Consider the following 114,932-nt stretch of genomic DNA (forward strand, 5'->3'; position numbering starts at 1 on the left):
TGCACGTCGGCGACCTCATCGTCGTGGAGGCGGGCGAGGTCATCGCCGGCGACGGAGATGTGGTCGACGGCATCGCGACCGTCGACGAGTCGGCGATCACCGGCGAATCGGCTCCCGTCGTGCGGGAATCCGGGGGAGACCGGTCCGCGGTCACCGGCGGCACCGTCGTCCTCTCCGACCGGATCGTCGTCAAGATCACGACGGCACCGGGTGAGACCTTCGTCGACCGCATGATCGCGCTGGTCGAAGGCGCGGACCGCAAGAAGACGCCCAACGAGATCGCGCTCGACATCCTGTTGACGAGCCTGACGATCATCTTCCTGCTGGCGGTGGTGGCGATCGGGCCCATGCAGGAGTACGCCGGCCGGTCGCCGGATCCCGTCGAGTTGATCGCACTGCTGGTGTGCCTCATCCCGACCACCATCGGCGCCCTGCTCAGCTCGATCGGAATCGCGGGGATGGATCGGCTCGTCCAGCGCAACGTACTCGCGATGTCTGGCCGGGCGGTGGAGGCCGCCGGCGACATCGACACCTTGCTGATGGACAAGACCGGGACAATCACCTACGGCAACCGCCGGGCCACCGCCCTGCACCCGGCGCCGGGCGTGTCCGTCGACGAACTGGCGCGGGTGGCCTCGGAGTGCAGTCTCGCCGACGACACTCCCGAGGGACGGAGCATCGTCGAACTCTGCCGGACCTCGTACGGGGTGGAACCGGTCGCGGAGGCCCCGACCGTCGGCTCGACGCGCCGCGAGGTGGTCGCCTTCACCGCCCAGACCCGCATGAGCGGCGTCGACCTGCACGGGGCCGACCTGCACGACGCCGACGCGGTGGTCGTGTACCGCAAGGGAGCTGCCGACGCACTCGGACGGTGGGTCGCCGAGTCGGCGGGAACCGTGGAACCGGCGGTCCTCGCGGACGTGGAGCGCATTTCCACCGACGGCGGTACACCGCTCCTGGTCGGCGTGCACGAGGCGGGCCGGCCCGCCCGCGTGCTCGGAGTGATCGCGTTGTCCGACGTCGTGAAGCCGGGGATGACCGCGCGATTCGCCCAGTTGCGCTCGATGGGTATCCGCACGGTCATGGTCACCGGCGACAACCCGCTCACCGCCCGTGCCATCGCGGCCGAGGCCGGGGTCGACGACTTCGTCGCCGAGGCCACCCCCGAGGAGAAGCTCGCACTCATCCGTTCCGAGCAGCAGGCCGGGCGCCTCGTCGCGATGACCGGGGATGGAACCAACGACGCACCCGCGCTCGCGCAGGCCGACGTCGGGCTGGCGATGAACACGGGGACCTCGGCGGCCAAGGAGGCCGGCAACATGGTCGACCTCGACTCCGACCCGACCAAGCTCATCGAGGTGGTCGCGATCGGCAAGCAGCTGCTCATCACCCGCGGGGCTCTCACCACCTTCTCGCTCGCCAACGACCTCGCGAAGTACTTCGCGATCCTCCCGGCGATGTTCGCCGCGGTCCATCCGCAGCTCGAGGCCCTCAACGTCATGGGTCTGCATTCGGCGGAGTCGGCCATGGTCTCCGCGGTGATCTTCAATGCGCTGATCATCGTCGCGCTCATCCCGCTCTCGTTGCGGGGAGTGCGTTACCGCCCGTCGTCGGCATCGAAGCTGTTGGGCCGCAACCTGATCGTGTACGGGCTCGGCGGGGTGGTCGCACCCTTCGTCGGCATCTGGCTGATCGATCTCGTCGTCCGTTTCGTTCCGGGAATGGGGTGAGCACGATGACCACGATCGCGACCGGTCTCCTCCGGCAGTGCGGCGCCGCACTGGGGATGCTCCTCGGACTGACACTCATCCTCGGGTTCGCCTATCCCGCCGCGGTGTGGGCGATCTCGCGGGTGGACTCGTCGAGTGCGGAGGGCTCACGTCTGGTCGACGCCTCCGGGTGTGCGGTGGGCTCCTCGCTCATCGGAGTCGATCCGCAGGTCGAGGCCGGCGGACCGGACCCGTACCTCCACGCGCGTGTCCTCGGTGCCGAGGGCGCGCCGATGGCCACCGGCGATCCGTCCGCATCGTCGGCGAGCAATCAGGGGCCGAACAGCGTCATCCTCCTCGACAACGTCGAGGCCCGGCGTGCGCTGATCGCCGAGCGGGAAGGAGTGTCACCGCAGGCGGTTCCGGCCGATGCCGTCACCGGATCGGGGTCGGGGCTCGACCCCCACATCAGTCCGGCATATGCCGCACTTCAGGTGCCGCGACTGGCACGCGAGAACCGTCGCCCGCCGGAGGAGATACGGTCGCTGATCGCCGCCCACACCCAGGGCAGACAGTGGGGGTTCCTCGGTGAGCCGCGGGTCGACGTCCTCGAGGTGAACCTGGCGCTCGGTCACGGGCCGGCCACGTGTCACACCCGTTGACCGGCGATAGAATCGGCGGATGACCTCAGCGGCGGGACCGGCGACGACGCGGGTCACGAGGCCTCAGGCGGCGTCGCGCCGACGCTCGGAAGGTCGCGGCACGTTGCAGGTGTTCCTCGGATGCGCACCCGGCGTCGGGAAGACCTACGAGATGCTGGCGCAGGCCCGGAACCTCAGGGACGAGGGTGCAGACGTGGTGGTCGCGGTCGTCGAATCGCATGGGCGGCCCGCGACCGCGGCCCTCGTCGAGGGTCTGGAGGTGATCCCCAGGATCGCCCGCCCGTATCGGGGGGCGACATTCGACGAGATGGACCTCGACGCCGTCCTGGCGCGCCATCCTCAGGTGGTGCTGGTCGACGAACTCGCCCACACCAACACTCCGGGATCGCGAAATGCCAAGCGGTGGCAGGACATCGAGGAACTCCGTGACGCCGGTATCGACGTCTGCTCGACCGTGAACATCCAGCACCTCGCCAGCCTGAACGACGTCGTCGCCCAGATCACCGGTGTCGTGCAGAGGGAGACGGTGCCCGACGACGTCGTTCGCGGCGCCGATCAGATCGAACTCGTCGACATCGACCCGCAGGCGCTACGGCAGCGACTGTCCGCGGGCAAGGTCTACCCGAACAGTCGGGTCGACGGGGCTCTGGGCAACTACTTCCGGCAGGGCAACCTCACCGCGCTGCGCGAGTTGGCCCTGTTGTGGCTGGCCGACCAGGTCGACGACAAACTCGCCGATTATCGTGCGGCACACTCGATCACCGACACCTGGGAAGCACGCGAACGAGTCGTGGTGGCGATCACCGGCGGGCCGGAGTCGCCCACCCTGTTGCGTCGGGCCAGTCGTATCGCGTCGCGATCGAGCGCGGAACTGCTGGCCGTACACGTGGTCCGCGGGGACGGGCTCAGTGATCGCGGCGTCGATCTCACCGCACTCCGAGAGCTCGCCGCCGGTTTCGGCGCACGGATCCACACGGTGGTCGGTGACGACATCCCGGCCACGCTGCTCGAGTTCGCGCGCGGGGTCAATGCCACCCAACTGGTTCTGGGTACGTCCCGCCGACCGCGTTCGCAACGGATCTTCGACGAAGGTGTCGGGGCGACGGTCGTGAGCGGTAGCGGGCGCATCGACGTGCACATGGTCACGCACGAGGAGACGCCCCGCCGACACCGGCTCGACATCCGTGACACCAGGTTCCATCGACCGCTGAGCTGGGTCCTCGCGGTGGTCGTACCGCTGGTGGCGACCGGTGTGCTGCGGTTGCTCGATCCCTGGCTCGGGTTCACCAGTCAGTCGGCGCTGTTCTTCGTGTCGGTGCTCGCGGTGTCGATGCTCGGAGGCATCGCGCCCGCGGCGTTGTCGGCGGTGGTCTCCGGCCTTCTGCTGAACTACTTCTTCACCGATCCCCGGTTCACCTTCACCATCGATCAACCGGACAACCTGATCACCATCCTGGTGATGCTGCTCATCGCGATCGCCGTGGCCGCCCTGGTCGATTCGGCGACAGTACGGCGTGCTCAGGCGCAGGAGGCCACCCGCGAGGCGGAACTGCTGGCGATGTTCTCCAGCGTCGTACTCGGCGGCGCCGATGTCCCGGGCCTGCTCGAACGGTTACGCGAGACCTACGACCAGACGGCCGTCGCACTGGTCCGACGCACGTCGAAGACCACTCGGACGGTGGAGGCCTGGGTCGGCGACTGCCCGCTGAACGGTCCGGATGACGCGGACACGACGTGTTCGGTACCGGGTGGGCAGTTCGAATTGCTGCTCCGCGGGCCGAGACTCGGCGCGCGGGACCGGCGGGTGCTGGCCGCCGTGGCCGGGCAGGCAGCAGGTGCCGTCGAGCGGCACGCCCTGGAGGTCGAGGCGGCCTCTGCCGAGGCGCTGGCCCGAACCGATGAACTCCGGCGCGCGTTGCTGTCCGCGGTCGGCCACGATCTCCGCACACCGCTCGCGGCGGCGAAGGCCGCGGTGTCCAGTCTTCGTAGCGACGACGTCACCTTCAGCCCCGACGACACCGCGGAACTGCTGGCAACGGTCGACGAGTCGGTCGACCATCTGGCGGGTCTCGTCGGCAACCTGCTCGACTCCTCTCGGCTCGCCGCAGGGGCCGTGCGACCCCAGATGCAGCACACGTTCCTGCCCGAGGTCGTGCACCGCGCCGCCGCCGAGGTGCAGCGGCTCAACCCGGACCTCGTTCTGACCATCGAGCTCGGCCAGGCGTGGGCGTACACCGACCCCGGTCTACTGGAACGCGCGCTCGCGAATCTCGTCGACAACGCCCACCGGCACGGCGGATCCGAGGTCGAGATCACCGTCAGCGGAACCGGTGATGACCCGCCGCGCTGCGTGATTCGCGTCGTCGACCACGGGCCCGGATTGCCCACGACCGACCGTGAGCAGGTGTTCGCGGCCTTCCATCAGGGCGGTGATACCGCGGGGGCATCGTCCGGGGTGGGACTCGGGTTGTCCGTGGCGCACGGGTTCATCTCGGCGATGGGAGGAGAACTGTCCGCCGAGGACACTCCCGGTGGCGGAGCCACCCTGGTCGTGGACCTGCCCACAGTGGCTGACCATCCGCGATCGGAGGAGGGGAGCCGATGAACGCCGACAAGAGCCGCGTCCTCGTGGTCGACGACGAGCCCCAGTTGCTGCGCGCGCTGCGGATCAATCTGAACGCGCGCGGTTTCGCGGTGTCCACGGCGGCAACCGGCGCGGCAGCCCTGTCGGCTGTTGCGCGGTTCAACCCGCACGTCGTCGTCCTGGACCTCGGACTTCCCGACATCGACGGGTTGACGGTCCTCGAGGGTCTGCGCGGATGGACGTCCGTCCCGGTCATCGTGCTCTCGGCGCGGACCGACGCGGCGGACAAGGTGGTGGCGCTGGACTCCGGTGCCGACGACTACGTCACCAAACCCTTTGGGATGGAGGAGTTCCTGGCCCGGTTGCGGGCAGCCCTGCGGCGGGGCGCCGCGTCGGGGGTGACGACGGAGTCGCCGGTGGTGGACGCCGGCGCGTTCGTCGTCGACCTCGCGGCGAAACAGGTGACCCGCGAGCAGGAGCCGGTCCATCTGACTCCGACGGAGTGGGGAATCCTGGAGATGCTGGTCCGCCACGAAGGGAAGCTGGTGTCCCAGAGCGACATCCTGAACTCGGTCTGGGGTCCCGGCTATCTCGGGCAGAGCAACTATCTTCGCGTCTACCTCGCGAGTCTCCGACGGAAACTCGAGGAAGATCCGGCACACCCGCGCCACCTGATCACGGAGGCGGGGATGGGCTACCGATTCGTGCGTGCATGATCGGCCCAGCCGACATCCCTGCGGGTCTGGCGGAGCAGTCCACGCTGGGGCCCGCCTGGCAGGACTGGCTTCGCCGGCTGCCCGCAACCGCGTCGGGGCTTCTCGACGCCTGGGAGCTCCGCCGCGACGGGGAGAAACTGTGGCACGGCTTCGAGTCGCTGGTGATCCCGGTGATCGACCGGAACGGGCAGCGTGCGGTCTTGAAGGTCGCCTTCGACGGCGACGACGAGGGCGCCCAGGAAGCACTCGGACTGCAGCACTGGGCCGGACGCGGTGCGGTGCGGATGCTGCGTGCCGACCCGCGGCTGCGCGCGCTGCTCCTCGAACGACTGGAGCGGACGGACCTCACGACGGTCGAGGACGACGAGGCCTGCCGCGTGGTCGCGGAACTGTATGGCGTCCTGCACATACCGGCGCCCGGACGGATGACGCCTCTGACCACGCATCTGGAGCACTGGCTGGCGGGGCTGGCCCGTATGTCCCGCGACGCTCCGGTACCGAGGCGTTTTGTCGAACAGGCGCTTTCACTCGGACGGAACTTTCTCTCCGATGAGTCGACGGTGGGTGTCGTCGTTCACGGCGACCTGCACCACGAGAACGTTCTGTTGGCGCCGTCCGCCGGCCGACGTTGGCTCGCGATCGACCCGAGCCCGATGTCGGGCGACCCGCACTACGAGCCCGCGCCGATGCTCTGGAATCTCCTCGACCGCCGAAAGGGTGACCCGCGGTACGTGATCCGCTCCCGTCTCCACAGCATCGTCGACGCCGCCGGACTCGACCCGGACCGGGCGCGCGACTGGGTGATCGTGCGAATGATCCTCAACGCGCACTGGGCGACCGAGGATGCGGAGAACGCCTCGCGTGCCCTTACCGTGAGTGATCGCGAGTGGATCACCACCTGCATCACGGTGGCCAAGGCGGTCATCGACTGACCGTCAGCGAGTGAAGAGGACTCCCAATTCCGGTATGACCGAGGTGATCCCGGCGAGACGCAACCCCTGCCACGCGGTGACCTGATTGGCGGTCAGGACCGGCTTCGCGAACTTCTCCTCGAGTCCGGTGATCCACCTCGCGGTGTGCAGGGCGGTGTCGGGGATGAGGAGCGCCCCTGCGTCGGGGTGGTCCGCGGCCGCGATCATGTCGAAAAGGCCGTCTCCGTCGAGGATTCCGGCTTCGGAGGCGGTCTCGATGTCGTTGGCGCGCAGCGAGACCACCTCGATGCCGCCGTCGCCGAGGAAGCCGATGAACCGTGAGGCCAGGGGATCGGGGTAGGTTGCGGCGATCGCGACCCGGGACAGTCCGAGGTGGTGACACGCCTCGACGAAGGCCAACGAGGTCGACGACGCGGGTCGCTCGGCGAGGGCGGCGATGTCGGCGACCTGGCGTCGGGCGCCGTCGAGGCCGTAGACGAAACTCCCGGAGGTGCAGGCCCACATCACCGACGCCGGCTCGTCGGCCTGGGCTCGTCGCAGCCCCTCGGCGAGGCGGTGCTGTTCGCCGACCGCGGCCATGGCGTCGACGGTGTGGTCATCGGACTCGATCTCGGTGATGGTCACCGGCAGGCGGACGTCGGTGCCTGCGGCCACGAGCACGGACGCGATGAGCTCGTAGTCGTCTTCGGCAGCGTGACCGGGATAGAGCATCGCGACGGTGGTTGTCACCCGCACACCTCCAAGGTAGATTGTCAACAATCTACCAACTGCGACAGACTAGAGGGCGCATGTCGGAAACGGCACGGTGGCTCAGCGCCATCGAACTGGCCGACGCCTACCGGACCGGTGAGCTGACGCCGGAGGCGGTGGCCGTCGAACTGCTCGACGCCGTCGACCAGGTCGACCCTTCCGTCAACGCATTCTGCCTCGTGGATCGGGACGCGACCCTCGCCGCCGCCCGGGAGGCCGGCGAACGTTTCAGGGCGGGCACTCCGCTGGGGCCGCTCGACGGGGTGCCGGTCAGCATCAAGGACCTGCTGCTCACCCGCGGCTGGCCCACCCTGCGCGGGTCGCTGATGATCGAGTCGGATCAGATGGCGTGGGACACCGACGCCCCCGCGGTCGCGCGACTCCGCGAGGCCGGCGCGGTGATGCTGGGCAAGGTCACCACACCGGAATTCGGGTGGAAGGGCGTCACCGACAGCCCGCGTACCGGCATCACCCGCAACCCGTGGAATGCACTGCGGACGTCCGGAGGATCGAGTGGTGGTTCTGCCGCGGCCCTGGCGGCCGGACTCGGTCCGCTGTCGGTGGGAACCGACGGCGGGGGATCGATCCGGATACCGGCCGCCTACTGCGGGGTGGTCGGATTCAAGGCCACTCTCGGCCGGGTCCCGATGTATCCGCCGAGTCCGTTCGCGCCGGTCGCGCACGTCGGGCCGATGACCAGGACGGTCGGCGACTGCGCGCTGCTCCTCGACGTCCTCAGTGGGCACGATCCGCGGGACTGGTCGGCGCTGGCGACGCCCACCGAGAGCGCCGCCGCCATCGCCGACGTCCGGGACCTCTCCGATCTGCGTATCGGGTACAGTTCCGACCTCGGCTTCGGCTCGAATGATCCTGGCATACAGTCCAATACGGACCGCGTGGTATCGGTGCTCGAACAGCTCGGGGCGACGGTGGAGAAGGTGGACCTCGGCTGGGAAGACCCGGCGTGGGCGTATCACATCATCTGGTTCGCCGGAGCCGACGTGGTGGTGCGAGGGTTCGGCCCGGGCGCGCAGGAGAAGGTCGACCCGCTGCTCCTCGAGGCGCTCGAACGACACCGAGACTTCACCGCGGACGACGTCGTCAGCGCGAACGCGCTGCGCATGGAGATGGGAACCACGATGGGTCTCTTCCACGAGGAGTTCGACCTGCTCGTCACCCCCTCGATGCCCACCGTGGCCTTCGAGGCGGGACGCACCGTTCCCGAAGGATCGGCATCGCCGGACTGGACGTCCTGGACGCCGTACAGCTATCCGTTCAATCTCACCGGGCAGCCCGCGATCACGGTACCCAGCGGATTCGTCGACGGTCTGCCGACCGGCGCTCAGTTCGTCGCTGCGCGACACCGGGATACGACCGTGCTGCGGGTCGCGGCGGCGTACGAGGCGGCTGCCGGCTTCACGATGTTGGGAGACCGTCCGTGACCGGCCGTGCCGAACGATTCATCACCGTGACACTCGAGGAGCGAGGCGTGACGGCGGTGGCGCGGATGCTCGATGCCGAGGCGCCCCGGACGGCGGCAGCGGTCTGGGATGCGCTGCCGCTGGGTGGCCAGGTGTTCCACGGCAAGTTCGCGCGCAACGAGATCTACACGCTGCTACCGGCATTCGCGCCGGTGGAGCCGGGTCCCGAGAACACTACCATCACGCCGATTCCCGGCGACCTGTGCTACTTCACCTTCGACGGTGTTTTGGACAACCCCGCATATGGGTACGATCCCACATCCGCACCGGCCGAACACCGGCTGCTCATCGACCTCGCAGTCTTCTACGGAAGAAACAACCTGCTGGTCAACGGCGATGTCGGCTGGGTACCGGGGAACGTGTTCGCCACCATCACGGAGGGCCTGGAAGACTTTGCGGCGGCTTGCAACGACGTCTGGATGGGCGGCGCGCGGGGTGAAACGCTCACCTATGCGCGCTTGGAGCGGTAAGAAAGAAGGAATGACGGTGGCGATCACAGTGGATGAGGACGACTCGGGCGCGGACCGCCCGGGAGGTCGAGCTACCACTCCTCACCAGGCAAAACGAGGCGGTTCGACGCGCCGTCGGGTGCTCACGCCTCTGGTGCAGGAGTCGACACCGGCGATCATCGCGCGTAAGTTGCACAATGCCATCGCGAACGGCGACTTCCCGCCCGGGTCGCAGTTGACGGAGTCCGGTCTCGCCGCCGACCTGGGCGTCAGCCGCGGTCCGTTGCGTGAGGCGATGCAACGTCTCACCGCGGAGGGTCTGCTGGTCAGCCATCGCAACCGGGGCCTGTTCGTCGTCTCGATGGAGAGAGACGACATCCGCGACATGTACGTCGCGCGCACGGCGGTGGAACGTGCTGCCGTGCAACAGGTCATCGCGCACAGCGAATCGGAGGCGGTGGCCGCGCTGGACGAGGCGGTGGAGGCCATGCGCGCGTTCGGCGACGAGCCGAACGGTGCCGGGATGGCCGAGGCGGACATGGGATTTCACCAGACGCTGGTGGAACTCGCGGAAAGCCGGCGCCTTTCGCGTCTCCACGAGACGATTCTCGTGGAAACACGAATGTGCTTGCGAGCCATGCGAGGAACATATTCATCGGGAAAGGAACGGATCGACGAACACCAGGCGTTGGTGGACGCCATAGCTGCGGGGGATTCTGCCAAGGCAGATGCGCTGATGATCGAGCACATGGCCGACGGGCTGCGCCGATTGATCGGTGACGGCGACGACGCCGGTGATGTCCCCAGGTCCGGGAGCTGATCGCTCGCGGTTCGAATGTCCACGGATGGTCGAGCAGGCTGCCGTCCGTGCACAAAGGCCCACCAACGCCGGAGATGACCTAGCGAGGGACGAGTCACGGCCTCGATGACATTCAGGAAGCGCAGATGAGCGACACGACACCAGCGGATACTTATGAGCAGCTCGCACCGGACCCGGAGTCACCCGAGGGACGGAAACTCCTCCGCAAGGCCATCGGTGCCTCGGCGATCGGAAACGCCACCGAATGGTACGACTACGGCGTCTACGCCGCGGCCTCGGTCTACCTGACCCAGGCCTTCTTCCCGGGTGATTTCGGAACCATCGGCACCATGCTCGGTTTCGCGGTCTCCTTCGTGCTCCGCCCGCTCGGCGGAATGATCTGGGGACCCATCGGCGACCGCATCGGCCGCAAATCCGTCCTGGCCATGACGATTCTGCTGATCTCGGGCGCCACCGCGCTCATCGGCCTGCTGCCCACCCACGCGTCGATCGGTGTGTGGGCGCCCATCCTGCTGATCCTGCTCCGCGTCGTCCAGGGTTTCTCGACCGGCGGTGAATACGGCGGCGCGGCAACGTTCATGGCCGAGTACGCGCCGGACAACAAGCGCGGTAAGTACGGTTCATTCCTCGAGTTCGGTACCCTCGCCGGATTTTGCGGCGGTACCGCTTTCGTCCTGCTCCTGCAGCTGGGACTCTCCGATTCGCAGATGGATCAGTGGGGTTGGCGCATCCCGTTCCTGCTCGCGCTGCCCATGGGCCTGATCGGGCTGTACCTCCGCTCGCAGATGGACGACACCCCGGTCTTCCAGGAGCTGGAGCAGGAGGACGAGATCAAGGGTTCGGCGTGGACCCGGTTCAAGGATCTGCTCGTCAACTACCGGCGACCGATCCTGACGATGTTCGGCATGGTCATCGCACTCAACGTCGCCAACTACACGCTGTTGGCGTATCAGCCGACCTACCTGCAGAACACCATCAACCTGTCCGAGACCTCGGCGAGCGTCGTCAACCTGATCGGGCAGCTCGTGATGATGTTGCTCATCCCGTTCTTCGGCTGGTGGTCGGATTCGACCGGGCGTAAACCGATGTGGTGGGGATCGCTGGTCGGCCTGTTCGTCCTCGCGCTACCGCTGTACTGGCTGATGGGCCAGGGATTCGTCTGGGCGATCTTGGCATTCGTGATCCTCGGCGCGCTCTACATCCCACAGCTCGCCACCATCTCGGCGACCTTCCCGGCGATGTTCCCGACCCAGGTCCGATACGCGGGCTTCGCGATCTCCTACAACGTCGCGACCGCTGCCTTCGGCGGTACGGCGCCTCTGGTGAACGATGCCGTCGTGGAGGGCACCGACTGGAACCTCTTCCCGGCCGTGTACATGATGGGCGCCTGCGCCATCGGCATGGTCGCGCTGCTGTTCCTGAAGGAGACCGCGGGCTGCTCGCTCCGCGGCACCGAGATCCCCAGCAGGGAGAACGACTTCCAGGAGCTGCAGCAGAAGCCGGCGGAGTCGAGGGCCTAGCCCAGCAACCTCAGCCCGGCGAGCGTGTACGCCTTTGCCGCAGTGACGAGATCTGCGATGGCGACCGACTCGTCGGGCTGATGTGCGTCGGTGTTGATGTTGCCCGGGCCCAGGACGATCGACGGGATACCGAGGTCGCGGCTGACGAAACCGCCGTCGCACGCGGCGCTCCAGCCACCCACCGAGGTCGCGGTGCCGGCGTCGGTGACCGCGCCGACCGCAGCGGTGACGAGCGGGTGGTCCGCGGCGGTCGCGAAACCGGGCATCTCCATGGTGACTCGCACGTCGACGGTGATGCCGTCGGTGTCGATCTTGTTGTCGCGGATGGTCTCCCGGAGATCCTCGGCGATGGCGTGCGGATCCTCGAAAGGCATCAGGCGACGGTCGATGCCGAGGGAACACGTCGGCGCGACGACCGAGATGCCTTGTCCGCCTTGAATGGTGCCGACGTTCCAGGTGCCGCAGCCGAGCAGGTCGTCGAGCGTCTCGTGAAGGTGTTCGTGGTCGGCGCGGATGATCTCGACGATCGCCGCGGCGGCATTGATGGCACTGCGTCCGTCGGCGGGACGGCCGGAATGCGCGGCGCGACCGGTCACGTCGATCTCGATGTACGACGCACCGCGGCAACCGCGGACGATCTGCATGTCGGTGGGTTCGGCGACGATGCAGCCGAGGAAGTCGTGATCGGCGGGACGGCCGACGAAGGCGCGCACGCCGATGCCGTGCTCCTCCTCGTCGACCGTGCACACCAGGCGCACCGGGCCGGAGAGTTCGACGCCGACGTCGCGTGCACGAGACAACACGCTCATCGCCGCGACGACGGCCGCGATCCCGCCCTTCATGTCGGTGGTGCCGCGCCCGTAGAGACGGCCGTCGCGGGTCCGCACGGTGTACGGGTCGGCGGTCCAGTTCGGGCCCGCGGGCACCACGTCGGAGTGGCCCAGGAACATCAGGCCCGGGCCGTCGCCGCCGGGGAGGGTGGCGATCAGGTTCGGACGCCCGGGGGCCACCTCATGGGTGTCGACGTCGAAGCCGAGTGCGCGGCACGCCTTCTCCAGGATCTCGACGGCGGCGCCCTCGGTGCCGCCCGGATTCTCGCTCGGGGCCTCCACCAGCGCGGTCGTGAGCGCGGTGATCGCGGCCTCGTCGATCAGATCGACGAGCGACTGCTCGGCCGGACTCAGCTCAGTTACGTGTTCACCGCTCACCGTGCCATCTTCTCAAGACTGGACGTGAGGCGTCGAATACCTTCGTCGATCCGGTCCGGCGTGCTCGACGCGAAGCATAGGCGCATCGAATTGCGGAATCGGCCGCCCGGCGACAGTGCCGGGCCCGGGATGAAGGCGACGCCATCGGCCAGGGCGATCTCGAACAGCTCCCGGGTGTCGATCTCGGCGAACTCCTCCCGCAGCGTCACCCACAGGAAGAAGCCGCCCTCCGGGTTGGTGGTGACGACGCGGTCGCCGAGATGACGGGCGATGGAGGCGAGCATCGCATCCTTGCGCTCGCGGTACAGCGACCGGATGCCGGCGAGGTGGTCCTCGAGGCCACCGCGCGCGATGTACTCGGCCACGATGTGCTGGTTGGGCACGTTGGTGCAGGTGTCCATGGCCTGCTTACCGTTGATGAGAAGCTGCCGCAACGACGGATCGGCGTCGACCCAGCCGACGCGCCAGCCGGGAGCCAGGATCTTGGAGAAGGTCCGCACCGAGAAGATCAGCGGATCGCCGGGGCTCAGCGTCTGGAAGGTCGGGATGTCGGTGCCCGCGAAGCGGAGCAGTCCGTACGGATCGTCGTCGATGATGACCGAACCCCAGGTGTGGGCCAGACGCAACAGCTCGCGGCGGCGTTCCTCCGACATCGTGACGCCGGACGGGTTCTGGAACGTGGGGATCGTGTAGATCGCCTTCGGGGTCTTGTGGGTGTGCGCCACCAGATCGGCGAGCTGGTCGACCTGCATACCGTCGTCGTCGACGGGCACCTCGAGCAATTGTGCGCCGTAGGACAGCGCGGTCGCGCTCCCGTTGGTGTACGTCGGGGACTCGACGATGACCAGGTCGCCGGGGTCGACGAACAGCTTGCAGGCGAGGTCGAGGCCCTGCATGCCGCCGGTGGTGATCACCAGACGGTCGTGGGTCGACGGGTCGGGTGTGGTGGCGAGGTAGTCGACGAGCAGTTGCAGCAGCCGCGGTTCGCCTTCGGTGGCGCCGTAGGTGAACGACGTGTGGTCGAGGATCTCGCCGGCGATCTGACGGAACTCGTCGGCGGGAACGGCCTCGTCGGCCGGTGAACCCATCGCGAAGCGCACGATGTCATGGGACTGGGCGGCCAGCAGGGACGTCGACGAGTCGATCATCGATCCGACCAGGTCCTTCGACCGGCCGGCCAGAGGCAGCGTGGGGCCGGAATGCCGTACGTCGTTCACAGTCTCGGTCGTTGTGGTCATGTCGTGCACCTCGTCTCTCCAGGCCTTCGTGGCTCGTCGCTTGCGCTCCTCGCACCTCAGGCAGCGGTTGGGTTGTCGTGGGCTTTTCGCACCTCGGGCGGCGGTTGGGTTGTCGTGGGCTTTTCGCACCTCGGGCGGCGGTTGGGTTGTCGTGGGCTTTTCGCACCTCGGGCGGCGGTTGGGTTGTCGTGGGCTTTTCGCACCTCGGGCGGCGGTTGGGTTGTCGTGCGCTCCTCGCACCTCAGGCAGCGGTTGGGTTGTCGATGGTCATTTCTGGATCAATTCGCGCGGGAACGACGTGAAGCACTCGACGCCGGTCGGGCTCACCCGTACCGATTCGGAGAGCTCGAAACCGTAGTTCTCCATCCACATTCCGCAGACGATGTGGAAGGTCATGTTGGTCTCGAGGATGGACTCGTCCTCGGAGCGGATGCTTATGGTGCGCTCGCCCCAGTCCGGCGGGTACCCGATACCGATCGAATACCCCAGGCGCGAGGGTTTTTCGAGGCCGTACTTGGCCAGGGTCCAATTCCAGGTGGAGGCGAGTTCGCGCGTCGCCACCCCCGGTTTGATCGCCTCGAGGACGTTGTTCAGGCCCTCGGCGGTCGCCTTCGCGACATAGTCGAGCTCCTTGTGCGGAGTACCCAACGACACCGTCCGTGCGAGCGGGCAGTGGTAGCGGTTGTGGGCGCCGGTCAGCTCGATGACCACCGCCTCGTCGTCGACGAAAGTTCCCTGATGCCAGGTGAGATGAGGGGTGTCGGCCGCCGCGCCGGTGGGCATCATCGGCACGATCGCCGGGTAGTCGCCGCCGTAGTCGGGTGTCCCGGTGATCTGTGCCTGTGAGATCGCCGCCGCCGCATCACACTGCCGCACACCGACGTCGATCGTGTCGATCGCCGCGCGCATGGCCTCCGAACACACCATCCCGGCCTGACGCATCAGCTGGACCTCGGCCTCGGACTTGACCGACCGCACCCAGTTCACGAGCTCGAAGTTGTCGACCAGCTTCCACTCCGGGATCGCATTGTGCAATGCGCGATAGGCCTTGGGGGAGAAGAAGTGCGAGTCCATCTCCAGGCCGACCGATCCGCCACGGGAGGCCGGCGCGATCGCGTGCCGCTGACGGAGTGACCACGCAACCCAGTCGAAGGGATGCACGTGGGGTCGGTGTACGTAGCTCTCCGGGTAGCCGACGATCTGGTCGTCGGGCAACCATGTGGTGCGGTGCGCACCACGGGCGTCCATCTCCCGGGCGTAGAAGACCATCTCGCCCTCGATCGGGACGAACAGCATCTGCGGGGTGTAGAACGACCACGCGTTGTACCCGATCAGATAGAAGATGTTGGCCGGGTCGGTGACGATGATCGCCGACAACCCCTGACGGTCCATGAGTTCACGGACCTTCGTCAGGCGCTGTTCGTACTCGCTGTCGGTGAACAGCTGAGCACCGAGGTACATGGGCTTGCTACTCCTTGGTCACACGTCGGGGGATGTTCTGTTCGCGTACTCAGCGGCGGATCGGCGTCGCCGTGTACTTCATGTCGAGGAACTCCTCGATGCCCACGCGGCCACCCTCACGGCCGAGGCCGGACTCCTTGACACCGCCGAACGGCGCGGCCGGATTCGACACGATGCCCGTGTTGACCCCGACCATACCGGCTTCCAGCGCTGTCGACAGGCGAGCGCAGCGGTCGACGTCCTGGCTGAAGAAGTAGGCGACCAGACCCCACGGGGTGTCGTTGGCGAGGGAGATCACCTCGTCGTCGGCAGCCGGGTCGAGGGGATTGTCGGCGTCGCCGAACGGGATGATCGCCGCGACCGGACCGAAGATCTCGTTGCGCACCAGGTCGGCCTCGAGCCCGACACCGGTCAGCACCGTCGGCGGGTAGAAGAAGCCGGGACCCTCGGGCGCCTCCCCGCCGCAGGCCACGGAGGCGCCCTTCGACACCGCGTCGTCGACGAGCGAGGCAACCTTCGCGACGGCCTTGGGTTCGACGAGGGGTCCGACCTGTGTTCCGTCGGCGGCGCCGTCGCCGACCTTCAGTGCGGCCATCTTCGCCGTGAACTGTTCGGTGAACTCGTCGATCACGCTGCGGTGCACGAAGATCCGGTTCGCCGCGGTGCACGCCTGACCGGTGTTGCGCATCTTGGCCAGCATGAGTCCGTCCACCGCGCGGGAGATGTCGGCGTCGGCGCACACGATGAACGGGGCATTGCCGCCGAGCTCCATGGAGGTGCGCATGACGGTTCCGGCGGCCTGCCGCAGCAGGGTCTTGCCGACCTCGGTCGAGCCGGTGAAGCTGACCTTGCGGGCGAGCCCGCTGTCCATCCACTCGGTGACCACCGTCGACGGATCGGTGGTGGTCACGACGTTCAGCACGCCGGCGGGCAGACCTGCCTCGACGAGGATGTCGGCGAGGAGAAGGGTGGTCAGCGGGGTGAGTTCGGCGGGCTTGAGAACCATCGTGCAGCCGGCCGCGACGGCCGGCCCGATCTTGCGGGTTCCCATGGCCAGCGGGAAGTTCCACGGCGTGATCAGGATGCAGGGACCGACGGGCTGCCTGCTCACCACGATGCGGGTCCCGCCGTCTCCGGTGGTGGTGTGGTCGCCGCCGATGCGCACGGCCTCCTCGGCGAACCACCGGAAGAACTCGGCGCCGTAGGCAACCTCACCCTTGGCCTCGGCGAGCGGCTTGCCCATCTCAGCCGTCATCACCGAGGCGATCTCGTCGACCCGGTTCATGATGAGTTCGTAGGCGCGGTAAAGGATTTCGCTCCGGTTCCGCGGCGACGTGGCCGCCCATTCCGCCTGATGCGCGGCAGCGGTCTCGAGTGCGCGTCGGGCGTCGGTCGCGTCGGCGTCGGCCACCTCGGCGAGCACCTCGCCGGTCGCGGGATTGAGCACGTCGAACCGGTCGCCGGCGGCGGCCGGAACCCATTCACCGCCGATGAACAGATCGGTGTGGATCGACGAGATGGCTTCGGGGACCTGGGTGGTGGCGATGGCCGTCATGATCGGGCTCTCCTCGGTTGGTCGGCGGGCGGTCGGGGTCGGGTCGTGGAGGTGAGAAGCTCGGCGAGGTGGACCCCGCGGATCTCGCGTGCGTCGGTCAGTCCGTCGTCGACAGCGGCGAGGTGTTCGACCGCCATCGCGCAACTGAATCCGTCGGTGACTACGGGGCGATGCGGGTCGTCGCGCAGCGCGGGTGCGAGTCCGTTCTCGGCGACGGCCATGCTGACCTCGTAGTGGCCCTTCTCGAAGCCGAAGTTGCCCGCGACACCGCAGCATCCGTCGGCGGAGTGCACGGTGACGCCGAGCGCTTCGAGAGCGGCGGTGCCGGTGCGTGCGCCGAAGACCGCGTACTCGTGGCAGTGGGTCTGGAGGGTCACCTCGTCCGGAAGGGGCGGCGGTTGCCATCCTGCGTCGAGGAGGGTCGGGAGGTGGGCGGCGAAGCTGCGTACCCGGGCGGCGACGCGACGCGCGCTGTCGGTGGGTACCAGTTCGGGCAGATCCTTGGCCAGTGCCGCAGCGCAACTCGGCTCGGGCACCACGATGGGCCGGTCGGTGCCGTCGTCGAGATTCGCGGCGGTGCGTCGAAGAGTCTTGCGCGCCTTGCCCAACTGCCCGGTGGAGATCCAGGTGAGGGCGCAGCAGTTGCCCGCCGAACAACCTACCGGCTCGCCCGTCGCGCCCAGTACCTCCGCGGCGGCGGCGGCCACCCGCGGGCGGAAGGCGCGGGTGAACGAGTCGACGAACAGGATGACCTGCGAGGTCGGGGACACCGGGGCGAGATCGGTGAGCTGCGCCTTGCGGGCGCGCCGGGTCGCGAACGCCGGCATCGTCCGACGAGGGTCGAGGCCGCCGGCGCGTGCGGCCAGACCGCTGATCTTCGACGACAGCACGCGATTGATCAGCGGCGCAGCCGTTCCGGCCGCGGACAGCCAGGCCGGCATCCAGCCCAGGGAGTAGTGCGACAGCGGGCGCAGACGGCGGCGGTAGTGGTGGTCGAGGAACTCCGACTTGTAGGTGGCCATGTCGACCCCGGTCGGGCAGTCCGTCGAACATGCCTTGCAGGACAAGCACAATTCGAGAGCGTCGGCGACCTCGGGTGAACGCCAGCCCTCGTCGACCGATGGGGCCGTGCGCACCATGTCCTGGAGGACGCGGGCCCGACCCCGCGTCGAATCCTTCTCGTCGCGGGTCGCCCGGTAGCTCGGGCACATGACGCCGCCGGTGTCGGCGCGGCACCGGCCGACACCGATGCAGCCCTGGACCGCGTGGACGAAGGGATCAAGGAGCGGGAGCTCGCGAGAACCGCCCCTGACATCCGCCCCCGAGGGAGCCGCCGCCGACGTATTGTCATCGGCGCCGCTGCTGAGGGTGGATTTCGGGGGCGTATCTCGGGAGTCGTGGCCGTGGGCGAGGTCGAAGGTGGTCGGCCAGGTCCGCCGGGGGACGTCGGCGAGGGCGAGGTCGGCGGTGATGGACGGCGGGTCGACGATGCTGCCGGGGTTGAGGTTGCCCGTCGGGTCCCAGATCGACTTGAAGCGTGCGAAGGCGGCCATCATCGCCGGTGAGTACATGGTCGGCAGCAAGGCCGAGCGGGCCCGACCGTCGCCGTGCTCACCCGACAGCGAACCTCCGTGACGCACAACGAGTTCCGCGGCATCGGTGCAGAAGTGTTCCATCACGGCGCGTCCGTCGGGGGTGCGCAGGTCGAACGTGATGCGCACATGCATGCAGCCGGCACCGAAGTGGCCGTACATGACACCGGTGAGACGGTGCCGGTCGAGGAGTTCGGCGAAGTCGTCGAGGTAGTCGGCCAGACGCTCGGGGTCGACCGCCGCATCCTCCCAGCCGGGCCAGGATTCGTAGTCGCCACCGACGCTTTCGTCGTCGGGGTCGGCCAGGCGCGATGACAGGCCGGCGCCGTCCTCGCGGACGCGCCACAACGCCTTGCGCCGTGCCGGGTCGTCGACGACGGTGGCATCGATCATCCGGCCCTGGCCACGCAGGTGGTCGAGGAGTCGCTTGGCGGTCGCCGGAACGTCGGATTCGCCCTGCGTCTGGGCGCTTTCGGAGTCGATGTCGATGAACAGCCATGCCGAACCCTCGGGGAGGCCGGCGACCGTGTCCCGGCCGCGGCGCGCTGCCATCGTGGCGACGATCTTGCGGTCGATGCCCTCGATGGCCGACGGTGCGAACGGGAGGATCGCGGGGACATCGCGGGCGGCGTCGGCGGGGGAGTGGTAGCCGACGCAGAGCAGGAGTTGCGAGGTGGCGACCGGGACGAGGCGTACCTTGGCCGACACCACGATCGCGCAGGTCCCCTCGCTTCCGACGAGTGCACGGGCGACGTCGAATCCGTTCTCCGGTAACAAACGTGCGAGGTGATACCCCGAGACCTGGCGGGGGATGGTCTCCAGTTCGGTGCGCAGGATCGCGAGGTTGCTCGACGCGAGTTCTCGCAGCTCGGCGGTGATCTCGGCGGCCCGTGCCACGGCCTTCCGGTCGTGGGGATCGGTGGCGTACAGCCCGTCGCGTGTCGCGGTGAGCACCATCCCGTCGGCGGTGACGAGGTGGAGTTCGATCACGTGATCGCTGGTGCGTCCGTACCGGACGGAGTGGTTTCCGCAGGCGTCGTTGCCGATCGCCCCGCCCAAGGTCGCCCGTGACGCCGACGACGGGTCGGGGGCGAAGGTCAGCCGGCCGTCCGTCGCCGACCGTGCCCGCGCCGCCAGAGTGGTCAGCACGATGCCCGAACCGGCCACGGCCGTGCAGGTCTCGGCATCGACCGACACCACCTGATCCAGGTGACGGGACAGGTCGATGACCACGCCGTCGCCGACGGCGTTACCCGCCATCGAGGTACCGCCGCCGCGCACGATCACCGGGACGTCCAGCGTGTGACACCTCGCGACGATCGTGGCGACCTCGCGCGCAGACCGCGGGAAGGTCACGGCCCGCGGCGGGACGCGGTAATTCGAAGCGTCGTAGGAGTATTCGGCCAGACGTCGGGGCGAGGCGTCGGCATCGACGCCGAGATCGGCGAGTTCGTCTGCGATGTCCACCGGCCTAACCCAGTGCGGCGTGCAGCGCCGCGCCGAACCGCGCGACACCGAGGTCGATCTCGTCCGCCGTCACGACCAGTGCGGGGATGAGACGGACGACGTTGGCCGACGGCCCGCAGGTCAGCGTCAACAAGCCCTGAGCCGTGGTGGCCTGCTGCACCGCGACGGCGGCAGGGGCGTCGGGCACCCTGTTGCCGGCGGCATCGGTGGTGACGAATTCGATGCCGGCCATCAGGCCGAGGCCCCGGACGTCGCCGATGCCCGGGAACGGTGCGCACACTTCCCGCAGGCCGGCGAGCAGCTGCTCTCCGCGCACGCGGGCGTTCTCCACGAGTCCCTCGGCCTCGATGACCTCGAGGGTCGCGATCGCGGCCGCCGCGGCCACGGCATTGCCGCCGTAGGTTCCGCCCTGCGAGCCCGGCCACGCCTTGCTCATCAGCTCGGTCGACGCGGCGATCGCCGAGATCGGGAACCCCGACGCCAGACCCTTTGCGGTGACGATGATGTCGGGGGTCAGGCCCTCGGCGTGCTGGTGGCCCCAGAATCTGCCGGTGCGACCGAACCCGGCCTGCACCTCGTCGAGGATGAGCAGGATGCCGTGGCGGTCGGCGCGCTCGCGCAGGCCTTGGAGGAATCGGGGCGGCGTCGGCAGGTAGCCGCCGTCGCCGAGGACGGGCTCGATGAGGAACGCGGCGGTGTCGTTGGGTGCGACGCGCGACTGCAGGAGGTAGTCGAGCTCCCGCAGCGCGAAGTCGACCGCAGTGTCGGTGTCCCAGCCGTAGCGGAAGGCGTAGGGGAACGGTGCCATGTGCACGCCGCCCATCAGCGGGGAGAAGCCGGCCGAGAAGCGGGTGCCCGCGGTGGTGAGGCTTGCGGCCGCGACGGTGCGGCCGTGGAATCCGCCCTGGAAGACGATGATGTTCGGCCTCGCGGTCGCCATGCGGGCAAGGCGGATCGCGGCCTCCACGGCCTCCGAACCCGAGTTGGCGTAGAAAACGGAGTCCAGGCCGGCCGGCAGGACCGCACCGAGTCGTTCGGTCAGCTCGAGCAGCGGCGGGTGCATGACGGTCGTGTACTGGGCGTGGATCACCTTGGCGCACTGGGCCTGCGCGGCCTCGACCACGTGCGGGTGGCAGTGGCCGGTGCTGGTGACGCCGATGCCGGTGGTGAAGTCGAGGTAGTCGCGGCCGTCGGTGCCGTGGACCCAGGACCCCAGCGCATGATCGACGACGACCGGCGTCGCCTGCTTGAGCGCAGGACTGAGTGAGGCCGTCTGGTGGGTGCGGGTGGGGGAGTCAACGCCGGCAGTCATGGGTACACCGTGACGCTAGATCGTACGATTGTCAACAATGTGACAGTCGGCGGTGCTCAGGAGTTGTTCTCGGGTTACGGTGGCCGCATGAGCACCCGACGTCCGGTCCTCGCGCTCCTCGGTGCCCCTGGTGTCGCGCCGCCATCGAACCTCGATCAGCTCGCCGAACTCGCCGAGATACGCCATTGCGTCGCAGACGATCTCGCGGATGCGCTGTCGGGTGCAGACGTGTTGGTGTTGTGGGACTTCTTCTCTCGTGCGCTCGCCGACAACTGGGGCGAGACGACCGCGTCGCTGAGGTGGGTGCACGTCTGTGCGGCAGGTGTCGACTCGCTGCTGTTCGACGAACTGAAGACCTCCGACGTGGTGGTGACCAACGCGCACGGCGTGTTCGACCGGCCCATCGCCGAGTTCGTCCTCGCCTCGATCCTCGCCCGGGACAAGCGGTTACACGAGTCGATGGCCCTGCAGCGCGATCACGTCTGGAAGCATCGGGAGACCGTCGGCACGTCGCGTACGTCGGCCCTCGTCATCGGGACCGGCGGAATCGGCCGAGCCACCGCACGGCTACTCCGTGCCGTGGGGATGCATGTCGTCGGCGGCGGGCGGACCGCGCGGGAGTCCGACCCCGACTTCGGCCGGGTCGTCGCCACCGCCGAACTAACCGAGCATGTCGGCGACTTCGACAACGTCGTCACCATCGCGCCGCTGACCCCACAGACCGCCGGGATGATCGACGCGGAGGTGCTCGCCGCGATGAAACCGGGCGCGCATCTGATCAACGTCGGCCGCGGCGAACTCGTCGACGAGCCGGCGCTGATCGACGCGCTGCGGTCGGGGCGCCTCGGTGCGGCCTCGCTCGACGTGTTCGCGACCGAACCGCTGCCCGCCGACAACGAGCTGTGGGATCTGCCCGGCGTCGCGATCTCGGCGCACATGAGCGGCGACGCGCTCGGCTGGCGCGAGGCGCTGTCGGAACAGATCCTCGAGAACCTGCGCCGATACGTCGGTCTGGACGACACCGCGGACGGTGCCGTCGTCGCCGAGACGCTGGTCAACGTCGTCGACAAGGAACGCGGCTACCTAACCGGAGGCGGATGACGTCGTCGCGGCGCGGCCGATAGTAGGCTGTAGCGCGATGACCACCGTCTATTTCCTGATCGCCGCCGTGGCACTCGCGGGTGCGGGCGTCCTGTTGTGGCTCGACCGGCAGCGGTCGAGCGTCGCGCGGCACCAGCGTGCGATCTGGGGGGATGAGCACGAGTTCAAGTTCCGCGAGACGGACACCAAGCTGCGCAAGGTGTTCCGTCGGGCGACGATGAACGTCCCCGATCACGTCGAGGTCCGCGACGTCGCCTACGGCCGCTACGGCGGCGTGGAGACCGTTGTCTTCGATCTCGCCGAGACCGCGACCGTGATCGCCGTCCGCCGATCCTCGCCCTCGCCCGTCGTCGTCGACCTGCGTCACGAGGATGTGCTCGCGCCCGCCGAGGAGGACGTCGAACTCCTCGGCGCGATGGGGCCGCGGGTCATGTTCTCCAACAACCTCGACGTCGCCCGGCGCGTGTGCGACCGGCGCATGGTCGCCCTGGCCAACAAGGCCCCGGCGTTCGTCGAGGTGCTGTGGAACGAGGGCAACTGGGCGCTCGGTTCGCTTCCGCTGACCAATGATCCCGCGACGCTCAACACCGGCCTCGAAGTGGTTCGACGCTTCGCCGACCTGCTGCGCGTTCTCCCGCCGGTGCGTGAACCCGAGGACTCGCCCGACCCACGCGATCCGCACGGACCCACGCGCGCCGAGCTCGCCGACGAGAAGACCGAGTCGATGCGCGACAAGCGTCGCCGGCAGGCCGCGGCGGCTCCCGCCACAGAGGCTTCCCCGGCCGCCAAGCCGAGTGCCCCGCCGGTCCGTAAGCCGCCGCCGGCGACCGGTACCTCGTCGACGACGGGCCGGGGCATGGCCCCGATGCCGGTCCGCGGGTCCGCGACGCGTAAGCCCGAGGACTCGCCGCGTCGGCCCGAGGACACCGGCGAGCGGTCGAATCGCCACCGCAGCTGACCCGACAGGGCTGATCCGAACGGTGTCGCGGACACCGTAGGGTAATCGTCATCCAGTGCACCGGCCGACAGCCGGAGAGTTCGAGAGTGAGTGGTCGCATGTCCTCGTCAAGCCCGGTTTCCGACGGCACGCCGCCCCCGGTCGACCCAGCGGCGCGGGCGCGACTCGCCGAACTGGTCCGCGAACTCGCCGTCGTGCACGGCAAGGTGACGCTGTCCTCCGGCAAGGAGGCCGACTACTACGTCGACCTGCGCCGCGCGACCCTGCATCACGAGGCCTCCCGCCTGATCGGCACGCTCATGCGCGAGCTGACCGCCGACTGGGAGTACGTCGCCGTGGGTGGCCTGACGCTCGGCGCCGACCCGGTCGCGACGTCGATCATGCATGCCGACGGTCGCGACATCGACGCCTTCGTGGTGCGCAAGGCCGCAAAAGCCCACGGCATGCAGCGTCGAATCGAGGGCCCGGACATCGTCGGCCGCAGCGTGCTCGTCGTCGAGGACACCAGCACGACGGGCGCCTCGCCGTCGACCGCCGTGGAGGCCGTGCGTGAGATCGGCGGCAACGTCGTCGGTGTCGCCACCGTCGTCGACCGTGCGACCGGCGCGGACGCGGTCATCACCGGGCTGGGCGTGCCCTACCGCTCACTGCTCGGGCTGAGCGATCTCGGCCTTGCCTGACGCACCCGATCCAGACGCCGGGGTCGCCGGTCCCACCGAGTGGGTGACGGGACCGCCGGTCGGTGTGGGCCCCTGGTCGGTCGAACACCCCGGTGAGCCGACCCCGGACGACGACCACCTCGACCCCGAACTGCTCGCGACCGGCGACACCCGAAACGTCGTCGACGCGTACCGGTACTGGAAGCGCGAGGAGATCGTCGCCGACATCGACACGCGCCGGCACCCGCTGCACGTCGCCATCGAGAACTTCGCCCACGACGCCAACATCGGCACCGTCGTGCGTACCGCGAACGCGTTCGCCGTCGCGGCGGTCCACATCGTCGGACGACGCCGCTGGAACCGTCGCGGCGCGATGGTCACCGACCGCTACCAGCACCTGATGCACCACGACACGGTCGGCGATCTGCTCGACTGGGCGCGCGGAGAAGGTCTGTCCGTCGTCGCGGTGGACAACACTCCGGGATCGCGTCCGCTGGAGACCGTGGAACTTCCGCGCGAATGCGTGCTGCTGTTCGGTCAGGAAGGTCCGGGCGTGAGCGACGACGCGCAACGTCAGGCCGACATGACGGTGTCGATCGCGCAGTTCGGGTCGACCCGCAGCATCAACGCCGGAGTGGCTGCCGGGATCGCCATGCACGCGTGGATCCGGCAGCACGCCGATCTGGATCAGGCCTGGTAGACGACTACTCGGCCGGGGGAGTGGGGGCCGGATCCTTAGAGGGGGCCAGCGGCTCCTCCTCGACGGGACGCTTGCGAGCCCGCAGGATGCGCTTGCCGATTTCCGAGATGATCGGGAGCACCGACACGAAGACGATGAGCAGGAAGATGTAGTCGACGTTGTCGCGGATGAACGCGATCTGTCCGAGGAAGTAGCCGAGCAGGGTCACGCCCGCGCCCCAGGCCACCGCGCCGACGATGTTGTAGGTCAGGAAGACGGGGTACCGCATCCGGGCGGCGCCCGCGACGAGCGGCGCGTAGGTACGGACGATCGGGACGAAGCGGGCCAGGATGATCGTGACCGGGCCGTGCTTCTCGAAGAACTCGTGGGCCTCGTCGATGTAGACCTGTTTGAGGACCTTCGCGTTCGGTGTGAACAGCGTGTACCCGAGTTTCTTGCCGATCCAGTACCCGACCTGGTCACCGAGGAATGCGGCGATCGGGATGGTCACCAGCAGCACCCACAGCGGCGCGAACGGCTCGATGTCGGCCGACTTCGCGGCGACGATCAGGCCCGCGGTGAACAGCAGGGAATCGCCCGGGAGCAGCGGGAACAGCAGACCCGACTCGATGAACACCACCAAGAGCAGACCCGCCAGCATCCAGGTGCCGAACGAGTTGAGGAGGTTGACCGGATCCAGGAATCCCGGCAGAAGAGCCAGGTTGGTGGTCGTGGTGGCAAGTGCTGAGTCGATCACGGGAACCCAGAGTACCTGCGCGGGCGAGGAGGGTGGAATCGCGCGGGAACGGCGTCGGTGCGCCGCCCGGGAGCGATCAGCCCGCAGCCCCGGCGGGCCGGCCGTTCGACGAGCCGAGTCTGCGTTGGACGAGCGCCACCGCGCCGACGATCGCGGCACCCAGGACGAACATGCCCAACGCCCCCGGCCAGTCGTCGCCGATGGGCATCGGCGCACCGTCCGCCGGGTCCTGCCATGGCCACAGGGCTCGTAGCGAACCCAGCAGCAGGCCGGCGGCGCCGACCATCGCCAGGCTGTGGTGTGTGCGCAGCAGCCACTCGAGAGCCTGGACGAACGAGGCGAGGCCCACGACGGCGCCGGCGGCGAAAACCCCCAGATACATGAGGTCGCGGTCGTCGACGGCGGCCAGCGTCGGTGCGTAGAGACCGATCACGAGCAAGAAGAACGAACCCGAGACGCCCGGCAGGACGAGTGCGCAGACCGCGACCGACGCCGCGAAGAAGACCGCCACGAGCGGGGGATCGGACACCTCGGACCGCGGCAGCGACGTCAGCACGAACACGAGTACGGCCATCATCACGAACGTCAGGACGGCGGACAGTTTCGACGAGGTGGTCGTGAACGTACCGGGCGGGATCTCCTGGAACGGGATGGCCACCGACACCGCGATCATGCCGATGAACAGAGCCCGGGAGTACACCGGCTGCTCGGTGACGAATCCCTCCATCACGCCGGCGATCGAGAACACCGCGATCGCCATTCCCGCCAGAACCGGGACCATTAGCCACCAGTCGACCCGGTTGGCATCGTCGGATCGGACGGCCCGCAGGCGACGTGCCGGGAACGTCGTCGCCGCCTTCACCGTCGCGATGAGCCGGTCGTATATGCCGGTGATCAGGGCAACGGTGCCGCCGGAGACCCCCGGGATGGTCTCGGCCACGCCGATGAGGGCACCGCGGCCCACATCTGAGGCCACGGTGACCGCCGACGGTCGGGGGGACGGGTTGTCAGCGGGCGGGGAGTCGTCGGACCGGACCGGAGAACGTGAGGCTGCCACACCGAGATCCTATCGATGTCTCTCGGTGCAGGTCCGGGCCCGAATGGTGGGCGCACCGGCCGGTGTGGCACCTGCCATACTGAGGGAAGTCCGGCCGCGGGAAGTCCGGCTGCTCGCCACGGCGCATCAACCGTGGGCGAGAGAACCCGAACACCAGAGCACATCAACACCCTGGAGGATTCGTCGATGCCCATTGCAACCCCGGAGCAGTACGCCGAGATGTTCGACAAGGCGAAGAAGGGTGGTTACGCATTCCCCGCGATCAACTGCACCTCGTCGTCGACCATCAACGCCGCGATCAAGGGCTTCGCCGACGCCGGCAGTGACGGCATCATCCAGTTCTCGACCGGTGGTGCCGAGTTCGGTTCGGGCCAGGGCGTCAAGGACATGGTGACCGGTGCCGTGGCACTCGCCGAGTTCGCACACGTCGTCGCCGCCAAGTATGACGTCCTCATCGGCCTGCACACCGACCACTGCCCCAAGGACAAGCTGGACACCTACGTGCGTCCGCTGCTGCAGATCTCGCAGGAGCGCGTCGACGCCGGCCGCAACCCGCTGTTCCAGTCGCACATGTGGGACGGCAGTGCCGTGCCGCTCGACGAGAACCTGGAGATCGCCAAGGAGCTCCTCGCCAAGGCGGGCGCGGCCAACATCATCCTGGAGATCGAGATCGGCGTGGTCGGCGGTGAAGAGGACGGCGTCGAGAACGAGATCAACGACAAGCTGTTCACCACCCCCGAGGACTTCGAGAAGACCATCGAGGCACTGGGCGCCAGCGACTCGGGCAACCGCTACCTGCTCGCCGCCACCTTCGGCAACGTCCACGGCGTCTACAAGCCGGGCAACGTCAAGCTGCGTCCCGATGTGCTGAACACCGGCCAGGAGGTCGCCGCCAAGAAGCTGGGTCTGGCCGATGGTGCCAAGCCCTTCGACTTCGTCTTCCACGGCGGCTCGGGCTCGCTGAAGAGCGAGATCGACGAGGCGCTCAGCTACGGCGTGGTGAAGATGAACGTCGACACCGACACCCAGTACGCCTACACCCGTCCGGTCGCCGGCCACATGTTCGGCAACTACGACGGCGTCCTCAAGGTCGACGGCGACGTGGGCAACAAGAAGGTCTACGACCCGCGCAGCTGGTCGAAGAAGGCCGAGGCCAGCATGAGTGAGCGCGTCGTCGAGGCGTGCAACGACCTCAAGTCGAACGGCAAGTCGCTGACCGCCTGATCGTCTGACACAAGTTCTGCCCGCACCCCCGCGAGGGTGCGGGCAGAACTGTTTTCGAGCCCTGGTCGGACTCGACGTGCGGTTTGGTCCGGCGGTGACCTCACGCCGGGGAGGTGGAACGGCCGCAGCGCGTCAGGAGGTGAGCAAACCGACCATCACCGCCACCGCCAGCGCGATCATCACGAGCGCGGAGACGAGGACCGCGGGATCGGTGCGTGAACCGGACCCCGAGCCGGCGCGTGCACCGGTGCTCCGGGGATGCGTGGGCCGGATACGCCGCGACGGACCGCTCGACACGGGCGGAGGTGTGGGGCGCCGAGGGGTGAAATAGGCGGGGACCTCCGACGGCCGATCCCGCTGTTCCGGCGGGCCGTCATACCGGACCGCATCCGGGACATGCTGCGGCGGCGGGGGTGTGGTCGACGGGGGACCCCACCCCTGACCGCCGGTCACGTGGGGTTGCACACCTTCCAGTCATCACCCTCGCGCTGCAGGTTCAGCGTCACCGTCTCGGGGGCGTCCGGGGCACTCGTGTGTACCGCGACGACCTCCACCACGGCCAGCTCGCCGCCCTCGACCACTCGGACGGCGTTGATCGCCTGGGTCTGGACGAGCTCGTTGCGTGCCTTCTGTGCGTCGTAGGTCTTCTGGTAGGCGGCGTCGTCGAAGTCCTCGTAGAAGGCATGGAGCTCGCCACACGTGACCGAACGCAGGGTCTCGAGGTCACCCTCGTACAGCGCGGTCGTGTAGTCGAGCGCCACCTCGGCGGCCTCGTCGGCCGGCGGGGTCGCCGTCATGTTCTGGTAGGCGAAGATGCCGCCGATGACCGCCGCGATCACCACGAGGATCGCGGCGACGGCGATCAGTGGGCCCTTGCCGCGCTTCTTGGTGGTCTTGGTCGGCTTGCTGCCGGGGATGACCTGCGGCTGTTGTGTCGTGGTCGTCCACTCGCCGGTCGACGGCGCGGTGACCGCGGGCTCGGGGACGGTGTCGGTGCGCTCATCCGGCGTCGCAGCCTTCGCGCCGGCTGCGGCTGCTGCACCTGCAGCGGCTGCTGCCGGAATCACCTTCGTGGTGGCATCGGAGTCGTCGGCCGGCTCGTTTTCCGGCGTGGCCGTCGCGGGGTCGTCCTCGCCCTTCGCCAGCGATATCGCCTCGGTCGGGGCGTCGGCGGCCGGTGCCTCGTCGTCGGTCGCGGTGGCGCCTGCGTCTCCGGCCCCGGCCTCTTCGACTTCGGCGCCCCCGGACTCCGCACCCTCGGACTCCGCACCCTCGGACTCCGCACCCTCGGACTCCGCACCCTCGGACTCCGCACCCTCGGGTTCGGTCGGCTCGTGCTCCGCTTCGGGTTCCTCCGCCTCGACCCCGGCGGTGGCGTCGGAGGGCTCCTCGGTCGCGTTGGCGGTCTCGGCAGCGACTTCGGCGTCGGTGTCCTCGGCCTCGCCTGCCGCAGGGGCGGATTCGGCCTCGCCGTCGGCGACGGAATCCTCGGACTCGGCTTCCGCGCCGGCCTGGTCGGTGACATCCTCGCCCGTGGTCTCGTCGTCGTCGCCGGCCACGGCAGCACCGGCGGCTGCCGCACCCGCGGCGCCCGCCGCGACCGCGGCGGCAGCTGCGCCCGCCCCGGACTCGTCGGTGACGTCGGTCTCGGCGGCTTCCGACTCGTCGTCAGCCGAGTCCGACTCGACCGCGTCCGAGTCCGTGCCCGGCTCCTCGGCATCCGCCGGTTCGGCGGCCTCGTCCAGCTCCGAAGGCTCATCGGCCACCGGCTCGGTGGCGGCCTCTGCCTCTGCCTCTGCCGGCTCGGGCGCCGCAGAGGTCGCGTCGATGTCGTCGAGATCCTCGAGCTCGCTCGGGTCGGGGAGATCCTCGCGGCGGATCACGGTGGTCTTGGAGTCGCTCGGACCCAGGCGGGCGGGCTTGCTCTCCGGCTCGGCCGGGGTTTCCTCGGCGTCGGACGTGTCGGCATCGGGAGTGTCCGCGGCGTCGGTGCCGAGGGGATCGATCGAGTCCAGATCCTCGAGATCCTCCAGCGACGGCAGGTTGTCCCGGCTGATGATCTGGGTCGCACCGTCGATCCCGCGCCCGCCCTTCGGCTTCGGAGCCTTGGCCGAGGCCTTCTTCGCGGGGGTCTGGGCGTCAGAAGCGTCGGTGCCGGTGTCTGCCGCGTCGTCGGCTCTGTTCTCGGCGGTGTCGTTCTGGGTGGGATCGTCCACGGCTGGCTCGTGGCCCTCTCTGCTGGTGCTCTGGTTCTCGGCGTCGTCGCCGGTCGGAACAGTATCCGGGGTGATGTCCGCGATGTCCGGACGAGATCGGGAATTCTGGCCGGATTTCGTTGCGGGTGGCCTCGACGGGGCGGTGCCCGGTGTGTCGCCGGGGCCTGCGTCGGATCGGCCGGTGAGCTCCCGACCCGCGTCCGCGCCACCAGGAGCGGACGCAGCGGGCCCGGCGCCGGCGCCCGGTCGGCCGCTCCGCCGTGAGCGACGTTCGTCCCGGGCCTGGCGCAGCGTCGAAAGTGCTTTGGTGACAGCAGCTCTCGGCTTGTCGGATCGAGCCATCGACTGATCACCCCGCATTCTGCCCATCGCATGGTTTCGGTCCGGCCACCGAGTAGCTCGGCGACAGGACCGATTGCGCCATTCACCCTAGCGAATCGTCGGCAGGTCCAGCACTACGGCGTTCGGTCGATGCGGTCACAGGAGCGGGCTCGATGCTTGAATGGGTACATGACGTCTTTCGGAGATCTCCTCGGCCCGCAGCCGGTTCTGCTCACCGGCGACGACGACGCCGAGTCGGACCTGCTCAACGGGGCCGTCCCGGCCGAGGTCGCGGCCGCCCATCCCACCGCCTCCATCGCCTGGGCGTATCTCGCCGAGGCGGCGCTCGCAGCCTCGACCGCAGCCGGCGAGGCCGGCGACACCGGTGCCGTCATCGCCGCCTACGCTTACGCGCGGACCGGCTACCACCGCGGGCTCGACCAGCTGCGTCGTCACGGATGGAAGGGCTTCGGTCCCGTTCCGTGGAGCCACGAACCCAACCGCGGATTCCTGCGATGCGTCGGTGCCCTCGCCCGGGCCGCGGAACTGATCGGCGAAGAGGACGAGCACCTGCGTTGCCTCGACCTCCTCAACGACAGCGATCCCAGGGCGGCCACCGAGCTCGGCCTGGTCTGACCGACCCGCGACTCGTCGAATGTCGGCAGCCGCGAGCGACTCGTTCCCGCGCAGGGTCTACGACTCCCTGCCCGGTGCGCTGAAACGACGCCTCCGTCGACTCCGGGTCTCCCTGGTTCCGATCGTCCAGTGCGCACTCGCCGCGGGCCTCGCGTGGTGGATCGCGATGCACGTGTTCGATCACCCGGACCCGTTCTTCGCGCCGATCGCCGCGGTGATCTCACTCGGGTTGGGCCTCGGGCGGCGCTGGCGCAGGTCGGTCGAACTCGTCGGCGGTGTCGCGATCGGCATCCTCGTCGGCGATCTCTTCATCGGTGCGGTCGGAGAGGGTGCCTGGCAGATCATCGTGGTGGTCGTGCTGGCGATGGCACTCGCCGTGCTGCTCGACGACGGCCCGCTGATCCCGATGCAGGCGGCGTCGTCGGCCGTCCTGGTCGCGACACTCCTGCCGCCCGGCGGCGTCGCCGGATTCCACCGGGCCATCGACGCGTTGATCGGTGGGCTCGTCGGAATCCTGGTGGGCGCACTCTTTCCCGTGAATCCCGCGGCACGGGCGCGCGAGGATGCCGCGGGGGTACTCGTCACGGTTCGTGATGCGGCGCGGTCGGTCGCCGCGGGTTTGCGTAGCGGAGATGCGGAGACGATCGCCGCCGCGCTCGAATCCGCACGCGGTACCCAGTCGGCGATCAACATGATGCGGGCCGACATGTCCGGGGGCAGAGAGGTCACCCGGATCTCCCCGTTGTACTGGAGTTCTCGAACCCGCCTGGACCGGCTGGTCGCCACGGCCGATCCCATCGACAATGCGGTCCGCAACCTGCGGATCATCGCGCGGCGATCGCTCGCCATCACCCAGCGCGGGGAGACGGTGCAACCGGCGCTGATCGACATCATCGACGACATCGGGGGCGCCTTCGAGGTCCTGCGGGCGATGATGATGGCCGATCCCGGCGACGATCCCGATCCGGTGGAGGCGGCCCGCGTCGTCCGGTCCATCGTCCGCAAGGCGCGCATCGAGCTGGCCGCGAACAGCGATCTCTCCGAGGCCGCGTTGCTCGCGGAGATCCGCTCCCTCCTCGTCGACCTGCTGATGATCGCCGGGCTGCGGCGCTCCTCGGCGCTGGCGACCCTGCGGAGCTGACGCGCGCCGGTGTTGCCTCATATGCAGACTTCTGCATATATTGACCGCCATCATGGGTCATTCACACTCGCATTCCCACACCCCCGGGACAGGCGTCGCGGGGGAGCGGCGGCTGTGGCCGATGGTGCTGGCGGTCGCGCTCATCGGCGGATTCTTCGTCGTGGAGCTCGTCACCGGCATCCTGGTCAACTCGCTCGCGCTGATCGCCGACGCGGGGCACATGCTCACCGACGTCGTCGCACTGATCATGGGCCTGATCGCGCTGCTGCTGGGTCGTCACGGCCGCACCACCGACGCCCGTAGCTTCGGCTGGCATCGTGCCGAGGTGTTCACGGCCGTCGCCAATGCGGTCCTGCTCATCGGGGTCGCGGCGTTCGTCCTGATCGAGGCCATCGAACGAATCGGCAACGATCCCCAGGTCCCCGGGCTGACGCTGATCATCGTGGCGCTGCTGGGCCTGGCGGTGAACCTCGTCGTGATGCTTCTGCTCCGTGCCGACGCGAAAGAGTCCATCGCCGTCCGCGGCGCCTACCTCGAGGTCCTGGCCGACGCCGTCGGCAGCGTCGGGGTCCTGATCGCCGGCATCGTCGCGCTGACCACCGGCTGGGGCTATGCCGACATCGTGGTCGCGGTCCTCATCGCCCTGTGGGTGGTGCCGCGTGCGCTCCGGCTCGCGATCGACGCGCTGCGCATCCTCAACCAGCAGGCGCCGGCGCACATCGACGTCGAGTCCCTGCGCTCCGATCTCGCCGGAATCCCCACCGTCGACGATGTCCACGACCTGCACGTCTGGACGCTGACCACCGGCATGGACGTCGCCACCGTGCACCTGGGCAGCACCCGGCCCAACTCCGAGGTGCTGCCCGCCGCGCAGGCGGTCCTGGCGCGCCACGGGCTCGAGCACGCCACGGTTCAGGTGGACAACGACGATCAGGGACGATGTCGTGACGAGATGACGTGGTGAGCCCGCGTCGATGAGCCGAAAATGTCGGTTATGCCTTAAATTCGCCGCATGGAACGACGCGACTTCCTCGCGATACTCGCGGCCGGCACGGTGGGGGCCCTGACCGCGAGCACTATGACGGGGTGCGCCTCGCCGGTCCCGGCCGCCGAGATCACGCCCTCGACCCCGCCCACACCGACCACCCCGTCAGTACCCACTTCGATCGCGCCGTCGCTGTCACCGGCAGGTTTGCTGCCCCCGGCGGTGGGCACGCGCCACTCGCTGCCGGCCGCACCGATCACCGGTCTGCCGGGCAGGGGCAGGCACATCGCCCTCACGGTCGACGACGGTGCCAGCTCCGAGGTCATCGGCGCCTACGTGAGGTTCGCCCAGGACACCGGCGCTCGATTCACCTTCTTCGTCACCGGATCGTTCGACGGCTGGACCGACCACCGCGCGGAACTGCGGCCGCTCGTCGAATCCGGGCAGATCCAGCTCGGCAACCACACCTGGACGCACCCGGCGCTCACCGAACTCTCGGCGAAGGGCATCGCAGATGAGCTCGGGCGGACCAAACGGTTCCTGAAGAACCAGTACGGCGTCGACGGCACGCCGTACTACCGGCCGCCCTTCGGCTATCACAACGCGTCGGTCGACGCGGTGGCCGCCGACCTCGGCTACACCATGCCGACGCTCTGGTACGGCTCACTGTCGGACTCCGGCCTCATCACCGAGAAGTACCTCGTGCAGTGCGCGCGCAAGTACTTCCGGCCGCAGACCGTGGTGATCGGCCACGCCAACCACGATCCCGTCACCAAGGTCTATCCGAAGCTCGTCGACATCATCCGTCAGCGAAAGCTGCGCATGGTGACCCTCGACGACTACTTCGCGTCCTGACTCCGCGGAACGGCACACGCCGTCGGCGCGCAAGTGGGCGGCGTTTTCGCTCACGCTGATTCGTAGTCGACGAGGGACGGCACGTCGCCGATACCGTGGGGCCGGTCATGGCCTCTTTTCTGCAGACTTCCGCGTCCCCGACGGCTCACGAGACCGACGCCGAGCGCCGCAAGCGACTCCGCACGGTCGTGGCCGCGAGTCTCCTCGGCACCACGGTCGAGTGGTACGACTTCTTTCTCTACGCGACCGCCGCGAGCCTGGTGTTCAACCAGTTGTTCTTCCCGGACCAGAGTTCCTTCGTCGGGACCCTGCTGTCGTTCGCGACCTTCGCGGTCGGCTTCGTCGTCCGGCCGATCGGTGGTCTGATCTTCGGGCACATCGGCGACCGGATCGGCCGCAAGAGAACCCTCGCGATCACGATGGTCATGATGGGCATCGCGACTGCGCTCATGGGTGTGCTGCCGACCGCGGAGGCCGTGGGGGTCGTCGCCCCGATCCTCCTTCTCCTGCTGCGCATCGTGCAGGGCTTCGCGCTGGGCGGCGAGTGGGCCGGGGCCGTGCTGCTCGCGGTCGAGCACAGTCCCGATCGCAAGCGGGGGCTGTTCGGCAGCATCCCGCAGATCGGACTCGCCCTCGGTCTCGCCCTCGGCACGGGTGTGTTCGCCCTGCTCCAGGTCGCGCTCGACGACGACGCGTTCCTGACGTACGGCTGGCGCATCGCCTTCCTCGTGAGCATCGTGCTCGTGGTCATCGGATTCGTGGTGCGGCTCAAGGTCGACGAGACGCCGGCCTTCGCCGAGGTCGCCGAACTCGCGCAGAAGTCGACGGCGCCGATCCGGGAGGTCGTGCTCCCGCCGAACACCCGCAACACCGTGCTGGGGCTGCTCGCACGCTGGGGTGAGGGGTCGGCGTTCAACACGTGGGGCGTGTTCGCGATCGCCTACGCGACCAGCGAACTCGACATGGAGAAGGTCCCGGTCCTGGTGGCCGTGACCATCGCCTCGCTCGTGATGGCGGTGCTCCTCCCGGTCTCCGGGAAGCTCACCGACCGGTACGGCGCCAAACCGGTCTACCTCGCCGGCATGACCGCCTACGGGCTGTCGGTCTATCCGGTGTTCGCCCTGTTCGGCACCGAGAACCTGGTCTGGTTCACCGTCGCGCTCGTGATCGTGTTCGGCGTGATCCACGCCCTTTTCTACGGCGCGCAGGGCACGCTGTTCGCGAGTCTGTACCCGACCCGGGTCCGCTACACCGGTTTGTCGGTGGTCTACCAGTTCTCCGGCATCTACGCCTCGGGCCTGACCCCGCTGATCCTGACCGCACTGATCGGTGCAGCCTCCGGGTCGCCGTGGCTGGCCGCCGGCTATCTCGCGCTCACCGCGGTCATCAGCGTCGTGGCGACGTCGCTCATCCGTCGCGAAGACCTGCACCTGACGACCGGCAAGGACGCCCAGATCGAGGCCGCCGGCAACCAGACCACCCCGACGCCGGCGCCGATCCCGGTCGGCTGACGGGGTTTTCGTTCAGGGGCGGACGAGTAGCAGATCGGTGACGTGGCGGTAGAACGTCGACCGCTTCAGCACGCGTTCGTTCACCACGCCCTCACGTTCGACCACGATGTTGGTGCCGCCGGTCTGCACCGCGCGGCCGGCGAACCACTTGCCCGGCAGCAGGAATCGCTCGACCTGGGCGCGCAGGCCGGGGGCGTCGAGCGTGGGTTCGATGAGCACCGAACGGACTTCGCCATCGAAGAGCCGTTCGCTGTCGACGTAGGACTCGCCGTGTAGCTTGGCGCCCTCGGCGCCGAGGTGGCGCGCGCTGCCGAAGATGACCGTCGCGGCGTCGTCGCGGATGAGGGGAACCGGACTCGCGGTGCCGTTCTCGGCGAGTTCACGCGCGGCCGGCCCATGCGGAAGGCGGTATCGGCGTGTCGCCGCGGTCGCCTCCGCCGAGACGTACGCCACTTCCACGTCGAGCCGCTCGGAGGTCATGAGGGCGGCGACCACCTGATCCAGGAAGGTGTCGGCCTCCTCGGCGAGGGTGGGTGCGAAGCGTTCGGCCACACGAGGTTCGACGATGAGGCGCGTGACGGCGGAATCGGACAGGGCGTCGGCCACAGCGGCGCGGATCGCCTTCTTGTCGTCGGCGCGACCGGCTTGGGTGATCAGGGCGAAAGACACGCGGATAGGGTATCGGGGGCGTGAACACAGTAGTGTTGGTGAGGTTTGTTCTGATCAGTTCAAGCGCGCCACACGAAGGAGTACCTGAATCATGGCCGCGATCGTGCTTATCGGCGCCCAGTGGGGCGACGAGGGCAAAGGGAAGGCCACCGACCTGCTCGGCGGCCAGATCAACTGGGTTGTGCGGTATCAGGGCGGCAACAACGCCGGCCACACCGTCGTACTCCCGTCCGGTGAGACCTTCGCCCTGCACCTCATCCCGTCCGGCATCCTGACCCCCGGCGTGCAGAACGTGATCGGCAACGGCGTCGTCGTCGACCCGGGTGTGCTGCTCACCGAACTCGGCGGACTCGAGGACCGCGACGTCGACACCACCGGTCTGCTGATCTCGGCCGACGCCCACCTCCTGATGCCGTACCACGTGGCCATCGACAAGGTCACCGAGCGCTTCCTCGGCAACAAGAAGATCGGCACCACGGGTCGCGGCATCGGCCCCTGCTACCAGGACAAGATCGCCCGCGTGGGTGTGCGCGTCGCCGATGTGCTCGACGAGAAGATCCTCACGCAGAAGGTCGAGGCTGCCCTCGAGCTGAAGAACCAGATCCTGGTCAAGATCTACAACCGCAAGGCCCTCGACCCGGCGCAGGTCGTCGACGAGGTCCTCGGTCAGGCCGAAGGCTTCAAACATCGCATCGCCGACACCCGCCTGCTTCTCAACCAGGCCCTCGAGCGCGGCGAGACCGTGCTGCTCGAGGGTTCGCAGGGCACGCTGCTCGACGTCGACCACGGCACCTACCCGTACGTGACCTCGTCGAACCCGACCGCCGGCGGCGCCGCGGTGGGCGCGGGCATCGGCCCCAACAAGATCACCACGGTTCTCGGCATCCTGAAGGCCTACACCACGCGCGTCGGCTCCGGTCCGTTCCCGACCGAGCTGTTCGACGAATGGGGTGCGTACCTGGCCAAGACCGGCGGCGAGGTCGGCGTCACCACCGGCCGCGCCCGTCGCTGCGGTTGGTTCGACGCCGTGATCGCCCGCTACGCCACCCGCGTCAACGGCATCACCGACTACTTCCTCACCAAGCTCGACGTGCTGTCCAGCATCGACACGATCCCGATCTGCGTGGCCTACGAGGTCGACGGCGAGCGCATCGAGGACATGCCGATGACCCAGACCGGGTTCCACCACGCCAAGCCCATCTACGAGGAGATGCCCGGCTGGTGGGAGGACATCTCCCAGTGCAAGACGTTCGAGGAGCTGCCGCAGAACGCGCAGAACTACATCCTGCGGCTCGAAGAGCTCTCCGGCGCCCACATCTCGTGCATCGGCGTCGGTCCGGGGCGCGAGCAGACGATCGTGCGTCGCGCGATCGTCTGACCCGTCGCTTCCTGATCCGAAAGAGCGCAACGCACCCGACTCCGCTGCCTGATGGGAAAGAGCGCGACGCATCCAGGTCCGCTGTCTGAGGTGCGAGGAGCGCAAGCGACGAGCCACGAAGGCCCGGTTAGACACCGTCGCTCACCCAACCACCGGTCGACGTCAACCCGACCTGCAGACTTCGATCGACGTCTGCCGGTCGAGTTGAGGTTCGGCAGTCGGGCAGCGGGGCTGGGTGCTCGCGTCCTGTCGGGATCAGGAAGCAACCCATCCGTTCTCTGAGTAGCCCCGGAGCTTGCGAAGGGGCGTCACGAAGGGGCCGGCAGCCACGCTCCGTGCAGTCCGGCGGGAACGCGGATCGGTAGGTCCACGGTGGCGATCGGGCCGTCCTGCGGCGCGTCGGCGCTGAGCAGGTAGAAGCGCGAGGTCATATCGGTCGGGTCGGTGCCGATGGCACCCCAGTAGTCGCGTTCGGCGCCCGGGATGTAGATCGGTTCACCGATCGCGGCACCCGGGGTCCAGACCGTCTCCGTCCCGGCTGCGAGGTCGTGGAACCACAGGCTGTCGAGATCACCGCTGTCTCTGGGGCCCTTCGCGACGCTGGCGATGCGGTGATGTTCCCGCGTCAGCATCCGGTCGTCGATGCGCGGGAACTCCATGTCCGGTTCGGAGCTGTTCAGGACGGTCTTGGTGATCCCGGCGTCGGGACGGATCACCGCTCGCGTCAAGGACGACGCCGCGGGCGTGGGCTGGTCGGAGAACCCGCCGGGGTAGGTCCATTCCACGTAGTCGACGGTGACCGAACCGTCGGGATTGTCGAAGGCGTTGGCGAAGTGCCAGACCCAGAACGGGTCGGCGTCGATCCAGCGCACCGCCGTGCCGTCCCGCGGGATCAGCGCGATGCGGGTCCCGCGCCGGGGTTGCCACGACAACAACGACCCGCCGCTCATCACCGACTCGATATCGAAGATCAGCGGGCACACGAACAGCACGACGTACCGGCTGGTCAGTGCCATGTCGTGGATCATGATCGGGGCGTCGACGCCGTCGACCGGGGTCGGTGTGCGGATCGCCCGGCCGTCCGGGCCGACGACGGCCCAGGTCAGGTACGGCGCCTCGAGTACGTAGTTGAACAGCACCATCTCCCCGGTCGACGGATCGATCTTCGGGTGCGCGGTGCTGCCGACGAACATCGCACCGTCACAGTCGGTGCGGGCCAGCGTCGCGAGATCCTCGGGAGCGAGCTGATAGGGCCGGTCGGCCTCGGCCATCGCCAGCAGCCGCCCGCCGTGCCGCACGATGTTGATGTCGGGCAGCTCGCGGGTCGTCCCCGCCAGCTCGTCGCCGACCTCCGCCGCCGACGGTGTGTAACCGTCGGTGATGCCCGACCAGATGGCATGTCCGGCAGCCTCTTCCGTGAGCACCATCGGGGTGCGGACGAAGCGGTTGCGATACGACGCGCGCCCGCCGTCGAGGCTGATGCGATGCACCATCGCGTCCCCGTCGATCGGATAGACATACGAACCGATCGGGTCGAAGCGCATGTTGGGCCCGTTGCGCAGGTAGCTGCCCCGCAGGTCGGCCGGGATCTCGCCGCTCACCGGTAGGTCGACGGCGTCCACCTCGTCGCGCTGCGGGGCGAAGACGCCGGTGAGGAACGGGTTGCGGGACATGTCGACCGCAGCAGGGCGGGTCGGGACATCGGATGCGGTCATGGCGCTGCTTTCGGCGAGCCGTGGATGACGATGATCTCGGTTCAGGTTAGGGCGTTGACGCAGGTCGCGTCCGTCGATCGTCCGGTTCGTCCCGAATCGGCGGGGCCAGAGACGGGCGATCGACGCGGTCGTCGTGATTAGCTTGGGCATGCGTTCGAGGCGGGGGAGCCGCGACTACGGGTCGATTCTGCTCGGCTCGGTCGAGGAGAGCGGGGTCAAGCAGCGTGTCCGTATCCAGACGCTGCTGACGTCCTCGATCGTGGTGGCGAACATCTTCGGCGCGGTCGTCGCGACCGCCCTGGCCGCCGTGGGCATCCCGCAACCGACGGTCTTCACCGCCGAACTGTGGTGGGTGAACTACATCGCCGTACCCGTGTACATCCTCGGCGCGTTCGTGATCGGGATCGGTTGGGGCACCCTGGTGGGCGTTCGGAACCTCCGGTGGGCGATCCGCGACGAGGCCCCGACCAAGCGCGACGCACGCCGCACGATGCGCCTGCCGTGGCGGCTGTCGCTGGTGCAGGGTCTGTTCTGGGCGGGCGCCGCCGTGATGCTGACGATCATGTACGGCGTCGCCGATCCGCAGCTGATCCCCAAGACGGTCTTCGTCGTCGGCATGAGCGGCGTCGTCGTGGTGGGCATCTCCTACCTCTTCATCGACTTCACCCTGCGGCCCATCGTGGCCGAACTGATCTCGGCCGGATTCCACCGCCGCAAGCGCACCGGTGTGAAGACCCGGGCGGTGGTGTCGTGGATGGTCGGTTCGGCGATCCCGATCATCGGCATCCTGCTGGTCGTCGCGTTCGGGGTGGGGCGCGACGAGACGTCGAAGCTCGACCTCTTCATCGGGGTGACGGTCCTGGGCCTCACGGCTCTGTTCACCGGCCTTCTGCTGACCCTGCTCTCATCGATGAGCATCACCGGGCCGATCGGCTCTGTGCGTTCCGGGATGAACCGCGTGACCTCCGGCGACCTCGAGAACGCCGACCTCGTCGTCTACGACGGCACCGAACTAGGTGACCTGCAGGTGGGTTTCAACGCGATGGTGTCGGGGCTGCGGGAACGGGAACGGATGCGCGACCTGTTCGGACGTCACGTCGGCCGCGAGGTCGCGGAAGCGGCGTTGTCGTCGGACCCCGAGCTCGGCGGCACCGAACGGGTGGCCGCCGCCCTCTTCGTCGACGTGATCGGCTCGACGACCCTTGCCGCGCAACGACGTCCGACCGAGGTGGTGGAGATCCTCAACAAGTTCTTCGCCGTCATCGTCCGCGCGGTCGAGGACAAGGACGGACTCGTCAACAAGTTCGAGGGCGACGCGGTCCTGGCGATCTTCGGTGCACCCATCCAGCTCGACGACCCGTCCGGCGCGGCTCTCGCGGCCGCGCGTCGCATCGTCGCCGATCTCGCGGTCGAGGTGCCCGAACTGTCCGCGGGGGTCGGTGTCAGTTACGGGGCCGTGGTGGCCGGGAACGTCGGCGCCATCGAACGTTTCGAGTACACGGTGATCGGCGACCCGGTGAACGAGAGTGCGCGGCTCTCCGAACTCGCCAAACGCGACCCGTCGAGTCCGCTGGCGTCGGGGCGCGCGGTCGAGGCCGCCGACCCCGCCGAGGCCCGTCGCTGGACGCAGCAGGAGACGTTGTCGTTGCGTGGCCGGACATCCGAGACGGTCGTCTACGCGGCCGCCGTGAGGGAGGACACGGCGACCGCGGAGAAGACGACCGGGAAGAAGGCGGCGATGGAGACAGCGACCGCGGAGACCGAGACCGGGTAGGTGCTCAGATGGCGTCTTCGGAGCTGACGAGGATGCCGTCGGGGCCGACGATGCTCAGGCCGAGCCCGTCGAAGACCGAGTACTTGTACCCGTTGTTGTAGGCGACGTAGTAGTAGCGGCCGCTGCCGTTCTCCTGCTCGAACACGCCGGAGACCGGGATGCACAGGGTGTTGCCCGAACTGCGTGCGACGCCACGATATTCGAGATCGCCGTTACCCCACTGGCAGATGGTCGCCGCGGACTTCGCGGTAACGACCGAGGTGACGGTGTACTGGTTGCCGTCGCACGACGGTGCGATCGGGGTCGCGCCGGCGGTGGACGTGCCGACGGAGAGCGCCCCGGCGGCGAGGACGAGAGAGGCGCCGGCCGTGGCCAGGCGGATGTGCGTTGTTGTCATGAGAACCGAAGCTAGAGCAGAGTTTTCGTCTGCGACATGGGCAGAACTCCCCGCTGTCGTTCGGATGGATGACCATTCGATACGCCCTCCGCAGGCTCCGGGCTACTCCGAGGGAGCAGAGTCAGGCGTCGCGGTCGCCCTGCCCCTCGGCGAAGTCCAGTCGGCGGAGCGCGATTCGCAGGACCTCGTCGTCGATGCGCCCGGCGTCGCGTTCCTCGACGAAGACCTTGCGTTGCAGGTGCAGGAGCTCGGTCCGAATCCGGGAGCCCGCGGCGGTGGGGCTCTCGCCGATCGCCTCGGGACCACGGCCGAGTTCCTCCCACGCCACATCGCGCTGAGAGGTGATCCACTTGCGCATCAAGACCACCTGCATCCGCCTGGGATCGTCGTCGGCGAGGCCGGCGGCGATCTCCTCGAGTCGACGCTCCGCCTCCGCGAGGCCCGGTCCTGGGCGGCGGCGTAGGCGAGACGGTCCTGCGCGCGCTCGTCACCGGTGACGCCGAGCTTCCGGATCACCCAGGGCAGGGTGGTGCCCTGGATCAGGAGGGTGCCGACCACGACCACGAACGTCAGGAGCAGGATCTCGGCGCGTGCCGGGAAGGGTTCGCCGGATTGGGTCGTCAGCGGGATGCCGAAGGCGGCGGCGAGCGAGACCACTCCGCGCATCCCCGCCCAGGAGACGACGAAGACGGAGGCCGGCGTCGGGCGCGGATCGGGGCCGAGTCTTCCGCGGAAGATGACACCCGGCAAGTAGGCCGCCGGGTAGACCCAGAGGAACCGGATGACGATCGTGGCGGTGAGCACCGCGGCCGCGTCGATGGCGACCTGAACCCACGATTCACCTTCGACACCCTCGATGATGAACGGCATCTGGACGCCGATGAGCAGGAAGACGAACGATTCGAGGATGACGTCGATGGACTTGCGCACCGCTTCGTCCTGGAGTCGGGTGGCATAGCCGAGGCGGACCGAACGCTGACCGAGGAACAGTCCGGCGGTGACCACGCCGATCACGCCCGAGCAGTGCAGTTGTTCCGCGACGAAATAGGTGGCGAACGGCACCATGATCCCGATCGCGGTCTCCATCGGAGGGTCGGTCAACCAGATCCGCACCCACGAGACCGCCATGCCGAAGAGGAGCCCGACCACGAGTCCGCCGACCGCCGCGACGGCGAAGGTCAGCAAGCCCTCGCGCAGTGAGGCGGTCAGGCCGATGGCGGCGGCGAGGGCGATCCGGAACGCGGTCAGCGCCGTGGCGTCGTTGAGGAGACTCTCCCCGCCGAGAAGTGTCATGACCGGCCGCGGGAGTCCGAGGCGACGGCCGATCGCCTGCGCCGACACCGCGTCCGGAGGAGCGACCACGGCTCCGAGCACGAGTGCCGCGGACAGTGGGAGGTTGGGGACGGTCAGATGGGCCACGAACCCGACGACGACCGTCGTCACGAGTGGCAGACCCACGGCGAGCGCCGCGATCCCTCGCCAGCGTGCTCGGATCGCCTGGTAGGAGCTCTCCTGGGAGGCGGAGTACAGGAGCGGCGGCAGGATGAGGAACAGCACGAGTTCGGGGTTCAGCTCGGGCGTCGGCAGACCGGGAATCCAGCCGATGGCCAGGCCGACGGTGACCAGGATCAGCGGCGAGGACAGCCCATGGCGACGGCAGAGTGCGGCAACCGCCAACGCGACGACCGCGATGACCAGAAGCGATGCACTCATCCGAGCGACTGTAATCGTGACAGGCGCCGTTGATAATGGTGAACATGCACATCTTTCGCCGATCCTCGCCCCGCGGCGACGACTCCTCGGGGCCGACGCCCGACGTCGGCGGCGCGTCGGTCCCGACCGCGCGCTGCCCCGAGCTGGCCGCGGTCGAGGGTGAATCGATGCTCGTGCCGGAACCCGCGGCGGGGGAGAAGCTCGGCTGCGAGGGCTGTGGGGCGATCGGGGAGGACCATTGGGCGCACCTGCGGATGTGCCTGCGATGTGGGTACATCGGGTGCTGCGACTCCAGCCCGCGCCGGCATGCGACCGCGCACTTCCACGACACCTCCCACCCGGTCATGCGGTCCGCCGAACCCGGCGAGAGCTGGAGGTGGTGTTACGTGCACGAGGTCATCGGTTGAGAGCCGCACCACGACACCGCCCAACCGGGCGTCACCGTGGCAGAACCCGTACCGACGACAAGTAGGATTTGGGAATGACGTCGAACAGCGAGAGCGCGACCAGCGCGGATCAGCCGGCGCCGACGATCGGCCCGCCGGATGTCATCGGCACGCCGCTGAGTCCGACGGCGACCAAGGTGATGGTGCTCGGTGCGGGCGAACTCGGCAAAGAGGTCGTGATCGCGTTCCAGCGTCTCGGCGTCGAGGTTGTCGCCGTGGATCGCTACGCCAACGCGCCCGGCCAGCAGGTCGCGCACCACGCGGAGGTCATCGACATGACCGACCCGGAGGCGCTGCTCGCCGTCATCGACAAGCACCGGCCCGCCTATGTGGTGCCGGAGATCGAGGCTATCGCGACGGAGGCCCTCGTCGATGTCGCCGAGCGGGGCCTCGCCGAGGTCATCCCGACCGCGAGTGCCGTCGTCGCCACGATGAACCGCGAGGGCATCCGACGCCTCGCCGACGAGGAACTCGGCCTCCCGACGTCTCCGTATCTCTTCGCCGACACCCTCGAGGAACTGACGGTCGCCGCCCGGCAGATCGGCTTCCCGTGCGTCGTGAAGCCGGTGATGTCCTCCTCCGGCAAGGGGCAGTCGGTCCTGCGCGGACCCGACGACGTCGCGTCGGCGTGGGAGACCGCGAACACCGGCGGCCGCGTTCAGGGCAACCGCGTCATCGTCGAGGGGTTCATCGAATTCGACTATGAGATAACGCTTCTCACGGTGCGCGCGATCGACCCGCGAACCGGGTTGCTGACGTCGCACTTCTGTGCCCCCATCGGTCACCGGCAGATCAACGGCGACTACGTCGAGAGCTGGCAGCCGCACGAGATGAGTCCGGATGCGCACGCCTCCGCGACGTCGATCGCGGCCCGCATCGCCACCGCGCTCGGTGACGGAAAGCTCGCCGGCCGTGGCGTTTTCGGCGTCGAATTGTTTGTCCAGGGTGACGACGTCTACTTCTCCGAGGTGAGTCCGCGTCCGCACGACACCGGTCTCGTCACGATGGCGACCCAGCGGCTGTCGGAGTTCGAGATGCACGCCCGCGCGATCCTCGGCCTGCCCGTCGACGTCACCCTTGCGTCGCCCGGCGCGTCTGCGGTGATCTACGGACAGCTCGACCAGCCCGCCATCGGATTCGAGAACGTCGCCGCGGCACTCGCGGTGCCCGAGACCGACATCCGCCTGTTCGGCAAGCCCGAGAGCTTCCATCGCCGGCGCATGGGTGTGGTCACCGCGACCGCCGACGACGTGCCCGCCGCCCGCGAGCGCGCCGTGCGTGCGGCCTCGCTGGTCTTGCCCGTGCCGGGTCGGGCTGCGGTCCGCAAGGCGACGGTTCTGCCGCCGCCGGCCCCGCCCGCACCGCCGCGCCGTCCCGGCCCCCAGCCCGGACACGCCGGCCCGCCGCCCGGGCCCGTCGGTCCTCCGCCGGGGGTCGCCGGACCCCCGCCCGGGCCTGGCGGCCCGCCGCCCGGTCGTCCCGTCCCGCCACCCGGCCGGCCGGTACCGCCGCCCGGCCCGCGTCCGGCACCCCGACCTGCCGGCGGTTCCGCCGGACCCGGAGGTCAGCGGCCGATCGCACCTCCCGGGGCACCCCGTCCCGCAGGTCCTCCCCGTCCGGCGGCCCCGGGACAGTCCCCGGTCATGACGTCGCTGGTGAAGACCGGCGATCCCGCCGACGAGCCGGCCCCCCGGTCGCCCGTCGCCGGCGAGTGACCGGGCGTCGAACAGGTGCCGCTCTGGGGTGAGCTGCTTGTCGCGGCCGTCATCTTCGTCGGTCTGGTCGGGATCGTCGTCCCGATCCTGCCGGGAACGCTGCTGATCGCCTCCGCGCTCCTCGTCTGGGCGATCGTCGTGGGCGGTTGGGCCTGGTCGGTGTTCGCCGCGGCCCTCCTCGCGCTCGTGGTCGGCGAGGTCATCAAATACCTCGTCGCCGGAAAGTCGTTGCGCACGGACGGTATTCCGAACCGGACCGTCGTGGTCGGCGGTCTCGTCGGGATCGTCGGTTTCTTCGTCGTGCCCGTGATCGGTCTGCTGCTCGGCTTCGTCGTGGGTGCGGTGGCCGCCGAACTCGTGCGTACCCAGAGCCTCGAATTGGCCTGGCGCGGCGCGGTGGCCGCACTCAAGGCGGCGGCCAAGACGATCGGCATCGAACTGCTCTTCGCGCTCGTCGCCACCAGCATCTGGACGGGTGGCGCATTCGTCTGGTGAGGCCCGTTCTCCGAGAACGGGATACGCGCGACCTCCGCGTGCCAGAATGACGCCTGTGCGCATCGGGATGACGATGCCCGTGATGGAGCCGGACCTCGACGCAGGAACGCTCCACTCATGGGCCACCACCATTGACGACGGCCCGTTCAGCTCCCTGTGCTGGGGTGAGCGGATAGCGTTCGACAACCCCGAATGCCTGACGTTCCTCGGTGCGGCAGCCGCGTGGACCCGGCGCGTGCCGTTGGTGATGACCGTCGTCGTGCCCCAGCTGCACGACCCGGTCATGCTCGCGAAGGCGCTGGCCACCGGAGACATGCTGTCGGAGGGCCGGCTCACCGTGGCGCTCGGGGTCGGCGGCCGACACGAGGATTACCGGGCCGTCGGCGCCGACCCGTCCACCCAGACCATGCGGCAGCTCGCCGAACGTGCCGAGACGATGAAACGGGTCTGGGCGGGCGAGAAGCTGACCGAGTCGGTGCTTCCGGTCGGACCGCTGCCGCATCGCAAGGGCGGTCCGTCGCTGCACGTCGGGACCACCGGGCCCAAGACGATCCGCAGCGCCGTCGACTGGGCCGACGGCATCGCTGGGGTCACCCTCGATCTCGACGCGTCGAAGCAGAACGAACTGTTCGACGTCGCGCGTTCGGCATGGGCCGAAGCCGGGCGTCCCGCACCGCATCTCGCGACGTCGTTCTGGTTCGCCATCGGCGAGGGCGACGCACCTCGGGCGCAGGTGACCCGGCACCTGCACCACTACATGAACTGGATTCCGACGGAGTTCGTCGACGCCATCGCACCCACAACGGGGTGGTCGGGTACCGAGGCCGAACTCGGGGAGGTGCTGCGCCGCTTCGCCGACGTCGGTACCGACGAGGTGCAGCTCATCCCGACGAGTACGGACCCCGATCAGCTCCGACGCGCCGCCGACGTGGCCGCGACGTTCGCCTGACCCGTCTCGAGAACAACGATGCGGCAGTTGGTTCCGGAACCCGGAACCAACTGCCGCAACTATTTGTCTGCCTACTGGTGTGCGGCGTCTGCCTTGGGCTTGAGCATCACCAGGCACAGCACGGCGGCTGCCGCCGTGAGGATGCCCGAGAAGATCAGGCACAGCTGCATACCGTCGAGGAAGGCGTCGCCCACGGCGTTCATGACAGTCGGGGTGTCCGCGCCGAGATCGAGACCTGTCACCGCACCGAGGCCCTGACCGTCGACCGCGTCGACAACGCGCTCGCGCATCTCGCCGTCGACACCCGCGTCGGCGAGCTGCCCGGGAAGCGAGTCCACCGCGCCCGCGGTGAGCAGGGCACCGAGGACGGCCGGGCCGAGCGCGCCGCCGACCTGACGAAAGGCGTTGTTGCCGGCCGCCGCCATACCCGCAAGCCGATAGGGCACCGCGGAGACCGCGGTCGCGGTCATCGGGGCCATCACGAAGCCCATGCCCAGGCCGAGGACGACCAGACGCCACCCGATCGCGGCGAACGAGGTGTCGGCATCGATGGTGAGCAGCGCGAACTGCGCCACCGCAACCGCGGCCAGGCCGCCGCCGATCATGTAACGCGCCTGGACCTGATGCATCATCTTGCCTGCGAGCGCACCAACGACCATCGAGGATCCGTTCATCAGCGCGAGGCGCCAGCCGGCCTCGATGGTGCCGAGTTGCTGGACCATGCCCAGGTACATGCTGAGCACGAAGATGAAACCGATCAGCGCGAGGAAGCTGATCATCGCCACCAGGGTGGTGACGGTGAAGGCGCGGCTGCGGAACAGGTCGAGATCGAGCATCGGGCTGTCCGAACGACGTTCGACGGCGACGAAGGCCGCACCCGAGAGAACCGCGATCACCAGGGCGACGATCACGCGGGCATCACCCAGTCCGTTGACGCCGGCCTCGATCACGCCGAAGACCAGTGCGGTGACGGCGACCGCCGCAGTGACCTGGCCGGGCCAGTCGAGGCGGCGGGTGTGCGGTGCACGCGATTCGGGGAGCGCGGCGAGCGCCACCGCGAAGGCGGCGACGGCGAACGGGATGGGCAGCACGTAGATCCAGCGCCAGCCGATGTTCTCGGCGATCGGACCGGCGATCAGCGGGCCGACGGTCAGCGCCAGCATCAGCGACGACGCCCAGATGCCGATGAACTTTCCGCGTTCACGGAAGTCGGGGACCGCGTGGCTGATGAGCGCAAGGGTCGTCGGCAGCAGCGCGGCGGCACCGGTGCCCGCCAGGGCCTGTCCGACCCACACGAACTCGATCGACTGCGCGGAGAGCGCGACGACGGCACCAAGGGTGGACAGCACGAGACCGGTCAGATAGACCTTGCGGCGGCCGTGGACGTCGCCGAAGACGCCGGCGGTCAGGGTGAATGCCGCCATCGGCAGCACGAAGGCGTCCTGCACCCAGGACAGCTGCGCTGTCGATGCGCCGAGGGCGTTGCCGATCGCCGGCAGGCTGACCGCGACGCTGGTGATGGGCAGGTAGGCCACGAAGACGCCGAGGCAGGCCATCACGATGGTGGCCGTCCGGTGCTCCGGGGGAGTGGGAAGGGTGGTGGACGTGGTGGTCACGCACTCTCGCTTTCGATGTCGGGGGTGACCGGGCACGACCCGGTGATCGGACGCGACCACGGGTCGTCGTCTCGGGAGGGGCCTCGGCGATGCGATGGTTGCCGCGCGATGAAGCGCAGAACCCAATTGTCCGGTGCACGTGTACAAAAACGGCAGCCGGATCACTCTGTGCGGAACATTTGTCGGTTGAGGTAATGATCACGCGTAGTATTCCTCCACGATGGACGACACCGACGGAACAATCCTCCGCGCTCTCCAGGTCTATCCGCGGGCATCGTTCCGCCTGCTCGGCGAGGTCGCCGGGATCTCCGAGCAGACCGCGGCGAGGCGGTATCAGGCCCTGCGTCGCGCCGGGGTGACCAGAGTCGTCGGCGTCGTCCGGCCGGCGGTGCGTGGCGATGCGGAGTGGGTGGTGCGCGTTCGGTGCCGTCCGGACCGGCTGGAACCGCTCGCCGCGTCCCTCGCTCGGCGCCGAGATGTGGTCTTCGCCTACGTCGTCTCCGGCGGAACCGAGATCGTCTGCATCGTCCGGGCACCGATCGTGGCCGTCGGCGACGATGCGCTGCTGGCGGCGCTGCCGTCGCGTGCGGCGGTCCTCGACCTTCGCGTCGATCTCCTGTTGCACGCATTCAACCCGGGTTCGGCGTCGAAGTGGACCGGTTTCGGCGGGTGCCTGCCGGAGGAGTCTCGGGCGCTGGTGGCCGCGGCGGCCTCCGGTGCCGCCGGTGTCGAGGAGGAGGCGGTCGACGGTGGGGCCGTCGAGAACGCGCGCCTGACCGACGACGACGCGCCGCTCATCGCCGCGCTGACACAGGACGGCCGTCTGCCGCATCGGGAGCTGGCACGTGTCTGCGGGTGGACGGTGGGGCGTGTGCGTCGACGATTGCGGACGCTGGAGCAGGGCGGCGCACTGCAGTACGACGTCGAGATCCTGCCCGAGCGACTGGGTTTCGATCTGAGTGCCACACTGTGGCTCGAGGTGTCGCCGGGCGCGATCGATGCGGTGGGCGAGGCGGTCGCCGCGCACGACGAAGTGGCGTTCGCGGCGGCGATCAGCGGCGAACACAACCTCATGGTCTCGGTGATCTGCCGGAACGCCGACGATTTCTACCGCTATCTGCGCACCAGAATCGGTGCGATGGAAGGGATTCTCGGCTACTCGGTCAGCATCCGTGTCCGGCGGCTGAAGCAGAACGCGTCACTCGTGGTGCAGGGGCGTCTGATCCAGCCCGTGTGACCCCGATTGACCCCTCGGTGACACGAACCTGCCGTTCGGAAGTGCCGGCTGGGGGCGTGGTCCACGGTAACTTCCTTCTGTGACCTCGCCGACGACCGACAACCAGGGCCTGGTGCGGTTGTGTGTGCTCGCTGTCCTCGCCGGCTGCGTGACCGGCGTCCTCGGCGGGGCTTTCCGGTGGTGCCTCGACCATCTCAACCGGTGGCGGTTCGAGATGCTGGACTGGGCAGACGGTCTCGGCGCCCCGGGATGGTTCATCCCGGTCGCGGTGACCGCCGCGGGTGCGGCCTTCGGGGCGCTCGTCTCGCACCTGGTGCCGACCGCGGCGGGTAGCGGCATCCAGCATGTGGAGGCCGTCGAACGTGGTGAGGCGGAGCCGGCGCCGCTACGTGTCATCCCCGCACGATTCTTCGGTGGACTGGCCGCGATCGGTTCGGGTCTCATCCTCGGGCGAGAGGGCCCGACCGTGCACATGGGTGCCGCCGTCGGCTCCGAGACCGGACGCCGTGCCGGACTCGACGAATTCGACCTCCGCGTCATGCAGACCTCCCTCAGCGGGGCCGGCCTCGCCGTCGCCTTCACCGCGCCGGTGGGTGGCGCGCTCTTCGCGCTCGAGGAGGTGACGCACTCTTTCCGGCTGCGGGTGGTGGTACCGACCATCCTCGCTGTCGCTGCTGCGGTGGCCTGCGGTCACGTGATCCTCGGCGACCGGCCCGACTTTTTCGTCGGCGTGGTGGCGCCGCCCTCGATCACCCTGCTGCCGGTGTTCGTGGTCTTCGGTCTGCTCAGTGGCCTCGTCGGGATCGCCTACGGGAGAGCGGTTCTCGGCGCGATCAAGGGGGTACGCGGGATCACCCGCGTTCCGGCGATCGCGAAGGCCGCGATCATCGGAGCGATCGTCGGCGGGCTGATGGCCATCGACACCGATGCCGCCGGGGGCGGAGACAACCTGGCGCAACAGATCTTCGACGGCTCGGTGGTCCTGCCGGTGGTCGCCGCACTGTTCATCGTCCGGTTCGTCGCCGGACCGCTGTCCTATGCCGCGGGCACACCGGGAGGTCTGTTCGCGCCGATGCTCGCGCTCGGTGCGCTGTGGGGTGTCCTGTTCGCCGCGGGCCTCGACGCCGTGATCCCGCAACCGGATTCGACGCTGCGCGATGCCCTGGTGCTCGCGGGCATGGCCGCACTGTTCGGTGCGGTGGTCCGGGCGCCGCTCACCGGCATGGTCGTCGTGATGGAGATGAGCGCGACGACGACGGTGGCGGTCCCCATGCTCGCCGCGACCGCGGCGGCCGTGCTCGTGGCACATCTCTCCGGGACCCCGCCCGTCTACGACTCGCTGCGGGAACAGATGCTCGCCAACGACGCTTCCCGCGAACGGGATTCGGGCGCCTAGAAGGTACGCGTGTGCGCGCCGAGCGGCACGATCAGCGGTCCGCCCGAGATCGGGTCCGTCATCACATGTGCCCGCAGGCCGAAGGCTTCGTCGAGCATCGCGGCGTCGATGACCTGGGCCGGGGCGCCCGTGGTGACGATGGCGCCGTTCTTCATGACCACCAGTGAATCGCTGTAGCGGGCCGCGAGATTGAGGTCGTGAAGGACCATGACCACGGTCTTGCCGTGATCGTCGCGGAGACGACGGACCAGGTCGAGGACGTCGATCGAGTGTGCGAGGTCGAGGTAGGTGGTCGGCTCGTCGAGCAGGATGAGGTCGGTGCCCTGCGCGAGCGTGAGCGCGATCCAGACCCGCTGGCGCTGACCGCCGGAGAGCGCGTCGAGGGTACGGTCGGCGAGTTCGAGGGTGTCGGTCATCTCCATCGCCTCGGCCACCGCGGCCTCGTCGGCGGCGGTCGCCTGCTGGTACCACCGCTGATGCGGATGCCGGCCTCGACCGACCAGGTCGGCGACGGTGAGACCCTCGGGCGCCACCGGGTTCTGGGGCAGGATCGCCAGGGTCCGGGCGACCTGCTTGGGCCGCACGTGCGCGATGTCCTCGCCGTCGAGGAACACGGTGCCCGCCTTTGGCGGCAGCAACCGGGCGAGGCATCGCAGGAGCGTCGACTTGCCGCAGCCGTTGGAGCCGATGATGGTCGTGACCCGACCGTCGGGGATGTCGATGTCGAGACCGTCGATCACCACTCGCTGGTCGTAGCCGACGGTGAGTCCGCTGCCGCGAAGCCGGGCCGTCGTCTGCGGGGCGTTCTCGGTGGGGGAGATGGTCATACGGTCGCCTTCCGGGACATCGCGATCATCAGGTAGATGAGGAACGGTCCGCCGATCGCGGCGGTGACTATGCCGACGGGTAGGCCGCCGGGCAGCACAGTGCGGCACAACAGATCTCCGCCGAGCACGAGGGACGCACCGACCAGGCCGGACAACAACGGCGTCGGAACCGCGGTGCGGGCCAGCCGCAGCGCGATCTGTGGGGCGAGCAACGCGACGAAGGCGATCGGTCCGGCGGCGGACACGCACAGCGCACTGACCAGGACCGCGGTCAGCAGCAGTGTCGCGGACACCGCGCCGGTCCGGACGCCGAGTCCGCGTGCGAGATCCGGTCCGAGGCTGAGCATGCCGATCTGCCGCGAGAACACGACGATCACCACGATCCCGAAGACGACCCCACCGACGACCGGCCAGACATTGGACCAGCCCACGTTGGCGACCGAACCGACCAGCCACACCTGGGCACGCCCGACGTCGCGGATGTCGGCACGGGTGAGCAGGAAGTTGGTGAGCGCCTGCAACATCCAGGTCATGCCGACGCCGATCAGCACGAGGCGGAACGGGTTGATGCCGCTGTTGGCCTTACGGCCGGGCCAGGCGAGCACGTACATGAGCGCCGCGGTCAGGAGCGCGCCGATCATCGCCGACGCCGGGACGCCGAGGTCGCCGAACCAGCTGCCCCAGCTCGTGTTCGAGAAGGCGATGGCCGCGACCGCCGCCGCGCTCGCACCGGCGGTGATGCCGAGGATGTCCGGAGTGGCGAGGGGGTTCTGGGAGATCAGCTGGGTGATGGAGCCGGAGAACCCGAGCCCGATGCCCACCAGCAGACCGACGAGGGCCCGGGGGAGCGCGACGTCGAAGACGACGACGTTCTCGATGCGGGTGCCGCCGCCCATCAGGATGCGCGCGACGTCGATCGGGGTGAGAGGGAAGTCGCTGACGCCGACGCCGGTCAGGAACAACACCACCGCGAGTGCCGCCGAGACGAGCGCGACGACCAGCATGCGCGGACGCACGACGAACGACACCGGCTCGATCGCGAGGCGGTAACCCCTGGGATGCGGGGCGAGGCTGCGCGTACGTGCTGCGAGGCCACCAGCACGGGGCTCGGGCGTCTTCACGTCGGATGAGTTCATACGGTTGCCAACCTCTGCCGACGGACCAGGAAGATCAGGAACGGAGCGCCGACCAGGGCCAGCATGACGCCCACCTGGACCTCACCGGGACGCGCGACGACGCGGCCGAGGATGTCGCAGCCGACGAGGAGTATCCCGCCGAGCAGCGCCGAGTACGGGATGATCCAGCGATAGTCGGCGCCGACGAACGCACGCGCGATGTGCGGTACCACGAGCCCGAGGAACACGATGGGCCCGCAGGCCGCGGTGGCGGCGCCGATCAGCAGGGTGATCGTCAGGATGCCGAGCGCGCGGATGAGGATCACCCGCGAGCCCAGGGCCTTGGTCATGTCGTCGCCGAGGCTCAGGACATTCAGGAAGAAACCGCTCGCCAGCGCGAACACGAGTCCGACGCTGATGAACGGCAGGCTCGCCCAGAACACGTCGATGCCACGGCCGGCGGTCGAACCGACGCTCCAGAATCGCCACTGGTCGAGCGAGTTGGTGTCGACGAGAACGATCGATGATGTGATCGCGGTGAGCATCGCCGTCAGTCCCGTTCCGGCGAGGATCAGGGTCAGCGGACTCGAGCCGCTCAGTGCCGACAGCCCGAAGACGACGGTCGCGGCGATGATCGCGCCGAGCAGTCCGAAGAACATGAAGGCGACGGGGCTGGTGATCCCGAGCAGGTAGATCCCGGCCACGACCGCGCACGCGGCTCCGGCGTTGACGCCGAGCATGCCGGGATCGGCGATGGGGTTGCGCGTGTGTCCCTGGGTGATGGCACCGGCGGCGCCGACGGCCAGACCGGCGAACAATCCGAGCAGGGTTCGCGGGACGCGGAGATCCCAGACGATGCCGTCGACGTCGGTGTCCTTGGTGATCTCCGGCAGCCGGAGATCGAGGAGGGCGGCCCAGACCTCGGTGATCCCGGCGGCGAAACTCGTCCACACCTCGTCGAGCGGGACGGGGCGGGTACCGAACAGCACGGAGGCCACGACCAGCCCCACCAGAGCCGCGACCAGCACGGGAATGCCGAGAACACGAAGGGAGCGGCGCACGAAGGGTTACCTTACCAACGCTGGTCGGCGACTCTCGCGGCGCGGCACCGTGGATGTCGTTCGGGTAACGAAAGACCGCACCGGAGTTAGTGGAGGCTGTGTCTTCGGTAACACTGCGATGAGCTCGGATCGATATGCCCAGTGTTTCGAGGGTTCTGAAAACAGGAGGATCGATGAAGTCATTCAAACGGGCCGTTGTCGGAGTGTTGGCTGCGGGAAGCATCGCGGCGGGCACACTCGTGGGTGCCGCGCCCGCGCAGGCCGCCGTCCCCAACCTGCAGATGACGGGTGGGGTCTACTGCCAGTTCGGAGCCCCGGGTACCCCGTGGAACCAGGCGTGGAGCATGACCCGGTTCATGCGTGTCACGGCGCGTGACGGCGATTTCCGCAACGTCACCCTGCAGGAGAGCGGCGGCGCGACGAAGTTCAAGCCGCTGCTGAAGAAGAACGAATCCCTGCTGATCAAGACCACCTGGTTCGGCTGCTTCCCGTCGTCGATCTCCGGGTACGCGATCTCCGACTACGCCGAGAACCTGACCGACAACGTCGGCTTCTGGTGGAACGTGCGACGCATCGACAACCCGTTCGACCGGTTCGGCACGGGCTCGTCCGCGTCGGCGTCCGCGCTGACCGGCGGCGGCAACACGGTCAAGGGAGTGCCCACCATCCCCGGGCGCTGAGTCCGTAGAGAACAGACGACGAGGGGCGACCGGTGAGAACCGGTCGCCCCTCGTCGTCGATCTCCAGAGGTCGTCTCAGGCCGACGGCCGCGCCACCTTGTGGGGCTCCGACGCGGCGAGCATGTCCTCACGCTCGACGACCTTCACGCGCTCGCGGCCCTCGGCGGCACCGAGTGCGCGCTCATGCTCGTCGAGGCGGTACCAACCGTCCCACGTGGTGAACGGGATGTTCTTCGACTCGAGCAGCTCGATGATGGCGTCCTCGGCCGGAGCGGCGGGCTCGAGCAGCTTCTCGGCCTCCATGTCCTTGAGGATGCAGTCGACGGTCTCGTTGGCGTCGCCCTTGGTGTGGCCGATGAGACCGACCGGACCACGCTTGACCCAGCCGGTGGTGTAGACGCCGGTGAGCTGCTCACCCTCGTCGAACACGCGTCCGGCCTCGTTGGGGATGACCCCCGCCTGCGAGTCGAAGGGGATGCCGGGCAGGTTGTCCGACAGGTAGCCGACCGCACGGTAGACCGCTCCGACCTCCCAGTCGGTGATCTTGCCGGTGGGCTTGACGTTGCCGGTGCCGTCGAGCTGGGTGCGCTCGGTGCGCAGGCCGACGACCTTGCCGTCCTCGCCGAGGATCTCGGTGGGGCTCTCGAAGAAGTGCAGGAAGAGCTTGTGGATCGCACCCTGCTTGGGCTCGCGGATCGCGTAGTTCTCGATGATCGTCGCGACCTGGTCGGTGATCTTCGAGCCGCGGCGGGCGACGGTCGAACCCTCGTCGTAGTCGATGTCCTCGGGATTGACGATGACCTCGATGTTCGGCGAGTGGTCGAGCTCCTTGAGCTCGAGCGGGGTGAACTTGGCCTGCGCCGGTCCGCGGCGACCGAAGACGTGCACCTCGATGGCCTTGTTGGCCTTGAGACCCTCGTAGACGTTGGCCGGGATCTCGGTGGGCAGCAGCTCGTCGCCGGTTTTGGCGAGAACGCGCGCCACGTCGAGGGCGACGTTGCCGACGCCGATGACGGCTACCTTCTCCTGCTCGAGCGGCCAGGTGCGCGGGAAGTCGGGGTGGCCGTCGTACCAGGCGACGAACTGCGCGGCGCCGTAGCTGCCCTCGAGGTCGATGCCCGGGATGTCGAGCGCGCGGTCGTCGGTGGCGCCGGTGGAGAAGATGATCGCGTCGTAGTGCGACTTCAGCTCGTCGAGCGTGATGTCGGTGCCGTAGTCGACGTTGCCGAGCAGGCGGACCTGCGGCTTGTCGAGCACCTTGTGCAGCGCGGTGATGATGCCCTTGATGCGCGGGTGATCAGGCGCGACGCCGTAACGGATCAGACCGAACGGAGCCGGCATACGCTCGTAGAGGTCGATGCTGACGCCGCGATCCTTCGCGGTGTCGGACTTCATCAACGCGTCGGCGGCGTAGATCCCGGCGGGACCCGCACCGACGATCGCAACCCGAAGCGGGCGGCTGTTCTCGCTCATGGAGTAGGTGTCTTCCGTTGCTCGGCGCGCCCCGCCACAGGAACCGGATCCGAAACCCTTGATTCTGGTGTCGACACGCTTGGATATGGCCTATCCCTTCTACGGTAGGCGCTTGGTGTCCACTCCCAAAATTAGCTGTGAGGTAATCCTCACTTCTCGACGTCATCGCGATGACGCGGTGCCACGCGCGTCAGCGTGAGCCGGCAGCTTCGGCGATGGGTCCGACGGCCTGATCGGCCACCCACGGGATCGTCAGCAGGGTCGGCACCGACATGGCACTGCCGACCTCCTGCGGCAGGTAGGCGACCCGTCCCGAACGTGCCACCTCGAGCCGGGTGAACGCCGGGTTCGACCGCAGCTTGTCGTTCGAGCCCTCCCAGTCGACGGCGACGACGATGTCGGCCGCGTCGAGCCGGTCGAGGCTCTCGGCCGGTAGTTCGCCGTAGAACCCGCTGGTGATCGTGTCGCGGAGGACGGTCGGGAATGTGAGGCCGTAGCCCGCGACGGTCTGCGCCCGGCCGTCCTCGGGTCCGTACACCGAGACCCCACCGGTCGGGCTCGCGGTCACCACGACGGCGGTCTTGCCCGCGAACTGCGGATTCTTCGCCCGGATGTCCGCGAGGAAGGCCTCGGTCTCGCCGACCTTGCGCCGGGCGAGGTCGGGTTGCCCGATCGCGGTGCCGATCTGGATGGTCTGCGCATTCCACGGCACCTGCCAGGGCTTGTACTGGGCGGGCCGGAGGATGGTGGGTGCGGTCTTGGTGAGCAGGTCGAACTGGTCGCGGGTGGGATCGGCGCCGACCGCGGTGATCAGGTCGGGGCTCGTGGCGAGCGCCTTGGGGATCTCGTTCCCGAGAGCTGCCGAGGTGTTGGCGAGGACCACCGGTTGTGAGTCGCCGATCAGGTCGGCGTTCCACGGCGCGGTCGCCTGGTCGGGATCGGCGAACGGGGCGATCGTCGTCGGCATGACGCCGAGGGCGAGCAGCGTGTCGCCGTCACCCACGCCCAGCGCGGCGATCCGCGTGGGTGCCTTCTCCACGACTACCGGGGCATAGGCCTGCTGAACGGTGACGGGAATCGAGCCGGTCTCGGGAGCCGGGACGGACGCGGAATCGTCGGCGACCTTCTCCTCGGGAGCGGCGCAGGAGCTCACCACGAGGGCCGCCACGGTCGCCGCGAGCACGATTCCGGACAGTCGATGGGAAAGCGGACGCATGTGGTTCCTCGTCGGTCGGCGTTAGGTTAGGCCCACCTTACCGAGCGCGGATCGGGTGCCCGCGCGATTCGACGCGATGGCGGCCGGAGAATCCGGACGGAGGTCACACCCGGCCTGTCGTTACACTTCGCGCCATGGCCAAAGCTGCAGGCGGGGGCCCCGACAAGCCCTCCGGTAAGGGTGCCGCATCCGGGAACACCTCTCGGGGCGCCGCGTCCTCGAAGAAGTCTGCCCTCGGCAAGGCACCGTCGAACGACGACGTCGACGCCGCCCTCGTCGAGGAAGGGCCGCCGAACTGGAAGAACGCGTGGCCGTTCTTCGTGGCGGCGGGTGTCGTCGCGCTCCTCGTGCTGGGGATCGTGCTCTCGAGCATCTCGCGGCCGCCCGAGGAACGCGTCAGCGACGACGCGCGGGTCCAGTACGCCATCAACGACCTCTACACGGCGAAGAACGGCACGAACTACGCCGAGTATCGCGCCAACACCTGCGATGCCGACCTGGACAAAACCGGTTTCCCCTCCGAGGCGCAGTTCGTCGCGGAGAACCAGGCGTCGCTGGACCAGAACGGCCGCATCGAGATCCCCGAGATCACCGACCTGGTGGTCGACGGTGACCGGGCGACCGCCAAGGTCCATTGGCACTATAAGGACAAGGCCGATGCCAAGCAGGTCGTGGAGACGATCGTGGTGCGCGAGAACGGCGAATGGAAGGTGTGCTCCTCATGACCTATGCCGGCGACCTGACCCCGCGGGAAGCGTGGGAGAAGCTCGAGAACAATCCCGACGCGGTCCTCGTCGACTGTCGGACGCAGGCCGAATGGTCCTTCGTCGGCGTCCCCGACCTCGAGGTGCTGGGCAAGCGGACGATCTTCGCCGAGTGGACGACGTTCCCCGAGGGGCGCCGCAACGAGCAGTTCGTCGAACAGTTGCGCGGCGCCGGGGTCACCGATGACCACGAGGTCATCTTCCTCTGCCGCTCGGGGCACCGCTCGATCGGTGCGGCCGAGGCGGCGACCGCCGACGGAATCGGCAAGGCCTACAACGTGGTCGACGGGTTCGAGGGTGCCCTCGACGAGAACGACCATCGAGGTGCGTCGGGATGGCGCGCCGAGAATCTGCCGTGGAGGCAATCGTGAGTCCTGATTTGTCCGTGGGTCGTGAACTGCCGGAAGGTCTTTCGCCCGACACCATCGCCGTCCGCGGTGGCCTCGCCCGCTCCGGCTTCTACGAGACCACCGAGGCGCTGTACCTGACCAGCGGATACGTCTACGACTCCGCCGAGGCTGCCGAGCGCGCCTTCACCGGCGAGGACCAGCGGTTCGTCTACTCCCGGTACGGCAATCCGACGGTCCACATGTTCCAGGAGCGGCTGCGTCAACTCGAAGGTGCCGAGGCCTGCTTCGCGACGGCCAGCGGCATGGCCGCGGTGTTCGTCGCGCTCGGCGCACTGCTCAAGGCCGGAGACCGGCTCGTCGCCGCCCGCAGCCTGTTCGGCTCGTGCTTCGTGGTGTGCAACGAGATCCTGCCGCGATGGGGCGTCGAGACCGAGTTCGTCGACGGCGAAGACCTCGACCAGTGGGAGCGGGCGCTGTCCAAGCCCACCACCGCGGTCTTCTTCGAAACACCGTCCAACCCGATGCAGACCCTCGTCGACGTCGTCAAGGTGTCCGAGATGGCTCACGCCGCAGGCGCGAAGGTGGTGCTGGACAACGTCTTCGCCACCCCACTGCTGCAGCGCGGCCTGGATCTCGGCGCCGACGTCATCGTCTACTCGGGTACCAAGCACATCGACGGCCAGGGTCGCGTCATGGGCGGTGCCGTCCTCGGCACCAAGGAGTACATCGACGGCCCGGTGCAGCAGCTGATGCGCCACACCGGCCCGGCGCTGAGCCCGTTCAACGCCTGGACCCTGCTCAAGGGCCTGGAGACGATGCGTCTTCGCGTCGACGCCTCGGTGTCCTCGGCCCTGCGCATCGCCGGGTTCCTGGAAGCCGACCCGCGGGTCCGCTGGGTGAAATACCCGTTCCTGCAGTCGCATCCGCAGTTCGAGCTGGCCAAGAGCCAGATGTCCGGTGGCGGCACCGTGGTGACCTTCGAGCTCAACGACCACGACGGCATCGACGGCAAGAAGCGCGCCTTCGAGGTCCTCAACGCGCTGCAGGTCATCGACATCTCCAACAACCTCGGTGACTCCAAGTCGCTGATCACCCACCCGGCCACCACCACGCATCGCGCGATGGGGCCCGAGGGACGGGCAGCGATCGGTCTGAGCGACTCGGTCGTCCGCCTCTCGGTCGGCCTCGAGGGCATCGACGACCTGCTTGCGGACCTGGATCAGGCGCTCGGCTGACGGGTAAACCCACCCTTTTTCGGCAGAGCCACCACCCCTCGGGGTGCTGGGTTTGCCGAAAAATGGTGGGTTCACACAGCGCTAGGTGTAAGACCCGGGCAGGTTGTGAACGTGTAGACGTTCGATCGGGGTGAGTCCGCCGATGCCGGTGTGGGCTCGGTGGTGATTGTAGTGGTGTAGCCAGTCGTCGTAGGTGGCTGCGCGGGCGGTTTCTGAGCTGTAGAACTCGGCGTAGGCCCATTCCGAGGCCAGGGTGCGGTTGAATCGTTCGACCTTGCCATTGGTTTGCGGACGATAGGGACGGGTCTTCTTGTGCTTGATCTCGGCGCCGAGTGATTCTGCGAAAACCTTTGAGCGGTAACAGGCGCCGTTGTCGGTCATCACTCGTCGCACAGTGATGCCGTGCGCTTGGAAGAAGGCCTTGGCGCGGTCCCAGAACTGCGCGGCGGTCTCTTTGCGTTCGTCGGTGAGGATCTCGGAGTATGCCAGCCGGGAATGGTCATCGACGGCGTGGTGCAGATATGCGTACCCCGGGCGGTGTTTCTTGTTGTGCCGGTTGCCGATCGTGCGCCCGAGTTTGCGGTGGCCGCCGCCTTCGGGGATGCGGCCGAGTTTCTTGATGTCGATGTGGATCAGGTCGCCGGGAGCGTCGTGTTCGTAGCGTCGTGGCGGTGTCCGGCGTACCGGAAGCCCGGTGGCCTGATCGAGGTGACGCAACAGCGGCATCCGATACCGGCGCAACACCGCCTCGACGGTCGATTTTGCTAGCCGCAGGTGCGCAGCGATTCGTGCAGCGCCCCAGCGACGCAGGAACCGCAACTTGATGATTCGACGTTCCCGGCGCACAGGGAGCTGATGGGGTGACCGGTAGGGGCGGCTGGACCGATCTGCCATGCCGGCCTCACCGGTCTGCCGGTAGCGGTCGGCCCACTTCTTGGCCGTGGCCGGTGAGCAGTTGAACCGTTCGGCGGCCCGTCGTAGAGGCCAGTTCTTATCGACGACGCACTGAGCCAGGGCCAGACGGCCACGTTCGGTGAGGAAGGCATTACGGTGGGTCATGAGGGCCTCTTGGTGATCGGCGTGTGTGTGGTAACCACATCGATACCGGAGGCCCTCACCTGTTGACCGGCACCACGCCGTTCACAACCTCCCCAAGAGTTACAGCTAGGGCAGCTCCGCGATCCCCAGCGCGTTCAGCACGGTCCGCAGCTTGAACGCGGTCTCCTCCAGTTCCGCTTGCGGGTCGGAGTGTTCGACGATGCCGCCGCCCGCCCAGGTGCGCAGGCTCCGACCATCGGCGGCGAGTTCGGCGCAGCGGATGGTCACCATCCACTCGCCGTCGCCGGCGGCGTCGCACCAGCCGACCGCGCCGGCGTAGAAACCGCGGTCGCCCTCGACGTCCCGGATGATCTGTGCGGCAACATCACTCGGGGTTCCGCACACCGCGGGAGTGGGGCCGAGGAGTAGCGCGAGATCGAGTGCGGTGGTCGCCGGGTCGCGCAGCGTCGCGCGGATCGGGGTGGCCAGGTGCCACATCTCGCCGGTCGGCTCGAGCTGTGGGGTCGACGGTGCGTCGACGTCGTCGCAGAGATGTCCAAGGCGCTCGCGCAGATGATCGACGACGAAGGCGTGCTCGGCGAGGTCCTTTGTCGAAGCGGCCAGTTCGGCGGCGGTCGCACGGTCGACGGTCGGGTCGGCGGATCGTGGTGCCGAACCCGCGTAGGGATGACAGGTCACCGTCGATCCCGACTTGCGCAGCAGTGCTTCGGGACTCGCGCCGAGCAACCACGAGCCCGAACCCGTCGCGGCGCCGACATCCACGCCGAAGGCGTTGTGTCCGGCGTTGCCACCGGCCAGGGCGTCGATGAACTCGTCGGGCCGGACCTCCTCGTCGAGGACGAGATCGACGCTGCGCGCGAGCACCACCTTTCCGACGTCGCCCGCGACGATGCGCTTGATCGCGTGTGCGACACGTTCGCGATGTTCGTCGGCATCGGGGTGGAGCACGGTCGAGAGCGCTCGTCGCGACAGCGGGCCTGTCCCGGGCAGCCGTGCTTCGCCGGTCCGGAGTCGTGCGGGGGCGATCAATGCCGCCGGGTCGCGCACATCGAAGGGGATCGCGCCGGTCAGCGACGCGATCTCGCCCGCCCGTAGCGCGGCGGACGCCTCGTCGACGTCGGTGAACGACCGGACCACCCCTTCGCCCCGCACGGTGCCGTGCGGACGCGACAACACGAAGACCTCACTCGATGACACGACAGCCAGGGTACAGGTAAGCCTGCCCTAACTAGGAATCACGGTGAATCTAAATTGACACCCTTCTCCGGGATCCGCGAACCTTGTCGCAGGTCATGAGTGCCAGTGACAAGCCCCGGCTCGCTGGTCGGCAACCCTCCTCCACGGTGGGGTGCTCCGGGTGACGACCTGGCTGCGTTCGAACCCGAATGCGGCAAGTGTGGATTCTCGAGGAGTTCTTGTCATGACTGCTGTGCTCTCGGCACCCGTCACCATCGTCCGCCCGACCCGTGCCGCGGGGTCCGCGATCCCGGACCGGGCGCCCTCCATCCCCGCGCTCGCACCGGTTGTCGGTGCGGATGCGCAGGTTCCCGTCGCCGCCGGACACAGCGTCGGCTACGCCAATCTCGACTACGCGGCGAGCGCCCCGGCGCTGGCATCAGTGGCCGCGCAGGTCGCCGGCGCGCTCGGTGAGTACGCGAGCGTGCACCGCGGTGCAGGTCACCTCTCGCAGGTCACCACCCGTCGCTACGAGGCTGCGCGTGAGACCGTGCGCGATTTCGTCCGCGGCCGCGTCGACGACACCGTCGTCTTCACCCGTAACACCACCGACGCGATCAACCTCGCCGCCCACATCACGCCCGGCGACGTCGTGGTCCTCGACATCGAGCATCACGCCAACCTGCTGCCGTGGTGCGCACCGAAGGACGGCCGCAACCGGGCTCGCGTGGTCACCGCCTGCGACACGATCGAGGACACCCTCGTCGCGATCGAGTCCGAACTCGCCTCGAAGCCGGCGTCGCTGCTCGCGGTGACCGCCGCGTCGAACGTCACCGGTGAGGTCCTCCCGATCAGCAGGCTGGCCTCGATCGCCCATCGCCACGGCGCACGCATCCTGGTCGACGCGGCGCAGCTCGTCGCACATCGCCCCATCTCGATCGTCAGCCACGGCATCGACTATCTGGCGTTCTCCGGTCACAAGGCCTACGCACCGTTCGGTGCCGGCGTCCTGATCGGACGGTCCGACTGGTTCGACGCCGCCGACCCGTACCTCGCCGGCGGGGGAGCGACCGCCGACGTCGAGCTGGGCGGCGGAGAGAGCTCGGCCGGGACCACCTGGCACACCGGCGCCGCCCGCCACGAGGCCGGCTCGCCGAACGTGCTCGGCGCCGTGTCGATCGCCCAGGCGTGCGCCGCGCTCGCCGAGTTGGGTCCGGAGGTCATCGGCCTTCACGAGCTCCGGCTCGGTGAGCGGCTCGACGCCGGTCTCGCTCGCATCGACGGTGTCCGTCCGCTGCGGATCTTCACCGACTCGACCGACCGCGTCGGCATCGCCGGCTTCACGATCGACGGCTTCGCGCCGCGGGCCGTCGCCGAATATCTGAGCAGCGAGCACGGAATCGGTGTGCGGGACGGCAAGTTCTGCGCCCACCCGTTGCTCAAGCGGCTCGGTCATCCCGAGGGTGCCGTCCGCGCCAGCTTCGGTGCGGGCACCACCTCCGACGACGTCGACCGCCTGCTCGACGCACTCGGCGCACTCAGCGCTGGAACGACCACCGCCCGACCAGAACTCGACGAGGGGTATCCCGCATGACCGTCCACATCGACACTCCGCGCACCGCCGTCACCATCGGCCGTCCCGGCTTCCAGGTCGCGATCGCGGGAGATGCTGTCGCACAGACCTTCCCGATCGTCGTGCGTCGCGAGACCCTGCGGGACGCCCAACGGGCGCGCTCGCTGCTGCGGGCCGGCACCCACGACCAGGCGAACTTCGTCGTGGCCCTCGAGATCGAGGTCGCGATCGCGCCGCACGCGGCATCGGCACGCGCCGCGGTCGCGCAGGCCGGAGCCGCCACCGACAACTCGGACACCATCCGCTACGTCGGCACGACCCACGGGCTGATCACCCTGCTGCGCGACATCTACGCCGCCGAGGTCGCCGACGCGGTGATCCTGGTCCCGATCGACGGTTCGGCCACCGACAGCCGAATACGCGAGCAGGTGCTCCCGGCCTTCGCCGAGGCGCGTCACCGGGTCGCCTAAGCCATCAAGGCTTGCTGCGCTCTCGTGTCGTGGGGCATGTCGAGCATCTGACTGGCGAACCTCATCTCGACTGACAGACGTCGATCGACGTCTGTCAGTCGAGATGACATCGACCCGTGGTCGGGCTTGCCGCAAACGCCGACCGCCGACGACAGCATGTGTCGTCGGCGGTCGGTGAGTGACTGCTCGGGTGGCGTCAGCCGCGCGAGGGCTCGTTGGCCTCGTCGGGGTGAGCGGCGAGACGGTCGATGGCCTCCTGGGCGACCTTCTCGGCAGCCTCCCGGCCGACCCAACCGCCCGGCTGGACCTCCTTGCCGGGCTCGAGGTCCTTGTAGTGCTCGAAGAAGTGCGAGATCGGACCCAGCTCGTACTCCGACACGTCGGAGATGTCCTTGATGTGGTCCCAGCGCACGTCACCGGCGGGCACGCACAGCAGCTTGTCGTCGCCGCCGGCTTCGTCGGTCATCGTGTACATGCCGACGATGCGGGCGCGCACGATGATGCCGGGGAAAACCGACTCGGGCAGCAGGACCATCGCGTCGAGCGGGTCGCCGTCCTCACCGAGGGTGCCGTCGATGTAGCCGTAGTCGGCCGGGTAGCCCATCGAGGTGTACAGGTAGCGGTCGAGGTAGACCTTCCCCGTCTCGTGGTCGACCTCGTACTTGTTTCGGCCACCTTTGGGGATCTCGATGGTCACATCGAATTCCACTGTTCCTCCTGGCAGTTGCGGATCGGGGGTGTGATCGCCGGACGGCCCAGATGGCCGCGCGTCGCAACAACGATACTGTTAGTCCCACGACCTCGGGCTTCGTACCCCCCGCAGTTCGCGGGTGTTTCGGACCTCGGGTCGCGCATATCCGACATTTCGGCCGGTGTCGTATCGGTCGGTCAGTGCAGTATCGGTAAGGGCAGTGCGAGAGATCCGGAGGCTTCGTGGGCGCAACCACCAGACCCGCAGGTCGTGATGGCAGACCCCGCAGTCGCAGACTCCTCTGGTGGACGATCGTCGCCGTCGTGGTCCTCGCCCTGGTGTCGACCGCCGCCGTGGTCGTGGCGCTCCGCCTGGACAAGGAGGCCGAGCTGCCGCCGGGTATCCCGCCGCAGCCCGCCGCGATCTCCCTCGACCCGCAGATCGACCCGGTCGCCGCCACCGCTCCGGCCCCGACCCCGGCCGGGGTGTCCCAGGCGATCGCTCCCGCGCTGCGGAATCCGGCGCTCGGCGTCCTGAGCGGCATGATCTCGGACTCGCTGACCGGCGAGGTCCTGTGGTCGCGCAACCCCACCCGTCCGCGCATCCCGGCGTCGAACGACAAGGTGCTCTCGGCCGCGGCCTTCCTCGAGGCCATGCCGCACGATGCGCGCCTGACCACGACGGTTGTCGCCGGGTCGAACGGACAGGTGATCCTCAAGGGCGCCGGCGATCCGACCCTGACCGCGCAGCCCGCCGATGCCGACACCTTCTACAGCGAACCCGCCCGCATCGCCGACCTCGCCGAGCAGATCAAACAGGCCGGCATCCCGGTCACCTCGGTGGCGGTTGACCTGAGTGCCTTCTCCGGCCCGACGATGGACCGGACCTGGGACCGTCGGGACATCCAGGGCGGCGACATCGCACCGATCGAGTCGCTGATGGTCGACGGCGCCCGCCTCGAACCGCTCGACGAGTACTCGCCGCGGTCCGCGACGCCCGGGATCATGGCCGGCGAGGCTCTGGCCGCAGCGCTCGGCGTCGATGCGCCGGTGACCGAGGCGTCCGCACCCGCCGGCGACCGCGTCGTGGCGAAGGTGGAGTCGGCACCGCTGGTGACCCGGGTCAACGACATGCTCCGCTACAGCGACAACGTGCTCGCCGAGACGCTGTCGGTCGAACTGTCGAGGCATCGCGGCGGACCCGCGACCCTTGCCGCCGGCGTCGACGCGATCGGGCAGGTCCTGTCGACCACCTTCCCCGACCGATGGAAGGGCACCACGCTGGCCGACGCGTCGGGCATCTCCTACGCCAATCGCACGACGCCTGCGCTGCTCGACGCCGTGATGACAGCGGCCAGCGGAGCCTCGCATCCGAAGCTGCGACCGATGCTCGACGGTCTGCCGATCGCCGCCGGTACGGGCACACTCGCCGACCGTTTCCCGGTTGCCACGACACCCGGTGCCGGATGGGTGCGCGCGAAGACCGGAACACTCACCGGCGTCAGTTCGTTGACGGGCATAGTCCAAACGATCGATGGCCGCGTGCTGTCGTTCGCCCTCATGTCCGGTGGCACCTCGCCGGCGGACGCGAGACCCGCCTTGGACGCCGTGGTGGGTCAACTCAGAGAGTGCGGGTGCCGATGAGCATGTCAGGAACCGACAGCAAGGCCGCGGTCGAGCCGGTGGGAGACGACACCCGCCTGAGCATCGGCTCGCAGATCGACTGGACGCTCGCCGCGTCGACGGCGAAACGGCTCGTCCGTCCCGGTCCCAAGACCACGGCCTACACCTACAAGGCCGCGCAGGCCGAGCTCGCCGACGCGGCGACGCGTGCGGAGGCACCGGTCCGCGAGGTCACCGGTCTCGCCGACGGGCTCCGCATTCCAACGACCCGAGTCCTGGACCGGTCGGGGTGGATCGACGCGGCCTCGGTCTCGATGCGATCGATGCTGGGATCGGAGGCCGGTCTCGAGATGACCTCGCCCGGCCTCGCGGCCAAGTTCGGCGGGGTCCAGGCCGGAGGTCTGCTCGCCTTCCTCTCCACGGCCATCCTCGGCCAGTACGACCCGTTCACGCCGGACCCGGAGACCGGTGAACCCGGCGTGCTGATGGTCGTGACACCGAACATCATAAACGTCGAACGCCAGCTCAAGGTCGTGCCGTCGGACTTCCGTCTGTGGGTGTGCCTCCACGAGGTCACGCACCGCGTCCAGTTCTCGGCCAATCCGTGGCTGCGCGATTACATGCAGGACAACGTCGCCGTCCTCACCTCCGAGACCGGTGAGTCGACCACCGAGATCGTCACGCGGATGACCAAGGCGCTCAAGAGCTCCGAACCCCGCGAGAAGGGCATCATCGGTGCGATGCAGCTGCTGCAGAGTCCCGAGCAGTTCGACGCCTTCCAGCGGATGATGGTCCTCGGCACGCTGCTCGAGGGGCATGCCGACCACGTGATGGATGCCGTCGGCCCGGCGCACGTCCCCACCGTCGCCCGCATCCGGACCGCCTTCGACAAGCGCCGCAAGGCACCGCAGAACCCGGTGCAACGCATCATCCGCGCCCTCATCGGCATGGACGCCAAGATCGCGCAGTACGTCCGCGGCAAGGCCTTCGTCGACGAGGTGGTCGAGACCGTCGGCATGGAGCGGTTCAACACGGTGTGGACCTCGCCCGAGACGATGCCGCTTCCGGACGAGATCGACACGCCGCAGGCATGGATTCGACGCGTGCTGTGACGCGGGTGGTCGCGGATTTCGCGACCACCGTTCTCGACGACCCGCACGCCTCCGTCTGCGTCGGGCTCTCCGGCGGCGCGGACTCGCTCGCCCTGACGGCGGCGGCCGTTCGCGCGGGACTCGACGTCACCGCACTGGTCGTCGACCACGGTCTTCAGGAGGGGTCCGCCGGGGTCGCGGCCCGGGCCGCCGGCACAGCTCGCGAACTCGGTGCCGCCGCCCGGGTGCTCGAGGTCAGGGTCGGGACCCGCGGCGGCCTCGAAGCAGCCGCCCGCGAGGCGCGGTACGCCGCGCTCGACGCCGCCCGGGACGGCCGACCCGTCCTCCTCGCGCACACCGCCGACGACCAGGCCGAGACCGTGCTGCTCGGACTCGCACGCGGTTCGGGGGCGCGTTCGATCGCCGGCATGCGTGCGTGGAAGGCCCCGTGGGGTCGGCCACTGCTGCGAGTGCGCCGGATGCAGACGCTCGCGGTGTGTACCGAACTCGGGCTGGCCGTGCACCACGACCCGCACAACCGCGACCCGCGATTCACCCGGGTTCGCTTGCGTGCCGACGTGATCCCGATGCTCGACGACGTTCTCCAGGGCGGCGTCGTGCCTGCGCTGGGCCGCACCGCGGACGGTCTGCAGGACGACAACGACGCCCTCGACGCCTGGGCGGGGGCGGTGTGGGGGAGCGCCCGCACGGTCGACGGACTCGAGATCGGACCGCTGCAGGACGTGCCGAGGGCGGTGCGGACCAGGGTGATCCGTCGCTGGCTGCTCGACGTCGGGGCCACCGAGCCGACGAATCGGGTGATCGCCGCGGTCGACCGGCTCGTCGGTGAGAACGGGGGCGCGCAGGTGGCGATCGGCGGGGACCCGGGCGTGCGGACCGTCGTGGAACGTAGTGGTCAAACGCTGACGGTCCGCCTCACCGAAAGGTGAGACGGACCGTCAGGAAAAGGTCTGCGACCTACTTCTTGGGTGCCTTGAAGGGCGAGTTGATCGTTTCGAAGTACTGGATGGCTGCTCCGATCAGGGAGCCGCTGCCGCCAAGCGCCAAGCCAGCGATCGCGCCCGCAGCCGCTCCCACGGGAATGCCTACGAGCACGCATCCGATCGGACTGAGGGGTACTGCGGTGACTGCACAGCCCAGAGCTCCGCCAGCGATGCCGCCAATGATCGTCCCGACCAGCGACGAGATGGTCATACCGGTATTGAGCTGCTGCTGGAAGCGAACCAGCGCCTGATCGTCCCGCTCCTGCCGGGTCTCCGGTGCTGCGACCTGATGCTTGGCGATACCGCGCAGCGCGTCCACCTCGACCGGCTTCACCGGCACGGCGCGGGCTGCACTCTTGGAAGGAATGAGCGTGACCTTGTTTCCGGCGTTTCGGACATCGATCGGGAACTGCTTGTATTCCTTGCGATAAGAGAGCGGCATGCGGAACAGCTCGGCTCCGGACAGGCCGCGAATCGACAGCGTCCCGTTATCGGTGTTTGCCGATGCATTGTGAAGCGTGAGTGTGAGCGACGAAGCGTTCCAAGACGCGTCGTACGTAGGCTTCACGTCCTGCTTCGGCGCGGCCTGAGCGGTGCCGGCAAGTGCTGTGATCGCAACTACGGCAAGGGAGATGACAACGGTGACCAGTGTGCGTCTGCGGGTACGCGACAAAGCCCCGTCCTGTCGTACCAGTGGCATGAAGGGGAATCTTTCCGTGGAGGTGTTCCCCAAGGGGGAGCTGGGGAATCGAGATCGATCATTACACAGGGATGGTTTTACCTGCTAACCCGGCAATTCGCCGGTGCGGATTCACGTTCACAAAATGGTCCCCGTAATTGGTAGGAAATGTTTCGCAAGTTGCCAATGTTACTTTTCGTTATCTCACTGTGACCACTCGGGCCTCCCCGGCGACTGAAACTCGTACGATCGGACGACACTGTGTTGCACATCGAACCTCGCCTTCGATTCCCACCCGTCGGTCAAGTGACCCGCGGAACATGACAAGCTGTAAAGGTGCAGTCCGCTGACCCCTATGCCGCTGACATCGACGCTGTTCTGATCACCGAGGAACAGATCAAGCAGCGCACCGTCGAACTAGCCCACTCCGTCGCCTCCCGGTACACCGCCATCGAGGACGACCTGGTCCTGATCGGGGTGCTCAAGGGAGCGGTCATGTTCATGACCGATTTCGCCCGCGCCCTGCCGATCCCGTCCCAGCTGGAGTTCATGGCGGTGTCGAGCTACGGCTCGTCGACCTCCTCGTCCGGCGTCGTGCGGATCCTCAAAGACCTCGACCGCGACATCCAAGGCCGCGACGTCCTGATCGTCGAGGACATCATCGACTCCGGGCTCACTCTGTCGTGGCTGATGAAGAACCTCGCCACGCGTTCGCCCCGCAGCCTCGAGGTGTGCACCCTGCTCCGCAAGCCCGAGGCCGTCCGGTCGCCGGTGCGCGTCGCCGACGTCGGCTTCGACATCCCGAACGAGTTCGTCGTCGGTTACGGGCTCGACTACGCCGAGCGCTACCGGGACCTGCCCTACATCGGGCGCCTCAAGCCCGCGGTCTACAGCAGCTGATCCGCGACCCCGAACCCGCCACGACCTGCGCGCCGTGTCGGTGATCATGCGACGGGAACGGTTTCACCAGCGTGATCGTTGACCGGTAGCCTCAATGTGTACGTCGATGGGAAGGACATGGGAACGGAGTGGGCGCCGGGACTCGATCCCGCACGCCGGTCGAACCCCCACCAACTGGCATGAACCGTAAGACAGTCTTCCGCAACCTCGCCATCCTGGCGCTCGTCCTGCTCGCCCTGTGGGGCTGGAGCGTGATGAGCGACTCCGACCGCGAGTACCGGGGCGTCGACACCTCCGTCGCGCTGGAGCAGCTGAACAAGAAGAACACCAAGTTCATCAGCATCGACGACCGCGAGCAGCAGCTGCGCATCGAGCTCAACTCGCCGATCAAGGTCGACGACGCCGACGCGGACAAGATCAGCACCAAGTACCCCGCCCAGGCCGGTGAACAGATCTTCGACGCGGTCCAGGAGACCGGCACCAAGTACACGACGAACGTCAACGAGCAGTCGGTGCTGTGGCAGATCCTGATCTTCGTCCTGCCGATGATCCTGCTGTTCGGTCTGTTCTTCTTCGTGATGAGCCGCATGCAGGGCGGTGGCCGCGGCGGTGTCATGGGCTTCGGCAAGTCGAAGGCCAAGCAGCTCTCCAAGGACATGCCGAAGACGACCTTCGCCGATGTCGCCGGCGCCGACGAGGCCGTCGAAGAGCTCTACGAGATAAAGGACTTCCTCCAGAATCCGGCCCGCTACCAGGCCCTGGGCGCGAAGATCCCGCGCGGCGTGCTGCTGTTCGGCCCGCCCGGAACCGGTAAGACCCTGCTGGCGCGTGCGGTCGCCGGTGAGGCCGGGGTCCCGTTCTTCACCATCTCCGGCTCGGACTTCGTCGAGATGTTCGTCGGTGTCGGTGCATCCCGCGTGCGAGACCTGTTCGAGCAGGCCAAGAACAACAGCCCGTGCATCATCTTCGTCGACGAGATCGACGCAGTCGGCCGCCAACGTGGTGCAGGCCTCGGCGGTGGCCACGACGAGCGTGAGCAGACGCTGAACCAGCTGCTCGTCGAGATGGACGGCTTCGGCGACCGGTCGGGCGTCATCCTGATCGCGGCCACCAACCGTCCCGACATCCTCGACCCCGCACTGCTGCGCCCTGGTCGCTTCGACCGCCAGATCCCGGTCGGCAACCCCGACATGGCGGGGCGCCGAGCCATCCTCAAGGTGCACGCCAAGGGCAAGCCGATCGACTCGAGCGCCGACCTCGACGGTCTCGCCAAGCGCACACCGGGCATGTCCGGCGCCGACCTGGCCAACGTCGTCAACGAGGCCGCCCTGCTCACCGCGCGTGAGAACAAGCAGACCATCACCGGCGAAGCACTCGAGGAAGCCGTCGACCGGGTCATCGGCGGACCGCGTCGCAAGAGCCGGATCATCAGCGAGCACGAACGCAAGGTCGTGGCGTACCACGAGGGCGGACACACCCTGGCCGCGTGGGCGATGCCCGATCTCGACCCGATCTACAAGGTGACGATCCTCGCCCGGGGACGAACCGGCGGTCATGCCCTCGCCGTGCCCGAGCAGGACAAGGACCTGATGACGCGCTCGGAGATGATCGCGCGTCTGGTGATGGCCATGGGTGGTCGCGCCGCCGAGGAACTCGTCTTCCACGAGCCGACCACCGGGGCGTCGTCGGACATCGACCAGGCCACCAAGATCGCCCGCGCGATGGTCACCGAATACGGCATGAGCGCGAAGCTGGGCGCCGTGCGGTACGGCCAGGACCAGGGTGATCCGTTCCTGGGTCGTTCGATGGGTGCGCAGTCGGCCTACTCGGCGGAGATCGCCAGCGAGATCGACGACGAGGTCCGTCGACTCATCGAGGCAGCGCACACGGAGGCGTGGGCCATCCTCACCGAGTACCGGGACACCCTCGACGTGCTCGCGACCGAACTCCTCGAGAAGGAGACGCTGACCCGCAAGGACCTGGAGAAGATCTTCTCCGACGTCGTCAAGCGTCCGCGGATCACGGCGTTCAACGACTTCGGCGAGCGGACCCCGAGCGACAAGCCGCCGGTGAAGACGCCGGGCGAGCTCGCCATCGAGCGCGGCGAGCCGTGGCCTCCGCCGGAGGCGGCGAAGATCCCCGAACCCGTCGGTGCGGGCTACCCGGGTGGTTCGCAGGTTCCGGGTCAGGTCCCGAACTACCCGCCGGTCTACCCGGAGCCGGGTGCCCAGGGCGGACCGGTCCCGCCTGCATCGGGGAGCCCGAACCCCCAGTACCCGAATCCCCAGTACCCGAATCCCCAGTACCCGGACCCCCAGTACCCCGACCCCCAGTACCCGGGTGCGCAGTATCCGGGTGCGCAGAATCCGGCTCCCCGGTATCCGAATCCCCAGTACCCGAACCCCGGTCAGTCGGCTCCGCCGCCCGGTGGTCCGTACACCGGCGGCACCCGCCCGGATTACGGTGCGCCGCGCGACTGGTCGGCACCGGGATGGCCGCCGGAGCAGCCCTCGGCCGATCGTCCCGCCCCCAACGGGACCAACGGCTGGGGCCGGCACGGCGACAACGGGAATGCCCGGACGGACAGTGCCGGTGAGGGTGATGACGGGCGAAGCTCGTAAGGTTTGACGCATGACGATCAGCGAGGGGCGCGACGCCGTGGTGGATGGGCACCGGTCGGAGTTCGATCAGGCACGTGCCGAGGCCGCGGTCCGCGAGCTGCTGCTGGCGATCGGCGAGGACCCCGAACGTGAAGGTCTGGTCCGCACCCCGACGCGGGTGGCCAACGCCTACCGCGAGATGTTCGCCGGCCTGTACACCGACCCCGACGAGGTCCTCGCGACCACCTTCGACGAGGACCACGACGAACTGGTGCTGGTGAAGGACATTCCGATGTACTCCACCTGCGAGCACCATCTGGTGTCCTTCCACGGTGTCGCGCACGTCGGGTACATCCCGGGGACGTCCGGCCGGGTCACCGGCCTGTCGAAGCTGGCGCGGCTCGTCGACCTGTACGCCAAGCGCCCGCAGGTCCAGGAGCGGTTGACCAGTCAGATCGCCGACGCGGTCATGCGTAAGCTCGAACCCCGCGGCGTCATCGTCGTCATCGAGGCCGAGCACCTGTGCATGGCGATGCGGGGCATCCGGAAGCCGGGGGCGACCACCACGACGTCGGCCGTCCGCGGAATCTTCAAGACCAGTGCGGTATCCCGCGGCGAAGCCCTCGACCTGATCACCCGGTGACCCCGGCCGATCCTCCGATGACTCCCTCGAGCGCGGTCCCGGCCGGTGGTGGGAACCACCGGACGCTGGTGATGGGCGTCCTGAACGTCACCGCGGACTCCTTCTCCGACGGCGGTCGCTACCTCGACACCGACGCAGCGGTCGCGCACGGACTCCAGCTGATCGAGCAGGGCGCCGACCTCATCGACGTCGGTGGTGAGTCGACCCGTCCGGGCGCCATCCGCGTCGACCCCGACCTCGAGGCGAAGCGCGTCGCCCCGGTCATCGCAGCCCTCGCCTCACACGGCGTCGTCGTCTCGGTCGACACCATGCGCTCCGAGGTCGCGGCCGCCGCCATCGAGGCCGGTGCCTCGATCGTCAACGACGTCTCCGGTGGTCGTGCCGACGCCGACATGGCGCGCGTGGTCGCCGACGCCCGACTGCCCTGGATCCTGATGCACTGGCGGCCGGCGGGGGAGAGCACGGATCGTCGGTTCACCCACCGCATCGGTGATGTCGGTGGGTACCGCGACGTGGTCGCCGAGGTCAGCGGTGAGTTGCTGGCGCAGGTCGACGCCGCGGTCTCCGCAGGCGTCGACCCGGATCAGCTCATCCTCGATCCGGGACTCGGCTTCGCCAAGACGGCCGAACACAACTGGGCTCTGCTGCATGCGCTCCCGACCTTCATCGGGCTGGGTTTCCCCGTCCTCGTCGGTGCCTCCCGCAAACGGTTCCTCGGCACACTTCTCGGTCGCGACGGCGTCGACCGTCCGCCCGCGGGCCGCGACATCGCGACCGCGTCGATCTCGGCGCTCACCGCCGCGGCCGGCGCTTGGGGCGTCCGCGTCCACGATGTGGCGAGCACCTACGACGCCGTGACCGTCGCCGAGGCCTGGCGTGCGGGCGGCTCACGCACCACATTCGGAGCAGGAGGGTCGCATGGCTGACCGGATCGAACTACGCGGACTGAAGGTCCGTGGGAATCACGGGGTCTTCGACCACGAGCGCGAGGACGGCCAGGACTTCTTCATCGACGTCACCCTGTGGCTCGACCTGCGTGCCGCCGCCGACACCGACGACCTCGCCGAGACGGTCGACTACGGCGCACTCGCCCAGCAGGTCGCGGCGATCGTCGGGGGCGAGCCCCGCAACCTGATCGAGACGGTCGGTGCGGAGGTCGCGGACACGATCATGGCCGACGAACGCATCTCCGCCTGCGAGGTCACCGTGCACAAGCCGTCGGCACCGATCCCGCTGACCTTCGACGACGTCGCGGTGGTGACCCGCCGCTCCAGGAAGGGCATGCGATGAGTCGCGCGGTTCTCTCGGCCGGCTCCAATGTCGGGGATTCACTGGGCCACCTGCGGTCGGTGGTCGAGGGTTTCGGAGACGAACTCGTCGCGGTGTCCGCGGTGTACGCGACCCCACCCTGGGGCGGTATCGAACAAGACGACTTCCTCAACATCACCCTCATCGTCGACGGGCCGCTGAGCGCGCGGCAATGGCTGGACCGGGGCAACGAACTGGAGCAGGCCGCCGACCGTACCCGTGAAGTCCGTTGGGGGCCGCGAACTCTCGATGTCGACGTCATCTCCGTCACGGAGGCCGGGGGCGTCGTCGTCGACGACGACCCGGTGCTGACGCTTCCGCACCCGCGGGCGGCGCAGCGTGCTTTCGTCCTCATCCCGTGGTTGGAGATCGAACCGGAGGCCACTTTGTGGACGCCGGAGGGGGAGCGGCCGGTGCGTGAGCTGATCGATGCCCTCGACGCCGCCGAACGGGACGCGGTGCGTGCCGTCGAGCACCTCCGCCCGGCCGGGGGTGGCGCATCATGACTCTTCCCGACCCACGCCGTCCGGGGCAGGACGACGAGGAAACCGGTCTCGGACCCACCCGACTCCGCGATCTCGTCGTCATCGCCGCGGTCACTGCGATCGCCGCGTGGATTCTGGTGCGCTACAACTACAACGACTTCCCGCCGCTACCGCTGCTGGCCGGGGTCGTGCTCTACGTGCTGGCCGCGCTGGAGGTCGTCATCGCCTTCGTCGTGCGGTCGAGGGTGGAGTCCCGCGAGGTGGGTCGCGCTCGCGGACAACTGCATCCGCTCACTGCGGCGCGAGTGCTGGCCCTCGCCAAGGCATCTGCCATCCTCGGGGCGATCGCCGTCGGCGTATGGGCCGGACTGTTGGTCTTCCTCCTCGGACAGCAGGATGTGACGGCCGCCGACCAGGACCGGCCCGGTGCGATCGTGGGTCTGATCGGCGGGGTGCTGTTGGTGTGCGCGGCGATGTGGCTCGAGTACTGCTGCCGGGCTCCCGAGGACCCGCCCGCCGTCGGCGATTCCTGACATCCGCTCGTCGACCACCACAGAGGAATTCTCGGCATGGGTGACCCGAACCGACTCCGGCGCACACGGCGAAATATGGGCGACATAACACGTCGCCGATCTGAGAAACTCCGAACCCGGTTCGCGTGTGAATGTACTGACAGCGGGTAAGTTCACGATCATGACGACCTCGAACGGCCGTTCTGCCGACTCGCGACGCTCAAGTCGGTCGGCGGCGCAATGGCTGCTCGGTCTGCTGATCGTGCTCGCCCTGGCGGCCAGCGTACTGATGGTCTTCACCGATCGCCTGTCGATCCTCGGTTCGCTGGCGGTCATCGCTGCCCTGTGGGCGGCGGTCATCGGCGCGATCCTCGTGACCAAGTTCCGGCGGCAGGCCGAGAGTGCGGAAGCCAAGAGCCGCGACCTCCGACTGGTCTACGAACTGCAACTCGAGCGGGAGATCGCCGCGCGTCGTCAGTACGAGCTCGACGTCGAGACGACCATCCGCAAGGAGATCACCGCCGAGTCCAACGAGGAACTCTCCGAGCTCAAGGCCCAGGTGCTCGCACTGCGGTCGAGTCTCGAAATGCTTCTCGGGGAACCGCTCCCGGATCAGCGTGCCGCGCTGTCGAGCGAGAAGATGCGTGAGCTGGCCTCCGGTCTGTCGGGTGCCCACGCGGGGTCCTTCGGCGGAGAGTTCGGCGGCGTCCCGCCCTACCGCTCGACATATGACGACGACGGTCTGCGCGCCGCACGCGACTTCGCGGCCACCGCGCCGACCGCGGACGACGGCCGCCACACCGGGCCCGTCGACCCGAACGAGATGACCGAGGTGATCCCCGTCATCACCGACGATCCGATCTCCGGTCGGATCGCCACCGAGGTTCCCGTCGAGGAGGTCGACCAGCACTCCGCCGGTTCGACGCCGTTCGCCCCACGCGCCGATGAGTCCCGGACCGCCGACGCCGAGGACGTGTCGGATGCGGAGGTCGTCGACGATTCGCGCGGTGCGGACGAGTCGGCCGCCTACACCGACGAGACGCCGACCGACGAGTGGGCGACCGGAGCGAGCGCCGAAGCTCCGGCCGAGACCGGCGAGACCGGCGCCGCACCGGAAGAGGAAGAGACCGCGACCTCCGACGTCGAGGCCCCCGCATTCCTCGGTGCCGCCGGTCGTCACGAAGGAAACGCCGGACGCCCCGCCTCGACCTTCGGTGGTGGTCGCCGTCGGCGAGCGGCCGACGACGACTCCGAGTCCGCGCACTCGGCGGGCCTGCCCGTCTCGGAACTGCTCAACCAGCTGCGTCAGCAGTCCGGGACCACCGGCGGTGGTCGCCGGCGACGCGACTGATGACAGCCGCGCTTCTGCCGTCGACAGACGATTCGTCGAATTCGTATCGGCTTCGTCATCCGGTTGGATCAGTTCTGTGACGTAGGTGCTTATTCGCGCCGTAGAAGTTGGACGGTCGACCTAGACTGCCCGCATGAGCGGAGCTCTGGCAGGCGGTGAGCCCGGTCTGGTCGACCGGGCCGGCACCCCCTACGTGCCGCTCCGCCACACCGACCGCGGAACCGCGATGAAACGGTCACTGGTCAGTGCGTCGTTGTTCCTGCCGCTGCTCGCATGGTGGCCGATGGTGTTGTGGCTGTTCACCTTCGATCCGCTCAACGAGACCCCGTTCCCGGACTATTACGCGGACTATGTCGCCAACGGGCCGGCGACGAGCCTGATCCTGATCTGGGCGCTCACCGCGTTGATGCCCGTCTACATTGTCCTGGTGCTCGCGTTCTGGTCACGCAGTATGGTTCGAGCGGCGATCGCGGTCCCGATCGGGGCGATCGGGGCACTCGGTTTCTGGGGTGGTCAGGTCCCGGTGCTGGTGCGGTCGGGCGAGTACGGGATTCTCAATCTCTGTTCGGAGCACATGCCGGCGTGGGTCGTGTTGCTGATCGTCGCGTGGTCGATCGCGCGCCGGCGACATTTCTGGTGGGTTCTCGCGATTCCGGTCATCGCGTTGCTCGCGATCAATGCCTACGAAGGGTGGGCGACGAATCCGGTCGACACGATCGTCGACGGCACCGGCGATCTGCTGGGGGTGCCCGCGGCCGAGGTTCTCGATCCGTTCTCTCCCCGTTTCCGATCGCCGTTCGACGACGCAGTCGACATCATCGCCGGCGTGGTGACGCTGTGGATCGTCGACGCGGTGATCGGTGCCCTGGCGCGACAGGACCGACCCGAGCCGACGACCTACGCGGTCGACGCGCACTGACCGGCGCACCGGAAGGCCGTCAGAACTGCAGGACGATGGCGCGGACGATGGTGAACCCGAGCAATCCGAGGCTCAGGAGCATTCCCAGGACGCACAGGGTTCGGGCCAGTCGCGCCGCCGACGAGGCGCGGCCGCGTCCGGCGAGGTACCAGCCTGCAACGCCCACGGGCAGGCCGAGGCCCCCGACGACGCTGAGTGGCACCGCCGCGATGCCGCAGGCCAGCGACGCCGTGGTGAAGCGTGCCGGGTCGGTCTCGGGCGGGGGAGGTTCGATCACGTGCAGGTCGCCGGAGGCCCGGATCATCGTCGACTCCAGGGCGGGACCGGGAACCGTCTGACCCGGGAGTTCCGAGTACGCCGTGGCCACGGGGAACCCGTGACCGTGTGAGGAAGCCTTAGGCACGTGTCCGGTGTCGGCAGGCCGCGATCGGGGTGTCCCTGCCACCGGCGCGGTGCGCAGGCCCGCGGCCGCAGTCGGCGGCAAGGCGCCGCGGACACGCATCGTCCGGGTCTGCGGTGGGATCGGAGTACCAGCACCCGGCCGTGCTCGGGGCGGTGCCGCGGCAGCAGGCCGTGGGCCGGGGGCGGGAAAGAAGCCGGTGGTGTCGACCGCGTACCGGAACTCGGCGGCGAACGCGCCCGCCGAGGGCGGCCGGTCCGCGGGATTCTTGGCGAGCCCGTGGCGCACCGCCTCCGACACGGCCGGCGGGAGACCGGGCCGCAGGGACGACACGTCCGGCGGGGGTGTCGTGAGGTGGTGATGGATCATCATCATCGGTGTACGGGCGGTGAACGGGACTGTGCCCGTAAGTAGTTCGAAGGTCGAGCAGGCCAACGAGTAGACGTCGCTGCGGGCGTCGAGGGCCTCCGCCGAGAGTTGTTCGGGTGAGGAATAGGGGAACGAACCGAGCACCAGGTTGGCCGATGTCAGCGACGTGCCCCCGTCGGTCTGCCGCGCGATTCCGAAGTCGGCCAACCGGATACGACGCTCCTCGGGGCCCCCGGTGTCGGATTCGGCTGCGCTGATGAGGATGTTGGCGGGCTTCACGTCGCGGTGCAGCAGTCCGTGGCGATGGGCATGGTCGAGGGCGGCGCCGATCGAGTCGCTCACCGCCGCGACGTCGTCGAGCGGAAGGCCTCCGGGGGACGCCTTGACGAGGGCTGCCGCATCGGTTCCGGCCACGTACTGCATCGAGATCCACAGCCGGCCGTCGACCTCGCCGCGGTCGTAGACGCTGACGATGCACGGATGGTCGAGTTGGGCGGCCAGGTCGGCTTCGCGGGTGAATCGCGCGCGGAACGTCGGATCGTTGGACACGTGCTCGGCGAGCACCTTGATGACGTCGAGGCGGGGGAGTCGAGGGTGTTGCGCGAGGTAGACCGCGCCCATGCCGCCGGCGCCGATCTTGCGCACGATCGTGTAGCCGGCGAACTGGGTACCCGCTTCCAGGCTCATCTGCGGACCCCCTGAGGTCGGGCGATGGAGCGATGAACGCCTCGGACGGCCTCAGCGTACGCCGGTTCGGCCCAGGTCACAGCTGGGTCTGTCGGCCGATGGACATCGACGGCCGTCGACTCGCCGTCGGCGGCGGACGAGAGCCCCGGGTGACACCTGTCACACAGTTGGCCCGGACCGCGGTGAGAGTCCTACCCTTGCTCTGCAACGTCTGGTACCCGTGCCGAGGCCGCCGTGGAGAGAACTCCGTCCACGCGGAATCCGGCGAAGGCGGGACTGGAACGAACCATGGAGGACAGCGGTGACCTCACCGACCGGTGATCCCGGCGTGCCGTTCGCACGGCAGGCCGGTGGCGACGACGCCCACGGCAGCACTGCCGCGGACGCGTTCGGTGACCGCCCGTACCCGGTCCGGTCCGATCCCTTTCCCGGCACCTCCAATCTGCCTGCCCCCGCCCGCCTCACGGTCGGCATCGTGTCCGCCGGACGCGTGGGGACCGCACTCGGCGAGGCCCTCGAGAAGGCCGGCCACGTCGTCGGCGCGGTCGTCGCCCGGTCGCCTCAGTCGCGGGCCCGAGCCGCCGCGCGCCTTCCCGATTCCGAGATCCTCGACCTCGACGCCGTCGTCGCCCGTTCGGAACTGCTGCTGGTCAGCGTCCCGGATGCCCAGATGAGCGCGGTGGTCGACGAGATCGCGGCGTCGGGTGCGCTGCGTCCCGGCACGATCGTCGCCCACACGGCCGGCGCCCAGGGCGTGGACATCCTCGCGCCGGTCACCGCCCGCGGGGCCCTCGGACTGGCCCTGCATCCCGCGATGACGTTCGTCGGTTCCGCGGAGGACACCGCGCGGCTGACCAACTCCTGCTTCGCCATCACCGCCGCCGACCCGGTCGGCGAGGCCATCGCCTCGTCGCTCGTGCTGGAGATGGGCGGCGAACCGGTACGGATCGCCGAAACCGATCGCACGCTCTACCACGCGGCACTCGCCCACGGCGCCAACCACCTGATCGCGCTGATCTCCGACGCCGTGGCCGCGCTGAACGCCGCGATCGACCACTCCGGACGCGACGCCGCGACCGTTGACGGCAGTGGTGCGCGGCTCGCCGAACGGATCCTCACCCCGCTCGTGACCGCGTCGTTGAACAACGTGCTCGAACTCGGACCGGCGGCGCTCACCGGTCCGGTGGCGCGCGGCGACGCCGAGGCCGTCCGACGCCACCTCGCCGCACTCCGCGCCGTGCCCGGCGGGTCCGGCGATCACGGGATCGCCGAGGCATACCGGACCCTCGCCCGCCGCGCCGCCGAGCGCTCCGACGCCCCGGCCGCGCTCCTCGAGCTCCTGGAGGGGCGATGAGCACCGCCGAGCTCCAGACCACCGATCAGACACCACCGATCAAAGGAGATGCCGTGAGTGTCCCGTCCGACGAGACGCCGACCTACGAGGCCGGTCAGATGACCGTGCACCGCGAACCGGCCACCCTGACCCGGGTGACCCGGGCGCTGCGCGCGGCGGGCAAGCGCGTGGTGCTGGTCCCGACGATGGGTGCCCTGCACGCCGGCCATCTGCAACTGGTGCGTGCGGCGAAGGCCAAGGGCAACACGGTGGTCGTCGTCTCGATCTTCGTCAACCCGTTGCAGTTCGGCGCCAACGAGGACCTCGACGCGTATCCGCGCACCCTCGACGCCGACCTCGCGCTGCTCGAGCCGCTCGGCGTCGAACTCGTCTTCGTACCCAACGCCGCGTCGATGTACCCCAACGGACAGCGGACGATGGTGCACCCCGGCGCAGCCGGCGGAATCCTCGACGGCATCTCGCGCCCGACGCATTTCGCCGGGATGCTGACGGTGGTCCTCAAACTGCTCAACATCGTCGGACCCAACGCCGCCTTCTTCGGTGAGAAGGATTATCAGCAGCTCGTGCTGATCAAGCAGATGGTCACCGACCTCGATCTCGACGTCGAGATCGTCGGCGTCCCGACCGTCCGCGAATCCGACGGGCTGGCGATGTCGTCGCGCAACCGCTACCTGACCCCCGAGCAGCGCGAGCTGGCCACGACGCTGTCGGCGGCGTTGGTCGCCGGTGCCCATTCCGCCGAGGGTGGACCGGATGCGATCGTCGCGGCGGCACAGGCTGTGCTCGACACCGTTCCCGAGATCGACGTCGAGTACCTCGCACTTCGCGGCCGCCAGCTGGAGGAGGCACCGGAGAAGGGCGCCGCCCGGCTGCTCGTCGCCGCACGCCTCGGAACGGCGCGTCTCATCGACAACGTCGGCGTGAACGTCGGCGGTCTCGCCGCACTCGAAGAAGAAATCGCCTGGAACAACGCCACCACCACGACAGAGGGACGATGACCATGCTGCGCACCATGATGACCTCGAAGATCCACCGCGCCACCGTGACCCAGGCGGATCTGCATTACGTCGGTTCGGTCACGATCGACCAGGATCTGCTCGATGCCGCGGGGCTGCTCGAGGGCGAACAGGTCACGATCGTCGACATCGACAACGGCGCCCGTCTGGTGACCTATGCGATCGCCGGTGAGCGGGGCAGCGGTGTCATCGGGATCAACGGCGCCGCAGCGCATCTCGTGCACCCCGGCGACCTCGTCATCATCATCGCCTACGGCATGCTGAACGAGGCCGAGTTGACGGAGTACTCGCCGAACGTCGTCTTCGTCGACGACCACAACCGCATCCTCGAATCCGGCGACGACCCGGCCCACGCACCCGAGGGCTCGGGTCTGCTCGACCCGCGGCAGCTCGACGGCCCGGTCTTCGCCGACGCGACGGTCTGACGCCGGCGAACGACACGGAGCCCATAGATGCTGCTCACCGTCGACGTCGGCAACACCAACATCCACATCGGCGCGTATGCCGGGACGGGGGATCACGCACGGCTGGTGCGTGATTGGCGAATCCACACCGACCCGCACTACACCGCCGACGAACTCGCCTGGGTCTTCCGCGGCATGCTCGGCTCGGACATCGAGCAGGTCACCGGGGTCAGTGCCCTGTCGACGGTGCCGTCCTTGCTGCGCGAGCTGCGGGTCATGCTGCCCCGTTATTTCGGCGACGGACCGCACGTCCTGCTCGAACCCGGTGTGCGGACGGGTGTCCCACTGCTGGTGGACAACCCCAAGGAGGTCGGCACCGACCGCGTCTCCAACTGCCTTGCCGCACATCACGAATACGGCGGACCCTGCATCGTCGTGGCCTTCGGTACCGCGACCGTCGTCGACGCCGTGTCGGCGAAGGGGGAATTCCTCGGCGGCGCCATCGCCCCCGGCGTGAACCTTGCGGTCGAGGCGCTCTCCGAGCACACCGTGACCGTGCGCAAGGTCGAGTTGATGCCGCCGCGCAGCGTGCTCGGCAAGAACACGGTCGAGGCCCTGCAGTCGGGCATCCTGTACGGGTTCGCCGGCCAGGTCGACGCCCTCGTCGACCGCGTCTGCGACACCGTGCCGGGCTTCGACGGCGACGATGTCACCGTGGTCGCCACCGGATACCTCGCCCCGCTCATGTACGACGAATGCCGGTCCCTCACCGACCACCACCCGCACCTCACCCTTGAAGGGCTGCGACTCGTCCACGAACGGTCGAAGGCGAATCCGCGGCGCGGCAAGTAGACCCCGGACCGCGCTGCCTCATACGTGGGTGCGAGGAGCGCAAGCGACGTGTTGCGCAATCTGAAGGCGCGCGACGCACCCAGCTCCGATGCCTGAGGTGCGAGGAGCGCAAGCGACGAGCCACGAAGGCCTGGTGAGACGACGTCGCAGACGCACCCAGCTCCGATGCCTGAGGTGCGAGGAGCGCAAGCGTCGTGCTGCGTGATCCGAAAGGGCGCGACGCACCCAGCTCCGATGCCTGAGGTGCGAGGAGCGCAAGCGACGAGCCACGAAGGCCTGGTGAGACGACGTCGCAGACCCACTCAACGCCGGCCCCGCAACGCCCCTTCGGTGTACGCCGCGATCCGTGCGGTGAGTTCGTCGTCGTCCAGCCCGCTCCCGGCGAACTGATGGATCTGCGCGTCCAACGCGGGGAACATGAGGCGTAGGTCGGCTTCCGCCTCGTCGGGCATCCAGCCGTCGGCGACGAGATACGCGACCAGCCTGGCGATCAGCCGGTCCGCCAATCCGGCATAGAGATCCCCGACGACGCCGGGGCTCGCCAGTTCGCGCAGTCGCCCGTGTGCCCGACCGTGACTCGAGTTCTCCGCCACGGCAACCGCGATCACCGCGCGCAGCACGACCGGCCAGTCGGTCGCCTCGACTGGATGCGCGTCGAGGACAGCGACCATCCGCGCTTCCGCCGCGGCGAGATGCCGGGCGGCGAGCTCGTCGAAGATCGCTTGCTTGTCGCCGAAGTACTGATAGATCGAACCGACCGAGACGCCCGCGGTCTCGGCGATCCCGTTGGTCGTCAGCGCTGCCCCCTCGGTGCCCAGAAGCTGAGTCGTCGCCTCCAGGATCACCTCGACGGTGAACGAAGAGCGTTGCTGCCGTGGTCTTTTCCGCATGTCCGAGGTCTCCGGTGAATGCGAGTTGTGCCGGGTTCGCGGGCGCTCGACGATGGATGTGTGACTTACGGATCGTACCTACGCTTCCTGCCCGAGCCATGGCGTTCTGCCGCCGCGGACATCGAGGCCACCTCGTCGTGGTGGAGGTGGCCGGCGAGCGACACGCGACCGTCGGGTCCGGTGGACGTCCACATCCTGCGCGCGATGCGGCCCGACGCGCCGCTGCGGGTGCTGCTGCTCCACGGCGGTGGTGGGCACGGCGAACTCGTGTGGCCACTGGGTGCCGTGCTCGCGGGGGAGGGGTACGACGTGCTGGCGCCAGACCTCCCGCAATACGGGCGGACGCGCGTCGCCGATCCTGGTCGCGTGCGATACCAGGACTGGATCGACCTGGTCGGCGATCTGATCGCGGCGGAGACCGAACGGGACCCGAGGCCGATCGTCGTGTTCGGTGCGAGCCTCGGCGGCATGCTCGGCTACGACGTCGCGGCCGGGGGTGCGCGCGTCGCCGCGGTCGTGGCCACCTGCCTTCTCGACCTCGCCGGTGATCCGGCTGCCCGACGAGCCGCATCCCGCACGCCCGCGCTGATCCGCCTTCTCCCGCTCATGACGGCCGCATCGCGGATCGGGGTCTTCGCTCGACTGCGGTTCCCGATCAGGTGGGTCGCGCCGATGGGGCGGATCAGCAACGACCCTGCGGTCTCGCACGCCTGCATCGACGATCCGCGTGGGGCGGGTTCGAGTGTCTCGCTGGGGTTCCTGGCGGACCTGATGACCCACGAGATACCCGCGCCGGAGAACTACCGGGGTCCACGGGTGGTGCTGGTCCATCCGGCGGCCGATACCTGGACGCCGCCGGAGATCAGCATCCGCTTCGCACGACGGATCGCCGCGCGAACCGACATCCACCTGCTCACCGGTTGCGGGCACTTCCCGGTCGAACAGCCGGGCGTCGACGAGCTCGCCGGTCACCTGCGCGCCCTCGCGATCGAGTTGGTGTCCGGGTCGGATTCACCGGAACGCGCGCAGTAGCCGCGTCGGATCGTGGTCGGCGTCGGTGCCGTCGGAGTCACGCAGCAGCGCGTCGAGCACCAGCCCGTCGAGTGCTGCGACGAGTTGCCGGGCCTCGACGAGCGGCATCCCGCGCTCGACGAGGCGCTCGACGAACCGGTCGCGACCGGCAACCATGCGTTCGCGCATGACCTCGTCGCGGGTGGCCAGCAGCATCAGCTCGTAGCGTGCGCGGGTACGGACGCGGTCGGCGCCCAGCCAGCGGGTGATCACCTCGAGGGTCGACTCGCCGTCGACCGGGACGTCGCGGGTGTAGACATGCTCGACGAGAGCGGCGAGAAAACCGTCCTGACCACCGAAATGGTGACGGATACTGCCGTGGGGGACTCCGGATGCGTCCTCGACCGCGCGCGCCGACGCCTGCCTGATCCCGATCGTCCCGATCAGCTCGAGCCCGGTGTCGAGCAGGGTCTCGCGCGTCGATCGTCCGGCTGATTTCTCCACACGGAGAAGTCTATCTGCTACCGTTCTTCTCCATGTGGAGAAGAACGCTATGAAAGCGGTTGTCGTCGGCGCCGGGATCGGGGGACTCTGCACTGCCGCCGGGCTGTCGTCGTCGGGCGCGGAGGTCATCGTGCTCGAGCGTGCGTCCGAGGTTCGTGGGGGAGGGTCGGGGCTCAGCCTGTTCGGCAACGGGCTCCGAGCGCTCGAATCGCTCGGTCTCCGATCTGTGGTTTCCGGCGCCCGAGGGGTTTCGCCCACCCTGAACGGAGCCCGCCGTCCTGATGGGCGATGGCTCACCCGCTTCGACCCGTCGGCCATCGAGCAACTCCGGGTGGTGCGGCGGACCGACCTCCACGAGGCACTCCTCGGCCGGGTCGGATCGGGCGTGGAGATCCGGACCGGAACCGGCGTGCGCGAGGTGCGCGGCGGGACCGTCCAGCTCGACGACGACACCACGATCGATGGCTGCGACGTGATCGTCGGAGCGGACGGTCTGCGGAGTCGGGTGCGTCCCGCCGTCACCCACGACCCGGGCGCGGCCTACAGCGGCTACGTCGCCTGGCGGGCCATCACCGCGCGGCCGGTCGACCTCGACGCGGCGGGCGAGACGATGGGGCACGGGCAACGGTTCGGTATCGCGCCGCTACCGGACGGGCACGTCTACTGGTTCGCCGCGGTCAACTATGACGAGGGTGTCGAAACGGGCGGCATCGACGAAGTGCGAGAACGTTTCTCGGGATGGCACGCGCCGATCGGGGAGATCCTCGAGGTGACCGATCCGGCGGACGTCGGGGTGCTGCCCATCGAGGAACTGGCGCGCCCCCTCCCCACCTTCGTGCGGGGCCGATGCGTGCTCGTCGGCGACGCCGCTCATGCGATGACCCCGAACCTCGGGCAGGGGGCGAACCAGGCGATGGAGGACGCGGCGACCCTCACCGCGCTGCTGGGCAGCGCAGGGATGGATGTCGACGACGCTCTGCGTACCTACGACCGTCTGCGTCGGCGTCGTACCCAACGCATCGCGCGCCAGGCGTCGGCCATCGGGAAGGTCGGGCAGTGGCGGTCGGCACCCGCGGTCCGGCTGCGCGATCTGGCGATGCGGGCCGCTCCCGACGCGGCGCTCAACAGACAGTTGCGGCGTATTCAGGATTGGCAACCGCCCGTGCGGTGATCGTCACCGGAGTCTGGTCCCGGGCGTGGAGCTGTGGCATACTCGTCGCCGTGATCAAGAGCTGTCAGGAGTGTTGTCAGGGCTAGTACCGCATCTGCGGCTGCCCTACTTCGCGCTCCCCGCTCGTTTTCGATCACCTGAGGACTCCCTCTCATGACCGCTTCGGTTGCCACCTCTGTCGTTTCCCGCACCATCTTCGCCGCGACCGCGCCGACCGTCGCCCCGGCACCTGCCGCACCGCTGTCCCTGCAGGTCAGCGACTATGCGAATGCTGTCGCGGAAGGCGCCACGCCGGTGGACGTCCGCTCCCATCGCCGACGCCAGATCGACGGCGCACTGTTCGGCGCGCTCGCCATCGACGCCGTCGAGGTACTCGACCGGCTCACCCCCGGCACCTCCGAGTCGCTGACCGCGGCCCGCGCCGACTCCCGCTGGATTCTCGTCAGCGAGGACGGCCACGAGGCCGAGTGGCTGGCGTGGCACCTGCAGGCGCGGGGCGTCCCCGGTGCGGTGTTCGTCGTCGGCGGGCATCGTCGGATGCGCCAGGCCAAGGTCAACGGCCGCATCCATCCGGACGAGCTCGCCATGATCTCCGCGCACGAGAGCTGAACCGCCCCGTCCGTCCCTGTCACCGCTGTCACAGCAGGTGCGGCGAGTTGGGAGTCGGTGACCGGCCCCGATAGTGTGCGTGGGGTGAGTGACAGCCCGACCAGCACCGCCTCCACCGCGGCCGAGACGACCACGGACGCCGACGACCAGACTCCCGAACAGCTGCGAATCCGACGCGAGAAGCGCGAGCGCATCCTGTCCGAGGGTCGCGAGGCGTATCCGGTCTCGATTCCGCGCACCCACTCTCTCGGCGAGATCCGCGCCGCCTACCCCGATCTCGAGGCCGGCACCGAGACCGGTCAGCACGTCGGTGTCTCCGGGCGCGTCATCTTCCTGCGGAACAAGGGCAAGCTGTGCTTCGCAACCCTGCAGGAGGGCGACGGCACGCAGCTCCAGGCGATGATCAGCTTCAACGGCGTCGGCGAAGATGCGCTGGGCCGCTGGAAGTCCGATGTCGACCTCGGCGACATCGTCTTCATCTCCGGTGAGGTGATCAGCTCCCGTACCGGTGAGCTGTCGGTGATGGCCGACGGCTGGCAGATGGCGTCGAAGTCGTTGCGGCCGTTGCCCGTTGCCCACAAGGACATGAACGAGGAAACCCGGGTGCGCCAGCGCTACGTCGATCTCATCATGCGGCCGGAGGCCCGCGAAACCGCCCGCACCCGCATCAAGGTGATGGCCGAACTCCGTGCCGCACTGGGCCGTCGGGGATTCCTCGAGGTCGAGACCCCGATGCTGCAGACGCTGCACGGCGGTGCCGCGGCTCGCCCGTTCGTCACGCACTCCAACGCCTTCGACATGGACCTGTACCTGCGCATCGCGCCGGAGTTGTTTCTCAAGCGCTGCGTGGTCGGCGGCATCGAGCGTGTCTTCGAGATCAACCGCAACTTCCGCAACGAGGGCGCCGACTCCACTCACTCGCCCGAGTTCGCGATGCTGGAGACCTATCAGGCCTACGGCACCTACGACGACTCCGCGAAGATGATCCGCGAACTCGTGCAAGAGGTTTCGCAGGCCGCGCTGGGTACCCAGACCCCGACCATGCCCGACGGTTCGACCTACGACCTCTCCGGCGAGTGGACCTCCCTCGAGATGTACCCGTCGCTGTCGGAGGCGCTCGGCGAGGAGATCGTGCCCGCCGGCAATCCGGGGGAGACCACCGTCGAGCAGCTGCTGGCGATCGCCAAGCGCGTCGGCCTGGAGGTTCCCAAGGACAAGGGTTACGGCCACGGCAAGCTCGTCGAGGAGCTGTGGGAGCACATGGTCGGCGAGAAGCTGAGCGAGCCGGTGTTCATCCGCGACTTCCCGGTCGAGACCTCGCCGCTGGTGCGCTCCCACCGGTCGGTCAAGGGTGTGGTCGAGAAGTGGGACCTCTACGTCCGCGGCTTCGAGCTGGCCACCGGCTACTCCGAGCTCGTCGACCCCGTCATCCAGCGCGAGCGCTTCGTCGACCAGGCCCGCCTGGCCGCCGCCGGCGACGACGAGGCGATGGTCCTCGACGAGGAGTTCCTCGCCGCGATGGAATACGGAATGCCCCCGACCACCGGCACCGGCATGGGCATCGACCGCCTGCTGATGGCCCTCACCGGCCTCGGCATCCGCGAGACCATCCTCTTCCCGCTGGTGAAGCCCCGCACCTAGCCGTTCTATAGCTCGAAACCGCGCTCACCGCGGTTTCGAGCTATCGATCTGCGCACGGGTGAACCGCAGGACGGTCCAACCGTTGGCGATGAGGACGTTCTGTCGAGTGCGGTCGTGCTGGAACGACGCCGCGTCGCTGTGGAAGGCGAAGCCGTCGATCTCGACGGCGACCTTCTGGTCGATGAAAGCGATGTCGACCACATAGCCGCACACCTTCGCGTTGGCAGTCCAGCCGGTGATCTCCGCGGACCGGAGCAAGGCGAGCGCCTTCCTCTCGGCCTCGGAGCGGGAGCCGTCCGTGATCGCGGCGACCATCTCGCGAGACCTCCGCGACCCGCGTCGACCGCTGTTGCGGATCTGGGCGTCGACGACGTCGGCCACCTTCGTGTGCTCGCGCAGCAGGGCCGAATCCAGCAGGCGGGAACCGCCGTCGACGGCCGCGTCGAGCACGGTCAGTGCTTTCGTCGTGATCTGGAGTCCGTCGACCTCGGTGAGGTCTTGCGGTGCGACCGTCCGATGCCAGATGCGAACGCCGTCGATGGCGCGTCCGTGGCGTCCCTGCGGCGTGACGACATGGATCTGCTTGGGCGCCTTCGTGGTGAAGCCGTGCCACCAGTAGGCGGATTCGGAACACAACGCCGCTCGTGGCGACGTCGACAACACCGCGATGCGGGCGCGCATGCGGTCATCGAGCGCTCGGTCTCCGACGTGGAAGACGCCGCGCGACACCCGAATCCACTCGCCGGATTTCACCCGCCGGTACGCGGCGTCGGAGCTGATGGCGCAGGCCATGACGTCCGCAGCCGTGAACACGCCGTCGTGGGCGGCGACCAGCTCGCGAAACTTGGTGAAGTCGGGCACGCAACTTCGACGCGGCGGCCCGGCGGTCGGTTCCCCCGTCGGCGATCTATAGCTCGAACCCGCGCTCAGCGCGACTTCGAGCTATAAGTTGCGCTTGAGGATCTTGCCCGACGCGTTGCGCGGGAACTGGTCGACGAACACCACCGACCGGGGCACCTTGAAGTTCGCGAGATGCTGCTTGGCGAAGGTGATGACCTTCGCCTCGTCGAGGTCGGCGCCGTCGTGGACGGTGAGGTAGGCCCGTCCCACCTCGCCGAGCCGGTCGTCGGGGACGCCGACCACAGCCGACTCGATGACACCGTCGAGACGCGCGAGGGTCTGCTCGATCTCGGCGGGGTAGACATTGAACCCGCCGCAGATGTACATGTCCTTGAGGCGGTCGGTGATCTTGAGGTTGCCGCGCTCGTCGATGGTCCCGATGTCGCCGGTGTGCAGCCAGCCGTCGGCGTCGATGGTCTCGGCGGTCGCCTGCGGGTCGTCGAGGTACCCGACCATCACGTTCTCGCCGCGTGCGAGGACCTCCCCGACGTCGGAGAGTTTGATCTCCATGCCGGGAAACGCTCGACCGCAGGTGTTGGCGACGGTCTCGTCATCGTCGTCGGGGGTGCACGTGGAGACGAAACCGCTGGCCTCGGTCAGCCCATAGGCGGTGATCACGGTGTCGACGCCGAGGTCGTTCTGCAGACGTTCGACGAGGACGACCGGCACGATCGAGGCCCCGGTGATCACGATGCGCAGGCTGGACAGGTCGTACTCTGAGCGCTTCGGGTCGTCGAGAATGGTCTGGAAGATCGTCGGGGCGCCGGGGAAGACCGTGGCGCGTTGGTCGGAGACGAGCTTCATCGCCTGCTGCGGTGAGTACACGGCCAGCGGCAGCATCGTCACGCCGAACAGCACGCACGGCAGGATGCCCGCCTTGTAGCCGAAGGTGTGGAAATACGGGTTGACCATCAGGTAACGGTCGCCGGGGTGCAGGCCTGCGTTGGCGCCCCATCCGTGCGAGCCGTTGAGCGTCTGGCGGTGGGTTGCCAACACGCCCTTGGATTTACCGGTGGTGCCGGAGGTGAACAGGATGTCGGAGATGTCGTCGGGGGAGACGGCGCCGGCTCGACGATCCGCCTCGGTCCGCGCCTCGTCGGTCTGGCGTCCGAGGAAGTCGTCCCAGTCCACCGCACCGTCGGGGGTCGGCGACCCGCCCGACAGCGGCACCCGGATCACCAGATCCGGCAGCTTGCCGCGATGGTCGCGCAGGAGTTCCGCCGCATGGTCGGCACCCAGGAACTCACCGGACACGACGAGCCCGCGCGCGGCGGAGCGTTCGACGATCTCGATGGCCTCGCCCGCGGTGTAGCGGGTGTTGAGGGGGACCAGCGTCGCGCCGGCGTAGTGGACGCCGAGGGCCGCGATCGGCCAGTGGAAGCTGTTCGGCGACCAGATGGCCACCCGGTCGCCCGCCTCGATACCCGAGGCGACCAGCGCCGCGGCGAAGGTGCGCACCGCGTCGTGGAACTGCGCCCACGTGAGTTCGAGCTGCGGATCTGTCGAAGGGAGCCACTGGCCGTCGACGATGGCGATACCGTCAGGCCAGCTGCGCGCTGCGCGCTGCAACGCGGCCGGCGTCGTCGTCACGGAGAGAGTCCCTGCCCGGGAGGTCTGCGCCATGCGGCCCAACCTAGCACTTGCTTGGTGGGTTATGCTAGCGCCATGACCTCGATCAACCTTGCGGATCGTGGTGTCGACCTGGGTGAATGGGCCAAGTCGACACCGAACGCCGCCGACGAGTTCGCCGCCGCGGTGCGGTCCTGGCTCGACGAGAACCTCACGGGCGACTTCGCCCACCTGAAGGGGCGCGGCGGACCGGGCAGCGAGCACGAGTTCTTCGCCGAGCGGCTCGCATGGGACCGGCACCTCGCGAGCGCGGGCTGGACCTGCATCGGCTGGCCCACCGAATACGGCGGCCGCGGTGCGACGCTCGAGCAGCGCATCATCTTCCACCGCGAGTACGCCCGCGCGAACGCGCCCGCCCGCGTGAACCACCTGGGCGAGGAACTCCTCGGCCCGACGCTCATCGAGTACGGCACCGACGAGCAGAAGGAGCGGTTCCTGCCGGGCATCGTCGACGTCACCGAACTGTGGTCGCAGGGCTACTCCGAACCCGGCGCAGGCTCCGACCTCGCGGGCGTCTCGACCTCCGCTCGCCTGGACGACGGCAAGTGGATCATCAACGGGCAGAAGATCTGGACCTCGCTCGCTCACGTGGCGCAGTGGGTGTTCGTGATCGCGCGTACCGAGAAGGGATCGGCGCGGCACGCCGGCCTCAGCTTCCTCCTGGTCCCGCTCGAGCAGCCCGGCGTCACCGTGCGCCCCATCCAACAGCTCACCGGCACATCGGAATTCAACGAGGTCTTCTTCGACGACGCGACGACCGACGCCGATCTGATCGTGGGCGAACCGGGCGACGGCTGGAAGGTCGCCATGGGTCTGCTCCAGTTCGAACGCGGCGTGTCGACGCTGGGCCAGCAGGTCGGTTTCGCCCGCGAGCTGGAGAACCTGACCGAGGTGGCCCGGGCCAGTGGCGCGGTCGCCGATCCCGAACTCGCCTCACGTCTGGCCCGCGCCGACATCGGACTGAAAGTCATGCGGGCACATGCCCAGCGGACGCTCGACGGTGACGTCACCTCGCAAGCAGGTGCGGCGTCGGTGTCGAAGCTGTTGTGGGCCAACTGGCATCGCGACCTCGGCGAACTGGCGATGGACGTCGTCGGTGCGCCGGCGCTGATCGGACCCGACGCCACCGCGGAGGGGCAGCCCAACGACATCGCCGACCCCGAACACGTCGAACTCGACGAATGGCAACGGCTCTACCTGTTCACGCGCGCCGACACCATCTACGGCGGCTCGAACGAGGTGCAGCGCAACATCATCGCCGAGCGGGTGCTCGGCCTTCCCCGAGAGGCACGCTGAATGACCGCAACGGATGCAGGTACCCCATTGATCTCACCGCTCGCCACCCCGCCAGCCGAGATCCCCGGCCACAACCTGTTGCTGGGCAAGAAGGTCGTGGTCACCGCCGCCGCAGGCACCGGCATCGGATTCGCCTCCGCGCGTCGTGCGCTCCTCGAAGGCGCCGACGTCCTCATCAGCGACTGGCACGAACGCCGCCTCGGTGAGGCCGCCGAGAAGCTCGCGGCCGAATTCCCCGAACGCACGATCGCCCAGCGCACCTGCAACGTCCAGGTCACCGCCGAGGTCGACGCCCTGATCGCCGACGCCGCAACCGAACTCGGCCGCATCGACGTCCTGGTCAACAATGCCGGACTGGGCGGGGAGACGCCGGTCGCCGAGATGACCGACGAGGAGTGGGACCGAGTTCTCGACATCACCCTCACCGGCACCTTCCGCGCCACCCGAGCCGCACTCCGCTACTTCGGGTCGGTCGAACACAACGGCGTCATCGTCAACAACGCCTCGGTCCTCGGCTGGCGCGCCCAGCGCGGACAGGCGCACTACGCGGCGGCGAAGGCCGGCGTCATGGCCCTGACCCGGTGCTCGGCCCTCGAAGCCGCCGACATGGGGGTGCGGATCAACGCGATCGCGCCGTCGATCGCCAAACACCCCTTCCTCGCGAAGGTCACCAGCGACGACCTGCTCGACGAACTGGCCTCGAAGGAGGCCTACGGTCGTGCCGCCGAGGTGTGGGAGGTCGCCGCGACCGTCGCCATGCTCGCCAGCGACTACACCACCTACCTCACCGGCGAGGTCATCTCGATCTCCAGCCAGCGAGCCTGAACCTGTTGCCCTCCAGCGCCGCCCACCCCAAGGAGTACCGCCCATGACCACACCGCAGGCCTACATCGTCGACGCCATCCGCACCCCCGTCGGCAAACGCAACGGTTCGCTCGCCAAGGTCCACCCCGCCGACCTCGGCGCGCACATCATCTCCGCACTCGTCGAGCGGACCGGGATCGACCCCAACGTCGTCGACGACGTCGTGTTCGGCTGCGTCGACGCCATCGGCCCCCAGGCCGGCAACATCGCCCGCACCGCGTGGCTGGCCGCAGGCCTGCCGCTCGACATCCCCGGCACCACCGTCGATCGACAGTGCGGATCGAGCCAGCAGGCCATCCACTTCGCCGCACAGGGCGTCATGAGCGGCACCCAGGACGTCGTCGTCGCCGGCGGCGTGCAGAACATGAGCGCGATCCCGATCTCCCAGGCCATGATCGCCGGCCAGGAATTCGGATTCACCACGCCCACCGCAGAATCGGCGCGCTGGCGCGAGCGCTTCGGCGACGCCGAGGTCTCCCAGTTCGTCGGCGCAGGCATGATGGCCGAGAAATGGGACATCAGCCGCGAGGACATGGAGCACTGGGCCCTGCAGTCCCACGAGCGTGCCCGCGCGGCCATCGCCGCCGGCCGCTTCGACAACGAGAACGTCGCACTCGGCGACTGCGTCGTCGACGAATGCCCTCGTGAGACCTCGTTGGAGAAGATGGCCGGACTGCAGCCCCTCGCCGAGGGCTCCCGCCTCACCGCGGCCGTCGCCTCGCAGATCTGCGACGGCTCGTCGGCCACCCTCGTGGTCTCCGAACGCGCTCTCAAAGAACACAACCTCACCCCGCGCGCCCGCATCCACCACATGTCCGTCCGCGGTGACGACCCGGTGATGATGCTGTCCGCGCCGATCCCCGCCACCAAGTACGCCCTCGGCAAAGCCGGCCTGTCCATCGACGACATCGACGTCGTCGAGATCAACGAGGCCTTCGCGCCGGTCGTGCTCGCCTGGCTCAAGGAGACCGGCGCCGACCCGGCCAAGGTCAACCCCAACGGCGGTGCCATCGCTCTCGGTCACCCGCTCGGTGCCACCGGTGCCAAACTGTTCGCCACCATGCTCAACGAACTCGAACGCACCGGCGGCCGCTACGGCCTCCAGACGATGTGTGAGGGCGGCGGGACCGCCAACGTCACCATCATCGAACGTCTCGGCTGAGCTGACCCGACCCTTGCTCCCTGAGGTGCGAGGAGCGTAAGCGACGAGCCACGAAGGGCCTGGCGAGAAACACTCACCAGGCCCTAATGGGGGTGGATCGGTGATCTTTCTCCGTGGTGGAGGGGATGCTGGTCGTGTGAGCCTGCCCGGTCGGTGACCACTGGCTGGCCCTGAAAACGGTTGGTGGATTTCTACACGAAGACCGTGGCCCGGCCGGGCGGGATCGCCTCGTAGAACGCTTCTGGGATGTCGTGCCCCTGTGACGGTATGGATGAGCACTGATCCATTAGGCCGCGTGAGAGGGGATCCTCGGGCTCACATCGCAACTACTCGCTATGAGGAGAAGAGGTGAGCGTTCGACATGATCTTCGTGGGCAACGACTGGGCATCCGATCACCACGACGTGTGCGTGATGGATGAGACCGGCAACGTCCTGGCCACCCGCCGATGTGCTGAATCAGCAGCCGGCATCACCGCCCTGCACGACCTACTCGCCCGCTTCGCCGATCAACCGCAGCAGGTGGTGGCGGGTACCGAAACCGAACACGGCATGTGGGTCGACGCGTTGGTCGCCGCCGGCTACCAGGTGTATGCGATCAACCCACGATCTGTCTCCCGCTATCGCGATCGCCATCATGTCGGTGGCACCAAATCCGATAAGGCCGACGCGAAAACCCTCGCCGATCTGGTGCGTACCGACCGCCACAACCACCGACTCGTCGCCGACGACAGTGCCGAAGCCGACGCGATCCGGGTGATGGCCCGTACCCATCAGAATCTGGTGTGGGCCCGCTCGGCACAACAAAACGTGCTGCACGCCCAACTGCACGCCTACTACCCGGCCGCACTCGAAGCCTTCGGCGGGGATCTGGCCCACCGCGACACCCTCAGCGTGCTTCGGCGGGCCCCCACCCCCGACCAGGGGGCGCGACTGTCGGTGGCAGCACTGCGGTCGGCGTTGAAAAAGGGTGGCCGGCAACGCAATATCGACGCCCGAGCCCGCGAGATCCACCAGGCGCTAGGTGCCTCCGGCCATCTGACCGCGCCACCGCAGCTGGTCGCCGCATATGCGGCGACGGTGACCGCAACAGTGGAGATGCTCACGGCATTGAACACTCAGATCGTCCAGCTCGAAACCACTCTCAACCAGTCTTTTGACACGCATCCGGACGCCGCGATCTACCTGTCCATGCCCGGAATCGGTGAAACCATCGGCGCCCGGATGCTCGGCGAGTTCGGGGATGACCCCGAACGCTATGCCACCGCCAAGTCTCGCAGAAACTACGCCGGTACCTCACCAAGAACCATCGCCTCGGGTAAAGGTCACGTCGTGTTGGCCCGGCACATCCGCAACACCCGACTCAACGACGCCGCCATGGCAATGGCACAAAGCGTGAATCGCCCCGGGTTTGTCGGAGGCTCTCGAACCTGTGAAGGATGGAGAGTATGGCAGCACCACGGAAGTACAGCGTTGAGCTGAAGGAGCGGGCGACGCGGATGGCGGTGGAAGCTCGCAAGGACCCGGCCACGCGGCCGGGGGCGTTCAAACGGATCGGCGATCAACTCGGTGTGCACCCGGAGGCGCTGCGCACCTGGGTCAAGCAGGCCGAGATCGATGGCGGCGTTCGACCGGGTACCACGACCAGCGAGGCTGAACGGATCGCGCAGCTGGAACGGGAGAACCGTGAGCTGCGGCGGGCGAACACCATCTTGAAGCAGGCATCGGCTTTCTTTGCGGCGGAGATCGACCGCCCACAGCGCTGATCGTGGAGTTCGTCGCCACTCATCGTGGCGAACACGGAGTCGATCCGATCTGCGCGGCCTTGCGCGATACGGCCGCCCAGATCGCTCCGTCCACGGTGCGAGCCCATCTGAGTTCTCGCCGAGTCGAGGCGCCACGGGTGGTCCGTGACCGCGAGATCCTCGGCGAGATCCGCACCGTGCATGCCGACAATCTCGGCGTCTACGGCGCCCGCAAAGTCCATGCCGAACTACACAGGAAGGGTATCGGCGTGGCCCGATGCACCGTCGAACGATTGATGAAAGCTGATGGGCTACAGGGGATAACGAGGCTGAAGACACCCACGACCACGCACAGCGAGGGGGCCGAAACTCCGCAGCCGGCAGATCGTGTCGAACGGCAGTTCACCGCGGCGGCGCCGAATGCGCTGTGGGTGGCCGACCTGACCTACATCCGCACCCACTCGGGGTGGGTGTATGCCGCGTTCATCCTCGATGTCTTCTCGAGGATGATCGTGGGCTGGCAGGTCTCGACCACCATGCACACCGACCTCGCCCTCGACGCCCTGGACATGGGGTTGTGGGCCCGCTCGCGTGCCGGCCAGGACGTGGCCGGGCTGATTCACCACTCCGACCGCGGAGTGCAGTATCGAGCCATCCGTTACACCGAACGCCTCGCCGAAGCCGATGCGGTGACTTCGGTTGGCTCCAAGGGCGATTCGTACGACAATGCGATGGCCGAGGCGTTCAACTCGCTGTTCAAGGCCGAATGCATCCGCAACCCAATAATGCGCCCTCGAGGTGGCTGGGGCGGTGTCGGCGAGGTCGAGATCGCCGTCGCCGAGTACATCGACTGGTTCAATCACCGCCGCCTGCACGGCGAGATCGGACACGTCCCACCCGTCGAGTACGAGACCACCTACTGGTCGACCCACACAGTCACCAGCTACCGTGAAAACCCGGTCCCGGCAACCGCTGGAACCAACTAACCGAGCCTCCAACAAAGCCGGGGCGATTCAGCGCGTTGACCGGCAGTGTCGGCGCCCGCGCCTACTACGACAACCTCAAAGCCCAGAACAAGACCCACACACAAGCCCAACGAGCATTGGCCAACCGGCTCATCGGCATCCTCCACGGCTGCCTGGCCCACCACACTCTTTACGACGAACACACCGCCTGGGGCCACCGCGCAAACCTCGCCGCTTGACACCTTGCACCCCTGGGATGTCTTCGTGGCTCGCTGCGCTCGCACCTCAGGGAGCGGAGGGTGGCTCGCTGCGCTCGCACCTCAGGGAGCGGAGGGTGGCTCGCTGCGCTCGCACCCCAGGGAGCGAGGGGTGGCTCGCTCCATTCGCAGCTGCCGACCGATGAGTCCTCCCCGGACATCCCCTCGGGCGAGGTCTCGACCTTTCGCCGTACCGGTCGTACCCTTCTGGCAACCGACGTGCCCACATGTACTTGTGATCTGGCGCATACTATGGTGTGGGACAAGCGGACGTTTTTGTTTCAAAGTCCACATCGCCGCAAGTCCGACCTGCAGCAAGAACTACCTGAGGGGATCTCGATGACCAAGCCTGCTGAGCACACCAGCACCGGGGCGCCGATCGCGAAGCGCGGCGTCTCGTCCGAAGAGCACACACTGACCGAGTTGGTCGAGATCCAGCGAGCCGCGTTCCTCCGTGACGGCATTCCCGACGCCGACACCCGCATCGACCGCATCACCCGTCTGGCCGCGCTGCTGCTCGACCACTCGGACGAGATCGCCGCCGCGCTCACCGAGGACTACGGTTCACGTCCGCGCGAGCTGTCGCTGGCCGCCGACGTCGCCGGCTGCATGATCGACCTCACGCACCAGCGTCGTGGCGTCAAGGAGTGGATGGGCGAGACCAAGTACGCCAAGGTCCAGGGCCTGCTGGGCTACAAGCAGAGCGTCCGCCACGACCCGCTCGGCGTCGTCGGCATCATGGGCCCCTGGAACTTCCCGCTGCAGCTGACGATCGTCCCCGCCGGATCGGCCTTCGCCGCGGGTAACCGCGTGGTCATGCGCCCGTCGTCGATCACCGCCAAGACCACCGAGGTGCTCGCCAAGTACGCGCCCGACTACTTCTCGATCGAGGAACTGGCCATCGCCACCTCGAAGCACGGTTCGGGCTCGGACTTCGCGAAGCTGAAGGTCGACCACATGTTCTTCACCGGTTCACCCGAGGTCGGTGCCTCGGTGGCCCAGGAAGCCGCCAAGAACCTGATCCCGGTAACCCTGGAGCTGGGCGGCAAGAACCCGGCCGTCGTCGACCTCGACGCAGACATCGACAAGGCCGCGAACATGCTCGCCGACGCCCGCCTGGTCAACGGCGGCCAGGTGTGCCTGTGCCCCGACTACGTCTTCGTTCCGGAGGCCAAGCTCGGCGAGTTCACCGACAAGGTCATCGCCCGCTGGACCGAGCACTTCCCGACGATCTACGACAACGACCAGTACACGGCGACGATCAACCAGAAGAACTTCGACCGCATCGTCGGCCTGATCGACGACGCCGTCGAGCTGGGCGCCGAGAAGCGTCAGGTCATCCCCGGTGGGGAGCCGCTGCCGAACGCCGAGCGTCGCAAGATCCCGCCGACGCTGCTCACCGGCGTCAAGGCCGGCATGAAGATCGAGGAGGACGAGGTCTTCGGTCCGGTGCTGACCGTGTACCCGTACCGCGAGCTGTCCGAGGTCATCAGTCACATCGCGTCGCACCCGCATCCGCTGACCATGTACTGGTGCGGCGATCGCAACGACCGCTTCGAGAAGCTGGCCGACAACACCCGTAGCGGTTCGATCAACGGCAACGACTTCGCCATCCACCTGTTCAGCGGCGACCTGCCGTTCGGTGGCGTCGGACGTTCCGGTATGGGCGGCTACCACGGCAAGACCGGCTTCGAGACCTTCAGCCACGCCCGCGCGGTCGCGTTCTCGACGCTGCCGCTCACCGTCGCCGAGATGATGTCCCCGCCGTTCCTGGCAAAGGACTCGAAGATGACCGATCAGCAGCTCAAGCTGTTCAAGTTCTTCAACTCCCGCGCGATCAAGAAGGTGCGCAAGCGCCTGGGCGCGTGACACCGCCGCGCATGACCTGCGCATAGCAGCTCCGCTTGGCCGGGTTCGTCGTACGACGTTCCCGGCCAAGCGCTTGCTAGGGTGATGGGCAGACTCTCCAGGAGGATGCGTGTCCCCACGTGGCCAGACGAAGACCAATGACAAAGCCGGCGCCGACACCGCCGGCCGTTCGTCGCGCCGCGACGAGTTGCTCGCCACCGCCGGGCGGATGTTCGCCGAGAACGGCCTGCGTTCGACGACGGTTCGCGACATCGCCGACGCCGCGGGAATCCTGTCGGGAAGCCTCTATCACCACTTCGACTCGAAGGAGTCGATGGTCGACGAGATCCTGCGCCGATTCCTCGACGACCTGTTCGCCCGCTACCGCGAGATCGCCGGAGCGGGACTCTCGGCAAGCGAGACGCTCCGCGGACTCGTCGTGGCGTCGTTCGAGTCCATCGACGCGGAACGCAACGCGGTCGCGATCTACCAGGACGAGGCCAAGCGGCTGTCGGGGCAGGAGCGCTTCGGCTACATCGGCGAGCTGAACGTCGAGTTCCGGCAGTTGTGGCACGCGGTCTTGCAGCGTGGTGTCGACGACGGTGAGTTCCGTCCGGATCTCGATGTCGAACTGGTCTACCGCTTCATGCGCGACACCGTGTGGGTGGCCGTGCGCTGGTACCGCCCGGGAGGTCCGATGACCGTCGAGTCGATCGCCGACCAATACCTGTCGATCGTCCTGGACGGCATCCTGCCCCGCTGATCCCAGGAAGTTAGGGTACCTTTCCCTACGTCTCTCGGGTGTCGCTAAGGTGCGGATATGACAATTGGCGGAACACAAGTGGCCGCACCCACGCCGACTCCGGAACCCGAGCACGCGCCCGATGATCCGAAGGCCGCGCGGGTCAAGGCCCGGGCGGAGGCCAAGGCCAAGTCGGCGGCTCTCGCCGATGTCCTGGCGCCGGTGAAGACGCGCACCGTTCTCGCCCAGTTCGTCCAGATCTTTGCCTCCGCTGCGACCGTCGTGCCGTTCATCGGCATCGTCGAACTCGGTCGCACCCTGTTGGCCCCGGGACCCACCGACACCGGGCGGGTGTGGCTGGTGGTGTGGCTCGTCGTCGGCGGGCTCGCGGCGCGCGCCCTGTTCGCGTTCCTCGCGCTGGCGATCACCCACTTCGCCGACCTCGACCTCCAGGCGCAACTCCGAATCCGCATCGCCGACAAGCTCGGCCGGCTGCCGCTCGGCTGGTTCAGCCGCACCAGTTCGGGCGCGGTGCGCAAGTCGGTGCAGAACGACGTCGCGGACCTGCACTATCTGGTCGCCCACGCACAGGTCGAGGCGACCGCGGCGGTCCTGTCGCCGATCTTCGCGCTGATCTACTGCTTCATCCTCGACTGGCGCCTCGGTCTGCTGGCCATCGCCACCGTGCCGCTGTACGCCCTGACCTACTCCTACATGGCGCGAGATCTCACCGCCGAGATGGAGAAGATGGACACCGGAGTCGCCCGTATCAGCGCCACCATCGTCGAGTTCATCGCCGGTGTCGCGGTGGTCAAGACGTTCGGGCAGACCGGAAAGGCCCACCGCCGCTTCATCGATGCCGCCGACGAGTTCAACGACGACTTCGCCGGGTACATGGGTCCGATGCTGCGCGTGCAGGCCATCACCACGGTCCTGATCTCCGCTCCGCTGATCCTGCTGGTCAACCTCGGTGTCGGCTACTGGCTCGTCGACAAGGGTTGGGTCACGCCGATCGAGCTGGTCGGTTCGACGCTGATCGCGATGATCCTGCCGACCGCGCTGCTCACCGTCTCCACTGCGGTTCACACCCGCCAGCAGGCATCGGCTGCGGCACTGCGCATCGCCGACCTGCTCGCCGAACCCGAGCTCGCCGTCCCGGAGAACCCGCAGGTTCCCGCCGGCCACGACGTGCGCATCGAGAACGTGCACTTCACCTATCCGCCGCGTCTCGGCATGCCGTCCGGGGTGAAGGCGCTCGACGGCGTCAGCGTCGAACTCGCCGAGGGTACCGTGACCGCGCTCGTCGGGCCGTCGGGCAGCGGTAAGTCGACGCTGGCGACACTGCTCCCGCGCTTCGGCGATCCCGACTCCGGCGCGGTCCGCATCGGCGGCGTCGACGTCCGCGACATCGCCCCCACCGAGCTCTACCGCCACGTCGGCTTCGTGCTGCAGGACGTGCAGCTGCTGACGATGTCGGTGCGGGACAACATCCGACTCGGCCGGCCCGAGGCCACCGAGGAGCAGGTCCACGACGCCGCCCGCGCGGCCCGGATCCACGAACGCATCCTGGAACTGCCCGACGGCTACGACACCGTCGTCGGCGACGGCGCACACTTCTCCGGCGGTGAGGCGCAGCGCGTCTCGATCGCCCGCGCCCTGCTCGCCGACACCCCGATCCTGGTACTCGACGAGGCGACCGCCTTCGCCGACCCGGAGTCGGAGGCCCAGATCCAGCAGGCCATCGGTGCGCTGATGGTCGGCCGGACAGTCCTCGTGATCGCACACCGGCTCGGTTCGATCACCCACGCGGACAACATCGTCGTGCTCGATCGCGGGCGCGTCGTCGAACAGGGACGTCAGGACGAACTGGTCGCCAACGGCGGTCTGTACGCGTCGATGTGGGCCAGTTACGAGGCCGGCACCACCCGGCAGGACGAGAAGATCGCGCTCGGCGCGGTCGGAAGTGACGAGGTGGCGCGATGATCCGCGGTTTCTACACGATCCTGGGTTCCGAGCGTGCCCGGATGGTCGTCTTCCTGAGCTGGGTCGTCCTCTACGGCGTCGCGCAGGGCCTGGCGATGCTCACGCTCGTCCCGATCACCGAGAACCTTCTCGACGGTGACCTCTCGGCCGCCGCGAAGTGGTTGTGGCCGTTGGCTGTTCTGGTGTTGATCTGCACAGTCAGCGCCTACGTCCAGTCCCTCAAGGGCATGACGATGGCCCTGTACGCGATGCGTATGCTGCATCACCGGCTCGGCGATCACATGGTGACGCTGCCTCTCGGCTGGTTCACCCGCGAACGCATCGGCGACGTCTCGCAGATCGCCGTCAAGGGAACGATGTTCGTCGGCAGTACCGGTGCGCACTACATCACGCCGGTCGTCGTGAACACGGTCAGCTCGGTGGTCGTGGTCATCGGGATCTGCCTGTTCGACTGGCGCATCGGCCTGCTGATGGTCGCTGGAACGCTGGTTCTCATGTACATCGGCAAGCTGTCCAGCCGGTTCCTGGCGAAGGCCGAGCGCCGCAAGCGGGCCGAGGCCGTGAAGGTCAACAACCGGGTGCTGGAGTACGCGCGTTGCCAGGCGGTGTTGCGTGCCTTCGGCGCCGCCGACTCCGCTCATGCACCGCTGGCCGAGGCGCTCGGTCAGCAAGCGCGCGTGGGCAAGTCGATGCTCTGGCGATCGATCCTCGGCATCCTGCTCAACGGCCTGTCGGTCCAGGTCGTGTTCAGCGCGGTCCTCGCCCTCGGTGCCTGGCTCGCGGTGGCCGGCCACATCGAGCCTGCCCTGCTCGTCGCGGTGTTCGGACTCGCGGCCCGCTTCTTCGGCCCGATCGGCGAACTCGCCGAGCTCGGTTCGACGCTGCGCATGTCGACCGACGAGATCAACCGCATCACCGGTGTCCTCGACACCGACCGCATGCCCGTCCCGGATCAGCCGATGCCGATCACCGAGCCGGGCGCGGTCGAACTGTCCCACGTCGCTTTCGGTTACGAGAACGGCACTCCGGTGCTGCGGGACGTGTCCGTGCGGGCGCAGCCGGGCACGATGACCGCACTCGTCGGACCGTCCGGTTCGGGTAAATCGACCATCTTCCGGCTGATCGCCCGGTTCTACGACGTCGACGGCGGTTCGGTGAAGGTCGGCGGTACCGATGTCCGCGACCAGGAGACCGGCGCCCTGATGGGCCAGCTGTCGCAGGTCTTCCAGGACGTCTACCTCTTCGACGACACCCTGTGGGAGAACATCAAACTCGGCCGTCCCGACGCCACCGACGACGAGATCCGCGCGGCCGCGGAGACGGCCGGCGTCACCTCCATCGTCGAGCGCCTTCCGGATGGCTGGAACACCGCCGTCGGCGAAGGCGGTTCGGCGCTCTCCGGTGGTGAGCGTCAGCGTGTCTCGATCGCGCGTGCCCTGCTCAAGGACGCCCCGATCGTGCTCTTCGACGAGGCGACGTCCGCCCTTGATCCCGAGAACGAGTCGCACGTCGCCGAATCCATCCGGCGCCTCGCCGACAGAAGTACCGTGCTGGTCATCGCGCACAGGCTGTCGACCGTGACCGCCGCCGACCAGATCGTCGTCCTCGACGACGCGGGCGGCGTCGACGACATCGGCACCCACGACGAACTGCTCAGCCGCGGTGGCCGTTACATGGAGTTCTGGAACCAGCGCACCGCAGCCGCCGGCTGGACGCTCACGGCGGCGAAGTAGCCCGACCCTCGCTGCCTGAGGTGCGAGGAGCGAAAGCGACGAGCCACGAAGGCCTGCTGACATGACGTCGGCGGCCCTTCGTGGCTCGCTCCGCTCGCACCTCAGGCAGCAGAGGGGTGGCCCGAAGTAGCGATTCTGCTCAACCCAGCGACCCGAGCGTCTTCAACCGCTCGTGGGCCTGGTGCATGATCGACTGGATCAGCTCGTCGCAGCTGGGCAGGTCCTCGATCATGCCGACGACCTGACCCGAGGCGAGGACACCCGCGCGGGTGTCGCCCTCGACGAGACCGGCCTTCAGCAGCATCGGGGTGTTCCCGGCCATGATGATCTGCTGCCACGTGCGTTCGCCCGACTTCTTCATCGTGCGACCGTCTCTGAGCATGGTGGTCCAGCGCATGCCGGTCATCTGCTTGAACTCGTTGGCATTTCGCGCGGCGGCGAACAGCGCCTTCACCGGGCTGCCGCTCTCGAGTGCCTCGACGAGCGGGGTACGCAGCACGCGGTGGGGCATACCGTCGACCTTCACCGAGACGACGGTGTCGTTGAGCCCGCGCTGCAGATACTCGTGCTTGACCGAGTCGGGGACCGCGCTGTCCGACGTCAGCAGGAAGCGGGTACCCATCGCGACGCCCTGGGCGCCGTAGGCGAGCGCCGCGGCCAGTCCGCGACCGTCGAAGAAGCCGCCGGCCGCGACGACCGGCATGTCGATGTTCTTGGCTGCCAGGGCATCGAGCACCGACGGCAGCAGCAGGGTGGTCGCGACCGGGCCGGTGTGGCCGCCGCCCTCGCCGCCCTGCACGATGACGGCATCCGCGCCCCACGACGCGACCTTCACCGCGTGCTTGGCCGCGCCGATCGACGGGATCACGACGATGCCGTGGTCCTTGAGTTTCGCGATCAACTCGGGCTTCGGGGCGAGCGCGAACGACGCGACCTTGACGCCTTCACGGATCAGGAGATCGATCCGTTCCGGTGCGTCGGTGGCGTCGGCACGCATGTTCACACCGAAAGGCTTGCTGGTCAACGACTTTGTCTTGGCGATGGCCGCCTCGAGCTCGCCGTAGGTCATCGTCGCCGACGCCAGGATGCCGAGACCGCCGGCGTTCGACGTCGCCGAGGTCAGCGACGGCCCGGACACCCAGCCCATACCGGTCTGCACGATCGGGTACTCGATCCCGACGAGTTCGGTGAACGAGGTGGACAGGCCCGCAGCCCTGGCCGGACTCATCGGACTTCCTTGTTGCGAACGCCCCTGGGATCGAGCACGTCTCGGATCAGGCTCAGTTCCTCGGCGGTGGGCTGCCGCGTCTCCGGCGCGTCGGCCAGACCCTCGATCTCGAAGCCGGTGTTCTCTGCGACCTCGTCGGCGGTGACCCCCGGATGCAGCGACAGCGCGCGCATCGTGTGATCCGCCCCGCCGAAGTCGAAGACGCCCAGATTGGTGACGACGCGGTGGATGTCGAGATCGTCGAACGCCGGGTTGGCCGGGTCGACCTTGTCGAAGCCGACGCCGGAGACGATGTCCACCGAGTCTCCGAAGACCCGGGCGGAGTGGCGGGGCACCCAGTAGCTCGTCGGGTGGTTGATCGTGTTGCCGGGCGCGCCGCGCACACCGAACATCTGGCGTGTCGGCTTCTGCAGCGGGCCGAACGCGGAGAGGTTCTGATTGCCGTACCGGTCGATCTGGTTGGCGCCCATGACCACGTGGCGACGGCCCGACGCCACGACGTCGAATACCTTGCGGAACGGCATCCAGCCCTCGATGGGGCCCGACTTGCCGATGCCCGGGGTGTCGGCGAAGATCAGCGCCTCGCCGTCGGTGATCAGCAGGTCTGGTTCGGTGGTGAGGCGCGCCAGGCGGGCTCCCAGCAGGGGCACCGGCGCCATCGGCGACGCCATGATCTCGCCTGCACCGGAGAAGATGTCGGCACACGAGATGACGCAGTACTCGGCACGACTCACTTCTGCGGGGGCCTGGCTCTCGACGGTGCTCACTGTCCGTCCTCCTTCTGCTCGTCCTGCCAGGCGCTGACCTCGCGCTGGTAGGTCTCCTCGTCGACCTGGAGGAACCTGCGGGAGAACGTCTCCCAGGTGTCGGGTTCCTTGGCGCTCGCCACGTAGAACTGCTGGAACTTCTCGTCGCGCCCGTACTCGCCGGCAAAGGTGAAGTGGGCTCCGTTGGGCGTGTGCACCACCCGGTCGACGTTCATCCGGTTCAGCAGAAGGCGCTGATGCGGAACGGTTTTCACCAGGACCTCGGTCGAGACGATCTGGTCGGTCTCCAGATAACGACGCTCGGCGGCTGCACAGTAGAGATCGTCGAAGTACGGGTCGACGCCGGTGTAGGCGGCGTTGCCGTGCGCATCGGCCAGGTCCAGGTGGACGAAGGCGGCATCGAGCTTCAGCGCAGGCATCGCGATCAGCGTCTGGGTCCGGCCGTCGGCGTCGGGATACGGGGATTCGACGGTCTTCAGTTCGCCCTCCCAGAACTTGAGGACGTCGGAACCGAGTCCGGCGCGGATCGGGAGGAACGGCAGGCGGGCCGCCGCGGCCTCGAGGCCGCACTTGACCATTCCCTCGTCCATCTCACGGACCTCGATCTCGCCGTTGGTGCGCGCCTTGGCGAACCACGGGTCGTAGAAGGGCGCGGAGTCGAGCGAGACGAAACCGTAGTAGGCGCGACGCACCTTGCCTGCGGCGCAGAGCAATCCGAGATCGGGGCCACCGTAGGTCACGACCGTGAGGTCCTTGACGTCCGAGCGGGCGATCGCGCGGACCAGTGCCATCGGCTTGCGGCGCGAACCCCAGCCGCCGATGCCGATGGTCATGCCGTCGCGGAGCTCCGCGACGACGTCGTCGAGAGTGCTTGTCTTGTCGGTCGGCATCTCAGGCGTGTCCTCCGTTGTGAGAAGCGTTCGAGGCGAGTGGTTTACCGGTCGAGACGAAGGCATCGCGATGCTCGTCGGCGACGCCGGCCAGGTTCAGCTCGAAGGTGAAGCCCTGTTCGAGGCGGTAGCTGGCCTTCACATCGATCGGGTCGATGTGGTTGATGGCCTCCTTGGCCGCCCGGATGACCCGGGTGTCCTTGGCGGCGATGGCCTCGGCGACCTCGAGCGCGGCGTCGAGGAGCTCCTCGCGGGGCACGACGCGGTACACCGAACCGAAATGCTCGAGCTGCTGGGCCGTCACGTTCTTCGCGGTGAAGTAGAGGGTGCGCATCATGTGCTGCGGCACCAGGCGGGCGAGATGTGTTGCTGCACCGAGTGCTCCGCGATCGACCTCGGGAAGGCCGAAGACCGCGTCGTCGGAGGCGACGATGACGTCGGCGTTGCCGACCAGGCCGATGCCGCCGCCGACGCAGAAGCCGTTGACCGCGACGATCACCGGGACCGCGCAGTCGTAGACGGCGCCGAAGGCCGCCGCACATCCGCGGTTGGCGCCGATCAGGGCGTCGAAGCCCTCGGTGGCCTGCATCTCCTTGATGTCGACGCCGGCGTTGAAGCCGCGTCCTTCGGCGCGCAACACCACGACGTGCGTGGCCGGGTCGACGCCGGCTGCGGTGACCGCATCGGCGAGTTCGAACCACGCGGCCGATGGCAGCGCGTTGACCGGCGGGTAGTCGACCGTGATGGTCACGATGCTGGATTCGGTACGTGTCGTGGTGATCGGCACGCGTGCTCCTCTCGTGGCTGCGATGTCAGCCTCGTGGGCTGCGCAAGCATTGAACCAAGCAAGTGCTTGGTTGTTTGGTAGGGTAGCACCCATGCAGACGCAGTCACAGGCCGAGCTGGGCCTGGTCGGAAAGGTTGTCCTGGTCACCGGCGGTGCACGAGGGGTTGGCGCGGGTATCACCCGAGTGCTGTCGGCGCTCGGCGCCCGGCCGGTGATCTGCGGTCGGAACGCGGACAATCTCGCCGACGACCTCCGCGACATCGACTTCTTCTCCTGCGACGTCCGCGACGCCGCGGCCGTCGAGGAGATGATCGACGGCATCGTCGGCCGCGCCGGACGCCTCGACGGAGTGGTCAACAACGCCGGCGGATCGCCCTTCGCGCTGGCCGCCGACGCCTCGGTCCGTTTCGCGAGCAAGATCGTCGACCTCAACCTCCTGGCGCCGCTCGCCGTGGCCAAGGCGGCGAACGCGATCATGCAGACGCAGCCGGACGGTGGCGCGATCGTCAACGTCTCGAGCGTCAGCGGGCACCGGCCGTCGCCGGGCACCTCGGCCTACGGTGCGGCGAAGGCCGGCCTCGACAACCTGATGACCTCGCTGGCCGTCGAATGGGCTCCGAAGGTGCGGATCAACTCGGTCGTCGCCGGACCCGTCGAGACCGAACAGTCACACCTCCATTACGGAGACGACGCCGGGGTGGCGGCCGTCGGGGCCACCATTCCGCTCGGCCGGATGGCGACACCCGTCGACGTCGGGAACGCCGTCGCATTCCTGCTCTCGCCGCTGGCCGGTTACATCAGCGGTTCGACGCTCACCGTGCACGGCGGGGGCGAGAAGCCCGCGTTCCTCGACGCCGCGACCGCCGGCAACGCCGTCTGACCATCCCGCACACCCAGTCTTCGCAGTTCAGAAAGGAAACACCTTGAGTAGCAAGCTGAATGAGGGCCGCGTCGTCATCGTGACCGGCGCCGGACAGGGCATCGGACGAGCCCACGCTCTCGCCTTCGCCGCCGACGGCGCCAAGGTCGTGGTCAACGACTATGCGGAGAACCTCGCCACGGCGGTCGTCGACGAGATCACCGCGGCCGGCGGCGAGGCCGTCGCATCGGTGGGGGACGTGGCCGACTGGCAGAGCGGCGAGGCCATGGTGGCCACCGCCGTCGACACGTTCGGTCGGCTCGACGTCCTCGTCAACAATGCCGGTTTCGTCCGCGACCGCATGCTGGTGTCGCTGACGGAGGACGAGTGGGATGCCGTCATCCGCGTGCACCTCAAGGGGCATTTCGTCGGCTTGCGCCATGCCGCGGCCTACTGGCGTGCGGAGGCCAAGGCCGGGCGCACGCCGCAGGCACGGATCGTGAACACGAGTTCCGGTGCCGGACTCTACGGTTCGATCGGACAGGGCAACTACGTCGCCGCGAAGGCGGGCATCTCCGCGCTCACCGTCCAGGCCGCAGCCGAACTCGGCGGCTACGGAGTCACCGTCAACGCGATCGCGCCGGCGGCCCGAACCCAGATGACGATGGGCGCCGGCGACGAGATGGCCGCACAGATGGCCGCACCCGCCGACGGCTCCTTCGACGCGATGGACCCGGCGAACATCTCGCCGCTCGTGGTGTGGCTGGGTTCACCCGAGGCGGGGTCGGTGACCGGCCGGGTCTTCGAGGTCGAGGGCGGCAAGGTCTCGGTGACCGACGGCTGGCAGCGAAGTGTGGAGCGCGACAAGGGTTCTCGCTGGGAGGTCGCCGAGCTCGGCCCGGTGATCGAGGAGATCGTGGCCAAGGCGCCGGTCCCGATGCCGGTCTACGGCGCGCGGTGACCTCGGCGGGCAGGGATCAACGGCGGGTCGCGGCGGCCCGGGCGTATGTCGACGCCCTGGTCAGCCACGACCCGTCAGCGGTGTCGCTGCATCCCGACTGCACCCGCGTCGAGTTCGGCGTGCGTACGGGGCGCAACGGACCGCACATCGCCCGCAGCCTCGCGAAGGGTCCGCAGTTCCGCCTGATCCATCGCGTCTCGGACTTCACCGCGACCGTCGACGGGCACAGCGTCACCACTCGCTACGTGGTGCACGTCCGCCCGCGGGCACTGCGCCTCGGTGCCCCGGTGTCGGAGACGTTCGTCGTCGACGAGGAGAACCGGATTCGCGCGATCGTCGCGCGGTTCGGGCTGCCGCGGCCCCAATCCGCCTGACCTGCAACGGAGAACGACGACGAAACGGCCGAACCCACCACCCCGTCGGGCAGTGGGTTCGGCCGTTTCGTGCTGTGAGACTAGGCGCCGGGTGCGCGCACGACCATCGGCACGCCGGGGAAGTACGCGGCCATCTCCGAGCGCGACTTGCGCAGGGCCGCGGTGCCATAGCCGGACTTGCGGTACTGCGGGTGAATCCAGATGCGCAGGTCGACCTCGCCGTTCTTGAGCTCGCCGAAGACGAAGCCCACCTTGGAGTCTCCCTCGACGGCGACGAGCCACACGGCCTCCTCGGCGTCGACGCGGTCGGTGGCGGCGCTGATCTCGGCGGCGACGTCACCGGCCGGTGCTCCCGAACCGTCGCCTGCGGTGCCGAGTTCGTCGGTACGGGCCGCGAACAGTTCGGCGTCGGCCTGCGGGTCGAACGGACGCAGGTCGAGGGTGTCGCCGCTACTGGCCGGACGCTCCACCAGGGTGAAGGTCAGGGCGTTGTTGAGGTCGTCGAGCTCAGCCTGATTCTTGCGGCGCTCGTCCTTGGTCAGCTGGTTCAGCTTCATGTCCAGGATCGCCTTCGCACCCAGCTGCGACTTGCCGAGCAGCTCGACGATGGCGGTGACGGCCTCATCGTGATTCTCCGCGTCGACGATGGCGTCGAGGACCTCGTGTCGCCGCTCAAGCGCGGTGAGCAGGGCGTCGGCGATGTCGCGGCGAGTGGTGGCCTGGTCAAGATCAGTCATGCTTCGATCCTAGGACACCGCGGCCATTCCGGGGCTCGGCCTCGTGGGTTCGAAACCGTGCCAGCGGCGTCGAGTTAGAACAGGTTCTACGCATCAGAACCGCCATTTTGGTGGAGGTTCTTTCCGGAACCTGTAACACGTCCTAGTCTTGTGGCATGACGAACGAGGGCACGACGACCGCACCGACCGACTTCGATCACCTTCGCGGGGGCACGCACATGGGCGACCTGATGGTCGCCGCGCTCAAGCGCCATGCCGATCGCACGGTGTTGTCCCTGGGGGACACCGAGATGACGGGTGGTGAGATGGCCGCCGCGATCAGCCGGTACATCCAGGCCTTCGAGGGTCTGGGCGCGGGCACCGGCACGGCGGTCGGTCTGCTGGCCCTGAATCGTCCGGAGGTGCTCTTCGTCATCGGGGCCGGCCAGACGCAGGGATGGCGACGCACCGCGCTGCACCCGCTCGGCTCGCTCGACGACCATGCCTACGTCCTCGCCGACGCCGGCGTCTCGACCCTCATCATCGACCCCGTGCCGATGTTCGTCGAGCGGGCGGCCGCCCTGCTCGAACGCGTCCCCGGCCTGAAGCAGGTGCTGACCCTCGGTCCGGTGCCCGAGCAGTTGTCGGCGCAGGCCCGTGACGTCATCGCCGAGGCGGAGAACTTCGAGCCGAAGCCGCTTGTCGCCGAGCATCTGTCACCCGAGCACGTCGTCTCGATCACCTACACCGGCGGGACCACCGGAAAACCCAAGGGCGTCATCGGAACCGCGCGTGCGATGGCGACCATGACGCAGATCCAGCTCGCCGAGTGGGAGTGGCCGGAACACCCGCGGTTCCTGCTCTGCACCCCGCTGTCACATGCGGGTGCGGCCTTCTTCATCCCGACTCTCATGAAGGGCGGGTCGATGGTGGTGCTGTCGAAGTTCGACCCCGCCGAGGTCCTCAAGACCATCGAGGAACAGAAGATCACGGCGACGATGCTCGTGCCGTCGATGCTGTATGCGCTGATGGATCACCCGGATTCGCGGACGCGTGATCTGTCGTCGCTGGAAACCGTGTATTACGGTGCGTCGCCGATCAATCCGGTGCGTCTCGCCGAGGCGATCGAACGGTTCGGCCCGATCTTCGCCCAGTACTACGGTCAGTCCGAGGCGCCGATGGTGATCAGCTACCTCGCCAAGGGCGATCATCCGGGTCCGGGGGAGGACCAGCGTCGCCTCAGCAGTTGCGGCCGGCCGTCGGCGTTCCTGCGCACGGCTCTCCTCGGCCCCGACGACAAGCCCGTCCCCCCGGGCGAACCGGGCGAGATCTGTGTCGCCGGACCGCTTCTCGCCGGTGGTTACCTCGGCCTCCCGGAGCAGACGGCCGAGACCTTTCGCGACGGATGGCTGCGTACCGGCGACGTCGCGCGTGAAGACGAGGACGGCTTCTGGTTCATCGTCGACCGCACCAAGGACATGATTGTCACCGGCGGCTTCAACGTGTTCCCCCGCGAGGTCGAGGACGTCGTGGCCGAGCATCCGGCCGTCGGCCAGGTCGGCGTGATCGGTGTGCCCGACGAGAAGTGGGGTGAGGCCGTCACGGCGATCGTCGTGCTGCGTGCCGATGCGGACGCCGACGACGCTGCGAAAGAACGCATCACCGCCGAGATCCAGCAGACGGTCAAGGACCGAAAGGGTGCGGTGCAGTCGCCGAAGCGGGTCATCTTCGCCGAGTCGTTGCCGCTGACCGCCCTGGGCAAGCCGGACAAGAAGGCGCTGCGGTCGCAGTACTGGGCCGACTCCGAGCGCGGGGTCGGCTGACCTCAGACGTCCACCTGAGAACCGCTCCTGACAAGCACCCCTGAAAACGCCCGCTGTGGCCGGGCCGTCGACATATCGTCGTCGAACCGCCTGTGGAGGGTCGACTCCAAGGGCAGATCGCATGGGCGGTTCTCAGTGGCGTGCGAGGACTGCCCGGGCGCGGTCGGCCAGGGTCTCCCGGACCCACTCCGGTTCGAGTACGACGATGTCGCGGTCGAACATCAAGCCCCACAACGCACCGGCGGCATGCCGATGGTCGGCGAACCGGAGTCCGACGCGCTGCCGATCTCCGGCATCACTCAGCGTCTCTGCGGAGAGTGCGGTTGCCCGGAGCGTCTCGACGTCCGCGGGGGCGCAGTCGACCACCACGTCGACCGGATCGAACGAGGACCGGAACGCCGCGCGCCGACGCTGCCAGATCTCGTCGAGATCCACGTCCTCGTCGCGTACCGCCGGCTCGTCGAGGACCTCGACCTCGCTCATCCGGGACAGCCGGTACATCCGTTCGTCGGTCCCCTCACGCGACCCCGCACCGTGTGCGACGAGGTACCACGTGTCGCCGGCGATGATGAGTCCGACCGGATCGAGAAGCCGTTCGCGTGCCTCGTCGGCGTCGCGCGGGCGGTAGCGGGTGCGGATACGCCTGCCCGCGAAGACCGCGAACTGCACCGGATCGAGCGCATGGAGTTCTTCCGGCCTGCGCACGAATCCCTCGGGACGGACGAGTACCCGCTGTGCGGCCCTGACCGCGGTTCCCCGGTACGCCTCGGGAATGGCCGCGGTGACCTTGCGCATCGCACTGGCGAAGGCGGGGGAGTCGAGCCGACCCGTTCCGGCGAGCAGTGAGGTCGCCTCCTCGACTGTCAGACCGGTCAGGTCGGTGCGGTAGCCGGGGACCAGCGAGAAGCCGCCGTGCCTGCCGCGCTCGGCGTACACCGGGACCCCGGACAGCGAGAGTGCCTCGATGTCGCGCAGCACGGTCCGCTCCGACACCCCGAGTTCGGCGGCGATCGTCGACGCGGTCACCCGATCGTGTCTCTTGAGCAGCATCAGGACCGCGATGAGGCGTTCGGCGCGCATGCCCAATCATCTCGCAAAAATATGACAGAAGATGTCAGGTTTCACGGTTTGACTGGACTCGTCAGTCAGCGAGAGAGGAAAGAACATGAACGCACCGACCACCCCACCGGATCCCCGCCCGGCCTTCGCGGCCGCCACCACCTGGGTCACCGGACTGCTCTCCGAGGTGACCGCCGAGCAGCTGGCCGCGCCGACGCCGTGCGACGAGTTCGACGTCCGCACGCTCGGGGCCCATCTGCTGGCGACGGCCCAACGAGCGGCGGCGCTACCCGAGGGGGTCGACGTACGGGCCATGCCGTTCATCGCCGACCGTTTCGACGCGCAGGAGTACGCAACGGTCGTGGCGCGGGCGGTCGATCTCTGGTCCGACGACGCCGTGCTCGCCAGGATGGTGCAGGTGCCGTGGGGTGAGGTGCCCGGCGCCGGCGCGTTGTGGGGTTACGTCAACGAGACGATCGTGCACGGATGGGATCTCGCGGTGGCGACCGGGCAGCCGTCGGAAGCGGTTCCGGAAGCCGCCACCGCCACCCTCGCGATCGTCCGCCGGTTCATCCGGCCCGAGATCCGCCAGGACCCGAACGTCCCCTTCGGCGTCGTCGTCGAACCCCGCGACGGGGCGAGACCGGTCGAGACCCTGGCGAACTGGTCCGGACGAGATTCTGCCGCATGGGTTTCGGCGGCAACCCGGTGAACCCGGTGATCAGCTGCGATACGCGACGTCGAGCTGTTTCACCCCGTTCAGCCAGCCCGACCGCACCCGTTGCAGCTCGCCGAGTCGTGCGATGTCAGGCAGGGTGTCGGCGATGGCGTTGAAGATCAGGTTGAGTTCGAGCCGGGCGAGGTTGGCGCCGATGCAGAAGTGGGCGCCGTTGCCGCCGAAGGACAGGTGGGGGTTGGGATCTCGCGTGATGTCGAAGGTGAACGGGTCGTCGAAGACCTCTTCGTCGAAGTTCGCGGAGCTGTAGAACAGCCCGACGCGCTGGCCGGCCGCGATGTCGACGTCGCCGAGTCGGGTGTCGGCCAGTGCGGTTCGCTGGAAGCCGTGGACCGGCGTCGACCACCGCAGGATCTCCTCGATGGCGGTCGCGGGACGTTCGCGTTTGTACAGATCCCACGTCTCCGGGTGATCCAGGAAAGCGTTCATCCCATGCGACGTCGCGTTGCGGGTGGTCTCGTTGCCGGCGGTGATGAGCAGGACGACGAAGAACCCGAACTCGATCTCGGTCATGCCCTCGCCGTCGACGCCGGCCTCGATGAGGGTGGTGATGAGGTCGTCGGTCGGGTTCTTCCGCCGTTCCTCCGCCATCGCATAGGCGTAACCGAGTACCTCGGCATTCGCGGTTGCCGGGTCGATCGTTTCCTCAGGATCATCGTTGTTGATCATCGCGTCGACGAGCACATGGAGGCGCTCGCGATCGGCCTGCGGGACGCCGATGAGGTCCAGGATCGACTGCAGGGGAAGGTGTACGGCGATGTCGTCGACGAAGTTGCCCCTGCCCTTCGCGGCCGCGGCCTCGACGATCTCGTGCGCCGAGGCTGTCAGCTGTTCCTTGAGCA

At 68.3% G+C, this 114,932-nt stretch carries 101 protein-coding genes, 4 pseudogenes, 1 riboswitch and 1 other annotated feature (2 of these 107 cut by a window edge); of the genes and pseudogenes, 68 read left to right on the plus strand and 37 right to left on the minus strand.

What is annotated here, in order from left to right:
- The 5 genes in view from kdpB to C5O27_RS07650 are tightly spaced (at most 19 nt apart) and all read left to right on the plus strand, a layout consistent with a single transcriptional unit that may run on beyond the window.
- A protein-coding gene (gene kdpB, locus C5O27_RS07630) for a potassium-transporting ATPase subunit KdpB (protein ID WP_127962369.1) crosses the window boundary here: on the plus strand, positions 1–1,730 show its 3' portion. The gene continues 412 nt to the left of window position 1, outside the view; the window shows 1,730 of its 2,142 coding nt (coding positions 413–2,142); its start codon lies beyond the left edge, outside the window; the stop codon is at positions 1,728–1,730.
- A gap of 5 nt (positions 1,731–1,735) precedes the next feature.
- On the plus strand, positions 1,736–2,371 hold the full coding sequence (locus C5O27_RS07635; protein WP_006359813.1) for a potassium-transporting ATPase subunit C: 636 nt from the start codon (positions 1,736–1,738) through the stop codon (positions 2,369–2,371).
- A 19-nt stretch (positions 2,372–2,390) separates the two neighbouring features.
- Positions 2,391–4,976, plus strand: a complete 2,586-nt coding sequence (locus C5O27_RS07640) for a sensor histidine kinase (RefSeq protein ID WP_244216608.1) — start codon at positions 2,391–2,393, stop codon at positions 4,974–4,976.
- Positions 4,973–5,671 (plus strand): response regulator, encoded by a 699-nt coding sequence (locus C5O27_RS07645; protein WP_127962370.1) that lies wholly within the window; start codon positions 4,973–4,975, stop codon positions 5,669–5,671. Before C5O27_RS07640 ends, C5O27_RS07645 begins: the two co-directional genes overlap by 4 nt.
- On the plus strand, positions 5,668–6,603 hold the full coding sequence (locus tag C5O27_RS07650) for an aminoglycoside phosphotransferase family protein (RefSeq protein ID WP_127962371.1): 936 nt from the start codon (positions 5,668–5,670) through the stop codon (positions 6,601–6,603). Before C5O27_RS07645 ends, C5O27_RS07650 begins: the two co-directional genes overlap by 4 nt.
- Positions 6,604–6,606: 3 nt before the next feature.
- Here C5O27_RS07650 and C5O27_RS07655 read toward each other — a convergent pair whose 3' ends face one another.
- On the minus strand, positions 6,607–7,332 hold the full coding sequence (locus C5O27_RS07655; RefSeq protein WP_127962372.1) for a maleate cis-trans isomerase family protein: 726 nt from the start codon (positions 7,330–7,332) through the stop codon (positions 6,607–6,609).
- A gap of 59 nt (positions 7,333–7,391) precedes the next feature.
- On the opposite strand from C5O27_RS07655, the gene C5O27_RS07660 reads away from it, so the two are divergent.
- The 4 genes from C5O27_RS07660 (at position 7,392) to C5O27_RS07675 (ending at position 11,623) form a co-directional block, all read left to right on the plus strand.
- Positions 7,392–8,795, plus strand: coding sequence for an amidase (locus C5O27_RS07660; RefSeq protein WP_127962373.1), 1,404 nt, complete (start codon positions 7,392–7,394; stop codon positions 8,793–8,795).
- On the plus strand, positions 8,792–9,304 hold the full coding sequence (locus tag C5O27_RS07665) for a DUF3830 family protein (RefSeq protein ID WP_127962374.1): 513 nt from the start codon (positions 8,792–8,794) through the stop codon (positions 9,302–9,304). The genes C5O27_RS07660 and C5O27_RS07665 overlap by 4 nt, the downstream gene beginning before the upstream one ends.
- 10 nt (positions 9,305–9,314) lie before the next feature.
- Positions 9,315–10,103 (plus strand): GntR family transcriptional regulator, encoded by a 789-nt coding sequence (locus tag C5O27_RS07670; protein ID WP_127963786.1) that lies wholly within the window; start codon positions 9,315–9,317, stop codon positions 10,101–10,103.
- A gap of 125 nt (positions 10,104–10,228) precedes the next feature.
- Positions 10,229–11,623 carry an MFS transporter gene (locus C5O27_RS07675; RefSeq protein WP_127962375.1) on the plus strand — a complete coding sequence of 465 codons (1,395 nt, stop codon included), beginning with the start codon at positions 10,229–10,231 and terminating at the stop codon, positions 11,621–11,623.
- Here the strand turns inward: C5O27_RS07675 and C5O27_RS07680 are convergent.
- From C5O27_RS07680 to C5O27_RS07705, 6 genes are all read right to left on the minus strand, one after another.
- On the minus strand, positions 11,620–12,831 hold the full coding sequence (locus C5O27_RS07680) for a M20 family metallopeptidase (RefSeq protein ID WP_127962376.1): 1,212 nt from the start codon (positions 12,829–12,831) through the stop codon (positions 11,620–11,622). The two genes, C5O27_RS07675 and C5O27_RS07680, sit on opposite strands and share 4 nt — an antisense overlap.
- Positions 12,828–14,069, minus strand: a complete 1,242-nt coding sequence (locus C5O27_RS07685; RefSeq protein ID WP_040536776.1) for an aminotransferase-like domain-containing protein — start codon at positions 14,067–14,069, stop codon at positions 12,828–12,830. The genes C5O27_RS07680 and C5O27_RS07685 overlap by 4 nt, the downstream gene beginning before the upstream one ends.
- A gap of 267 nt (positions 14,070–14,336) precedes the next feature.
- Complete coding sequence (locus tag C5O27_RS07690) at positions 14,337–15,530, minus strand: M24 family metallopeptidase (RefSeq protein WP_127962377.1); 1,194 nt, start codon at positions 15,528–15,530, stop codon at positions 14,337–14,339.
- 49 nt (positions 15,531–15,579) lie between these two features.
- Entirely contained in the window at positions 15,580–17,085 is a 1,506-nt protein-coding gene (locus C5O27_RS07695) for an NAD-dependent succinate-semialdehyde dehydrogenase (protein WP_127962378.1), read from the minus strand.
- The gene (locus C5O27_RS07700; RefSeq protein WP_127962379.1) at positions 17,082–20,144 is read right to left on the minus strand and encodes an FAD-binding and (Fe-S)-binding domain-containing protein; all 3,063 of its coding nucleotides are present in this window, start codon (positions 20,142–20,144) and stop codon (positions 17,082–17,084) included. Before C5O27_RS07700 ends, C5O27_RS07695 begins: the two co-directional genes overlap by 4 nt.
- A gap of 4 nt (positions 20,145–20,148) precedes the next feature.
- Complete coding sequence (locus C5O27_RS07705; protein ID WP_127962380.1) at positions 20,149–21,456, minus strand: aspartate aminotransferase family protein; 1,308 nt, start codon at positions 21,454–21,456, stop codon at positions 20,149–20,151.
- A gap of 87 nt (positions 21,457–21,543) precedes the next feature.
- Between C5O27_RS07705 and C5O27_RS07710 the strand changes: the two genes are divergently transcribed.
- From C5O27_RS07710 to C5O27_RS07725, 4 genes are all read left to right on the plus strand, one after another.
- Complete coding sequence (locus tag C5O27_RS07710; RefSeq protein ID WP_127962381.1) at positions 21,544–22,557, plus strand: D-2-hydroxyacid dehydrogenase; 1,014 nt, start codon at positions 21,544–21,546, stop codon at positions 22,555–22,557.
- A 37-nt stretch (positions 22,558–22,594) separates the two neighbouring features.
- Positions 22,595–23,515, plus strand: coding sequence for a hypothetical protein (locus C5O27_RS07715; protein ID WP_006360986.1), 921 nt, complete (start codon positions 22,595–22,597; stop codon positions 23,513–23,515).
- 98 nt (positions 23,516–23,613) lie between these two features.
- Positions 23,614–24,195: an orotate phosphoribosyltransferase gene (gene pyrE, locus C5O27_RS07720; protein WP_006360987.1), complete on the plus strand. Its 582-nt coding sequence runs from the start codon at positions 23,614–23,616 to the stop codon at positions 24,193–24,195.
- Entirely contained in the window at positions 24,188–24,874 is a 687-nt protein-coding gene (locus C5O27_RS07725) for a TrmH family RNA methyltransferase (RefSeq protein ID WP_006360988.1), read from the plus strand. Before pyrE ends, C5O27_RS07725 begins: the two co-directional genes overlap by 8 nt.
- Before the next feature lie 4 nt (positions 24,875–24,878).
- Here the strand turns inward: C5O27_RS07725 and C5O27_RS07730 are convergent, their stop codons facing one another.
- Both C5O27_RS07730 and C5O27_RS07735 read right to left on the minus strand, forming a co-directional pair.
- Positions 24,879–25,610 carry a VTT domain-containing protein gene (locus C5O27_RS07730; RefSeq protein ID WP_006360989.1) on the minus strand — a complete coding sequence of 244 codons (732 nt, stop codon included), beginning with the start codon at positions 25,608–25,610 and terminating at the stop codon, positions 24,879–24,881.
- Positions 25,611–25,686: 76 nt separating this feature from the next.
- Complete coding sequence (locus C5O27_RS07735) at positions 25,687–26,667, minus strand: DUF368 domain-containing protein (protein ID WP_127962382.1); 981 nt, start codon at positions 26,665–26,667, stop codon at positions 25,687–25,689.
- A gap of 186 nt (positions 26,668–26,853) precedes the next feature.
- Here C5O27_RS07735 and fbaA point away from each other — a divergent pair, with 186 nt between their 5' ends.
- Complete coding sequence (gene fbaA / locus C5O27_RS07740; protein ID WP_006360991.1) at positions 26,854–27,891, plus strand: class II fructose-bisphosphate aldolase; 1,038 nt, start codon at positions 26,854–26,856, stop codon at positions 27,889–27,891.
- Positions 27,892–28,023: 132 nt separating this feature from the next.
- On the opposite strand, the gene C5O27_RS07745 is transcribed toward fbaA, so the two are convergent.
- Both C5O27_RS07745 and C5O27_RS07750 read right to left on the minus strand, forming a co-directional pair.
- Positions 28,024–28,344, minus strand: coding sequence for a hypothetical protein (locus tag C5O27_RS07745; RefSeq protein WP_127962383.1), 321 nt, complete (start codon positions 28,342–28,344; stop codon positions 28,024–28,026).
- Positions 28,341–30,107 carry an Rv0361 family membrane protein gene (locus tag C5O27_RS07750; protein ID WP_341867531.1) on the minus strand — a complete coding sequence of 589 codons (1,767 nt, stop codon included), beginning with the start codon at positions 30,105–30,107 and terminating at the stop codon, positions 28,341–28,343. Before C5O27_RS07750 ends, C5O27_RS07745 begins: the two co-directional genes overlap by 4 nt.
- A gap of 510 nt (positions 30,108–30,617) precedes the next feature.
- Between C5O27_RS07750 and C5O27_RS07755 the strand changes: the two genes are divergently transcribed.
- The 5 genes from C5O27_RS07755 to C5O27_RS07775 all read left to right on the plus strand — a co-directional run bounded on the left by C5O27_RS07755 (position 30,618) and on the right by C5O27_RS07775 (position 35,556).
- Positions 30,618–31,064, plus strand: coding sequence for a DUF3151 domain-containing protein (locus C5O27_RS07755; protein ID WP_006360994.1), 447 nt, complete (start codon positions 30,618–30,620; stop codon positions 31,062–31,064).
- A 19-nt stretch (positions 31,065–31,083) separates the two neighbouring features.
- On the plus strand, positions 31,084–32,205 hold the full coding sequence (locus tag C5O27_RS07760) for an FUSC family protein (protein WP_006360995.1): 1,122 nt from the start codon (positions 31,084–31,086) through the stop codon (positions 32,203–32,205).
- Between the two features lie 52 nt (positions 32,206–32,257).
- The gene (locus C5O27_RS07765; RefSeq protein WP_035754561.1) at positions 32,258–33,169 is read left to right on the plus strand and encodes a cation diffusion facilitator family transporter; all 912 of its coding nucleotides are present in this window, start codon (positions 32,258–32,260) and stop codon (positions 33,167–33,169) included.
- A 48-nt stretch (positions 33,170–33,217) separates the two neighbouring features.
- Positions 33,218–34,045, plus strand: coding sequence for a polysaccharide deacetylase family protein (locus C5O27_RS07770; RefSeq protein WP_127962385.1), 828 nt, complete (start codon positions 33,218–33,220; stop codon positions 34,043–34,045).
- A 107-nt stretch (positions 34,046–34,152) separates the two neighbouring features.
- Positions 34,153–35,556 carry an MFS transporter gene (locus C5O27_RS07775; protein ID WP_127962386.1) on the plus strand — a complete coding sequence of 468 codons (1,404 nt, stop codon included), beginning with the start codon at positions 34,153–34,155 and terminating at the stop codon, positions 35,554–35,556.
- 12 nt (positions 35,557–35,568) lie between these two features.
- Here the strand turns inward: C5O27_RS07775 and C5O27_RS07780 are convergent, their stop codons facing one another.
- Complete coding sequence (locus tag C5O27_RS07780) at positions 35,569–36,225, minus strand: aldehyde dehydrogenase family protein (RefSeq protein WP_035754567.1); 657 nt, start codon at positions 36,223–36,225, stop codon at positions 35,569–35,571.
- Between the two features lie 91 nt (positions 36,226–36,316).
- Between C5O27_RS07780 and C5O27_RS07785 the strand changes: the two genes are divergently transcribed.
- Complete coding sequence (locus tag C5O27_RS07785; RefSeq protein ID WP_127962387.1) at positions 36,317–37,603, plus strand: adenylosuccinate synthase; 1,287 nt, start codon at positions 36,317–36,319, stop codon at positions 37,601–37,603.
- 308 nt (positions 37,604–37,911) lie between these two features.
- On the opposite strand, the gene C5O27_RS07790 is transcribed toward C5O27_RS07785, so the two are convergent.
- Complete coding sequence (locus C5O27_RS07790) at positions 37,912–39,318, minus strand: carotenoid oxygenase family protein (protein ID WP_127962388.1); 1,407 nt, start codon at positions 39,316–39,318, stop codon at positions 37,912–37,914.
- Positions 39,319–39,466: 148 nt separating this feature from the next.
- On the opposite strand from C5O27_RS07790, the gene C5O27_RS07795 reads away from it, so the two are divergent.
- Entirely contained in the window at positions 39,467–41,092 is a 1,626-nt protein-coding gene (locus tag C5O27_RS07795) for an adenylate/guanylate cyclase domain-containing protein (RefSeq protein WP_127962389.1), read from the plus strand.
- 4 nt (positions 41,093–41,096) lie between these two features.
- Here the strand turns inward: C5O27_RS07795 and C5O27_RS07800 are convergent, their stop codons facing one another.
- Both C5O27_RS07800 and C5O27_RS07805 read right to left on the minus strand, forming a co-directional pair.
- Entirely contained in the window at positions 41,097–41,489 is a 393-nt protein-coding gene (locus C5O27_RS07800) for a hypothetical protein (RefSeq protein WP_127962390.1), read from the minus strand.
- Positions 41,490–41,610: 121 nt separating this feature from the next.
- Positions 41,611–43,202: pseudogene (locus tag C5O27_RS07805) on the minus strand (Na+/H+ antiporter).
- 44 nt (positions 43,203–43,246) lie between these two features.
- Between C5O27_RS07805 and C5O27_RS07810 the strand changes: the two are divergent.
- The 4 genes from C5O27_RS07810 (at position 43,247) to C5O27_RS07825 (ending at position 46,807) form a co-directional block, all read left to right on the plus strand.
- The gene (locus tag C5O27_RS07810) at positions 43,247–43,609 is read left to right on the plus strand and encodes a UBP-type zinc finger domain-containing protein (protein ID WP_127962391.1); all 363 of its coding nucleotides are present in this window, start codon (positions 43,247–43,249) and stop codon (positions 43,607–43,609) included.
- Between the two features lie 74 nt (positions 43,610–43,683).
- Complete coding sequence (purT, locus tag C5O27_RS07815) at positions 43,684–45,363, plus strand: formate-dependent phosphoribosylglycinamide formyltransferase (protein ID WP_127962392.1); 1,680 nt, start codon at positions 43,684–43,686, stop codon at positions 45,361–45,363.
- A gap of 15 nt (positions 45,364–45,378) precedes the next feature.
- Positions 45,379–45,858 (plus strand): DUF456 domain-containing protein, encoded by a 480-nt coding sequence (locus C5O27_RS07820; RefSeq protein WP_006357054.1) that lies wholly within the window; start codon positions 45,379–45,381, stop codon positions 45,856–45,858.
- A gap of 46 nt (positions 45,859–45,904) precedes the next feature.
- Positions 45,905–46,807 (plus strand): LLM class flavin-dependent oxidoreductase, encoded by a 903-nt coding sequence (locus C5O27_RS07825; RefSeq protein WP_244216609.1) that lies wholly within the window; start codon positions 45,905–45,907, stop codon positions 46,805–46,807.
- A 71-nt stretch (positions 46,808–46,878) separates the two neighbouring features.
- Here C5O27_RS07825 and C5O27_RS07830 read toward each other — a convergent pair whose 3' ends face one another.
- Positions 46,879–48,423 carry an MFS transporter gene (locus C5O27_RS07830; protein ID WP_127962393.1) on the minus strand — a complete coding sequence of 515 codons (1,545 nt, stop codon included), beginning with the start codon at positions 48,421–48,423 and terminating at the stop codon, positions 46,879–46,881.
- Positions 48,424–48,643: 220 nt separating this feature from the next.
- On the opposite strand from C5O27_RS07830, the gene C5O27_RS07835 reads away from it, so the two are divergent.
- Together C5O27_RS07835 and C5O27_RS07840 are read left to right on the plus strand one after the other, a co-directional pair.
- Complete coding sequence (locus tag C5O27_RS07835) at positions 48,644–49,660, plus strand: Lrp/AsnC family transcriptional regulator (RefSeq protein ID WP_081474296.1); 1,017 nt, start codon at positions 48,644–48,646, stop codon at positions 49,658–49,660.
- Between the two features lie 79 nt (positions 49,661–49,739).
- On the plus strand, positions 49,740–51,056 hold the full coding sequence (locus tag C5O27_RS07840; protein ID WP_127962394.1) for a ClC family H(+)/Cl(-) exchange transporter: 1,317 nt from the start codon (positions 49,740–49,742) through the stop codon (positions 51,054–51,056).
- On the opposite strand, the gene C5O27_RS07845 is transcribed toward C5O27_RS07840, so the two are convergent.
- Genes C5O27_RS07845 through C5O27_RS07855 form a run of 3 tightly spaced genes read right to left on the minus strand, consistent with a single transcriptional unit; the run spans position 51,053 to position 54,059 of the window.
- Complete coding sequence (locus C5O27_RS07845) at positions 51,053–51,883, minus strand: ABC transporter ATP-binding protein (protein WP_006357049.1); 831 nt, start codon at positions 51,881–51,883, stop codon at positions 51,053–51,055. The two genes, C5O27_RS07840 and C5O27_RS07845, sit on opposite strands and share 4 nt — an antisense overlap.
- Complete coding sequence (locus C5O27_RS07850; RefSeq protein ID WP_127962395.1) at positions 51,880–53,019, minus strand: FecCD family ABC transporter permease; 1,140 nt, start codon at positions 53,017–53,019, stop codon at positions 51,880–51,882. The genes C5O27_RS07845 and C5O27_RS07850 overlap by 4 nt, the downstream gene beginning before the upstream one ends.
- The gene (locus C5O27_RS07855; RefSeq protein WP_006357047.1) at positions 53,016–54,059 is read right to left on the minus strand and encodes a FecCD family ABC transporter permease; all 1,044 of its coding nucleotides are present in this window, start codon (positions 54,057–54,059) and stop codon (positions 53,016–53,018) included. The genes C5O27_RS07850 and C5O27_RS07855 overlap by 4 nt, the downstream gene beginning before the upstream one ends.
- A 173-nt stretch (positions 54,060–54,232) precedes the next feature.
- On the opposite strand from C5O27_RS07855, the gene C5O27_RS07860 reads away from it, so the two are divergent.
- The gene (locus C5O27_RS07860; RefSeq protein ID WP_006357046.1) at positions 54,233–54,739 is read left to right on the plus strand and encodes a hypothetical protein; all 507 of its coding nucleotides are present in this window, start codon (positions 54,233–54,235) and stop codon (positions 54,737–54,739) included.
- 75 nt (positions 54,740–54,814) lie between these two features.
- On the opposite strand, the gene C5O27_RS07865 is transcribed toward C5O27_RS07860, so the two are convergent.
- Positions 54,815–56,212, minus strand: coding sequence for an FAD-dependent oxidoreductase (locus C5O27_RS07865; RefSeq protein WP_127962396.1), 1,398 nt, complete (start codon positions 56,210–56,212; stop codon positions 54,815–54,817).
- A gap of 190 nt (positions 56,213–56,402) precedes the next feature.
- Positions 56,403–57,428 carry an ABC transporter substrate-binding protein gene (locus C5O27_RS07870; protein WP_127962397.1) on the minus strand — a complete coding sequence of 342 codons (1,026 nt, stop codon included), beginning with the start codon at positions 57,426–57,428 and terminating at the stop codon, positions 56,403–56,405.
- Positions 57,429–57,562: 134 nt separating this feature from the next.
- Between C5O27_RS07870 and C5O27_RS07875 the strand changes: the two genes are divergently transcribed.
- From C5O27_RS07875 to C5O27_RS07885, 3 genes are read left to right on the plus strand one after another with little or no spacing between them, the layout of a single operon-like run.
- A complete protein-coding gene (locus C5O27_RS07875; protein WP_127962398.1) occupies positions 57,563–58,153 on the plus strand; it encodes an Rv0361 family membrane protein in 591 nt (196 codons plus the stop codon).
- A complete protein-coding gene (locus C5O27_RS07880) occupies positions 58,150–58,563 on the plus strand; it encodes a rhodanese-like domain-containing protein (protein WP_006357042.1) in 414 nt (137 codons plus the stop codon). Before C5O27_RS07875 ends, C5O27_RS07880 begins: the two co-directional genes overlap by 4 nt.
- Positions 58,527–59,777 (plus strand): O-succinylhomoserine sulfhydrylase, encoded by a 1,251-nt coding sequence (locus C5O27_RS07885; RefSeq protein WP_208651452.1) that lies wholly within the window; start codon positions 58,527–58,529, stop codon positions 59,775–59,777. Before C5O27_RS07880 ends, C5O27_RS07885 begins: the two co-directional genes overlap by 37 nt.
- Before the next feature lie 81 nt (positions 59,778–59,858).
- On the opposite strand, the gene C5O27_RS07890 is transcribed toward C5O27_RS07885, so the two are convergent.
- Together C5O27_RS07890 and C5O27_RS07895 are read right to left on the minus strand one after the other, a co-directional pair.
- Positions 59,859–60,836 carry an IS481 family transposase gene (locus C5O27_RS07890; protein WP_127962399.1) on the minus strand — a complete coding sequence of 326 codons (978 nt, stop codon included), beginning with the start codon at positions 60,834–60,836 and terminating at the stop codon, positions 59,859–59,861.
- 105 nt (positions 60,837–60,941) lie between these two features.
- The gene (locus tag C5O27_RS07895; protein WP_127963789.1) at positions 60,942–62,012 is read right to left on the minus strand and encodes an isochorismate synthase; all 1,071 of its coding nucleotides are present in this window, start codon (positions 62,010–62,012) and stop codon (positions 60,942–60,944) included.
- 112 nt (positions 62,013–62,124) lie between these two features.
- A riboswitch (SAM riboswitch) is annotated at positions 62,125–62,239 on the plus strand.
- 17 nt (positions 62,240–62,256) lie between these two features.
- On the opposite strand from C5O27_RS07895, the gene C5O27_RS07900 reads away from it, so the two are divergent.
- Both C5O27_RS07900 and C5O27_RS07905 read left to right on the plus strand, forming a co-directional pair.
- Entirely contained in the window at positions 62,257–63,606 is a 1,350-nt protein-coding gene (locus C5O27_RS07900; protein ID WP_127962400.1) for an aminotransferase class V-fold PLP-dependent enzyme, read from the plus strand.
- Entirely contained in the window at positions 63,603–64,055 is a 453-nt protein-coding gene (locus tag C5O27_RS07905; protein WP_127962401.1) for a hypothetical protein, read from the plus strand. Before C5O27_RS07900 ends, C5O27_RS07905 begins: the two co-directional genes overlap by 4 nt.
- Before the next feature lie 196 nt (positions 64,056–64,251).
- Here C5O27_RS07905 and C5O27_RS07910 read toward each other — a convergent pair whose 3' ends face one another.
- On the minus strand, positions 64,252–64,764 hold the full coding sequence (locus tag C5O27_RS07910) for an inorganic diphosphatase (RefSeq protein WP_006357037.1): 513 nt from the start codon (positions 64,762–64,764) through the stop codon (positions 64,252–64,254).
- A gap of 224 nt (positions 64,765–64,988) precedes the next feature.
- Here C5O27_RS07910 and dacB point away from each other — a divergent pair, with 224 nt between their 5' ends.
- Genes dacB through tilS form a run of 3 tightly spaced genes read left to right on the plus strand, consistent with a single transcriptional unit; the run spans position 64,989 to position 68,409 of the window.
- Positions 64,989–66,389, plus strand: coding sequence for a D-alanyl-D-alanine carboxypeptidase/D-alanyl-D-alanine endopeptidase (gene dacB, locus C5O27_RS07915; protein ID WP_482788944.1), 1,401 nt, complete (start codon positions 64,989–64,991; stop codon positions 66,387–66,389).
- A complete protein-coding gene (locus tag C5O27_RS07920; protein ID WP_127962402.1) occupies positions 66,386–67,480 on the plus strand; it encodes a zinc-dependent metalloprotease in 1,095 nt (364 codons plus the stop codon). The genes dacB and C5O27_RS07920 overlap by 4 nt, the downstream gene beginning before the upstream one ends.
- On the plus strand, positions 67,459–68,409 hold the full coding sequence (gene tilS, locus C5O27_RS07925) for a tRNA lysidine(34) synthetase TilS (RefSeq protein WP_127962403.1): 951 nt from the start codon (positions 67,459–67,461) through the stop codon (positions 68,407–68,409). The genes C5O27_RS07920 and tilS overlap by 22 nt, the downstream gene beginning before the upstream one ends.
- Before the next feature lie 28 nt (positions 68,410–68,437).
- On the opposite strand, the gene C5O27_RS07930 is transcribed toward tilS, so the two are convergent.
- Complete coding sequence (locus C5O27_RS07930) at positions 68,438–69,163, minus strand: DUF8020 domain-containing protein (protein WP_127962404.1); 726 nt, start codon at positions 69,161–69,163, stop codon at positions 68,438–68,440.
- Positions 69,164–69,478: 315 nt separating this feature from the next.
- Here C5O27_RS07930 and hpt point away from each other — a divergent pair, with 315 nt between their 5' ends.
- The 9 genes from hpt to C5O27_RS07975 all read left to right on the plus strand — a co-directional run bounded on the left by hpt (position 69,479) and on the right by C5O27_RS07975 (position 77,860).
- Positions 69,479–70,042, plus strand: a complete 564-nt coding sequence (gene hpt, locus C5O27_RS07935; RefSeq protein WP_005197838.1) for a hypoxanthine phosphoribosyltransferase — start codon at positions 69,479–69,481, stop codon at positions 70,040–70,042.
- A gap of 179 nt (positions 70,043–70,221) precedes the next feature.
- Entirely contained in the window at positions 70,222–72,663 is a 2,442-nt protein-coding gene (ftsH, locus tag C5O27_RS07940) for an ATP-dependent zinc metalloprotease FtsH (protein ID WP_127962405.1), read from the plus strand.
- A gap of 10 nt (positions 72,664–72,673) precedes the next feature.
- Positions 72,674–73,285: a GTP cyclohydrolase I FolE gene (gene folE / locus C5O27_RS07945; protein ID WP_127962406.1), complete on the plus strand. Its 612-nt coding sequence runs from the start codon at positions 72,674–72,676 to the stop codon at positions 73,283–73,285.
- A 17-nt stretch (positions 73,286–73,302) separates the two neighbouring features.
- Positions 73,303–74,211 carry a dihydropteroate synthase gene (gene folP, locus C5O27_RS07950; protein WP_444542574.1) on the plus strand — a complete coding sequence of 303 codons (909 nt, stop codon included), beginning with the start codon at positions 73,303–73,305 and terminating at the stop codon, positions 74,209–74,211.
- A complete protein-coding gene (gene folB, locus C5O27_RS07955; protein WP_127962407.1) occupies positions 74,204–74,575 on the plus strand; it encodes a dihydroneopterin aldolase in 372 nt (123 codons plus the stop codon). The genes folP and folB overlap by 8 nt, the downstream gene beginning before the upstream one ends.
- The gene (gene folK, locus C5O27_RS07960) at positions 74,572–75,099 is read left to right on the plus strand and encodes a 2-amino-4-hydroxy-6-hydroxymethyldihydropteridine diphosphokinase (protein WP_127962408.1); all 528 of its coding nucleotides are present in this window, start codon (positions 74,572–74,574) and stop codon (positions 75,097–75,099) included. The genes folB and folK overlap by 4 nt, the downstream gene beginning before the upstream one ends.
- Positions 75,096–75,611, plus strand: a complete 516-nt coding sequence (locus tag C5O27_RS07965; protein ID WP_127962409.1) for a DUF3180 domain-containing protein — start codon at positions 75,096–75,098, stop codon at positions 75,609–75,611. The genes folK and C5O27_RS07965 overlap by 4 nt, the downstream gene beginning before the upstream one ends.
- 160 nt (positions 75,612–75,771) lie before the next feature.
- Positions 75,772–76,941 carry a DUF6779 domain-containing protein gene (locus C5O27_RS07970; RefSeq protein ID WP_006357025.1) on the plus strand — a complete coding sequence of 390 codons (1,170 nt, stop codon included), beginning with the start codon at positions 75,772–75,774 and terminating at the stop codon, positions 76,939–76,941.
- A gap of 133 nt (positions 76,942–77,074) precedes the next feature.
- Positions 77,075–77,860 (plus strand): hypothetical protein, encoded by a 786-nt coding sequence (locus C5O27_RS07975; RefSeq protein ID WP_127962410.1) that lies wholly within the window; start codon positions 77,075–77,077, stop codon positions 77,858–77,860.
- 19 nt (positions 77,861–77,879) lie between these two features.
- Here C5O27_RS07975 and C5O27_RS07980 read toward each other — a convergent pair whose 3' ends face one another.
- Complete coding sequence (locus C5O27_RS07980) at positions 77,880–79,316, minus strand: serine/threonine-protein kinase (protein WP_127962411.1); 1,437 nt, start codon at positions 79,314–79,316, stop codon at positions 77,880–77,882.
- A gap of 301 nt (positions 79,317–79,617) precedes the next feature.
- Between C5O27_RS07980 and C5O27_RS07985 the strand changes: the two genes are divergently transcribed.
- From C5O27_RS07985 to C5O27_RS08000, 4 genes are read left to right on the plus strand one after another with little or no spacing between them, the layout of a single operon-like run.
- Complete coding sequence (locus C5O27_RS07985) at positions 79,618–80,670, plus strand: Rossmann-like and DUF2520 domain-containing protein (RefSeq protein WP_127962412.1); 1,053 nt, start codon at positions 79,618–79,620, stop codon at positions 80,668–80,670.
- Positions 80,667–81,668, plus strand: a complete 1,002-nt coding sequence (gene panC, locus C5O27_RS07990; RefSeq protein WP_208651455.1) for a pantoate--beta-alanine ligase — start codon at positions 80,667–80,669, stop codon at positions 81,666–81,668. The genes C5O27_RS07985 and panC overlap by 4 nt, the downstream gene beginning before the upstream one ends.
- A gap of 2 nt (positions 81,669–81,670) precedes the next feature.
- A complete protein-coding gene (panD, locus tag C5O27_RS07995; protein WP_127963792.1) occupies positions 81,671–82,111 on the plus strand; it encodes an aspartate 1-decarboxylase in 441 nt (146 codons plus the stop codon).
- Between the two features lie 27 nt (positions 82,112–82,138).
- Entirely contained in the window at positions 82,139–82,942 is an 804-nt protein-coding gene (locus C5O27_RS08000; protein ID WP_127962413.1) for a type III pantothenate kinase, read from the plus strand.
- Positions 82,943–83,244: 302 nt separating this feature from the next.
- Here C5O27_RS08000 and C5O27_RS08005 read toward each other — a convergent pair whose 3' ends face one another.
- Positions 83,245–83,832, minus strand: coding sequence for a TetR/AcrR family transcriptional regulator (locus C5O27_RS08005; RefSeq protein ID WP_127962414.1), 588 nt, complete (start codon positions 83,830–83,832; stop codon positions 83,245–83,247).
- 60 nt (positions 83,833–83,892) lie between these two features.
- Here C5O27_RS08005 and C5O27_RS08010 point away from each other — a divergent pair, with 60 nt between their 5' ends.
- Positions 83,893–84,864, plus strand: coding sequence for an alpha/beta hydrolase (locus C5O27_RS08010; RefSeq protein WP_244216610.1), 972 nt, complete (start codon positions 83,893–83,895; stop codon positions 84,862–84,864).
- Here C5O27_RS08010 and C5O27_RS08015 read toward each other — a convergent pair.
- Positions 84,844–85,347 carry a TetR/AcrR family transcriptional regulator gene (locus C5O27_RS08015; protein WP_127962415.1) on the minus strand — a complete coding sequence of 168 codons (504 nt, stop codon included), beginning with the start codon at positions 85,345–85,347 and terminating at the stop codon, positions 84,844–84,846. The two genes, C5O27_RS08010 and C5O27_RS08015, sit on opposite strands and share 21 nt — an antisense overlap.
- A gap of 49 nt (positions 85,348–85,396) precedes the next feature.
- On the opposite strand from C5O27_RS08015, the gene C5O27_RS08020 reads away from it, so the two are divergent.
- From C5O27_RS08020 to lysS, 3 genes are all read left to right on the plus strand, one after another.
- Positions 85,397–86,518, plus strand: a complete 1,122-nt coding sequence (locus C5O27_RS08020) for an FAD-dependent monooxygenase (RefSeq protein ID WP_127962416.1) — start codon at positions 85,397–85,399, stop codon at positions 86,516–86,518.
- A 153-nt stretch (positions 86,519–86,671) separates the two neighbouring features.
- Entirely contained in the window at positions 86,672–87,127 is a 456-nt protein-coding gene (locus C5O27_RS08025; protein WP_075862553.1) for a hypothetical protein, read from the plus strand.
- A gap of 57 nt (positions 87,128–87,184) precedes the next feature.
- Positions 87,185–88,768 carry a lysine--tRNA ligase gene (gene lysS / locus C5O27_RS08030; protein ID WP_127962417.1) on the plus strand — a complete coding sequence of 528 codons (1,584 nt, stop codon included), beginning with the start codon at positions 87,185–87,187 and terminating at the stop codon, positions 88,766–88,768.
- A gap of 24 nt (positions 88,769–88,792) precedes the next feature.
- On the opposite strand, the gene C5O27_RS08035 is transcribed toward lysS, so the two are convergent.
- Positions 88,793–89,629 carry a DUF559 domain-containing protein gene (locus C5O27_RS08035; RefSeq protein WP_244216611.1) on the minus strand — a complete coding sequence of 279 codons (837 nt, stop codon included), beginning with the start codon at positions 89,627–89,629 and terminating at the stop codon, positions 88,793–88,795.
- 81 nt (positions 89,630–89,710) lie between these two features.
- Positions 89,711–91,291: a FadD3 family acyl-CoA ligase gene (locus tag C5O27_RS08040; RefSeq protein ID WP_127962418.1), complete on the minus strand. Its 1,581-nt coding sequence runs from the start codon at positions 91,289–91,291 to the stop codon at positions 89,711–89,713.
- Between the two features lie 42 nt (positions 91,292–91,333).
- On the opposite strand from C5O27_RS08040, the gene C5O27_RS08045 reads away from it, so the two are divergent.
- The 10 genes and pseudogenes from C5O27_RS08045 (at position 91,334) to C5O27_RS08090 (ending at position 103,890) form a co-directional block, all read left to right on the plus strand.
- Positions 91,334–92,593: an acyl-CoA dehydrogenase family protein gene (locus C5O27_RS08045; protein WP_006357011.1), complete on the plus strand. Its 1,260-nt coding sequence runs from the start codon at positions 91,334–91,336 to the stop codon at positions 92,591–92,593.
- On the plus strand, positions 92,594–93,418 hold the full coding sequence (locus C5O27_RS08050) for an SDR family oxidoreductase (RefSeq protein ID WP_006357010.1): 825 nt from the start codon (positions 92,594–92,596) through the stop codon (positions 93,416–93,418).
- 43 nt (positions 93,419–93,461) lie between these two features.
- Entirely contained in the window at positions 93,462–94,619 is a 1,158-nt protein-coding gene (locus tag C5O27_RS08055; protein WP_127962419.1) for an acetyl-CoA C-acetyltransferase, read from the plus strand.
- Between the two features lie 361 nt (positions 94,620–94,980).
- Positions 94,981–96,012, plus strand: a pseudogene (locus tag C5O27_RS08060) (IS110 family RNA-guided transposase); the annotation flags it as partial.
- A 53-nt stretch (positions 96,013–96,065) separates the two neighbouring features.
- A pseudogene (locus C5O27_RS08065) lies at positions 96,066–97,348 on the plus strand (IS3 family transposase).
- Positions 96,344–96,472: a sequence feature (AL1L pseudoknot), on the plus strand. Its footprint overlaps the pseudogene before it by 129 nt.
- A 26-nt stretch (positions 97,349–97,374) precedes the next feature.
- A pseudogene (locus tag C5O27_RS08070) lies at positions 97,375–97,566 on the plus strand (IS110 family transposase); the annotation flags it as partial.
- A 357-nt stretch (positions 97,567–97,923) separates the two neighbouring features.
- Positions 97,924–99,453, plus strand: coding sequence for an aldehyde dehydrogenase family protein (locus C5O27_RS08075; RefSeq protein WP_127962420.1), 1,530 nt, complete (start codon positions 97,924–97,926; stop codon positions 99,451–99,453).
- Positions 99,454–99,562: 109 nt separating this feature from the next.
- Positions 99,563–100,195 (plus strand): TetR/AcrR family transcriptional regulator, encoded by a 633-nt coding sequence (locus C5O27_RS08080; RefSeq protein ID WP_127962421.1) that lies wholly within the window; start codon positions 99,563–99,565, stop codon positions 100,193–100,195.
- A 57-nt stretch (positions 100,196–100,252) separates the two neighbouring features.
- Entirely contained in the window at positions 100,253–102,157 is a 1,905-nt protein-coding gene (locus tag C5O27_RS08085; protein WP_127962422.1) for an ABC transporter ATP-binding protein, read from the plus strand.
- Positions 102,154–103,890: an ABC transporter ATP-binding protein gene (locus C5O27_RS08090; RefSeq protein WP_127962423.1), complete on the plus strand. Its 1,737-nt coding sequence runs from the start codon at positions 102,154–102,156 to the stop codon at positions 103,888–103,890. Before C5O27_RS08085 ends, C5O27_RS08090 begins: the two co-directional genes overlap by 4 nt.
- Before the next feature lie 139 nt (positions 103,891–104,029).
- Here C5O27_RS08090 and C5O27_RS08095 read toward each other — a convergent pair whose 3' ends face one another.
- Genes C5O27_RS08095 through C5O27_RS08110 form a run of 4 tightly spaced genes read right to left on the minus strand, consistent with a single transcriptional unit; the run spans position 104,030 to position 107,562 of the window.
- On the minus strand, positions 104,030–105,118 hold the full coding sequence (locus C5O27_RS08095; protein WP_127962424.1) for an NAD(P)H-dependent flavin oxidoreductase: 1,089 nt from the start codon (positions 105,116–105,118) through the stop codon (positions 104,030–104,032).
- Positions 105,115–105,885: a CoA-transferase subunit beta gene (locus C5O27_RS08100; protein WP_042377514.1), complete on the minus strand. Its 771-nt coding sequence runs from the start codon at positions 105,883–105,885 to the stop codon at positions 105,115–105,117. Before C5O27_RS08100 ends, C5O27_RS08095 begins: the two co-directional genes overlap by 4 nt.
- Positions 105,882–106,775, minus strand: a complete 894-nt coding sequence (locus C5O27_RS08105; protein ID WP_127962425.1) for a CoA transferase subunit A — start codon at positions 106,773–106,775, stop codon at positions 105,882–105,884. The genes C5O27_RS08100 and C5O27_RS08105 overlap by 4 nt, the downstream gene beginning before the upstream one ends.
- A 1-nt stretch (position 106,776) precedes the next feature.
- Positions 106,777–107,562: an enoyl-CoA hydratase family protein gene (locus C5O27_RS08110; RefSeq protein ID WP_127962426.1), complete on the minus strand. Its 786-nt coding sequence runs from the start codon at positions 107,560–107,562 to the stop codon at positions 106,777–106,779.
- A 91-nt stretch (positions 107,563–107,653) separates the two neighbouring features.
- On the opposite strand from C5O27_RS08110, the gene C5O27_RS08115 reads away from it, so the two are divergent.
- Genes C5O27_RS08115 through C5O27_RS08125 form a run of 3 tightly spaced genes read left to right on the plus strand, consistent with a single transcriptional unit; the run spans position 107,654 to position 109,756 of the window.
- On the plus strand, positions 107,654–108,442 hold the full coding sequence (locus C5O27_RS08115; protein WP_127962427.1) for an SDR family oxidoreductase: 789 nt from the start codon (positions 107,654–107,656) through the stop codon (positions 108,440–108,442).
- A gap of 43 nt (positions 108,443–108,485) precedes the next feature.
- Positions 108,486–109,382 carry an SDR family oxidoreductase gene (locus tag C5O27_RS08120; RefSeq protein ID WP_127962428.1) on the plus strand — a complete coding sequence of 299 codons (897 nt, stop codon included), beginning with the start codon at positions 108,486–108,488 and terminating at the stop codon, positions 109,380–109,382.
- A complete protein-coding gene (locus tag C5O27_RS08125) occupies positions 109,379–109,756 on the plus strand; it encodes a DUF8021 domain-containing protein (protein WP_127962429.1) in 378 nt (125 codons plus the stop codon). The genes C5O27_RS08120 and C5O27_RS08125 overlap by 4 nt, the downstream gene beginning before the upstream one ends.
- Positions 109,757–109,836: 80 nt before the next feature.
- On the opposite strand, the gene C5O27_RS08130 is transcribed toward C5O27_RS08125, so the two are convergent.
- Entirely contained in the window at positions 109,837–110,493 is a 657-nt protein-coding gene (locus tag C5O27_RS08130) for a GNAT family N-acetyltransferase (protein ID WP_127962430.1), read from the minus strand.
- A 155-nt stretch (positions 110,494–110,648) separates the two neighbouring features.
- Here C5O27_RS08130 and fadD8 point away from each other — a divergent pair, with 155 nt between their 5' ends.
- Positions 110,649–112,295 (plus strand): fatty-acid--CoA ligase FadD8, encoded by a 1,647-nt coding sequence (gene fadD8 / locus C5O27_RS08135; protein ID WP_127962431.1) that lies wholly within the window; start codon positions 110,649–110,651, stop codon positions 112,293–112,295.
- Between the two features lie 132 nt (positions 112,296–112,427).
- Here fadD8 and C5O27_RS08140 read toward each other — a convergent pair whose 3' ends face one another.
- The gene (locus C5O27_RS08140) at positions 112,428–113,375 is read right to left on the minus strand and encodes a helix-turn-helix transcriptional regulator (RefSeq protein WP_127962432.1); all 948 of its coding nucleotides are present in this window, start codon (positions 113,373–113,375) and stop codon (positions 112,428–112,430) included.
- An 85-nt stretch (positions 113,376–113,460) separates the two neighbouring features.
- On the opposite strand from C5O27_RS08140, the gene C5O27_RS08145 reads away from it, so the two are divergent.
- Entirely contained in the window at positions 113,461–114,066 is a 606-nt protein-coding gene (locus C5O27_RS08145) for a TIGR03086 family metal-binding protein (RefSeq protein ID WP_127962433.1), read from the plus strand.
- Between the two features lie 9 nt (positions 114,067–114,075).
- Here C5O27_RS08145 and C5O27_RS08150 read toward each other — a convergent pair whose 3' ends face one another.
- On the minus strand, positions 114,076–114,932 hold the 3' portion of the coding sequence (locus tag C5O27_RS08150) for a cytochrome P450 (RefSeq protein ID WP_127962434.1). It continues 388 nt past the right edge of the window; only the last 857 of its 1,245 coding nucleotides appear in the window; its start codon lies beyond the right edge, outside the window — the gene reads right to left on this strand; the stop codon is at positions 114,076–114,078.

The sequence above is a fragment of the Gordonia alkanivorans genome (assembly GCF_004011905.1).
Lineage (GTDB): Bacteria > Actinomycetota > Actinomycetes > Mycobacteriales > Mycobacteriaceae > Gordonia > Gordonia alkanivorans.

What these genes read in the sequence shown, in the direction of transcription:
- C5O27_RS07635 (WP_006359813.1), top strand. Translation starts at nt 1,736, where the DNA reads ATGACCACGATCGCGACCGGTCTCCTCCGGCAGTGCGGCGCCGCACTG.
- C5O27_RS07640 (WP_244216608.1), top strand. Translation starts at nt 2,391, where the DNA reads ATGACCTCAGCGGCGGGACCGGCGACGACGCGGGTCACGAGGCCTCAG.
- C5O27_RS07645 (WP_127962370.1), top strand. Translation starts at nt 4,973, where the DNA reads ATGAACGCCGACAAGAGCCGCGTCCTCGTGGTCGACGACGAGCCCCAG.
- C5O27_RS07650 (WP_127962371.1), top strand. Translation starts at nt 5,668, where the DNA reads ATGATCGGCCCAGCCGACATCCCTGCGGGTCTGGCGGAGCAGTCCACG.
- C5O27_RS07660 (WP_127962373.1), top strand. Translation starts at nt 7,392, where the DNA reads ATGTCGGAAACGGCACGGTGGCTCAGCGCCATCGAACTGGCCGACGCC.
- C5O27_RS07670 (WP_127963786.1), top strand. Translation starts at nt 9,315, where the DNA reads ATGACGGTGGCGATCACAGTGGATGAGGACGACTCGGGCGCGGACCGC.
- C5O27_RS07675 (WP_127962375.1), top strand. Translation starts at nt 10,229, where the DNA reads ATGAGCGACACGACACCAGCGGATACTTATGAGCAGCTCGCACCGGAC.
- C5O27_RS07685 (WP_040536776.1), bottom strand. Translation starts at nt 14,069, where the DNA reads ATGACCACAACGACCGAGACTGTGAACGACGTACGGCATTCCGGCCCC.
- C5O27_RS07690 (WP_127962377.1), bottom strand. Translation starts at nt 15,530, where the DNA reads ATGTACCTCGGTGCTCAGCTGTTCACCGACAGCGAGTACGAACAGCGC.
- C5O27_RS07695 (WP_127962378.1), bottom strand. Translation starts at nt 17,085, where the DNA reads ATGACGGCCATCGCCACCACCCAGGTCCCCGAAGCCATCTCGTCGATC.
- C5O27_RS07705 (WP_127962380.1), bottom strand. Translation starts at nt 21,456, where the DNA reads ATGACTGCCGGCGTTGACTCCCCCACCCGCACCCACCAGACGGCCTCA.
- C5O27_RS07710 (WP_127962381.1), top strand. Translation starts at nt 21,544, where the DNA reads ATGAGCACCCGACGTCCGGTCCTCGCGCTCCTCGGTGCCCCTGGTGTC.
- C5O27_RS07715 (WP_006360986.1), top strand. Translation starts at nt 22,595, where the DNA reads ATGACCACCGTCTATTTCCTGATCGCCGCCGTGGCACTCGCGGGTGCG.
- pyrE (WP_006360987.1), top strand. Translation starts at nt 23,614, where the DNA reads ATGTCCTCGTCAAGCCCGGTTTCCGACGGCACGCCGCCCCCGGTCGAC.
- fbaA (WP_006360991.1), top strand. Translation starts at nt 26,854, where the DNA reads ATGCCCATTGCAACCCCGGAGCAGTACGCCGAGATGTTCGACAAGGCG.
- C5O27_RS07755 (WP_006360994.1), top strand. Translation starts at nt 30,618, where the DNA reads ATGACGTCTTTCGGAGATCTCCTCGGCCCGCAGCCGGTTCTGCTCACC.
- C5O27_RS07760 (WP_006360995.1), top strand. Translation starts at nt 31,084, where the DNA reads ATGTCGGCAGCCGCGAGCGACTCGTTCCCGCGCAGGGTCTACGACTCC.
- C5O27_RS07765 (WP_035754561.1), top strand. Translation starts at nt 32,258, where the DNA reads ATGGGTCATTCACACTCGCATTCCCACACCCCCGGGACAGGCGTCGCG.
- C5O27_RS07770 (WP_127962385.1), top strand. Translation starts at nt 33,218, where the DNA reads ATGGAACGACGCGACTTCCTCGCGATACTCGCGGCCGGCACGGTGGGG.
- C5O27_RS07775 (WP_127962386.1), top strand. Translation starts at nt 34,153, where the DNA reads ATGGCCTCTTTTCTGCAGACTTCCGCGTCCCCGACGGCTCACGAGACC.
- C5O27_RS07785 (WP_127962387.1), top strand. Translation starts at nt 36,317, where the DNA reads ATGGCCGCGATCGTGCTTATCGGCGCCCAGTGGGGCGACGAGGGCAAA.
- C5O27_RS07790 (WP_127962388.1), bottom strand. Translation starts at nt 39,318, where the DNA reads ATGACCGCATCCGATGTCCCGACCCGCCCTGCTGCGGTCGACATGTCC.
- C5O27_RS07795 (WP_127962389.1), top strand. Translation starts at nt 39,467, where the DNA reads ATGCGTTCGAGGCGGGGGAGCCGCGACTACGGGTCGATTCTGCTCGGC.
- C5O27_RS07800 (WP_127962390.1), bottom strand. Translation starts at nt 41,489, where the DNA reads ATGACAACAACGCACATCCGCCTGGCCACGGCCGGCGCCTCTCTCGTC.
- C5O27_RS07810 (WP_127962391.1), top strand. Translation starts at nt 43,247, where the DNA reads ATGCACATCTTTCGCCGATCCTCGCCCCGCGGCGACGACTCCTCGGGG.
- purT (WP_127962392.1), top strand. Translation starts at nt 43,684, where the DNA reads ATGACGTCGAACAGCGAGAGCGCGACCAGCGCGGATCAGCCGGCGCCG.
- C5O27_RS07825 (WP_244216609.1), top strand. Translation starts at nt 45,905, where the DNA reads ATGACGCCTGTGCGCATCGGGATGACGATGCCCGTGATGGAGCCGGAC.
- C5O27_RS07835 (WP_081474296.1), top strand. Translation starts at nt 48,644, where the DNA reads ATGGACGACACCGACGGAACAATCCTCCGCGCTCTCCAGGTCTATCCG.
- C5O27_RS07845 (WP_006357049.1), bottom strand. Translation starts at nt 51,883, where the DNA reads ATGACCATCTCCCCCACCGAGAACGCCCCGCAGACGACGGCCCGGCTT.
- C5O27_RS07850 (WP_127962395.1), bottom strand. Translation starts at nt 53,019, where the DNA reads ATGAACTCATCCGACGTGAAGACGCCCGAGCCCCGTGCTGGTGGCCTC.
- C5O27_RS07860 (WP_006357046.1), top strand. Translation starts at nt 54,233, where the DNA reads ATGAAGTCATTCAAACGGGCCGTTGTCGGAGTGTTGGCTGCGGGAAGC.
- C5O27_RS07865 (WP_127962396.1), bottom strand. Translation starts at nt 56,212, where the DNA reads ATGAGCGAGAACAGCCGCCCGCTTCGGGTTGCGATCGTCGGTGCGGGT.
- C5O27_RS07870 (WP_127962397.1), bottom strand. Translation starts at nt 57,428, where the DNA reads ATGCGTCCGCTTTCCCATCGACTGTCCGGAATCGTGCTCGCGGCGACC.
- C5O27_RS07875 (WP_127962398.1), top strand. Translation starts at nt 57,563, where the DNA reads ATGGCCAAAGCTGCAGGCGGGGGCCCCGACAAGCCCTCCGGTAAGGGT.
- C5O27_RS07880 (WP_006357042.1), top strand. Translation starts at nt 58,150, where the DNA reads ATGACCTATGCCGGCGACCTGACCCCGCGGGAAGCGTGGGAGAAGCTC.
- C5O27_RS07885 (WP_208651452.1), top strand. Translation starts at nt 58,527, where the DNA reads ATGGCGCGCCGAGAATCTGCCGTGGAGGCAATCGTGAGTCCTGATTTG.
- C5O27_RS07890 (WP_127962399.1), bottom strand. Translation starts at nt 60,836, where the DNA reads ATGACCCACCGTAATGCCTTCCTCACCGAACGTGGCCGTCTGGCCCTG.
- C5O27_RS07900 (WP_127962400.1), top strand. Translation starts at nt 62,257, where the DNA reads ATGACTGCTGTGCTCTCGGCACCCGTCACCATCGTCCGCCCGACCCGT.
- C5O27_RS07905 (WP_127962401.1), top strand. Translation starts at nt 63,603, where the DNA reads ATGACCGTCCACATCGACACTCCGCGCACCGCCGTCACCATCGGCCGT.
- C5O27_RS07920 (WP_127962402.1), top strand. Translation starts at nt 66,386, where the DNA reads ATGAGCATGTCAGGAACCGACAGCAAGGCCGCGGTCGAGCCGGTGGGA.
- tilS (WP_127962403.1), top strand. Translation starts at nt 67,459, where the DNA reads ATGGATTCGACGCGTGCTGTGACGCGGGTGGTCGCGGATTTCGCGACC.
- C5O27_RS07930 (WP_127962404.1), bottom strand. Translation starts at nt 69,163, where the DNA reads ATGCCACTGGTACGACAGGACGGGGCTTTGTCGCGTACCCGCAGACGC.
- ftsH (WP_127962405.1), top strand. Translation starts at nt 70,222, where the DNA reads ATGAACCGTAAGACAGTCTTCCGCAACCTCGCCATCCTGGCGCTCGTC.
- folE (WP_127962406.1), top strand. Translation starts at nt 72,674, where the DNA reads ATGACGATCAGCGAGGGGCGCGACGCCGTGGTGGATGGGCACCGGTCG.
- folP (WP_444542574.1), top strand. Translation starts at nt 73,303, where the DNA reads ATGACTCCCTCGAGCGCGGTCCCGGCCGGTGGTGGGAACCACCGGACG.
- folB (WP_127962407.1), top strand. Translation starts at nt 74,204, where the DNA reads ATGGCTGACCGGATCGAACTACGCGGACTGAAGGTCCGTGGGAATCAC.
- folK (WP_127962408.1), top strand. Translation starts at nt 74,572, where the DNA reads ATGAGTCGCGCGGTTCTCTCGGCCGGCTCCAATGTCGGGGATTCACTG.
- C5O27_RS07965 (WP_127962409.1), top strand. Translation starts at nt 75,096, where the DNA reads ATGACTCTTCCCGACCCACGCCGTCCGGGGCAGGACGACGAGGAAACC.
- C5O27_RS07970 (WP_006357025.1), top strand. Translation starts at nt 75,772, where the DNA reads ATGACGACCTCGAACGGCCGTTCTGCCGACTCGCGACGCTCAAGTCGG.
- C5O27_RS07975 (WP_127962410.1), top strand. Translation starts at nt 77,075, where the DNA reads ATGAGCGGAGCTCTGGCAGGCGGTGAGCCCGGTCTGGTCGACCGGGCC.
- C5O27_RS07980 (WP_127962411.1), bottom strand. Translation starts at nt 79,316, where the DNA reads ATGAGCCTGGAAGCGGGTACCCAGTTCGCCGGCTACACGATCGTGCGC.
- panC (WP_208651455.1), top strand. Translation starts at nt 80,667, where the DNA reads ATGAGCACCGCCGAGCTCCAGACCACCGATCAGACACCACCGATCAAA.
- panD (WP_127963792.1), top strand. Translation starts at nt 81,671, where the DNA reads ATGCTGCGCACCATGATGACCTCGAAGATCCACCGCGCCACCGTGACC.
- C5O27_RS08000 (WP_127962413.1), top strand. Translation starts at nt 82,139, where the DNA reads ATGCTGCTCACCGTCGACGTCGGCAACACCAACATCCACATCGGCGCG.
- C5O27_RS08005 (WP_127962414.1), bottom strand. Translation starts at nt 83,832, where the DNA reads ATGCGGAAAAGACCACGGCAGCAACGCTCTTCGTTCACCGTCGAGGTG.
- C5O27_RS08020 (WP_127962416.1), top strand. Translation starts at nt 85,397, where the DNA reads ATGAAAGCGGTTGTCGTCGGCGCCGGGATCGGGGGACTCTGCACTGCC.
- C5O27_RS08025 (WP_075862553.1), top strand. Translation starts at nt 86,672, where the DNA reads ATGACCGCTTCGGTTGCCACCTCTGTCGTTTCCCGCACCATCTTCGCC.
- C5O27_RS08040 (WP_127962418.1), bottom strand. Translation starts at nt 91,291, where the DNA reads ATGGCGCAGACCTCCCGGGCAGGGACTCTCTCCGTGACGACGACGCCG.
- C5O27_RS08045 (WP_006357011.1), top strand. Translation starts at nt 91,334, where the DNA reads ATGACCTCGATCAACCTTGCGGATCGTGGTGTCGACCTGGGTGAATGG.
- C5O27_RS08050 (WP_006357010.1), top strand. Translation starts at nt 92,594, where the DNA reads ATGACCGCAACGGATGCAGGTACCCCATTGATCTCACCGCTCGCCACC.
- C5O27_RS08055 (WP_127962419.1), top strand. Translation starts at nt 93,462, where the DNA reads ATGACCACACCGCAGGCCTACATCGTCGACGCCATCCGCACCCCCGTC.
- C5O27_RS08075 (WP_127962420.1), top strand. Translation starts at nt 97,924, where the DNA reads ATGACCAAGCCTGCTGAGCACACCAGCACCGGGGCGCCGATCGCGAAG.
- C5O27_RS08085 (WP_127962422.1), top strand. Translation starts at nt 100,253, where the DNA reads ATGACAATTGGCGGAACACAAGTGGCCGCACCCACGCCGACTCCGGAA.
- C5O27_RS08090 (WP_127962423.1), top strand. Translation starts at nt 102,154, where the DNA reads ATGATCCGCGGTTTCTACACGATCCTGGGTTCCGAGCGTGCCCGGATG.
- C5O27_RS08095 (WP_127962424.1), bottom strand. Translation starts at nt 105,118, where the DNA reads ATGAGTCCGGCCAGGGCTGCGGGCCTGTCCACCTCGTTCACCGAACTC.
- C5O27_RS08105 (WP_127962425.1), bottom strand. Translation starts at nt 106,775, where the DNA reads ATGCCGACCGACAAGACAAGCACTCTCGACGACGTCGTCGCGGAGCTC.
- C5O27_RS08115 (WP_127962427.1), top strand. Translation starts at nt 107,654, where the DNA reads ATGCAGACGCAGTCACAGGCCGAGCTGGGCCTGGTCGGAAAGGTTGTC.
- C5O27_RS08130 (WP_127962430.1), bottom strand. Translation starts at nt 110,493, where the DNA reads ATGACTGATCTTGACCAGGCCACCACTCGCCGCGACATCGCCGACGCC.
- fadD8 (WP_127962431.1), top strand. Translation starts at nt 110,649, where the DNA reads ATGACGAACGAGGGCACGACGACCGCACCGACCGACTTCGATCACCTT.
- C5O27_RS08140 (WP_127962432.1), bottom strand. Translation starts at nt 113,375, where the DNA reads ATGCGCGCCGAACGCCTCATCGCGGTCCTGATGCTGCTCAAGAGACAC.
- C5O27_RS08145 (WP_127962433.1), top strand. Translation starts at nt 113,461, where the DNA reads ATGAACGCACCGACCACCCCACCGGATCCCCGCCCGGCCTTCGCGGCC.